This window comes from Streptomyces sp. NPDC005423, from assembly GCF_040606415.1.
Classification (GTDB): domain Bacteria; phylum Actinomycetota; class Actinomycetes; order Streptomycetales; family Streptomycetaceae; genus Streptomyces.
In genome coordinates, this window is sequence record NZ_JBEXET010000001.1 from 589,021 (window position 1) to 704,363 (window position 115,343).

Sequence of the window (115,343 nt, forward strand, 5' to 3'; positions counted from 1 at the left end):
TCGAACACAGAGGGGTGTCGCATGACGAGAGCCCGCCTTTGGGTCGCCTCTGCTCTGCTGGCCCTGGCCGCCGTAGGTACACCGGTAGCGGTCCACGCGTTCGGGCCCGGGCACACAGTCCATGGGCAAGACATCGGTTGGGGCGCCTCCGCAACATCCTCGACCACCGAGACATCGCCTGAGCCGACTGTGACGGAAACGTCATCGTCCTCGGACACGACCCTCGGTGACATCGGGTGGGGCTAGCCGCTCCGCCGCCGCAGACTCCGGCCGAGTGCTCGGGAGGCCTCAGCCGGAACAGGAGACGCCCCCTGCCGCGTGAATCGGCAGGGGGCGTCTTGCTGAAGACATTAGAGGCCACATGCCCCGTTTGGCATCAGTAGGCAGAGGCAGGTTCCTGCTGTCCGGCCCTGAAGCAGCAAGTTACGGGGTAGTAGTGGGGTATCAAGATCCACAAATGTAGATGGCCGGTAGATCGAAGTGATCTACCGGCCGTCTGACCAGGCACTAACCGCTGTGGGGCTAACAGGATTTGAACCTGTGGCCTCATCCTTATCAGGGATGCGCTCTAACCAACTGAGCTATAGCCCCGCCGCGCTCTGCGGAGTGTGTCCCGCGCGCTGACTCCTGAAGATTAGCGCACGACGTGGGCAGTCCCAAAATCGATAGTCGGGGGACCGCCGGGAGGGTTCGGGGCGGCGGTCCCGGGCGAAGTCACTCGTCTTCGGCGAGCGTGAGCTCGATGCCTCCGACGAATCCCGCGGAGAGGTTGTAGATGAACGCGCCGAGCGTCGCCAGGGCCGTCGCGAGGACGACGTCGATGATCGCGATGATCGCCGTGAACATCAGGACGTGCGAGAGGGACAGGAACGACTGGAGGTCGAAGCCGTTCGACTCGTTCGAGCCGGTCGCCTCGGAGATCGTGCCGCCGACCGTCGAGAAGACGCCCATCGCGTCCATGACCATCCACAGCACGGCCGCCGCGACGACGGTGCAGATGCCGAGCGCGATGGAGAGCAGGAAGCTGACCTTCATCACCGACCACGGGTCGGCCTTCGCCACCCGCAGCCGGGCCTTGCGGGTGCGGGGCGTGGTGCGCGCGCCGGTGCGTGGACGGCGTACGGCGCCGCTCTGGGACGCCTGCTGCGTCGGGTAGGCCTGCGGCGGGTGGTACGGCCCCTGCTCCTGCTGCGACCCCCGCTCGCCCGGCAGCGGGGAGCCCGGCAGCGGAGAGCCCTGTGACGGGGCGTCCGGCGCGGCGTGCGCGGGCGTGTGCGCCGGGGCGTCGGACCCGGCCATGCCCGCACCGGCCGTCTGCGGGCCTCGGGTGTCCGTCACAGTGCCCCCCTGGGATCCATGCGCGTCCGGCGCGTGGGCTTCCGCCGCAGGCGGCTTGACCATGGACGGCTTGATCGCCTGCAGATTGGTCGTGTGCGGATCTGTCATCGGCGCGGCTGAGCCACGGCCGCCGCCGTCCGTGTCCGTACCGGTCGATCCGGCGCCCGTGGCTCCGCTCACGCTGATTCTCTCCTCGTGCTACGCGTCCGAGGGCGCCTCGCCCTCGTCCGTGCCGGTGGTCGTGACGTCCTCGGCGGTCTCGTCCACGGCTTCTTCGCCGTCGACTTCCTCCGCCTCGCGTCCCGCCTCGGCGTTACGAGCGATACCGACCACGGCATCGCGCTTGCCCAGGTTGATCAGTTGGACGCCCATGGTGTCACGGCCCGTCTCCCTGACCTCGTTGACTCGCGTACGAATCACACCGCCGGACAGCGTGATGGCGAGGATCTCGTCGGTCTCCTCGACCACCAGCGCGCCGACGAGAGAACCGCGGTCCTCCACGATCTTGGCGGCCTTGATACCGAGGCCGCCGCGGCCCTGGACGCGGTACTCGTCGACGGCGGTCCGCTTGGCGTACCCGCCGTCTGTGGCAGTGAACACGAACGTACCGGGTCGAACAACATTCATCGAGAGAAGCTGGTCCTCCTCGCGGAAACTCATCCCCTTGACACCCGACGTGGCACGCCCCATGGGACGCAGCGCGTCGTCCGTGGCGGTGAACCGGATCGACTGAGCCTTCCTGCTGATCAGCAGCAGATCGTCCTCGGCCGAGACGAGTTCGGCGCCGATCAGTTCGTCGTCCGAACCGTCCTCCGTCTCACGGAGGTTGATCGCGATGACGCCGCCGGAGCGGGGCGAATCGTAATCCTTCAGAGGCGTCTTCTTGACCAGACCGCCCTTGGTGGCGAGGACCAGGTAGGGCGCCGCCTCGTAGTCGCGGATCGCGAGGATCTCCGCGATCGCCTCGTCGGGCTGGAAGGCCAGCAGGTTCGCCACGTGCTGGCCGCGCGCGTCCCGGCCGGCGTCCGGGAGCTCGTACGCCTTGGCGCGGTAGACGCGGCCCTTGTTGGTGAAGAACAGCAGCCAGTGGTGCGTGGTCGACACGAAGAAGTGGTCGACGATGTCGTCTTCCTTCAGCTTCGTACCGCGTACGCCCTTGCCGCCGCGCTTCTGCGAGCGGTAGTCGTCCGCCTTCGTGCGCTTGACGTAGCCGCCCCGCGAGATGGTGACGACGATGTCCTCCTCGGCGATCAGGTCCTCGATGGACATGTCACCGTCGAAGGGCACCAGCATCGTCTTGCGGTCGTCGCCGAACTTCTCCACGATCGCGGCGAGTTCCTCGCTGACGATGCCGCGCTGGCGGACCGGGGAGGCGAGGATCGCCTTGTACTCGGTGATCTTCGCCTGGAGTTCGTCGTGCTCCTGAATGATCTTCTGGCGCTCCAGGGCGGCCAGCCGGCGCAGCTGCATCTCCAGGATGGCGTTCGCCTGGATCTCGTCGATCTCCAGGAGGCCCATCAGGCCCGTGCGCGCGATGTCGACGGTGTCGCTGCGCCGGATCAGCGCGATGACCTCGTCGATGGCGTCCAGGGCCTTCAGCAGGCCACGCAGGATGTGCGCCCGCTCCTCGGCCTTGCGCAGCCGGTACTTCGTCCGCCGTACGATGACCTCGATCTGGTGCGCCACCCAGTGGCGGATGAACGCGTCCAGGGACAGCGTCCGCGGCACACCGTCGACCAGGGCCAGCATGTTGGCGCTGAAGTTCGACTGCAGATCCGTGTGCTTGTAGAGGTTGTTCAGTACGACCTTGGCGACCGCGTCCCGCTTCAGGACGATGACGAGGCGCTGGCCGGTACGGGACGACGTCTCGTCGCGGACGTCCGCGATGCCGCCGACCTTGCCGTCCTTCACCAGGTCGGCGATCTTCTGCGCGAGGTTGTCGGGGTTGGTCTGGTACGGGAGTTCGGTGACCACCAGGCACTGGCGGTTCTGGATCTCCTCGACCTCGACGACCGCACGCATGGTGATCGAGCCGCGACCGGTGCGGTACGCCTCCTCGATGCCCTTACGGCCGACGACGAGCGCGCCGGTCGGGAAGTCGGGGCCCTTGATGCGCTCGATCAGCGCGTCCAGCAGCTCCTCGTGGGAGGCCTCGGGGTTCTCCAGGCACCATTGGGCTCCCGCCGCGACCTCACGGAGGTTGTGCGGCGGGATGTTGGTGGCCATACCGACCGCGATGCCCGCCGACCCGTTGATCAGCAGGTTGGGGAAGCGGGCCGGCAGGACGGTCGGCTCCTGGGAGCGGCCGTCGTAGTTGTCCGTGAAGTCGACGGTGTCCTCGTCGATGTCACGGACCATCTCCATGGACAGCGGCGCGAGCTTGCACTCGGTGTACCGCATCGCGGCCGCCGGGTCGTTGCCCGGGGAGCCGAAGTTGCCGTTGGAGTCCACCAGAGGCATCCGCATCGACCACGGCTGCGCGAGACGGACCAGCGCGTCGTAGATCGAGGAGTCGCCGTGCGGGTGGTAGTTGCCCATGACGTCGCCGACGACACGGGCGCACTTGTAGAAGCCCTTCTCGGGCCGGTAGCCGCCGTCGTACATGGCGTACAGGACGCGGCGGTGGACGGGCTTGAGGCCGTCCCGCACGTCGGGCAGCGCGCGCGAGACGATGACGGACATCGCGTAGTCGAGGTACGAGCGCTGCATCTCCGTCTCGAGCCCGACGGGCTCGACACGCAGGACGAAGCCGCCCTCTTCGGGCGTGCTGGGAGTGTTCTCGTCGGCCATTGCTGGTGAAAATCCTTCCTGATGCGGTCAGCTGAGACCGACTCAGATGTCGAGGAAGCGGACGTCCTTGGCATTGCGCTGGATGAACTGGCGGCGCGCCTCGACGTCCTCGCCCATGAGGACCGAGAACAGGTCGTCGGCCTGGGCGGCGTCGTCCAGCGTGACCTGGCCGAGGACGCGGTGCTCCTGGTCCATCGTCGTGATGCGCAGCTCCTCCGCGTTCATCTCGCCGAGACCCTTGAAGCGCTGGATCGAGTCTTCCTTGATCCGCTTGCCGTTCTGCCGGCCCAGCTCGATCAGCGCGTCGCGCTCGCGGTCCGAGTACGCGTACTCGAAGTCGTCACGGCCCCACTTGATCTTGTACAGCGGGGGGCGTGACAGGAACACGTGCCCGGCCTCGACCAGCGGCCGCATGAAGCGGAACAGGAAGGTCAGCAGCAGGGTGCTGATGTGCTGGCCGTCGACGTCGGCGTCCGCCATCAGGATGATCTTGTGGTAGCGCAGCCTCGCGATGTCGAAGTCCTCGTGGACCCCGGTGCCGAAGGCGGAGATCAGCGCCTGGATCTCCTGGTTCTGCAGGATCTTGTCGATCCTGGCCTTCTCCACGTTGAGGATCTTGCCGCGGATCGGGAGGATCGCCTGGTACTGCGGATTGCGGCCGGACTTGGCCGAACCGCCGGCGGAGTCACCCTCGACGATGAAGATCTCGCACTTGACGGGGTCGTTCGACTGGCAGTCGGAGAGCTTGCCCGGCAGGGACGCCGTCTCCAGCAGGCCCTTGCGACGGGTGAGGTCCCGGGCCTTGCGGGCCGCCACGCGCGCGGTGGCCGCCTGGATGCCCTTGCGGATGATGTCCGAGGCCTCGTTCGGGTTGCGGTCCAGCCAGTCGTTGAGGTGCTCGTAGACGGCCTTCTGTACGAAGGTCTTCGCCTCGGTGTTGCCCAGCTTGGTCTTCGTCTGGCCCTCGAACTGGGGCTCGGCCAGCTTCACCGAGATGATCGCGGTCAGACCCTCGCGGATGTCGTCGCCCGTGAGGTTGTCGTCCTTCTCCCGGAGGTGCTTCTTGTCGCGCGCGTACTTGTTGATCAGCGACGTCAGCGCGGCCCGGAAGCCCTCTTCGTGCGTACCGCCCTCATGCGTGTGGATGATGTTGGCGAAGGAGTACACGCCCTCGGTGTAGCCGCTGTTCCACTGCATGGCGACCTCGAGGGACAGGCTCTTGTCCTTGTCCTCGGCCTCCAGGTCGATGACCGTCGGATGCACCGCCTCTCCCTTGCGGGAGTTCAGGTACGTCACATAGTCGACGATGCCGCCCTCGTAGTGGTACGTGACGGTCCGGACCTCGTCCTTCTCGTCCGCCCCCGCCTCGTCCGCGCCCGCGGTGGCCTTCGCCAGCTCGCGCTCGTCGGTGAGCTTGATCGTCAGACCCTTGTTGAGGAACGCCATCTCCTGGAAGCGCCGCGAGAGCGTCTCGAAGGAGTACTCGGTCGACTCGAAGATGTCCGGGTCGGCCCAGAAGGTGACCGAGGTGCCGGTCTCGTCCGTGGCCTCGTGCCGGGCGAGCGGGGCCGTCGGCACGCCCAGCTTGTAGTCCTGCGTCCAGCGGTGGCCTTCGGTCCTGACCTCGACGGCGACCTTCGTGGACAGCGCGTTCACGACGGAGACGCCCACGCCGTGCAGACCGCCGGAGACCGCGTAGCCGCCGCCGCCGAACTTGCCGCCCGCGTGCAGCACCGTCAGCACGACCTCGACGGCGGGCTTGCCCTCGGAGGGGACGATGCCCACCGGGATGCCACGGCCGTTGTCGATGACACGCACGCCGCCGTCCGGAAGGATCGTGACGTCGATCGTGTCCGCGTGACCGGCCAGCGCCTCGTCGACGGAGTTGTCGACGACCTCCTGCACCAGGTGGTGCAGGCCTCGCTCACCGGTGGAACCGATGTACATACCGGGTCGCTTGCGGACCGCGTCCAGACCCTCGAGGACGGTGATGGCGCTGGCGTCGTACGAGTTGGTGACCTCGTGACTCGCGCCGGCGTCGGTGGACGGGATGTTCTCGTTGGGGTTGCCGGAATCGGCCACGAAGCGCCCTTTCTGGCACAGCACCAGCCAGGCTCTGGGTGTCCCCTCGGAGAGGGTGGCCGGAGCGGCTGCGGCATGTTGCGTTGGTAAGCCTTGATCAGCGTTGCTCGGTGTGTCCCACAAGTGGGCGGGATCGACGCCCAGTCTACCGGTAGCTCCGACAGTGATGGGGGTTTGCCGGTACCTGAGTCCGCATGTGCCGCCCTCAACCGGTCTCACCCGACTCCCCATATACGGAACGGGGCTCTAAGAGGCTCAAGGAGGCACTCAGCGCTTCCGGCTGTCAACCCTTTGCTACTCCCGGGTCACGTGGGTGTCCGCGACCGTCTCCGGCCGCCCGCGGGCGCCTCCGGAGTGATGTCGGTCACCCGTAGGTGTCACCGGGTCCCGTGCTCCCCGGAGCACGCAACGGGCCGTAGCGGCGGGCGGGGCCCTGGGGTCCGTTCACCTTGAGCAGACGCACCGTGCCGTGCCCCAGGTCCTCGTTGAGCCGGGCCACCAACTGGGGGGCCAGCAGCCGCAGATTGGTCGCCCAGGCCGTGGAGTCGCAGCGCACGTTCAGCACCCGCTCCTCCTCGTCGTACTTCTCCGGCACACAGTGGTTGGCCAGGTCCTCGCCGACGATCTCCGGCCAGCGGCCCATCACACCGCCCACCGCTGCGGGGGCCTCCCAGCCGCGTTCGTTGATCAGCCGGTTGATCGCGGCGCCCAGCCCCACCGGGTCGCGTCCGTCGGCGCGCGCGCCGGAGCGCAGGCCACCGCGGCGCGCCTGCTTCTTCTGCTGGGCCGCGTCCCCACGCGCGCGTGCCTGCTCCTTCGCCGCGCGCAACGCCACGCGCGCGAGGTCGACACCGGACGGCTCGGCCGCCTTCCCGGGTACGGGCTCGTCGCCGCTCACGCGCGCTCCACCGTCCCGTCCGCCACCGTGTACCGCGTCCCCGCCAGTACGTGCGGCACGTCGTCGTCGACGGCGGCCGTCACCAGCACCTGCTCCCCGGGCGCCACCAGCTCCGCCAGCCGCTCCCGGCGCCGGGTGTCCAGCTCGGCGAAGACGTCGTCGAGCACGAGCACCGGCTCGTTCCCCTCCGCCCGCAGAAGGTCGTACGAGGCGAGCCGCAGCGCCAGCGCGTACGACCAGGACTCGCCGTGCGAGGCGTACCCCTTGGCCGGCAACTGCCCCAGCTTGAGCGTCAGATCGTCCCGATGCGGTCCTACGAGGGTGACGCCCCGCTCGATCTCCTGCTTGCGCGCCTCGACGAGCGCCGCCGTCAGCTGCGCGTAGAGGTCCTCGCGCGTGTGCGCCTCGCCGGGGGAGGACGGCTTGTACTCCAGCGCCACGGCGCCGCCCCCGGGGGCGAGCTGGTCGTACGCCTTGTCGGCGAGCGGCTGGAGCGCGGCGATCAGGTCGAGGCGCTGGGCGAGCAGTTCGGCCCCCACGCGCGCGAGGTGCTGGTCCCACACGTCGAGGGTGGAGAGGTCCATCGAGCGCCCGCCGTGCCGCCGGGCCAGCGCGGCCGACTTCAGGAGCGTGTTGCGCTGCTTGAGCACCCGGTCGTAGTCGGAACGGACCCCGGCCATGCGCGGAGAGCGGGCGGTGATCAGCTCGTCCAGGAACCGGCGCCGCTCCCCCGGGTCGCCCTTCACCAGGGCGAGGTCCTCGGGCGCGAAGAGCACCGTGCGCACGATGCCGAGCACGTCACGCGGTCTGACCTGCGAGGACCTGTTGATGCGGGCGCGGTTGGCACGGCCCGGGTTCAGCTCCAGTTCGACGAGTTGCTGCCGCTCGCCCTGCCGGACCTGCGCCCGGACGATCGCGCGGTCGGCGCCCATGCGGACGAGGGGGGCGTCGGAGGAGACCCGGTGGCTGCCGAGGGTGGCGAGGTAGCCGACCGCCTCGACGAGGTTGGTCTTGCCCTGTCCGTTGGGCCCCACGAACGCGGTGACGCCCGGGTCGAGCGGAACCTCGACCCGGGCGTACGAGCGGAAGTCGGCCAGCGACAGATGCGTGACGTGCATGGTCGTTCACCGACCTCCCCCAGGCTGTGGATCCACCGCCCTACGACGGGTGGATCGGTGGACTACTTGGACTCGACGGCGTGGCCGCCGAACTGGTTGCGCAGGGCGGCGACCATCTTCATCTGCGGGGAGTCGTCCTGGCGGGAGGCGAAGCGGGCGAAGAGGGAGGCGGTGATGGCGGGCAGGGGGACGGCGTTGTCGATGGCCGCCTCGACGGTCCAGCGGCCTTCGCCGGAGTCGTCGGCGTAGCCCTTGAGCTTGTCGAGGTGTTCGTCGCCGTCGAGGGCGCTGACGGCGAGGTCAAGCAGCCAGGAGCGGATGACGGTGCCTTCCTGCCAGGAGCGGAAGACCTCGCGGACGTCCGTGACGGAGTCGACCTTCTCCAGCAGTTCCCAGCCCTCGGCGTAAGCCTGCATCATGGCGTACTCGATGCCGTTGTGGACCATCTTGGAGAAGTGGCCGGCGCCGACCTTGCCGGCGTGGACGTAGCCGAAGTCGCCCTCGGGCTTGAGGGCGTCGAAGACGGGCTGGACCTTGGCGATGTGCTCGGGGTCGCCGCCGACCATGAGGGCGTAGCCGTTCTGCAGGCCCCAGACGCCGCCGGAGACGCCCGCGTCGACGAAGCCGATGCCCTTGGCGGCCAGTTCGCCGGCGTGCTTCTCGTCGTCGGTCCAGCGCGAGTTGCCGCCGTCCACGACGACGTCGCCGGCCTCCAGCAGCTCACCGAGCTCGTCCACGGTCGACTGGGTGGGAGCACCCGCCGGGACCATCACCCACACCACACGCGGGGCTTCGAGCATGCCCACGAGCTCTTTCAGGCTGTGGACGTCGGCGAGGTCCGGGTTGCGGTCGTATCCGATGACGGTGTGGCCGGCGCGGCGGATCCGCTCGCGCATGTTGCCGCCCATCTTGCCGAGGCCGACGAGACCGAGCTCCATCAGTTGTTCCTTAGTGTGCGACGGGGCATGAGGGCACTTGCGTACCTGGTCCGAGCCTAAACCCGGACCGTCACGCACACCTGTGGGCATACGCGCTCAGACGACCGCCCGACCTGCGGTGTTCTTCACGCGGCGGGTCAGCCGCTGAGGCGGACCGGCATGATCAGGTACTTGTAGGCCTCGTCCGGCTCGGCGTCCAGCGCCGGCCTGCCGCTGAGCAGCGCGGGCTTGGTGGACGTCGTGAAGGAGAGCTGGGCCACCGGGGAGTCGATCGCGCTGAGGCCGTCCAGCAGGAACGTCGGGTTGAAGGCGATCGACACGTCGTCGCCCTCCAGTTGGGCGTCGACCCGCTCCACAGCCTGTGCGTCGTCGCTGGAACCGGCCTCCAGGATCAGCACGCCCTGCTCGAAGCTCAGTCGCACCGGGGTGTTGCGCTCGGCGACCAGGGCCACACGCTTGACGGCCTCCACGAAGGGGGCGGTCTCGATCACGGCGATGCTGTTGAACTCCGTGGGGAACAGCGAGCGGTACTTCGGGAGGTCGCCCTCCAGGAGGCGGGTCGTCGTACGACGGCCGGCGCCCTCGAAGCCGATGAGCCCCTCGCCCGCACCGGAGCCGGACAGCGCCAGGATGACGCTGTCGCCGCTGGTGAGGGCCTTGGCGGTGTCCAGGAGCGTCTTGGCGGGCACCAGGGCGACGGCGGACGCGTCGGGGTTCTCCGGCTTCCACATGAACTCGCGGACCGCGAAGCGGTAGCGGTCGGTGGAGGCCAGCGTCACCGTGTCGCCCTCGATCTCGATGCGCACACCGGTGAGGACGGGCAGCGTGTCGTCACGGCCCGCGGCGATGGCCACCTGGGCCGCCGCGGAGGCGAAGACCTCACCGGGGACGGTGCCCGTCGCGGACGGCATCTGCGGCAGCGCCGGGTACTCCTCCACAGGCAGTGTGTGGAGGGTGAAGCGGGAGGAACCGCAGACCACCGTCGCCCGTACACCGTCTGTGGAGATCTCCACCGGGCGGTTGGGCAGGGCACGGCAGATGTCGGCGAGCAGGCGGCCGGAGACCAGCACCGTGCCCTCGTCGTCCACCTCCGCGTCGACCGACACGCGGGCTGAGACCTCGTAGTCGAAGCTGGAGAGGCTCAGCTGGCCGTCCTCGGCCTTCAGCAGGAGGCCGGCGAGGACAGGGGCCGGCGGCCGGGCCGGGAGGCTGCGTGCCGCCCAGGCCACTGCCTCCGCGAGTACGTCGCGTTCCACCCGGATCTTCACTGTTGCCGCCTCCTGCTGTTGCCGGCGCTGTTCGGCCTGCCTGGCTTCGTCGTCTGTCTCGGTGTCGTCGGTCCCTGTGGGGGAAGGACGACCGGGAACAGTCTGACGCACCGCACTGACAGCTGGTGCCTCTCGGGGTCAAGTCGTGACGAGGGGCTGCCGGGCGACGAAGCGCGAGTTGTGCACAGGACCCCCTTCTAAACGGATTCCCAGCTCTCTCAAGTTGGTAGTAGTAGTAGGGGCTGTGGATACCGTGGATAACCCCGTTTTCGCAGCTCGGAGCCGGTTTTTTGTCCACCGGTCCTGTGGGCGACGCCGGTGGACAACTCGGGTCTTCTGTGGAGAACGGAAAGTTCTGCACACTCCGTGCACAGCCGGGGGGCACTTCTCCCCAGGACCGTCCCCAGCTTTACCCGTCTTTCCCACAGGCCAATCCGGCACCTTCGTGTGACGCCTTTCACTCGACACGGTGAGGAGGCGCGTTGCGTTGCCGAACAGTGGACAGCGGTGTGGAGAAGCGGGAGATCACTGGGGACAACCCGCCGTGGCCTGTGGGTTGTCGGTGGACAACTCCGTGCACAGCCTGTGGACCCAGACTCTGTCCACAGGCTGTGGATATCTTCTGTCCACCGATCCACAGCCACTTGACCTCGTCTGATGGTCCCTCACCCGGCCGACCTGTGGACACGTTCTGGACAACTTCCCGGTCCCCAGGGTGTGGACGGAAGAAAGTCACCACATCTGTGGAGGACGGCCGTAACCTCGCCTGTATTCGAACAGCGGACGGCCCGCCCAGGGTGGTGGAGCGGTTCGCGACGTCCCCCGGAACGTCTCAGCCGGCCGCCGGAACCCCTCCCCGCACGCCTCGGGAGCTTCATCGCCGATCGCCTCCCGGCACGACTGAGGGCGCCCCGGGAAGGATCCGGGGCGCCCTCAGTGACGTAGGAGATGTCTCGCTGGAGACGGCTCCGCGCGGTGGTCAGCCGTTCTTGATGCGGTTCGTCAGCTCGGTCACCTGGTTGTAGATGGAGCGGCGCTCGGCCATCAGCGCGCGGATCTTGCGGTCGGCGTGCATGACGGTCGTGTGGTCGCGGCCGCCGAACTGGGCGCCGATCTTCGGCAGCGAGAGGTCCGTCAGCTCCCGGCAGAGGTACATGGCGATCTGGCGCGCCGTCACCAGCGCCCGCCCGCGCGAGGTGCCGCACAGATCCTCGACCGTGAGGCCGAAGTAGTCGGCGGTCGCGCCCATGATGGCGGTCGCGGTGATCTCGGGGGCCGAGTCCTCGCCTCCCGGGATGAGGTCCTTGAGGACGATCTCGGTGAGTCCGAGGTCCACCGGCTGCCGGTTGAGCGACGCGAACGCCGTCACCCGGATCAGCGCGCCCTCCAGCTCGCGGATGTTGCGCGAGATGCGGGACGCGATGAACTCCAGGACCTCGGGCGGGGCGTTCAGCTGCTCCTGCACCGCCTTCTTACGAAGGATGGCGATACGGGTCTCCAGCTCGGGCGGCTGGACATCGGTGATCAGACCCCACTCGAAGCGGTTGCGCAGCCGGTCCTCCAGGGTGACCAGCTGCTTGGGCGGCCGATCACTGGAGAGCACGATCTGCTTGTTCGCGTTGTGGAGCGTGTTGAAGGTGTGGAAGAACTCCTCCTGCGTCGACTCCTTGTCCGCGAGGAACTGGATGTCGTCGACGAGCAGGATGTCCATCTCCCGGTACCGCTTGCGGAAGCTGTCGCCCTTGCCGTCGCGGATCGAGTTGATGAACTCGTTGGTGAACTCCTCCGAGCTCACGTACCGCACGCGGGTGCCGGGATACAGGCTGCGCGCGTAGTGCCCGATCGCGTGCAGCAGGTGCGTCTTGCCCAGCCCCGACTCGCCGTAGATGAAGAGCGGGTTGTACGCCTTCGCGGGCGCCTCGGCTACGGCGACCGCGGCCGCGTGCGCGAAGCGGTTGGAGGCACCGATGACGAACGTGTCGAAGAGGTACTTGGGGTTCAGCCGCGCGGTCGGTTCACCGGGACCCGACGCGGGGGCCGGCTGGGCACCTTTGGGGCCGGGCGCGCCATGGGAGCCCATCGGTCCGCCGCGGTGGCCGGGGCCGGACTGCGGGTCGGGCCGGTCACGGCGGCCGTCGCGCGGGCCGTAGTCCGAGCGGGACTGTTCGTAGTCGGCCCTGGACTGCTCGTACTCGGCACGCTGCTGCTCGTAGGACGGCCGCTCCATCTGCTGCGGGCGGTACTCCTGGGCCGGCGGGCCGTACTGGTCCTGCGGCGCGTACGCGTCCTTCGAGGCGTACGGGTCCTTCGAGGCGTACGGGTCCTGCGCGGGGGAGCCGTACTGGTCCTGCGAGGAAGGGGACGCGTACGGGTCGCGCTCGGGGAAGCCGAGCCGTTGCTGCTGCCAGCCGTAGTCCTCCTGCGGGCGCGGCCAGGCGCCGGGTTCGGGGCGCTGGTACTCGTTGGGGTAGACGGGGCGGGCGATGGGCAGCTGGTCGCCCGGGCCGCCGGGGAGGGGATCGGCGCGGTGCCGGCCGTAGCCGCCCTCGTAGGGGGAGCGCCCCTGGCCGCCGCCGGAGGAGGGATCGGGCTCGTCATAGCGGTGTTGGGGCTGCGAGGGGGGTGCGGGCGGGGACGGGGGCTCGCCCGCGGAGTCGTCGACGGTGATCGCGATACGGATCGGCCGGCCGCACTCACGGCTCAGGGTCTCGCTGACGACGGGGGCGAGGCGGCCTTCCAGCACGCCTTTCGCGAACTCGTTCGGTACGGCGAGCAGGGCGGTGTCGGCGACCAGCGCGAGCGGCTGGCAGCGGCGGATCCAGTGCTCGTCCTTGCCCTCTACCCCCTGCCCGCGCCCCTCACCGAGGAGCTGCTCCAGTACTCGTGGCCACACTGCGGCAAGATCGGCAGGCACGTCAGCCACAGGGCACGCTCTCTCACGGGTCCCACGAACGTGTGGTTCGCGGACGGGGCGGGATCAAAATCGGGTGGTGCGGGGGACAAGGGAACGAATCGGAGTCAGCCACGGTAGTCAGGGCGACGGGTGCGGTTCAAGTTGTTGTCCCCAGGCTGTGGACAGTGTCTCCCCGAGAACGCTGGTTTGACCGGACGGCGCGGCCCCGCGTACCGTGACCAGGTCGAGTTGTCGATGGCTGCTGCCGCCTGCCTCCGATGGGCACAGATCGCGTTCGGGTGATCGGTCAGCGGTGCACTCGGGCGTAACGCGAGTTCTCGTGGGCGCACGGTGACAGCCAGGACGGCACCCGCAACCACCGATTTATCTCTGGAGCCCCCGAGTGAGTAAGCGCACCTTCCAGCCGAACAACCGTCGTCGCGCCAAGACCCACGGCTTCCGCCTGCGGATGCGCACCCGTGCCGGTCGCGCGATTCTCGCGAACCGTCGTGGCAAGGGTCGCAGCAGCCTGTCCGCCTGATCCCGATCAGGTCATGACGTCGTGCTGCCTACCGAGCATCGGCTGAGGCGGCGCGAAGAGTTCGCGACCGCGGTACGACGGGGTCGGCGGGCCGGCCGCCCGCTTCTCGTCGTCCACTTTCGTAGCGGTGCCATGAACCCGCACGCGTCAGGGGAGAGCGCTCCCCCGACGCGTGCGGGTTTCGTCGTCAGCAAGGCAGTGGGCGGCGCGGTCGTCCGCAACAAAGTGAAGCGCAGACTTCGCCATCTGATGCGTGAGCGAGTCGCCCTGTTCCCCCCCGGTAGCCTGGTAGTCGTACGAGCGCTGCCCGGAGCGGGTGACGCCGACCATGCACAGCTGGCCCAAGACCTGGACGCCGCGGTTCAGCGGCTGCTGGGAGGGGGCGCGCGATGAAGTACCCGCTACTGGCTCTGATCAAGCTGTACCAGTGGACCATCAGTCCTCTGCTGGGGCCGGTCTGCAAGTACTACCCGTCGTGCTCGCACTACGGCTACACGGCCATCGACCGGCACGGTGCGGTCAAGGGCACGGCGCTCACCGCCTGGCGCATCCTGCGGTGCAATCCGTGGTCGTCCGGTGGTGTGGACCATGTTCCTCCGCGGAAGCGCCCGCGGTGGCACGAAATGCTGCGCAGCGCCTTGCGCGTACGGAAGGGCGGGGCCTCCGCCGCCGAAACGGCCACCGAGGGGGACAACCCTTCGAGCCCGGCCGCAGAGACACCGTCCCATGCCCAAGGAGCATGATTAGTGGACACGATTGCCAGTCTTTTCAGCTTCATCACGACACCCGTTTCCTGGGTCATCGTCCAGTTCCACTCGGTGTACGGGAAGGTCTTCGGTCCCGACACGGGCTGGGCCTGGGGCCTGTCCATCGTGTCCCTGGTGATCCTGATCCGCATCTGCCTGATCCCGCTGTTCGTGAAGCAGATCAAGGCGACCCGGGCCATGCAGACGCTGCAGCCCGAGATGAAGAAGATCCAGGAGCGCTACAAGAACGACAAGCAGCGTCAGTCCGAAGAGATGATGAAGCTGTACAAGGAGTCGGGTACCAACCCGCTCTCCTCGTGCCTTCCCATCGTGGCGCAGTCGCCGTTCTTCTTCGCGCTGTACCACGTGCTCAACGGCATCGCGACCGGCTCGACGATCGGTGTCATCAACGACTCGTTGCTGGCCAGTGCCCGTAAGGCGCACATCTTCGGTGCCCCGCTGGCCGCGAAGTTCACGGACGGCAGCAGCAAGGTCGAGGCGCTCGGCGCCTCGCTGACCGACGTCCGGGTCGTCACCGCGATCATGATCGTGATGATGTCGGCGTCGCAGTTCTACACGCAGCGCCAGCTGATGACGAAGAACGTCGACACCACGGTGAAGACGCCTTTCATGCAGCAGCAGAAGATGCTGATGTACGTCTTCCCGGTCATGTTCGCCGTCTTCGGCATCAACTTCCCCGTCGGTGTCCTCGTCTACTGGCTGACCACCAACGTGTGGACCATGGGCCAGCAGATGTACGTCATCCGCAACAACCCGACGCCGGGTTCGACGGCCCAGGCCGCCTACCTGGAGCGCCTGACCAAGCACGTCACGCAGCACGAGAAGACCCGCAGCCGCGGCGAGAAGGCCATCGTCAAGGCGATCGTCTCCAAGGGCCGTGACCGCAACGAGTTCGAGCGCACGTTCATCAACAGCCTCACCAAGGCGGGTCTCGTCGCCCAGGCGGACGGCACCGTGGTGAAGGGCGAGAGCACCGTTGCCGTGGAGTCCGAGGACGGTACGACGGCCGCCGGCGCTCCCAGGCGTCAGCAGCCCAAGCGGCAGACCAAGGCCCAGCGGCAGTCCGCCACGGCGAAGGCGGCCGAGGAGGACGAGCCGAAGATCACGTCGCTGAGCAAGTCCGACGAGCCGGAGGACGCCAAGCCCGCGGTGGCGAAGAAGCCCGCCCAGCAGCCCGGCAGTGGTACCCGAAGCAAGGCCCAGTCCGGGCAGCGCAAGGGTCCGCAGCGTCCTAAGTCCCCGTCCAAGAAGTAAGAAGGAGTCCATCCCGTGACGGAAGGCACCACCTCCGCCGCTGCCGAGGGTGTAGACACCCTGACTCGCCTGGAGCAGGAGGGTGAGATCGCTGCGGACTACCTTGAGGGTCTGCTGGACATCGCCGATCTCGACGGCGACATCGACATGGACGTCGAGGCCGACCGCGCCGCTGTCTCTATCGTCAGCGACGCCGACGGCCGCGATCTGCAGAAGCTCGTCGGGCGCGACGGTGAGGTGCTGGAGGCGCTTCAGGAGCTCACGCGTCTGGCCGTGCACCGTGAGACCGGGGACCGTAGCCGGCTGATGCTGGACATCGGCGGCTACCGCGCTCAGAAGCGCGCCGAGCTGTCCGAACTGGGCGCCAAGGCCGCGACCGACGTCAAGAACACGGGCGAACCGGTGAAGTTGGCGCCGATGACCCCGTTCGAGCGCAAGGTCGTGCACGACGCGATCAAGGCCGCGGGGCTGCGCAGCGAGTCGGAGGGCGAGGAACCGCAGCGGTTCGTCGTCGTGCTTCCCGCCTGATCGGTCTCCGTGTTCCCTCGGCCCCGTCTGTTGAGCAGACGGGGCCGAACTTTGTCAGCCTGTTGTTTCTGGTAGTTCTGGTGGCCCTGGTGGTCAGCGCCTATGGGCGCTTCTGCGGTACGGAAGGACGGTCCCCGTGACGGAGGCAGCTGAGCTTCCCCCTGCGCCCGAGCAGGCTCGTGAGGTGTTCGGCGATCGCTTCGAGGATGCGGTCCGGTACGCCGAACTGCTCGCCGACGCGGGTGTGCAGCGTGGTCTGATCGGTCCACGTGAAGTGCCGCGCCTGTGGGAGCGGCACCTGCTGAACTGCGCGGTGCTCTCCGAGGTCGTGCCCGAAGGAGTCACCGTCTGCGACGTCGGCTCCGGCGCCGGCCTCCCGGGCATCCCCCTGGCCCTCGTTCGCGAGGACATCAAGATCACCCTCCTCGAACCGCTGCTCCGCCGTACGAACTTCCTCACCGAGGTCGTCGAACTGCTGGGCCTCGACCACGTGACCGTCATGCGCGGCCGTGCCGAGGAGGTCATGGGCAAGCTCCCGCCGGTCCACGTGGTGACGGCCCGCGCCGTGGCCCCTCTGGACCGGTTGGCAGCCTGGGGCATCCCCCTGCTGCGCCCCTACGGCGAGATGCTGGCCCTCAAGGGCGACACGGCCGAGGAGGAGCTGAAGAGTGCCGCCACTGCGTTGAGCAAGCTCGGTGCGGTGGAGACATCCATCCTCCAAGTGGGCGAGGGTCTGGTGGACCCGCTCTCCACCGTGGTGCGGGTCGAGGTCGGCGAAAGCCCCGGCGGCGTCCGCTTCGCGGCCAAGCGGGCCAAGGCCGCCCGCACTGGACGGACACGGCGACGCCGCTGACGACCGCCGGCGGCGAGCGGAGTCGCTGATCCGTCCTGACGCCGAGACGTACTCCACACAAGGTGCCAAACCTCCGCATGCCGGAGTGTCGCGACAGTTCGGCCTCGGCGGCTGTGCATCGTGTTTCACGTGAAACGTCGCTCACTGCTGCACGGCATCATCGGTCGCGGCCGCGCCGCGGCCGAACCCCGCGACCCCAAGCCTCTCGGCGCACTGAGAGAGGGTACGGAGTTGTCCACAGAGGTGGATTTCTCCACAGAACAACAGGCCTCACTGGTTCACGACCCCGAAGGCATGGGAGGCTCTGTTCATTGCGAGCCTGAAGTCGAGGAGAGTGAATCGTTGCGGTCCGACGCCAACATCGCGGGACCGATGACCGATCCGGTCCCCGGTCCCCGTACCGAGTCGTTGGGGGCGGATGTTTCACGTGAAACACCACCCCCCATGGACGACACTCCCATCGGTCGTGCTGCCCAACTGGCGGTGGAGGCTCTGGGCCGTGCCGGCGAGGGCCTGCCGCGGCCCGAGCAGACCCGAATCATGGTGGTCGCCAACCAGAAGGGCGGCGTGGGCAAGACGACGACAACCGTTAATATCGCCGCCTCGCTGGCTCTGCACGGAGCCCGTGTACTGGTGGTCGACCTCGATCCACAGGGCAATGCGTCCACGGCGCTGGGGATCGACCATCACGCGGAAGTTCCCTCTATCTACGACGTGTTGGTCGAGAGCCGGCCTCTCGCCGAGGTCGTCCAGCCTGTTCCCGATGTCGAGGGTCTCTTCTGCGCCCCCGCCACGATCGATCTCGCCGGTGCGGAGATCGAGTTGGTCTCCCTGGTGGCGCGGGAGAGCAGACTGCAACGGGCGATCCAGGCCTACGAGCAGCCGTTGGACTACATCCTCATCGACTGTCCGCCCTCGCTCGGACTGCTGACGGTCAATGCGATGGTCGCCGGTGCGGAGGTGCTCATCCCGATCCAGTGCGAGTACTACGCGCTGGAGGGGCTCGGACAACTGCTCCGCAACGTCGACCTGGTCCGGGGCCACCTCAACCCGGACCTGCACGTGTCGACCATCCTGCTCACCATGTACGACGGCCGGACGCGTCTCGCGTCCCAGGTCGCCGACGAGGTGCGCAGCCACTTCGGTGACGAGGTGCTCCGGACGAGCATTCCCCGCTCGGTCCGCATCTCCGAGGCACCGAGCTATGGGCAGACGGTACTGACCTACGATCCCGGATCGAGCGGTGCCCTGTCCTACTTCGAGGCAGCAAGGGAAATCGCGCTGAAGGGCGTCGGTGTCAGCTACGACACGACACACGCCCACATCGGCGCTCAGAGCGACCAGAGCATGGTGGAGGGCGTCCAGTGAGCGAGCGACGGAGGGGTTTGGGCCGTGGGCTCGGCGCACTGATCCCCGCAGCACCGACCGGAGAGAAGACGGTGGCTCCGGCCTCCGTGGGGAGCGTTGCTTCCGCGTCTCCCACAGCCATCCCGGTACTGACGACCGACCGGGGCGTGGCGGCGGCGAAGGTGGCCACGCTGCCGCAGATCGTCTACGAAGCAGATGAGCCGCAACCGAGCAGCGCCGTGGAGACGCCTCCGCCTCCCGTCGGTGCCTACTTCGCCGAGCTGCCCATCGACTCGATCTCGCCCAACCCGCGCCAGCCGCGTGAGGTCTTCGACGAGGACGCCCTCTCGGAACTCGTCACCTCCATCCAGGAGGTCGGTCTCCTCCAGCCCGTCGTCGTGCGACAGCTCGACACGGGACGCTACGAACTCATCATGGGTGAGCGGCGCTGGCGGGCCTGCCGGGAGGCGGGGCTGGAGGCGATCCCGGCGATCGTGCGGGCCACGGACGACGAGAAGCTTCTCCTGGACGCTCTCCTGGAGAACCTGCACAGGGCGCAGCTGAACCCACTGGAAGAGGCGGCCGCCTACGACCAGCTTCTGAAGGACTTCAACTGCACCCACGACCAGCTCGCGGACCGCATCGGACGTTCCCGCCCGCAGGTCTCCAACACGCTGCGTCTGCTGCGGCTCTCGCCTGCGGTACAGCGCCGTGTCGCCGCGGGAGTGCTCTCCGCCGGTCATGCGCGGGCGCTGCTCTCCGTCGACGACTCGGAGGAGCAGGACCGCCTCGCCCACCGGATCGTCGCCGAGGGTCTTTCCGTGCGGGCCGTCGAGGAGATCGTGACGCTGATGGGTTCGCGGCCGCAGACCGCTCAGCGTTCCAAGGGACCGAGGGCAGGCGCTCTGGTCTCCCCGGCGCTGACTGATCTCGCCACACGTCTCTCGGACCGCTTCGAGACCCGGGTCAAGGTCGACCTGGGCCAGAAGAAGGGCAAGATCACCGTCGAGTTCGCCTCGATGGAGGATCTTGAGCGCATCCTGGGTTCGCTCGCTCCGGGCGAGGGCCCGGTCCTGCAGAGGAGTCTGCTGGACGACGACTCGGACGAGGACGAGGGCTGACCGCCTGCTCTGACGTGCGGGATTTTCTCCACGGAGGAGTGCGGGGCGAGCCGTGTCCGGTGTGTACCGGATCACGGCTCGCTCTTTGCTTTCAGGCGGTATCGACGGAATCCGATCGTGGATACGATGCGAACAGGTATGGCGCATCCACCTGGCAGCACCTCTGAAGGAGAGGCGGGGGCCATGCGAACGGTGAGCCGCACCGGACTGGTGAGCGCAGGTCTGGGCCTGGGCGTGGTCGGCGGGTTCGTCGGCTCGCTGCTCAGGGAACGGAGCGCTCTGACTGCCGCTCGCGACGCGGCGGGCGTAGAAAGCGAGGAGCAGCCTTCATGGGGCGTCGGCTCGTACCGCTCACGCTGGACAACCTTCAGGACGTTCCCGAGCGTTGCCGGACGTGTGTCTTCTGGGAGCTGGACCCCGTCCGCGGCCAGGCCGCAGTAAAGGGGGGCACTGCCGCACTGGAGAAGGAAGCCTGGATCTCCGCCGTCCTCCTGGACTGGGGGTCCTGCGGCCGGGTCGTCTACGTCGACGACGTGCCGGCGGGCTTTGTGCTTTACGCGCCGCCCGCCTATGTCCCCCGTTCCACGGCCTTTCCCACGAGCCCTGTCTCGCCGGATGCCGTGCAGCTGATGACCTCGTTCATCATGCCGGGCTATCAAGGGCAAGGGCTGGGGCGGGTGTTGGTACAGACGGTCGCCAAGGATCTGCTGCGACGGGGCTTCAAGGCGATCGAGGCCTTCGGGGACGCCCGCTGGAAAGAGCCCGCTTGCGTGCTGCCGGCCGATCACCTTCTTGCTGTGGGCTTCAAGACGGTCCGTCCCCATCCCACGTACCCGAGACTGCGGCTGGAGCTGCGGACGACGCTCTCCTGGAAGGAAGACGTGGAGTTGGCGCTTGATCGGCTACTGGGAGCCGTCCAGAAGGAACCGGCGCTGCGACCGCTCTAGCGGTCAGGTTGGTGAGGGACACCCAAACGAATGGGCCGGCCCATGAGGGCCGGCCCATCGATGTTTCACGTGAAACATCACTCGGCGATGAAGTCCTCAAGGTCGCGGACGATCGCGGCCTTCGGCTTGGCGCCGACGATGGTCTTGGCGACCTCGCCACCCTGGTACACGTTCAGAGTTGGGATCGACATGACGCCGTACTTGGCCGCCGTACCGGGGTTCTCGTCGATGTTGAGCTTGACGACCTCGATCTTGTCGCCGTACTCGGCGGCGATGGCCTCCAGGGACGGGGCGATCTGGCGGCACGGACCGCACCAGGCGGCCCAGAAGTCCACCAGTACGGGCTTGTCGTTCTTGAGGACGTCCTCATCGAAGGAAGCGTCGGTCACATTCTTCAGCGTGCCGGCCACGGCGGGCTCCTTAACTCGATCGTGCGGTGGGGCGGATGGGGGTCAGACGGTGGTCTTCTCGGGCTCTGCCTCCTCCCCGTCCGCGAGGGCGGCGAGGAAGCGCTCCGCGTCCAGAGCGGCGGAGCAGCCCGTCCCGGCGGCGGTGATCGCCTGACGGTAGGTGTGGTCGACCACGTCACCGGCGCCGAAGACACCGGTGAGGTTGGTCCGCGTCGAGGGCGCCTGAACCTTCAGGTATCCCTCCTCGTCCAGGTCGAGCTGGCCCTTGAAGAGTTCCGTGCGGGGGTCGTGGCCGATCGCGATGAACAGACCCGTCACCGGGAGGTCGGAGAGCTCCCCGGTCTTGAGGTTGCGCAGCTTGAGGCCGGCGAGCTTGGGGTCGCCCTCGATCTCGGCGACCTCACTGTCCCAGACGAACTTGATCTTCGGGTCGGCGAAGGCGCGCTCCTGCATCGCCTTGGAGGCCCGAAGGGTCTCTCGACGGTGGACGATGGTCACGGACTTGGCGAAGCGGGAGAGGAAGGTCGCCTCTTCCATCGCCGTGTCGCCACCACCGATGACGGCGATGTCCTGGTCCTTGAAGAAGAATCCGTCACAGGTCGCGCACCAGGAGACTCCCCGGCCGGAGAGGGTGTCCTCGTTCGGCAGGCCCAACTTCCGGTGCTGCGAACCGGTGGTGACGATGACAGCCTTCGCCCTGTGTACCGTGCCCGCGGTGTCCGTGACGGTCTTGATCTCACCGGCCAGGTCGACGGAGACAATGTCGTCCGGGATGAGCTCGGCGCCGAAACGCTCGGCCTGAGCACGCATGTTGTCCATGAGGTCGGGGCCCATGATGCCGTCCTGGAACCCAGGGAAGTTCTCCACCTCAGTGGTGTTCATCAGCGCGCCGCCTGCGGTGACGGCGCCCTCGAACACCAGCGGCTTCAGCGACGCGCGCGCGGTGTAGAGCGCCGCCGTGTAGCCGGCGGGCCCGGAGCCGATGATGATCACGTTTCGGACGTCGCTCACGGCTGGATTCCTCGTCTCTGGACTGCGTCAGTACGACCGGTGGGAGCCCTTCTCAGAACCCTCACCCCACCCAACGGATCCTACGGGGCGCGCATTCCCGGTGTGTCCGGGCACACGAAGAGGCCTCACCGTACGTAAGTGCCGCACTGGGTGGAGAGGTAGAGGGTTCGCGCTCAGGGGTGCGCGTAGGACTGTTTCAGAAGGACCTTGCCGGGGGTGGACGTCTGCCCGCCCACGCAGCTCGAATCGACGACGTAGGCCGTGACTCGGGTGGAGTCGGAGACGTCGGGGAGGACCACCAGATAGGCGGCCGTCCCGTTGTAGGTGCCTTGCTTGGCGCCGAGGACGTCGTCGTTGCCGCGGTTGATGCCCTGCCGGATGCAGGCGGGGATCGAAGCGGACGGCTGGATCAGGGTCTGCGGCTTCTTTGACGTGGAACCGGAGCCGTCCGGCTCGGATTCGGCGTTCCACGGCTTCTCGCTGCCGGAGCTGCTTTCGGAGCTGCCGTCGGACGGCTTCTTCGAGGCGAGGAGACCCGCGACCTGGCTCTCCAACTGCCCCTTGCCGAAGGAGTCTGCCGAACTGGTCAACGTCCCGTGCGCCGTGGTGTCGGACGAGGTGTGGTCGGTGAGGGACTGGAGAAGCAGGGTGCCGGCGCCCAGCACGGCGGCGGTGAACACGGCCCCGAGGACGACCGTCCTCCGGCGTCCTGCGCGATGGTGATCCTTGCGTCCGGGACCGGTCGCCGCAGGAGAGCGTCCCGCCGGTCGGTCCGCGAGCGCCGATGTTTCACGTGAAACATGTGCCTCATCGGAATCTGCGTGCGCCCCGGAGTCGGAGGCGTGCACGAAGGCCGGCGGCTGCACGGACAAGGAGGGGGAGGAACTCGACAGGGCTTCAGCAGTGAGGACGGCGTCGATACGGTCCGCGACATCGGCGGGCATCCGGGTGGCGCCCGGAAGGGTACCGAGCAGATCCCGGATTTCCTCCAGCGAGGTGTGGACGTCTGCGCAGAGTTCGCACGCGCCCAGATGCCGTCGTAGGTCCGCTGCCCGGGACGGCGGGAGGAGCCCTTCGGTGAGGTCGGAGATCTCCGCGACGTCCGGGTGCCCGGCTGTATCTGTCGTGGTTGTCACGCTCGCCCACCTCCGCCCTGCACAGCAGCTGGATCGCTCGGTCCTGCCTGTCCGGAACCCTCGTCACGTGGTACCGCTGCCGGTGGGACGGATGCCCCCGGCGGCCGGTTCCGTCCGGGGTCGGGGGCGTCGCCCGCACCGGTCCTTTCCGGCCGGAGGTGGGTCAGCAGCGGCAGCAGTCTGGCTCTGCCCCGTGCACAGCGGCTCTTGACCGTCCCGGTCGGCACGCCGAGGACCAGGGCGGCCTCGGCGACGGGGTAGCCCTGCATGTCGACCAGGACGAGGGCGGCACGTTGGTCGGGCGGGAGGGTGCCGAGGGCCTCCAGCAACTGGCGGTGCAGATCGTTGCGTTCCGCGGGAGCGGCGGCCGACTCGTGGGGCTCCAGGAGCTGTTCGAGGCGCTCGGTGTCGTCGACCGGCGAGGTCTTCCGGGAAGCTGTCTTGCGGGCGCGGTCCAGGCAGGCGTTCACCGTGATCCGGTGCAGCCAGGTCGTGACGGCCGACTGGCCGCGGAACGTGTGGGCGGCCCGATAGGCGGAGACGAGGGCGTCCTGGACGGCGTCAGCGGCCTCCTCGCGGTCCCCCAGCGTGCGCAGGGCGACCGCCCAGAGTCGGTCCCGGTGCCGTCGTACGAGCTCACCGAAGGCGTCCGGGTCGCCTTCGACATGACGGGCGAGCAGGTCCTGATCGCTCGGGCCGTCATGTCCGGCGCCTTCCGCCATCGAGCCCCCTCCCCCTCCGGTGAGACGTCAGCCCATGAACTTCACGTCGGTGATGGCCTGCTTGTATCCGGCGCCGCTGTACTGGTCGCCGGCCGCGTGCGGCAGAGCGGTGAGCCAGACGAGAACGTACTGGCTCTTCACCGACTTGGTGGCCTTCAGCGTCGCGGTGGTTCCGGTCGTCGTCACCTCGCCGATCTCCGTCATCGAGTCCATCGACACCGGCGCCAGGGAGTCCGCCGCGTAGAGCTTCACCGTGGTGTGATCGCCGCCGTAGTAGAGCCCTATGGTCGCGGTGGACACGTCCCGGGCCGAGCCGAGGTCATAGACGATGCCCACACCCGGCTTGTACGGCGCGAGTACGGGGCCTCCCAGGAAGCTGGAGGTCCGCCAGTACGTCGAGGTGTTTCCGTCGTACGTCTTGCCCACGTCGCCGGGGTGCTGGGCGTCGCCCTTCGCCACATACTCCTTGGCGTCCTGGACGGTGAGCGACTTGAGCGGTTTGATCTTGCCGCCGTTCTTGTCGTTGCCGTCCGTCGTCTTGGTGTGCGTGGTGTCGTCGGACTTGTTGCCCTGGTCCATGAGGGCGTCTGCCAGCTGCCAGCTGCCCAGGCCGAGGGCGGCGATCAGCAGCGCGGACACGGCCCACTTCAGGGCCTTGCCGGTACGGCTCTGCAACGGAGGCGGCGGCGACGGCACCGGCTGGGTGACACCGGATCCCGTCGGCGGACGGCCGTACGTGCCCTGCTGATAGGTCGTGCGCTGGTACTCGGGCGGAGCGGTGAACGCCGGCTCCGGCGGACGGATGCGGGGCATCTCGCCGATCGCCTTCACCAGCTCCTCCGGCGTGGTGCACGCGGCCTCGTGACGCGATGCGGTGGCACCGTCGTTGGCGAGCGCGCGCATGGCCAGCTCGGACAGCCCGCGGTGGACACCGGCACGCACCTGGTCGGGCGCGATCAGACCGACGTCCTTGGGCAGCCCCGACAGACCGTAGGCATCGTCCTCGTACGGCCAGCGCTGGGTCAGCGCCGCGTACAGCAGGGCGCCGATGGCCTCGGTGTCGGTGCGCTGCGGAGTCTCCGAACTGACTCCGCGGAGGGCCGCGTTGACGGCGAGACCACGGATACGCCACTGACCGGACGACGTACGAAGGACGGCGTTCGGATTGAGCCGCAGATGGGCGAGGCCCTCGCGGTGCGCGGCGGCCATCGCGGCGGCGACCTGACTGACCATCTGGTAGGCCTCGTGCACCTCCAGCGGGCCGGCGGCCAGAAGCGCCGTCAGTTCCGTGGCGTCGGGCAGCCATTCGTGCACGACGTAGACGAGGTCGTTCTCCTCCACCGCGTCCAGTACCTGGACGAAGCGGGGATCACCCAGCAGCGCGGAGGAACGCGCCGCTGCCAGTACGGAACGGGCCCGCGTGTGGTCCGCGGGCAGGATGTGGACGCCGACGGCACGGCGGAGTTTCTCGTCCACCGCTCGCCAGCTGCTGAATCCGTCCAGACGGGTGACGCATTCCTCAAGGCGGTAGCGTCTGGCGAGTTTGTGCCCGCTGTGCAGTTCGGGAGGTGCGGTCCTGCCCGCTTCCTCGGTTCCGCCGCTCCCCTGTGCCTCGTTGCTGTCCGTGTCCCGCTCCGGGTTCTGGGCCACCCCGTCGGCCGTGGACTGGTCCGCCTTGGCGGTCAGCGGCTCGTCGCCACTGTTGTCTGCCACGTCGACGGCAGCCGTGCTCCGTTCCGCCACCGCCGTTCCTGCCTCCCCATCCGTTGCACGCTGTCCGACGCCGAAACCAATTGTGCCCACAGTCTGCCGCTGTGCACGACACACGGCGGCCAACGATGGTTGTGTGCGTACCCCCGACTCAGCGTCCCAGGCGCCCGCGCACCATACCGACGAGGGAGTTGAGCTCCTCGATGCGCATGCGGCGGGCCGCGACGTAGAAGACTCCGAGCAGTACCGCTCCGCCGGCCAGGAGAGCGGCGAACGAGCCGACGACGCCCTGGCCGAGCGTGTGGCCGATCCCGTAGCAAGCCGCGCCGGCGAGCAGCGCGGCCGGCACCGACGCGATGCTGAGACGCGCGTACGTCCGCATCACCCGGGGGCCGTCCAGGTCGCCGTTGAGCCGCTTGCGGAGGCGGTTCCAGGCGACGCCGACACCGATCGCGTAGGCGAGACCGTAGGAGGCGGCCATGCCCACCACGGCCCAGCGGGCCGGGAGGAGCAGGTAGCAGACCACCGAGGCGCCGGCGTTGACCGCGGCGACGATGACGGTGTTGTAGAAGGGCGTCCGGGTGTCCTCGTAGGCGTAGAAGGCACGCAGGACGACGTACTGCACGGAGTACGGGATCAGGCCGAGGGCGAAGGCCATCAGCATGAGGCCCATGTTGGTGGCCGGCCGGGTGCCGGAGGAGCCGAAGATCAGCGTGCACAGCGGGATGCCGAGGGCGAGCAGACCGAAGGCGATGGGCACGATCGCGACGGCAGTGGTGCGCAGCCCCTGGGAGATGTCGTCGCGGACCGCGCCGCCGTCGCCCTCCGCGGCCGAGCGCGAGATACGCGGCAGCAGCGCCGCCATCAGGGAGACGGTGATGATCGCCTGCGGCAGGCCCCAGATCAACTGGGCGTTGGCGTAGGCCGCGAAGCCGGTGCCGTCGACGGGTGAGTTCTTGCCGGCGGCGGTGGAGAGCTGGGTCACCACGATCGCGCCGGCCTGGTTGGCGAGGACGAACAGGACGGTCCACTTGGCGAGTGTCGCGGCCTTGCCGAGGCCGTGGCCCTTCCAGTCGAACCGCAGCCGCAGCCGGAATCCCGTCTCCCGCAGATACGGGATCATGGCGAGCGCCTGGACGACCAGGCCGAGCAGTACGCCCACGCCGAGGAGCCGCTGGCCCTCCGGCGGGATCGTCCCGACCTTCATGCCGGAGTGCGCCGCCGTGCCGTAGACCCAGATGAACGCGCCGAGCGACACGATGATGACGACGTTGTTCAGGACCGGGGTCCACATCATCGCGCCGAACTTGCCGCGCGCGTTGAGGATCTGACCCATCACCACGTGGATGCCCATGAAGAAGATGGAGGGCAGGAAGTAGCGGGCGAAGGTGACACTCACCCCGTTGGCCACCGGGTCGCCGGCGACGGGATCGGAGAGCAGGCGGATCAGGACCGGTGCCGCGAAGACGCCGAGCACGGTGAGAACGCCGAGCGCCACCATGACCAGGGTCAGCAGCCGGTTGGCGAACGCCTCACCGCCGTCGTCGTCCTCCTTCATGGCCCGTACGAGCTGGGGCACGAAGACGGAGTTGAGGCCGCCGCCGACGGTCAGGATGTAGATCATCGTCGGCAGCTGGTAGGCGATCTGGAAGGTGTCGCCGAGCAGGCCGACGCCGAGCGCGGAGACGATCAGCGCCGAGCGGACGAAGCCGGTGAGGCGGGAGACCATCGTCCCCGCCGCCATCACGGCACTGGACTGGAGCAGGCCCGAGGTACGGCCGCCCTTCTTCGCAGCGGGCGGCGCCACCGCCGCCGTGGGGGTCAGCTGCATCGTGGCGTCGGACATCGGCTCCCGGGGGGTCCCGCGGGAAGTTGGCCCCGAGGAGGGCGCCGGCGACGGGCCGGGAACCGCGGGCTCCATCGGCGGACGCGGGCCGCTCTGCTGCTGGTCGCGGAAGAGATGCGCGAAGGCGTCCGGCTCGTGGTACTCCTCGCCGGCCTGGGTCACCAGGTCGTCCACGCCCACGAACTGGGTCGTACGGGGGTCGTCGCCGTACGGCAGATACCGCGTCGGGCCCTCCGGCTCGGGCGCCGGGGTCTGCGCCCACACGCGCGGGTCGGGGGTGTACTGCGACGCGGACGGCTGGGCGTAGAGGGGCTGCTGCGGCGGGTACGTGCCGGGGGGCGGCGGGGGATGCGCGGCACGGTCGTACAGCGCCTCGGCGACCGGGTCCTGGGCGGAGAGGTCGTGGTCCCGGTAGGGGTCCTGGTCGTAGGCGTCCTGGAGGTACATGTCCGCGGGAGACTGCGGCGGCACCTGGTCGTGTCCGGGCGGCGGACCCTCGGCGTGGCCCGAGCTGCCCGCGCCCTGACCGCGGTCACCGTCGTACGGCGCGTTCATGGTTACCCCACCTCATCGTCCCCGGGCCCACCGGCCACGACATCGCTCAACGGTCCACTCTCTCACCCGTGCCGGACGGGTCGGCGCTTTCCGGTGCGGTGTCCGGTGTCGGGTCACTCGGGTGCTCCGGCTCGTCCGCCCGGGACGGAGCGCTTGTCCCGTCCTTGAGACGGTCCTCGGGGCCACCGGGGTTCTCCGGGCCTTCGGGTTCTTCCTGCGACCGGTCGGAGCCGTCGGACCCGTCCGGGCCGTCCTCCTCGGCCTGCCGGGCGGCAGCACGCTTGCGGTGCGTGTACATCCGGAAGCCGGCGAGGACGAGCAGCAGCACTCCGCCGCCGATCACCAGCATCACGGTGGGCGTGACCTCGGTGACCTTCACGTCGAACCGTACGGGCTGCCCGTACTCCTGGCCGTCCTGCGTGTACAGCTGGGCGACGACAGAGACCCGGCCGTTGGCATTGGCCGACGTGCTGAACTTCACGGACTGGCTGTGGCCGCCGGAGACCGCCACGGGCTGCTCAGCGTAGGCCTTGCCGCCGATCTTCAGCCGCGTGGGGCTTGTCGAGGTGAGCCGCAGCATCAGCCGGCCGACGCCCTGCACCAGGTTGTTCTGCACGGTCACGGGGATCGTGGCGCTGCGGCCGGAGAGCTTGGTCTCCGACTTGTCGATCAGCCGGACCTGGCCGGTGAGGTCGTCGAGGTAGGCCAGCACGCTCCGGCGGAAGCTCTCGGCCTCGCCCGCTCGGCCGCGCCAGGACGTCGCCATCTCCCGGTTCACGGCCCGCCCGAAGGGGGTCACCACCCGGGACTCGTCGGTGAGGATCACCCGGAAGTTGTCGAGCTTGTCCTGGGTGCTCGCGATGTCCTGGAAGGCCGTCCTCGACAGTTCCTGCTTGCGCAGCGAGGAGGGGTACGAGGAGGTCGAGGGGACCCTCGTGGTGGCACCCGGGTCCGGCTTGGCCCTGGCGGCGGCGGCGAGGTCCTGGGACTGGCTCCAGGTGCCGTCCTGGAGGGTGGTGAGCGCCTCCGCCATGGCATGGGCCTGAGCGCCGGTCGGCATCCGCTGCGGGGCGATCACGATGGTGCGCTGTCTGTCCGTCTGGAGGTCGAGCGAAAGGCTCTGGGCCAGGAATCTCTGCTCGGCCAGCGTGGCGGCTCCGGCCTTCGTCAGATCGCCCTCGAAAGCCGTGGACAGCCGGGCGTCGGCGACCACCGCGGTCGTGCCGCCGCCGATGGGGCGAGCCGCCGAGGGCGTGTAGGACAGACCGCCGGCCTCCTGGAGGCTGTCGCTGCGCGCGATCACCTTGTCGGCGCCGGCGGAGGTGGCGACCTTGATGATCGAGGGGTCGACCGCGCCGTCGACGGGCCAGGCGAAGTCGGTGCTCGGCTTCACGTGGAGGATCGTCTCGACCGTGCTGGCGGCGACGTCCGTGGCGTCCTTGATGTGGCTGAGGGAGCCGGTGACGCTGGTGCCGTTGTGGGCGAGCGAGGCGAGGTCGGGGTCGGCGAAGGGTAGGGCGACGACCTCCTTGTCCTCGACCGCCGACTGCAGCTCGGCCAGCCACGTCTTGGCCACGGCCTGGTGGGTGCCCGCCGTGACCGTGTCGCCGGCTCCGCGGATCTTGTAGCTGTGCGTCATCGCGTCGACGGAGGCGAGCAGGTCCGGGTCGATCACCCAGGTGACGTCGAGATCCTTGGCCAGCGACAGCATCTCGTCCAGACGGCCGCCCGGAGCGATCTCCTTGGCGAGGTCGTCGTTGAGGAAGACCGGCGTCTGCTGCTCGTTCGATCCGGTCTCCGCCGTCAGGTGGACGTCGGAGACGAGCGGCCACAGCATCGTCGTCCGCGTCTTCGTGTCAGCGTCGGAAGGCTGCCACGGCAGGTACGTCCGCTGGATACCCAGAACCTGGTCCCATGGCTGCGCGGAGGTCTTCCCGGAGAGGGCGACGCCGAACTGGTACACCCCGTCCTCGCCGAGGTCGAGCTTGTCGACCGGCACCGAGATGCTGAAGTCCTCGGCGACACCCGGGGTGAGCTTGGCGAACTCCTGCACGTACTTGCCGCCCACCACCGAGCCCTCGGCCCCCGGGACGTAGCCGGTGCGCGTGGAGACGCTGTCGATCGCCGAGCGGGTGTCGAGCACCGGCCCCACGAGCAGATCGAGGTGGGCGTCGGTGACTGCCTGCTTGCCGTTGTCGGTCACCGTGCCGGAGACGGTCAGGGTGTCCCCGTCCGTCGGGACGCTCGGGGTGAGGGTGTCGAGCGAGACCGCCACCGTGCGCGAGCCGGAGGCGGCCTTCGCGGACGTCTGGACGGAGGCCGGCGTCGTAGCCGCGGCGGGCAACTGCAGGAAGCCGGTCAGCAGTGGCACCCCGGCGAGCAGTGCGCCGGTGCGCCGCAGCCACCGGCGGGCAGGTGAGGGACGTGTCCCCTGGAAGTCTGCCGCCTCGGCCACGCGCTCGCCCGTCCCTCGTCGTCGTCAGTGGTCGTCGCAATGTGCGTCCACGCATGGTAACGATGCCCGCTGAGGGGAAGTGCCGCGGACTGCTCCGCAAGATCGGGAAACGCGATCCGCGCGCCCCGTATATGCGCGTATCAAGGGACGCGATGGTCTACGTCACAAGCACATGCCTTGTCCGGGTATCAGGGCAGGTGTCCGTGGACGTTTAATGGAGGCGCCGGGGGCTGCCCGGGCCACGTACCCTTTTCTGTTGTGCCGAACGCCAACGAAGACACCCCCGATTCCTCCCCTGGGCCGCTGCTCGTGGCCCCTGTCGCCGAGGACCTCGCCCACCGCTTCCAGGCGGCCGGGTTCGCGCTCGCCCTGGTCGGCGGCTCGGTCCGGGACGCGCTGCTGGGCCGGCTGGGGAACGACCTGGACTTCACGACCGACGCCCGTCCCGAGGACGTGCTGAAGATCGTCCGGCCGTGGGCGGACGCCGTGTGGGAGGTCGGGATCGCCTTCGGGACAGTGGGGGCGCAGAAGGACGGTTTCCAGGTCGAGGTGACCACCTATCGCGCGGAGGCGTACGACCGGACCTCACGCAAGCCCGAGGTGTCGTACGGCGACTCCATCGAGGAAGACCTCGTCCGCCGGGACTTCACCGTGAACGCGATGGCGGTGGCACTCCCCGCCAACGAGTTCATCGACCCGCACGGTGGCCTGGACGACCTGGCGGCACGGGTGCTGCGCACGCCGGGCACTCCCGAGGCGTCCTTCTCGGACGATCCCCTGCGGATGATGCGGGCCGCGCGTTTCGCGGCTCAGCTCGACTTCGAGGTGGCCCCCGAGGTCGTCACGGCGATGACAGAGATGGCCGGACGGATCGAGATCGTCTCCGCCGAGCGGGTCCGGGACGAGCTGAACAAGCTCATCCTCTCCGCCCACCCGCGCAAGGGACTGACGTTGCTCGTCGAGACCGGGCTCGCCGACCACGTGCTGCCCGAGCTTCCCGCGCTGCGCCTGGAGAGCGACGAGCACCACAGGCACAAGGACGTCTACGAGCACACCCTGATCGTCCTGGAGCAGGCCATCGCACTGGAGGAGAACGGCCCCGACCTCGCCCTCCGCCTGGCCGCGCTGCTGCACGACATCGGCAAGCCGCGCACCCGCCGTTTCGAGAAGGACGGCAGGGTCTCGTTCCACCACCACGAGGTGGTCGGCGCGAAGATGACCAAGAAGCGCATGACGGCCCTCAAGTACTCCAACGAGCTGGTGAAGGACGTCTCCCGCCTAGTCGAACTCCACCTGCGCTTTCACGGCTACGGCACCGGCGAGTGGACGGATTCGGCGGTCCGTCGCTATGTCCGTGACGCGGGACCGCTGCTCGACCGCCTGCACAAGCTGACCCGCTCGGACTGCACCACCCGGAACAAGCGCAGAGCTGCCGCCCTGTCCCGGGCGTACGACGGCTTGGAGGAACGCATCGGCCAGCTCCAGGAGCAGGAGGAGCTGGACTCGATCCGTCCCGACCTCGACGGCAACCAGATCATGGAGATCCTGGGCGTCGCTCCCGGTCCGGCTATCGGTCGCGCGTACAAGTTCCTGCTGGAGCTGCGGCTGGAGAACGGCCCGATGGAGCAGGACGCGGCCGCTGCCGCCCTCAAGGAGTGGTGGACCGCGGAAGGCTGAGGTCACGTCACGGGAGGACATGTTTCACGTGAAACATGTCCTCGTACGGCACAGGATCAGGGCGGTGTTTCACGTGAAACACCGCCCTCTCAGCGACTGGCGGCGCTACTTCGAGGATGAGTAGTCCTCAAGGCAGAGAGTGAAGGAGTTGCTGTCCTTGCTCTCCGTGTACTCGGAGTACTTGGTCCGGTCGCAGCTGGCGCTGGTGCCGCTCTTCTTCTGGACGACCTTGTACTGAGCCTTCGAGGAACCGCAGTCCACCACTTCAAGGTCCGGGTTGGTGGCGCTGCTGCTGCCGCGGTGCATGCAGTCGCCGACCTTCGCCGTGTCGGCGTCGTCCCGGTTGGCTATGTAGCCGCCGATGGCCACACCAAGGGCGATCACGACGACGACGATGGTCCGGATGACCTTGAAGCTGATCTTGCGCTTCGGTGCGACGGGCGGCGCGTACGGACCGGCGCCCTGGGGCGGGAAGCCGGGCTGACCGGGCTGGCCGGGCTGCGGTGCGTAGGCGGGGTGCTGCGGGTAGCCGCCCTGGGGCGGGTAGGGCGCCTGGCCCTGCGGCGGAGCGTAGGGCTGCTGGCCCTGGCCGAACGGATTCTGGCCCGGAGGCGGCGGAGTGGTCACTGGGGTCCCCCTGGAATTCGAACGTGTGACGCGCACAAGGCGCGAAATAAGACGCCCGTAAGTTATCCGCCCTCACTGACAACGCCGCCCCTGGACGAGTTGTTGTGTCTCTCATGTGACCCTCGCCGAAGCTCGAAGCGAGTCATACCGATAGCAACCGCCGCATAGGTGAAGGCGACCGTGCTGACCAGTACCACCGAGCGGCCGTCCGAAGGCAGCACCAGGGCGGACACCGCTGCCGCGCCGACGAAAGCCACGTTGAACGCCACGTCGTAGAGGGAGAAGATCCGGCCGCGGAAACCGTCCTCCACCGAGGACTGGACGACCGTGTCCGTGGCGATCTTCGCACCCTGTGTGGTCAGCCCCAGGACGAAGGCGGACGCCAGCAGCGGGACGGTCGTGAACGGCAGGCCGAGCGCCGGTTCCAGGAGTGCGGCGGCAGCGGCGCACACGGCGATCCAGCGGCCGGGACCGAGCCGGTCCGCGCTCCACGGGGTCACCACGGCCGCCGCGAAGAAACCGGCCCCGGAGACCCCCAACGCCAGTCCCAGCAGCCGCAGTCCGTCCCCCGGGGTCGAGGACAGGGCGTACCGGCAGAGCATCAGCAGCATGACCGTCAGGGCGCCGTAGCAGAACCGCATCAGGGTCATCGCGGCGAGCGCCCGGGCCGCCTCCCTGCGTGGGGGTGCGGCCAGGTGTCGTACGGCCGCCGTCAGGGCCCGGGCGGTGCCGGCGAGTGCCGTGGAGAGTCGGGGGTGTAGCAACGCCCTTTCGGGACCGAGCAGTTCGGGGGCGAGCGTCAGGGAGGTGAGGGCCGCGCACAGGTACAGGACGGACCCCAGAAGCACCACGGCGGCGTCTGAGTCGGAGACCAGCAGACGAACGACGAAGGCGAGGCCGCCGCCCGCGGTCGCGGCGAGCGTTCCGGCCGTCGGGGAAAGGGAGTTGGCGATCACCAGGTGCCCGTCGTCGACCACCCGGGGGAGCGCGGCGGACAGTCCCGCGAGGACGAAGCGGTTGACGGCCGTGACGCTCAGCGCGGAGACGTAGAAGAGCTGTCCCGGGACGTGACTCGCCATCAGAGCGGCCGTCAGGGCGGTCAGCAGGGCGCGCAGCAGATTGCCGTGAAGGAAGACCTGCCGGCGGCGCCAGCGGTCGAGGAGGACGCCGGCGAAGGGGCCGATCAGGGAGTACGGGAGGAGTAGTACCGCCATCGCGGAGGCGATCGCGGCGGCGGATGTCTGTTTCTCCGGGGAGAAGACGACGTACGCGGCGAGCGCGACCTGGTAGACGCCGTCGGCGCCCTGGGAGAGCAGACGTACGCCGAGCAGACGTCGGAAGTCGCGGACACGCAGAAGAGCGCGCAGGTCACGCACGACAGCCATGGGCACAGCCTCACATACGGGGAGGGTCCCCGAGCGGATGCCCGGGGACCCTCCACGCACGCATCAGGGGAGCGTCTAGCGCTCGACCTCACCCTTGATGAACTTCTCGACGTTGGCGTAGGCCTCGTCGTCGAAGTACTGGACCGGCGGGGACTTCATGAAGTAGCTCGACGCGGAGAGGATCGGGCCGCCGATGCCGCGATCCTTGGCGATCTTCGCGGCGCGCAGCGCGTCGATGATGACACCAGCGGAGTTCGGGGAGTCCCAGACCTCCAGCTTGTACTCCAGGTTCAGCGGGACATCGCCGAAGGCACGGCCCTCGAGGCGGACGTAGGCCCACTTGCGGTCGTCGAGCCAGGCCACGTAGTCCGAGGGACCGATATGGACGTTGTTCTCGCCCAGGTCGCGGTCGCGGATCTGCGAGGTGACGGCCTGCGTCTTCGAGATCTTCTTGGACTCCAGGCGGTCGCGCTCGAGCATGTTCTTGAAGTCCATGTTGCCGCCGACGTTGAGCTGCATCGTGCGCTCAAGGCGGACACCGCGGTCCTCGAACAGCTTCGCCATCACACGGTGCGTGATGGTGGCGCCGACCTGCGACTTGATGTCGTCGCCGATGATCGGGACGCCCGCCTCGGTGAACTTGTCCGCCCACTCCTTGGTGCCGGCGATGAAGACCGGAAGGGCGTTGACGAAGGCGACCTTGGCGTCGATGGCGCACTGGGCGTAGAACTTCGCCGCGTCCTCGGAACCGACGGGCAGGTAGCAGACGAGGACGTCGACCTGGCGGTCCTTGAGGATCTGGACGATGTCGACCGGGGTCTCCTCGGACTCCTCGATCGTCATGCGGTAGTACTTGCCCAGCCCGTCGAGGGTGTGCCCACGCTGGACCGTGATGCCCTTGTTCGGGACGTCGCAGATCTTGATGGTGTTGTTCTCGCTGGCACCGATGGCGTCGGAGAGGTCGAGGCCGACCTTCTTCGCGTCGACGTCGAAGGCGGCGACGAACTCGACGTCACCGACGTGGTACTCGCCGAACTGGACGTGCATCAGACCCGGGACCTTGGCCGCCGGGTCGGCGTCCTTGTAGTACTCGACGCCCTGTACCAGTGAGGCGGCGCAGTTGCCCACGCCGACGATGGCTACGCGAACCGAACCCATTCCGGTTGCTCCCTGTGTGTGCGAGGTGAGGCCCTGACTGGACCTCATGTGGTGGTTCCGTCGGACGGATCCGGCTCGGGGGTGCCCCCGAGCCGGGGCAGGCCGCCCGACTCCCCGGATGTGCTGTCCTGCTGAGCGGAGCCTTCGGGACCTTTCAGATCCCGTCCGACCCGCTCGCTCTCGATGAGCTCGTTCAGCCAGCGCACTTCGCGCTCCACGGACTCCATTCCGTGGCGCTGGAGCTCAAGGGTGTAGTCGTCGAGGCGCTCCCGGGTCCGAGCCAGGGAGGAGCGCATCTTCTCCAGACGCTCCTCCAGCCGGCTGCGGCGGCCCTCCAGTACGCGCATGCGTACGTCGCGTGACGTCTGCCCGAAGAAGGCGAAGCGAGCGGCGAAGTGTTCGTCCTCGTACGCGTCGGGACCCGTCTGCGAGAGCAGCTCCTCGAAGTGCTCCTTACCTTCCGCCGTCAACCGGTAGACGATTTTGGCGCGACGCCCCGCGAGTGTGGCGGTGAGGGCGTCCTCGGGAGTGTTCCCCGCTTCTTCGATCAACCAGCCGTTGGTGACCAGCGTCTTGAGGCAGGGGTAGAGCGTTCCGTAGCTGAAAGCACGGAACACACCCAGTGACGTGTTGAGTCGTTTGCGCAGCTCGTAGCCGTGCATCGGGGACTCGCGGAGCAGGCCGAGTACGGCGAACTCAAGGATGCCGGAACGCCGGCTCATGGTCGCCTCCTCTCTGCCCCGGTCGGGCCGTGACGGTCTTTATGCCGAGCTGATGTATCGACTCGATACATCCAGACGATAGAACGGCCTTCCGGTTGGGACAAGTGGGAAGAGAGTGAACGGCGTCACATCGCCGATTCGTTGGAACCAAGTTGCCTGGTTTGAGGTGAACTTCGGGGCTGGGCGGGTTTTGACGGTGCGTAGTCTGTGCGGCATGCACACCACCGGGAACCACGTGACGCGTGGGGGCGTCACCGTCCTCGGTGCGGTACGGATGAATGCGAAACCGACCACATCCGTACTTCGGGGGGACCGGAAACCAGCCGCCGTTTCCAGGCGCGCATCGGTGCGCCTGCCCGAGGAGTAATCGTTCGATGAGCGAGCACCGTCGCAAACCGCCGCCGCCGCAGGGAGGCGGACGTGCCGCGGCCCGACGCGGCCAGCCCGGCCCGTCCTCCGGCCGCCGCGCGGCACCGCGAGGCGCCACCGGGTCTCCTTCCGACTCCTACGAGTCGGGCCCCGCTGAGTCGGGGGGCGAAGAGCGCCCGTCCGGTGGCCGTGCCGAGGCACGCCGGGCCTCACAGAGAAGTGGAAATGGCGGCCGCCGCAGAGGGCCAGAACCCGTCGGCGGAGGCCGGCGCGGTGGTCCCGGCGGCCCGAACGGGTCCGGCCGGGGCCCTGGGAAGGGGGGTCCTCCCGGCAAGAAGAGGATCATCGACTACCCGCGCTTCGACAAGTACGGATGGCGCCGCTGGATGCCCTCCTGGAAGCTGGTCTCCGGTCTCTGCCTGCTCTTCTTCGGCAGCCTGGTGGCCGCCGTCGGCGTCGGGTACGCCATGGTCAGCATTCCCAGCGAGAACACCGCCGCGAAGTCCCAGAACAACGTCTACTACTGGTCCGACGGCACCCAGATGGTCGCCACCGGCACCGGGGCCAACCGTCAGAACGTCACCATCGACCAGATTCCCAAGGCCATGCAGTGGTCGGTGATCTCGGCCGAGAACAAGAGCTTCTATACGGACTCGGGCGTCGACCCCATGGGTATCGCCCGGGCGCTGGCCAACATGGCGCGGGGCGGTCAGACGCAGGGTGGTTCGACGATCACCCAGCAGTTCGTCAAGAACACCTACCTGAGCCAGGAACAGACGGTCACCCGCAAGTTCAAGGAGATGTTCATCTCCATCAAGGTGGGCACCAGGCTCACCAAGCAGCAGATCCTCCAGGGCTACCTGAACACCTCGTACTACGGCCGTGGCGCCTACGGCATCCAGGCCGCCGCGCAGACCTACTACGGCGTGGACGCGGTCAAGCTCAAGCCGAGCCAGTGCGCCTTCCTCGCGGCCCTGCTGAAGGGCCCGACGTACTACGACCCGATGGGCAGCGAGAGCATCGACCCCACGGCGACCGCCGCGGCCAACACCGCGCGCTCCAAGGCGCGTTGGAGCTGGATCCTGGAGCAGATGCACAACGACAAGCGCATCACGGACGCCGAGTACCAGACGGCCATCAAGAAGTACCCGACGCCGCAGGGACTGAAGGCGACCAAGGGCATGACCGGCCAGATCAGCTATCTGGTCGACACCGCCAAGAAGTACGTCCTGAACCACTCGGACATCTCGCAGACCCAGTTCGACCAAGGCGGCTTCCAGATCTACACGACCTTCCAGAAGAGCAAGGTCAACGATCTGAGCGCGGCCGTGAAGAAGGTCCAGAAGGAACGCCTCGACCCGAAGAAGCGCACCCTGGACAAGTACGTCCAGTTCGGCGCGGCGTCGGTGCTGCCGAACGACGGAGCGATCGTCGCGCTCTACGGCGGTGACGGCTACGAGAACGGCCACTTCACCAACAACGCCGACACCTCGGGTGTCCCCGTGGGTTCGACGTGGAAACCGTTCGTGCTCGCCGCGGCCATGGAGTACGGCACGTACAAGACGGACGGCGTCGGCATCTCGCCGCTCAGCAAGTACAACGGCAACGACCATCTCAAGGTCATGAACCAGGACGGGTCGTACGTCCTGAACAAGGACAACTCGACCTTCTTCCAGAACAACGAGAGCGACCACGCCTGGGGCTACATCACCCTGCGCAAGGCGATGGAGCAGTCCATCAACACGCCGTACGTGCAGTTGGGCGTTGACGTCGGCATGACGAAGGTGCGGGACGTCGCCAAGGCGGCGGGCATTCTGGACCAGAGCATGGCGAAGAACCTCAACCCGTCCTTCGCCATCGGTACGTCGACTCCCAGCGCGATCCGGATGGCCGACGCCTACGCGACGTTCGCCGCCTCCGGTACGCAGGTGGACCCGTACTCCGTGACCGAGGTCAAGAAGGACGGGCAGGAGATGAGCGGCTTCACGAAGCCGAAGACCAAGCAGGCGATGCCGGAGAACGTGGCGAACAACGTCACGGACACCCTGGAGAACGTCATTCAGAACGGTACGGCGACGAGCGCGAAGGCGCTGGGCCGTGCGGCGGCCGGCAAGACCGGTACCACCGACAGCAACAAGTCGGCCTGGTTCGTCGGTTACACCCGGCAGCTCTCGACGTCGATCGCGATGTTCAGGGAGAACCCGAAGGACCATGAGCTGCTCTCCATGAACGGCACGGCCGGCGTGGCATCCATCCACGGTGGTGACATCCCGACCTCGGTCTGGACCGCGTACATGGAGGCCGCGCTGAAGGGAAAGTCCGACCCGGGCTTCCCCGACGCGACCAAGATCGACAAGATCGAGAACGAGGCGGGCGCCCCGACGCCGACGCCGACGCCGGTCATCACGCCCCATGAGACGCCGAGCGAGACGCCCAGCGAGACCCCGAGCGAGACGCCCAGTCCGAGCCCCTCACCGACCGACTCCTGCCGGTTCGCCGGGCTGTGCAACGGCGACACGGGAGGAACGGACAACGGCGGCACCGACGGGGGCGTGACCTCCTCGCCGTCAGCTTCGGAGTCGGCAACGAGCGGGACCACCCGAGGCAGCGGCAACGGAGGCATCTTCGGGGGCCAGAACGGTTAGCGGCCATATCGCCCGAGAAGGGTGTTTCACGTGAAACATGGGCCGTCGCATCTCACGAGGTGCGGCGGCCCTCGGCGTATTCCTAGACGCGTACGGCAGGATGTGCCCCATGCCCAGTGCAGAACTGACGCCCACGAGCGTGCACGAGCCGGATCCGGTACGGCCGACCAGGGAAGACGAGGTCGCTGCCGCCGCCAGTGAACTGATCGGTGGTCCCATCGGCCGACGGGCCCTGCTGGGGACGTCCTGGTGGACCCCCGTGCGGGTCGTGGTACTCGTGGCGATCGGCATCTTCGCCCTCGGACTGGTCCAGAAGGCGCCCTGCTACGACGGCGGCTGGTTCTTCGGCGCCAGCTCGCAGTACACGCACGCGTGCTACTCGGACATCCCGCACCTCTATCAGGGGCGCGGCTTCGCCGACGGTCTCGTGCCGTACTTCGACAAGCTCCCCGGCGACATGCAGTACCTCGAATACCCGGTGCTGACCGGTGTGTTCATGGAGGTGGCCGCCTGGCTCACCCCGGGCAGCGGCAGCATCCAGGACCAGGAACAGTGGTACTGGATGGTCAACGCCGGGATGCTGATGGCGTGCGCGGCCATCATCGTCGTCTGCGTCAGCCGTACGCACGCCCGCCGCCCCTGGGACGGTCTGCTGGTCGCTCTGGCGCCCGCCTTCGCGCTGACAGCCACCATCAACTGGGACCTGCTGGCGGTCGCTCTGACGGCCGCGGCGATGCTGATGTGGTCCCGGAGTCGTCCCGTCGCCTTCGGAGTCCTCCTGGGGCTCGCCACGGCCGCCAAGCTCTATCCGGTGTTCCTGCTCGGCCCCTTGCTCGTGCTGTGCTGGCGTGCGGGGAAGTGGCGGGGGTTCGGGAAGGCGCTGGGCGGAGCGACGGTCGCCTGGCTCGTCGTGAACCTGCCGGTGATGCTGTTCGCCTTCGACGGCTGGTCGAAGTTCTACACGTTCAGCCAGGAACGGGGCGTCGACTTCGGCTCCTTCTGGCTGATCCTGGCCCAGAACTCGACCGACCCCCTCAGCACCGACACCGTCAACACCTTCGCCACCCTGCTGATGCTGGTGGGCTGCGCGGGTATCGCGGCCCTCACGCTGACAGCGCCGCGCCGGCCCCGCTTCGCCCAACTGGCCTTCCTGATCGTCGCGGCGTTCATCCTCACCAACAAGGTGTACTCGCCGCAGTACGTCCTGTGGCTGGTCCCGCTGGCCGTGCTGGCCCGGCCGAAGTGGCGGGACTTCCTGATCTGGCAGGCCTGCGAGGTGGCGTACTTCCTGGGCATCTGGATGTACCTCGCCTACACGACGAGCGGAGACGCCCATAAGGGGCTGCCGACCGACGGATACCACTGGGCGATCGGCCTGCATCTGCTGGGGACGTTCTACCTCTGCGCCATGGTCGTACGCGACATCCTGCTGCCGGACCGGGACCCGGTGCGCCGGGCCGGTGACGACGACCCCTCGGGCGGCGTCCTGGACGGCGCGGAGGACGTCTTCGTCGTAGGCTCCGCGGCTCGTCCCCCGCGCCACGCGGCCTCCTTCGACACCCCGCAGGTCGAGTGGGGCACCCGGGACCCGGCCGACGGTTCGCTCTGAGCGAACAGGGCGTCAGAGACACAGCCGGACCAAGCGAGAGGCCGGGCACGGAAGGTTCCGTGCCCGGCCTCTCGGCTGTCGCCACGACGCGCGACGCTTGGGCCCTGCGGGCTCAGCGGTCCACGATGCGGTCGAACTGCGTCGTGGTGTGCCGCAGATGGGCCACCAGTTCCTCGCCCACCTTCGGCTCGGCCGCCTCGGCCGGCACGAAGAGGATCGAGACCTGCATGTGCGGCGGCTCGGCGAACCAGCGCTGCTTGCCGTCCCAGACGAACGGCGCGAGGTTCCGGTTGACCGTGGCGAGGCCGGCCCGTGCGACGCCCTTGGCGCGCGGCATGACGCCGTGCAGCGCCTTGGGGGCCTCCAGGCCCACCCCGTGCGACGTGCCGCCCGCCACGACCACCAGATAGCCGTCCGAGGCCGCTTTCTGCTGCCGGTAGCCGAAGCGGTCGCCCTTGGCGACACGGGTGACGTCCAGGACCGCGCCGCGGTACTCCGTGGCCTCGTGGTCCCCCAGCCACAGCCGGGTGCCGATCCGGGCCCGGAAGTGGGTCTGCGGGAACTGCTGCTGCAGCCGGGCGAGTTCCTCGGCCTTGAGGTGGCTGACGAACATCGTGTGCAGCGGCAGCCGGGCCGCGCGCAGCCGGTCCATCCAGCCGATGACCTCCTCGACGGCGTCCGAGCCGTCGGTCCGGTCCAGCGGAAGGTGGATGGCGAAGCCCTCCAGGCGGACGTTCTCTATGGCGGAGTGCAGTTGCGGCAGCTCCTGCTCGCTCACGCCGTGGCGCTTCATCGAGGACATCACCTCGATGACCACGCGTGCGCCCACGAGGCCGTACACGCCGTCGATGGACGACACGGAGCGGATGACCCGGTCCGGCAGCGGCACGGGCTCCTCGCCGCGGCGGTACGGCGTGAGCACCAGCAGGTCGCCGCCGAACCAGTCCTTGATACGCGCGGCCTCGTAGGTGGTGCCGACGGCGAGGACGTCAGCGCCCAGCCGTGTGGCCTCCTCTGCCAGCCGCTCGTGCCCGAAGCCGTAGCCGTTGCCCTTGCAGACCGGAACGAGACCCGGGAACTGCCCGGACACGTGCTTGTGATGCGCCCGCCAGCGTGCGGTGTCGACGTAGAGCGTGAGCGCCATGGCCGGACCCGGAACCTTTCTCGTGACTTCGGTGGATCTGAGGGACGGGAGGTCAGCGGCGCGACATGTAGATGTCGAGCGCCTTGTGGAGCAGCTTGTTCAGCGGGAAGTCCCACTCGCCGAGGTACTCGGCGGCCTGACCGCCTGTACCCACCTTGAACTGGATCAGACCGAAGAGGTGGTCGGTCTCGTCCAGCGAGTCGGAGATGCCGCGCAGGTCGTAGACGGTGGCACCGAGCGCGTAGGCGTCGCGCAGCATGCGCCACTGCATCGCGTTCGAGGGCCGGACCTCACGGCCGATGTTGTCGGAGGCACCGTAGGAGTACCAGACGTGCCCGCCGACCACCAGCATCGTCGCCGCGGAGAGGTTCACCCCGTTGTGCCGGGCGAAGTAAAGCCGCATCCGGTTCGGGTCCTCGGTGTTGAGGGCCGTCCACATGCGCTGGAAGTACGACAGCGGGCGGGGCCGGAAGTGGTCGCGCACGGCCGTGATCTCGTACAGCCGCTGCCACTCCTCAAGGTCGTGGTAGCCGCCCTGGACGACCTCGACACCGGCCCTCTCGGCCTTCTTGATGTTGCGGCGCCACAGCTGGTTGAAGTTCTTGTGGACCTCTTCCAGGGAGCGGTTCGCCAGCGGCACCTGGTAGACGTAGCGGGGCTGTACGTCGCCGAAGCCGGCGCCGCCGTCCTCACCCTGCTGCCAGCCCATGCGGCGCAGCTTGTCGGCCACCTCGAAGGCGCGGGGCTCGATGAAGTCGGCCTCGATGTCGCGCAGCCGCTTCACGTCCGGGTTCTGGATGCCCGCCTTGATGGAGGTGGCCTCCCAGCGGCGGATGATGACCGGCGGGCCCATCTTCACGGAGAACGCGCCCTGGTGCTTGAGGTGGGCGAGCATCGGCTGGATCCAGTCGTCCAGATTCGGCGCGAACCAGTTGATGACCGGGCCCTCGGGCAGATAGGCCAGATACCGCTTGATCTTGGGCAGCTGCCGGTAGAGCACCAGGCCCGCGCCGACCAGCTCGCCGGTCCCGTCGTCGAACCATCCGAGGTTCTCCGAGCGCCACTCGGCCTTCACATCGGCCCAGGCCGGAACCTGCATGTGACTCGCCGACGGCAGACTCTGGATGAATGCCAGATGCTGCTCTCGACTGATGGTCCTCAGGGTCAGGCTCATTCGGGGCGCTCCTCGGGCTGGGCTGTCCCCATGGGTTCAGGGGCTCCGGCTCTCGCGCCGAAGCCTACTGCGCCCGGCGAGCGCCCCGACTGGGCGTACGGCACCTTCGCCCCGGCCTGTGGCCCGCCGAGGTGTCTACGGTGTCGGAAAGGCGAGGTTTAGGGGGTCAGCCGATGACCCCGCCGAAGAGTCCGCCGTGTGCCATACCGAGGAAGAATCCTACGGCGGCGGCGCCGAGACCCAGGATCAGGCCGAAGCGTTCACGGGTGGTCACGGAGACCCACTGCCCGTACGCGCCGGTGAGGATGCCCAGCAGGCCGGCCCAGGAACTGAGCAGGTGCAGGCCGTGGAACCAGGCCGAGGCGAAGGCCGTCACGCCGAGCACCAGGGTCACCGCGAGCAGCGTGTCCTGGAGGGGATGGGATTTGCCGTCGGTGGCGAAGAGGGATCCGGCGGTGGTGGGTCGCAATGCCTGTGCCATATGGCACCTCCTGCGGAAGGCGGCGCATCGTAGCGCCGAACACACCCGATGTGTACAGACTGACGGTCCCCACCGCCGGATTTCAACCGGAAGCCGGTGTGCGGGTACTCTGTACTCTCTGCACCGGTGTCTGCCCATGCCGCGACGGTCCGGAACCCTCCCGGGAAACCCGATTGTCAGTGGCGACTGTTCTACTGGCACACACTGTTGCTCAACGCATCACAACCCTCCTGCCACGGAACGACCGTGGCCGTTGAGTCCAAAGGAGGTGGGTTCCACATGCGTCACTACGAGGTGATGGTCATCCTCGACCCCGATCTGGAGGAGCGCGCTGTCTCCCCCCTGATCGAGAACTTCCTCTCCGTCGTCCGTGAGGGCAACGGAAAGGTCGAGAAGGTCGACACCTGGGGGCGTCGTCGTCTCTCGTACGAGATCAAGAAGAAGCCCGAGGGCATCTACTCGGTCATCGACCTGCAGGCCGAGCCTGCGGTCGTCAAGGAGCTCGACCGCCAGATGAACCTGAACGAGTCGGTCCTCCGGACCAAGGTCCTCCGTCCCGAGACCCACTGAGCCTCCCGCTCAGCTGATCTCGGGATCCGAGTAGCAGCACCAAGCAGCCAGCAGCAAACCCGCCGAGAGGTTCCCCCATGGCAGGCGAGACCGTCATCACGGTCGTCGGCAATCTTGTCGACGACCCCGAGCTGCGCTTCACCCCTTCCGGTGCGGCGGTCGCGAAGTTCCGTGTCGCGTCCACTCCCCGCACCTTCGACCGCCAGACGAACGAGTGGAAGGACGGCGAAAGCCTCTTCCTCACCTGCTCGGTCTGGCGGCAGGCGGCGGAGAACGTCGCCGAATCGCTCCAGCGAGGCATGCGCGTCATCGTGCAGGGCCGGCTGAAGCAGCGGTCCTACGAGGACCGTGAGGGCGTCAAGCGCACGGTCTACGAACTGGACGTCGAGGAAGTCGGCGCCAGCCTGCGCAGTGCCACGGCCAAGGTCACCAAGACCGCCGGTCGCGGCGGCCAGGGTCAGGGCGGTTACAACGGTGGCGGCGGCGGCCAGGGTGGCGGCAGCTGGGGCGGAAGCTCCGGCGGCGGCCAGCAGGCCGGCGGTGCTCCTGCCGACGACCCGTGGGCGACCGGTGCTCCCGCCGGTGGCCAGCAGGCCGGCGGTGGCAGCGGCGGCGGTGGCGGCGGCTGGGGTGGAAACTCCGGCGCCGGCGGCAGTGGCGGCGGCTACTCGGACGAGCCCCCCTTCTAGGCCTCTGGCCGAAGGGTTGGGCCGTACCCACACTTCTTGATCACACAGGAGATACACCATGGCGAAGCCGCCTGTGCGCAAGCCGAAGAAGAAGGTCTGCGCATTCTGCAAGGACAAGGTCACGTACGTGGACTACAAGGACACGAACATGCTGCGGAAGTTCATTTCCGACCGCGGCAAGATCCGTGCCCGCCGCGTGACCGGCAACTGCACGCAGCATCAGCGTGACGTCGCCACGGCTGTGAAGAACAGCCGTGAGATGGCGCTGCTGCCCTACACCTCCACCGCGCGTTAAGGGAAGGGTGACCGAAAAATGAAGATCATCCTGACCCACGAGGTCTCTGGCCTCGGTGCCGCGGGCGACGTCGTTGACGTCAAGGACGGTTACGCTCGCAACTACCTGATCCCGCGGAATTTCGCTATCCGCTGGACCAAGGGCGGCGAGAAGGACGTCGAGCAGATCCGCCGTGCTCGCAAGATCCACGAGATCCAGACCATCGAGCAGGCCAACTCTGTGAAGGCCCAGCTCGAAGGCGTCAAGGTTCGTCTGGCCGTCCGCTCCGGCGACGCCGGTCGTCTCTTCGGTTCCGTCACCCCGGCTGACGTCGCTTCGGCGATCAAGGCTTCCGGTGGCCCCGAGGTCGACAAGCGTCGTATCGAGCTGAAGACCCCGATCAAGACGCTGGGCGCTCACGAGACGTCCGTGCGTCTGCACCCCGAGGTGGCCGCCAAGGTCAACATCGAGGTTGTCGCGGCCTGACCGTCGCGCTCGGCACAGCTGAGAGAGGGGCCGCACCCGAACGGGTGCGGCCCCTCTGTCGTGCTGGGGGGAAGTGTCACGGAGGCTGTTTCACGTGAAACGTCACAGGGGTCGATGTTTCACGTGAAACGGTCAGCGGGTGGCGCCCGTGACGATCCATCGACCCGAGCGGGTGCGGAGCCAGAGAGTCAGCATCCGCACTGCCATCATCAAGGTCATCGCTCCCCACAGTGCGGTGAGGGCACCGCCAAAGACCGGTACGAGCAGAGCCACGGGAGCGAAGACCGCCAGCGTCACGAGCATGGCCCAGGCGAGATACGGCCCGTCCCCCGCCCCCATGAGTACGCCGTCCAAGACAAAGACGACACCGCCGATCGGCTGGGAGAGCGCCACCAGGATCAGAGCGGGCAGCGCCGCGTCCTTGACGACGGAGTCGCTGGTGAACAGCGGCAGGAAGAGCGGGCGGGCCGCGATCACCAGCAGACCGAGGATCACTCCGACGGCGATGCCCCACTGCACCATCCGGCGACAGGCGGCCCGGGCTCCCTGGGCGTCGCCCGCACCGAGATAGCGCCCGATGATGGCCTGGCCCGCGATGGCGATGGCGTCCAGGGCGAAGGCCAGCAGACTCCACAGGGACAGGACGATCTGGTGGGCGGCGATGTCGGCGTCACCGAGCCGGGCCGCGATCGCCGTGGCGAGAAGCAGGATCGCCCGCAGCGAGAGGGTCCGTACGAGCAGGGGAGCGCCGGCCTGCGCGGAGGCTCTGATGCCGGTGGCATCCGGAAGGAGCGATGCGCCGTGCCGGCGGGCCCCGCGGACGACCACGGTGAGATAGACGGCGGCCATGCCCCACTGGGCGATGACGGTTCCCCAGGCGGAGCCGGCGATCCCGAGTCCGGCGCCGTAGACGAGTCCCAGGTTCAGGACCGCGTTGACGAGGAAGCCCGCGACGGCGACGTAGAGAGGTGTCCTGGTGTTCTGGAGTCCGCGTAGGACACCTGTTGCGGCAAGTACGACGAGCATGGCCGGGATACCGAGGGCCGAGATGCGCAGATAGGTCGTCGCGTACGGAGCCGCTGTGTCCGAGGCGCCGAAGAGGCTGACGAGAGCGGGGGCCGACGGGAGGGCGGCCGCGATGACGAGGCCACCGATCAGCAAGGCCAGCCAGATGCCGTCCATTCCCTGACGGATGGCCGCCTGGAGGTCGCCCGCACCGACGCGACGGGCGACGGCCGCGGTGGTGGCGTAGGCGAGGAAGACGAAGACGCTCACGGCGGTCGTCAGCAGGGCGGAGGCGACGCCGAGTCCGGCCAGTTGTGCCGTGCCGAGGTGGCCGACGATCGCGCTGTCGGCCATGACGAAGAGGGGCTCGGCGACGAGTGCGCCGAAGGCTGGGACGGCCAGTGCGACGATCTCTCGGTCGTGCCGTCGCCGGGTGGCACTGGGGGTCGCGGGAGCCTGTGTCATGAGCACCAATCTAACCATCCACAGGTAATAGATGCAATGGCCTAGTGACCCTTACCAATCCTTGCGTCGCGTAGGCTCTCGCGCACCGTTCGAAGCGATCTTGAACAGAGTCGGAAAGTTTTTTCTCTGCACAGCCGGTGGATGGGATAATGCCAGCTCAGATGGGGTGCGTTGGAAACGACGAGGTCTTGTTCACAGTGCTGTCCACCGGGTCGTGCACAGGTTTTGCCGAGTTCTCCACAGCATTGGGTCCGTCGTCCACATGGCCTGTGGATAACCAGATTGGCTGACGGTGCCCGCGGGCCTACGGTAGTCCGGCGCCCACTCCGCTCGTCGGCCTGGAAACCGTCATAAAACCGACGCGCCTGAACCGGAGTTGGGCGTCTTATTTTGTCAGTGCCGTGCCGTAGAAATAAGGGCACGGCGAGGTCCGCTCGGCGGACGGGAGGAGGTGGCTCGGTGAGTATTTCCGAGCCCTTGGACGACCCGTGGGCCGAGAGCGGTCCGGGGGACCGTCTGCCCGCCTCCCGCCGCCGCGGTGACTCAGGACGGGGCAGGGACGAGCAGCACGACCGTGGCCGGGAGAGCGGTGAATGGGACGGTGGAGGGGTCTCCTTCGAGCGGGTTCCGCCGCAGGACCTGGACGCCGAACAGTCCGTTTTGGGTGGCATGCTCCTGTCCAAGGACGCCATCGCGGACGTCGTGGAGGTCCTCAAGGGCCATGACTTCTACAAACCCGCGCACGAGACGATCTACCAGGCGATCCTCGACATCTACTCCAAGGGCGAGCCGGCCGACCCCATCACCATCGCCGCCGAACTCACCAAACGCGGAGAGATCAACAAAGTCGGCGGTGCCTCGTATCTGCACACGCTCGTCCAGACCGTGCCCACCGCGGCGAACGCGGAGTACTACGCGGAGATCGTCCACGAACGCGCGGTCCTGCGCCGCCTCGTCGAGGCCGGCACCCGCATCACACAGATGGGATACACGGGCGACGACGACGTCGACGAGATCGTCAACCGCGCGCAGGCGGAGATCTACGCGGTCACCGAGCAGCGCACCAGCGAGGACTATCTCCCCCTCGGCGACATCATGGAAGGCGCGCTCGACGAGATCGAGGCGATCGGTTCACGCAGCGGTGAGATGACGGGCGTGCCCACCGGTTTCACGGACCTCGACTCGCTCACCAACGGCCTGCATCCGGGCCAGATGATCGTCATCGCGGCCCGTCCCGCCATGGGAAAGTCCACCCTGGCACTGGACTTCGCCCGGGCCGCGTCGATCAAGCACAACCTTCCGAGCGTCATCTTCTCCCTCGAAATGGGACGCAACGAGATCGCGATGCGGCTGCTGTCCGCCGAGGCCCGCGTCGCTCTGCACCACATGCGTTCCGGGACGATGACCGACGACGACTGGACCCGTCTGGCGCGTCGGATGCCGGAGGTGTCCTCCGCACCACTCTTCATCGACGACTCGCCGAACCTGTCGATGATGGAGATCCGCGCGAAGTGCCGCCGGCTGAAGCAGCGCAACGACATCAAGTTGGTGATCATCGACTATCTCCAGCTGATGCAGGCCGGCGGTTCCAAGCGCTCCGAGAGCCGTCAGCAGGAGGTCTCGGACATGTCCCGTAACCTCAAACTGCTGGCGAAGGAGCTGGAGGTCCCGGTGATCGCGCTCTCGCAGCTCAACCGTGGCCCCGAGCAGCGTACGGACAAGAAGCCGATGGTGTCCGACCTGCGTGAGTCCGGCTCCATCGAGCAGGATGCCGACATGGTGATCCTGCTGCACCGTGAGGACGCCTACGAGAAGGAGTCGCCGCGCGCGGGCGAGGCGGACATCATCGTCGGCAAGCACCGTAACGGCCCCACAGCGACGATCACCGTCGCCTTCCAGGGCCACTACTCGCGCTTCGTCGACATGGCGCAGACGTGATGCCCGGCACTGGCTGCGGAGTCCCGGACTCCGCGTCCCGCGCCCAGGCGTGACGACCGCCCCCGTCCCCGTGTTGCCCGGCTACCTCTGCTCCAACGACGAACGATCCAGAATCTCTGGCTGAGCGTCCCGCAAATGACTGCCGTGTCCGGTGAAATGCGCTCGACGTGTGCCGCTCGGCCGGATGGACTGGTGGCATGACGACTTCTGACGAACAGCTGCTTCCCGCCACACGCCGTGCGCTGTTGCACCGGATCGCCGTGGCGCAGGCTGAAGGGCGCGCGCCATCGCTGGTCGCGGTCGTGGTGCGGGAGGGCCGGGCGGTGTGGCACGGTGCGCGGAGCTCGGTGCGGGGGCACGAGCCGGATGAGAACGTGCAGTACCGGATCGGATCGATCACCAAGACGTTCACCGCGGTTCTCGTGCTGCGGCTCCGGGACGAGGGCGCCCTCGATCTCGGTGATCCCCTGGAACGGCATCTGCCCGGCACCGGCGTGGGAGAGGTCACGATCGCCCAACTGCTCGCGCACACGGCTGGGTTGGCGGCAGAGTCGCCCGCCCCGTGGTGGGAGCGGACCTCGGGTGCCCTGCGTCCGGAACTCGGCGATGTGCTCGGCAAGCAGCCCCTCCTGCATCCGGCCGGTCGTCGGCACCACTATTCCAACCCCGGCTACACCCTGCTGGGCGCACTCGTCGAAGAGCTGCGCGGTGCGCCCTGGGAGGAGGTGCTGCGGCGCGAGGTGCTGGAGCCTCTCGGCCTCGACCGCACCAGCGGCCACCCGCAAGCACCGCACGCGGGCGGCTGGGCTGTTCATCCTTGGGCCGACACGCTGCTTCCCGAGCCCGCCGAGGATCTCGGCCGGATGGCACCGGCCGGTCAACTCTGGTCCACGACGGCCGATCTGGCGCGGTTCGCGGTCTTCCTGGCTCAAGGAGACAAGCGGGTACTGAGCGCAGAGTCGGTACGGGAGATGCGGACGCCGGCGGCTCCGGCCGAGGTGACGGACGTGGCCGACGGCTCCGCCTACGGACTCGGTCTGCAGATCCAGCACCGGGACGGCCGGCTGCTCGTGGGGCACTCCGGATCACTGCCGGGTTTCCTGGCCAACGTCACGATCAGCCTCGCGGACGACGTTGGGGCGGTGGTGCTGGCCAACTGCACCTCGGGCCCACCGGTGGCCGCGGTGGCGGCCGATCTCGTCCGGATCGTCGCCGAGGCGGAGCCCCGCATCCCCGACCCCTGGCGTCCGATGCGCGAAGTCGACAGCGCCGTCCTGGAGTTGGCGGGGCAGTGGTACTGGGGGACGCACGCCTTCGCCCTCCGGCTGACAGCCGACGGGGGCGCCGCGCTGGAGCCATTGGCCGTCAGCGGCCGACGTTCCCGGTTCCGCGCCAACGGCGACGGCACCTGGACCGGCTTGGAGGGCTACTACGCCGGAGAGCTGCTGCAGCCCGTACGACGGCCGGACGGGACCGTGAGCCACCTCGACCTGGGGTCGTTCGTCTTCACCCGTCAGCCGTACGAGGAGAGCGCTTCTGCGCCCGGTGGGGTCGACCCGGCGGGCTGGCGCGGGATCAGCTGGTAACCGTCCACCGCCGAGTGCCCTGTTTCACGTGAAACATCATGTTCTGCGGCGCGGCGGGGCAGTGCCCGGAACGGGACGTGCCGACTTCGTCGGTAAGGAGTCGTTTCAGAGGGACAGCTTGAAGCCCACGTGTGAGGCGGTGAAGCCGAGCCGCTCGTAGAACCGATGGGCGTCGGTGCGAGTGGCGTCGGAGGTCAGCTGGACCAGTCGGCAGCCCTGGCGGCGGGATTCGGTGATCGCCCACTCGATGAACTGGGTGCCCAGTCCGCTGCCGCGTTCGTCGCGGTGAATGCGTACGGCTTCGATGATCGAACGGGTGGAGCCCTTGTGGGACAGTCCAGGGACGATCGTGAGCTGGAGGGTGCCCACCACCCTGTCCTCCCGGACGGCGACGACCAGTTGCTGGTTGGGGTCGGCGGTCAGGCGTTCCAGGGCAGCCAGGTACGGCGTCAGATCGTCCGGTGACTCGCGCTGCGCGCCCAGACGGTCGTCGGCGAGCATCGACACGATGGCGGGGACGTCATCGGTTACGGCGGCACGGATCTCAAGATCTCCCATGGCCGCACCCTATGCGGCGCCACCTGCGGCGGGCACCGCCAGGGCGGTCGAGTTCACCGACTCCACGACCCTCACGAGGGGTGCCAGTTCCGGGTTCAGGGCCGCCTCGTCCAGCGCCTCGCGCAGCGCCGTGTCATTGGTGGGGCGTGCTTCCCTGAGCAGGGACAGGCCCGCTTCGGTGACATTCGTGTAGATGCCGCGCCGGTCGGTCGGGCACAGGTAGCGGGTGAGCAGACCGCGGTCCTCCAGCCGGGTGACCAGTCGGGTGGTGGCGCTCTGGCTGAGGACGACCGCGTCGGCGACCTGCTTCATCTGCAGATGGCCACCGTCGCCGTCGTGCTGCCTGCTGAGGACGTCGAGCAGGGAGTACTCACGTGCGCTCAATCCGTGTCCGGCCTGCAGAGCGCGCTCTATGTGTGCCTCGATCCTTCCGTGCAGCAGAGCGAGGGCGCACCAGCCCTGGGCCAGTGCGGTGAGCGCGGGGTCTGTCGCGGTCATTGCTGTTCCTCCGTCCCGGAGCGGCTGGAACCAGGATAGAGCAGAAGTGCACTATCCCGCGCTTGCACTTAACCCGCGCCTGCAACTATTGTGAACGCACGCTAAATGCTCCTGCAACCGTTCTGGAAGGGTATCCCCATGCCTCTCGCGCTTCTGGCCCTCGCGATCGGGGCCTTCGGAATCGGCACGACCGAATTCGTGATCATGGGCCTGCTGCCCGATGTCGCGAGCGACTTCGGCGTCTCCATCCCCACCGCCGGTCTACTGGTCACGGGCTACGCGCTCGGTGTGATGTTCGGTGCGCCGCTGATGACCGTGCTGGGCACCAAGATCTCCCGCAAGCGGATGCTGATGCTGCTGATGGGCCTGTTCATCGTCGGCAACCTTGTCTCCGCCCTCGCCCCGACCTTCGAGGTGATGCTGATCGGCCGCGTGGTGGCCTCGCTCGCCCACGGAGCCTTCTTCGGCATCGGCTCCGTCGTCGCTGCCGAACTCGTCGCCCCGGAGAAGAAGGCCGGAGCCATCTCGATGATGTTCACCGGCCTGACCGTGGCCAACGTCGTCGGCGTCCCCCTGGGCACCCTTGTCGGTCAGGCCGCGAGCTGGCGCGTCACCTTTGGGCTCGTCGCGGCCCTCGGCGTGATCGGACTAGCCGGTATCGCCAAGCTCGTCCCCGACATGCCCAAGCCGGAGGGTGTACGCCTGCGCCACGAACTGGCCGTCCTGAAGAACACCCAGGTTCTGCTCGCCATGGCGATGACCGTCCTCGGCTTCGGCGGAGTCTTCGCGGCCGTCACCTATATCGCACCGATGATGACCCACATCGCCGGCTTCGCCGACGGCTCCGTCACCTGGCTGCTCGTCCTCTTCGGCCTCGGCATGGTCGGCGGCAACCTCGTCGGCGGAAGGTTCGCCGACCGCGCCCTGATGCCCATGCTGTACGTCTCACTGGGCGCCCTCGCCGTGGTGCTCGCGCTCTTCACGGTCACCGCGCACAACAAGGTCACCGCAGCCGTCACGATCGTCCTCATCGGAGCCCTGGGGTTCGCGACGGTGCCCCCGCTGCAGAAGCGGGTCCTCGACCAGGCGCACGGCGCTCCGACGCTGGCCTCGGCCGTGAACATCGGCGCCTTCAACCTCGGAAACGCCCTGTCCGCCTGGCTCGGCGGACTCGTCATCTCGGCCGGTCTCGGCTACACCGCGCCCAACTGGGTCGGCGCCGTCCTCGCCGCGAGTGCGCTCGTCCTCGCCGTTCTCTCGGCAGCGCTGGAGCGCCGCGGCGGCACGCGGCACGCCGTGGTGGCGAATGGTGCGGCGGCCGAGCGGCAGACCGCCGCCGTCCACCACTGACCCGCGGGACCGGAACCGGGAAGCGCGGCGGCCCGGACGCCGGCACCGCGCGCGGCACTAGGAGACCGGCCACCTGACACCCGCGGCAGCGCATCAACCAGACACCACGAACACTCGCACGCAACACCCAAGGAGAACACCGTGAGCACCACCACCGCCGTCGTCCCGCTGACCATCCAGGACGCGGAAACCCTCGTCGCCGCGGCCCGGTACACCGCCGAGGGTGCCGGAGTGGCGGTCAGCGTCACCGTGCTGGACGCCGGAGGGCATCTGCTCGCCTTCCGCCGGGACGACCGGGCCGTGCTGATCTCCGGCGAGACCAGCACCCGCAAGGCTTACACGGCGCTCCAACTGGGCGCTCCCACCAGGGACCTCGTCGACGCCGTCCAGCCCGGGGGTCCCTTCCACACGCTGCCCACCGCGCTCGACCGTCCGCTGCTGTTCATCGCGGACGGTCGGCCCGTACACCGCGACGGCCGTCTGATCGGTGCGATCGGGGTGGGCAGCGGTGCCCCGGAGCAGGACCACGGCTTCGCCACGGCCGCCGTCGAGACACTCGCCTGATCCCGCATCTTGGTGCAGACGCCGGCTCCCCCGCGGTTCCGTACGGCGGGGAAGGCGGCACTCGTCGTACCCCGAGGGGTCAGCCCGTAGCCACCATCAGCGGAGCGAACCGCTGCGTCCAGTCGCCGGGCAACTCCGTGATCCCGTACGCCATGACGGCCCGGACCGCGACGGACGCCAGACCCCGCTCCTCGGTCCACGCCACCAGGTCCTCATGACGGACGTCGATGTCGGTGCGCAGCGGACGGTCGGTGTGCGCGGCGACTGAGGCGATCAGCGCCTTCGCCGTCTCCTGGTCGCGGGCGATCAACGGGCCGACGACATGACAGTCCGCGGAGGGCCACACCGCCGCGTACCCGATGATCCGGCCGTGCTCCTCGGCAACCCTCAACTGGTCGGCGAATGCGGGCAGTCGAGTGATGAGGAGGGTCCGATCGGCACCGAACACCGTCTCGTCGAGCCGCAGGATCGCGGTGAGGTCCGCGGCGGTGGCCGCACGTGTGGTCGCCCGGAGCGGGGGCCCACCCGGGGTGAACTGTCCACGCAGCATGGCCGATTGTCCGACGATCTTGAAGCCGAGCTCCTCGTACAGCGGGCGGCCGTGCGGCGTCGCGTACAAGGTGAGGGGTGTGGGCCCCTTCAGGGAGAGCACGTGGCGCATCAGCCGGCGTCCGATGCCCTGACGCGCATGCCGTTCGGCGACCAGGACCATGCCGAGGGCGCCGAGATCCGGCCGTTCATGGGGGCCGTACTCCGTGACGACACAGGAGGCGATCAGACCTCCCTCGGGGTCGTCGATGCCGTATCCCTGACCGGCGCTGAGGAGGAAGCCCCACCTGTGTTCCTGGCGCTGCCACCCCCGGCCCTCGGACAGATCGGCGCAGGCGTGGAGATCGCGAAGCGTCAGTCGGCGGATGGGCTGGGTAGCGGGGGAAGTTGTCGGCACGCAGGTCAGGCTGTCCGACGTGCGCCTTGGCGTCCAGCTGTTTCGGGGGAGACGTACGGGCTTTTGGCCATGTCGTCGTCATCCGTCCAACGGGCGGACGGGATCCGGATGTTTCACGTGAAACACCGGCTAAGAGCGGACACCGATATGCCCGTAAAAGAAGAAGCGGTCGGGCATGCCCCTGCCCGGAGGTCCCATAACCTCGCCTCCCATGACGCGACTTCATCTCTTCGATCTCGACGGCACACTGTTGCACGGCACCACCGCACCCGTGGAAATCTCCCGGCAGCTCGGTCTGGAGGCCGAAGCGATGGCGCTCGACGTGGCGGTCTCTGCGGGGCGGATCGGGCCGCCGGAGTATGCGGCGAACGCGTACACGTTGTGGTCCGACCTCACCGAGGCGCATGTGACGGCGGCTTTCGAAGGCGCCCCATGGCTGGCGCGGATCCGCGAGGTCTGGGCGGCGATCAGGGGGGCGGGCGAATACTGCGCGGTGGTGTCGCTCTCGCCTTCGTTCTTCGTGGAACGGCTCACGGGGTGGGGAGCGCACGCGGCCTACGGATCGCGCTTCCCGGCCGTGCCGTTCACCGAACCCATGGACTTGGCCGGAGTGCTCACCGCCGCCGCCAAGGTACGGATCGCGGACCAGTTGTGCGCCGAGTTCGGGGTGACGAGGGCCGAGTGCGTCGCCTACGGCGACTCGCTCTCGGACAAGGACCTCTTCGGAGTGGTGCCGGTCTCCGTGGCGGTCAACGCGGATCTGCATCTGTCGAGCATCGCGACGCACGCGTACGCGGGGCTGGATCTGTGGGATGCCTACGAACTGGTGCGCCGAACGGCGTAGTTGAGGGCACAAGCCGGCCGATAGACCGGTGGTCGGAGGTGCTGTCCCGGTGCTCTTGGCGTCAGCCGAGATCGGGTGCGTGCAGCGCTTGTACGCCCTCGATGTTGGCGTCCAGATAGTGCCGCAGCGAGAGCGGCACGAGGTGGACGGAGGCGATGCCGACCCGAGTGAACGGGATGCGGACGATCTCGTACTCGCCGAGGGGCTCCTCGATCTCGGGCCCGTGCCGCAGGGCGGGATCCATGGAGCCGAGGTGGCAGACGAAGAAGTGCTGCACCTTCACACCGGTCGCGCCGCCGTCCTCACCGATGTGCTCCACGGTGTCGACGAAGCAGGGCACCACATCGGTGATCTTGGCGCCGAGCTCCTCGTACACCTCGCGGTGCAGGGCGTCGACGACCGTCGAGTCCTCGGGCTCGACACCGCCACCGGGTGTGACCCAGTAGGGATCGACCCCCGGCTTGGTGCGTTTGATCAGAATCAGAGCGTCGCCGTCCAGAAGAACGGCGCGTGCGGTGCGCTTGACCACGGGTCGAACGGTCATGGGAGGAATGTGGCCCCGCTGGTTCCACGTGAAACATCGCGAAGCGTCACCTGAGTTGATCAGCGCGTGACGTCCCACCGTCGTGGCGCGCCACGAGGCGGAAATCCCTGCTCAGCACCAGTCCACCGCGGCCTGTTGGAGCCACTCGTGGGCCCGGGCGATGGGCGGCATCGCGAGCGTTCCCGTCCGTACGACCAGGAAGTACGTCCGTAGCGGAGGTACCGGGGGATCGTGCAGGGGGACGACATCACCGCGTTCCAGTGCCTCCCTGCACAGATAGCGGGGCAGTACGGCGAGCCCGGCGCCCGCCACGGCGCAGGCGAGGACGGCGCGCAGGTCGGGGACGATGACCGTGCCCGAGGCGGCAGGGCGGGCGTCGAACACGGATGCCCAGTAGCGGGAGACGAAGGGGAGCGACTCGTGGACCTCGACCACGGGGAGGTTGTCCAGCGGGGTGGCGCTCTTGGGGCGCGGTGGCGCCGAGCTGATCCGCTCGGGCCAGCGTGGAGCGGCCACCAGGACGTGTTCCTCGTCGCAGAGCGCAGTCGCCGTCAGCAAAGAGCCGCGCGGACGGGCCGTCGTGATGGCCAGATCATGATGCCCGGCGGCCAGCCCTTCCAAGGTCTCCTCCGCGTTCCCGAAGGAGGCCCGCAGCGAGAAACCCTGGCCGTCGTCGCCGATCAGCCGGGTGAGGGCGGGCAGGGCTCGTTCGGCGGTGAACTCCGGGGGTCCGGCGAGATGGAGGGTGCGCAGGGCGGAATCGTCGTCGAGGCCGGTCTCGGCTATCTCCACCAGAGCGTCGAGATGAGGTGCGGCCTTGTGGGCGAGTTCGTCGCCCACGGTCGTGGGGGTGACCCCGCGGGCCTGACGCAGAAACAGCGGGCGCCCCAACTGCCTTTCCAGAGTACGTATCTGTGAGGTCACCGCTGGCTGCGAGAGACCGAGGAGGGCGGCGGCGCGGGTGAAGGAGCCGGCCCGGTGCACGGTCACGAAGGTGCGCAGCAAGGCCAGATCCACAGTGCGCCCTCCCCTCCCCTTCCCCGCCCCGCGTTCGGCTCGGGCAAGGTCCAACTATAAATAAGTCGATAGCTTCCTGTCGTTACTGTGATTGGACACTGACACAGAGTCAACTAGCCTGGTTTGCGCGGTTCTCGGCGCGCGGAACCGGGACGGTCCGAGCCACGAGGGGGGAGGCTCGGACCGTCCGCCGGGCCTCTCCGGACGCCGATCGGCACACCGCCGTGAAAGCGTGCACCGCACCGAGGGGTCCGGAGCGCACGCCGGTCAGCGCGCCGACTCCTCCAGCGCGCGCAGTACGTCCGCCACCAGGTCCGCGGGATCCTCGGCGCCGACGGAGAAGCGAACGAAGCCCTCCGGCACCGCGTCCCCTCCCCAGCGTCCACGTCGCTCGGCCGTGGAGCGCACCCCCCCGAAGCTGGTCGCGTCGTCCACGAGCCGCAGCGCGTCGAGGAAACGCTCTGCACGCGCGCGTGAGGGCAGCGTGAACGAAACCACACACCCGTAGCGCCGCATCTGCTGCGCGGCGATCTTGTGGGAGGGATCGTCGGGCAGTCCCGGGTAGCGCAGCCCGGCCACCTCGGGCCGGGCGCGCAGAGCCTCGGCGAGCGTGCCGGCGGAGGCGTTCTGCCGATCGACGCGCAACTGGAGCGTGGCGATCGAACGGTGGGCCAGCCAGGCCTCCATGGGCCCGGGGATCGCGCCGACGATCTTGCGCCAACGGCGCACGGCGGCCATCGCGGTCGCGTCGGTACCGCTGACGTACCCCAGGAGGATGTCTCCGTGCCCGGTGAGCTGCTTGGTGCCGCTGGCCACGGAGAAGTCGGCGCCCAGCTCCAGCGGGCGCTGCCCCAGGGGCGTGGCGAGGGTGTTGTCGACGGCCACCAGGGCACCACGGGCGTGTGCCGCGTCGGCGAGCCGTCGTACGTCGCAGACGTCGAGCCCGGGGTTGGACGGGGTCTCGATCCACAGCAGCTTCGCCCCGTCGAGGACGCCGAGCTGGGCGTCGCCGGCGGTCGGCGCGGTGCGTACCTCGATGCCGTACGCCTCCAGCTGCGCGCGCACCAGGGGCAGCACCTGGTAGCCGTCGTCGGGCAGCACGACCGCGTCTCCGGCGCGCAGCTGGGAGAAGAGCACCGACGAGATGGCGGCCATCCCCGAGGCGAACACCAGCGTCTGGGCGTCGTCGCGCTCGGGCGCCTCCAGCTCGCCGATGGCGCGCTCCAGGTGGGTCCAGGTCGGGTTCTCGTCACGGCCGTAGGTGTACGGGCCGGTCGCCTCGCCCGGCAGATGGAAGTGGGCGGCGAACACCGGTCCGGGCAGGGTGGGTTCGTGCTTGACAGGCTCCGGCAGTCCGGCCCGCACCGCGCGCGTGCCGTCACCGGCGGAGACGGGCAGGGCCGCCCCCGTCCCGCCGCGGGCGCCCTCGTCTCTCGCGGAATCGCTCATGTCGCCTGTTCCTCCACTCGCTCACGTACCGCGGCGAGCAGACCCTCGCTCGCCGCCTCCACCATCTCAAGACACTCCTCGAAACCGTCGCGGCCCCCGTAGTACGGGTCCGGTACGTCGAGATCGTCGCCGGCGGCCGGGTCGTAGGAGCGGAGCAGGTGGATCTTCTCCGCGTCCCGTGCCGTGGGCGCGAGGCGGCGCAGGGCCTTGAGGTGGCCGCTGTCGAGGGCGATGACGAGGTCCAGGCGGGAGAACCACGACGACCGGAACCGGCGGGCCGTGTGGTCGCTCCCGTAGCCGTGCTCCGCCAGGACGGAGACGGCGCGCGGGTCGGCGCCGTCGCCCTCGTGCCAGCCCTCCGTGCCCGCGCTGTCGACCGTGACCAGGTCGCCGAGCCCGGCCTCCTGCACGCGTGCGTGGAGGACGGATTCGGCCATCGGGGAACGGCAGATGTTGCCGGTGCAGACGAAGGTGACGCGATACGCCATGGGAGGTTCAGTCCTCGCCGTCGGGCATGACCACGTTCAGCGCCCAGGAGACGATCGAGATGATCAGGCCGCCCAGGACCGCCGTCCAGAAGCCTTCGACGTGGAAGCTCAGGTCGAGCTTGTCGGCCAGCCAGGAGGTCAGCAACAGCATCAGCGCGTTGACCACCAGGGTGATCAGTCCGAGCGTCAGGATGAAGAGCGGGAAGGTGAGCACCTTCACGATCGGTTTGACGAGGAAGTTCACCAGACCGAAGACCAGCGCGACGAGAAGCAGCGTGCCGGTTTTCTTGCCCGTGCTGTCACCGGTCAGGGTGATCTTGTCGAGCAGCCAGACGGCGACCGCCAGGGCCCCTGCGTTGGCGATCGTCTTGACTAGGAAATTCTTCATGTGTCTGATCGTGGCAGAAGAGATCTGCTCCGAGTATGGACGAGGGCTATGAAGGCATTCCGGTTGGATGAACTGGAGGCGGAACGTGCCGCCAACGACGGCGCGTACCTGCAGTTTCTGCGGGAAAGGAACATGTCGGTCGGCCTCTACGCGCTGGACGCGGGCGAGCAGGACCGGCAGCAGCCGCACGGCCAGGACGAGGTGTACTTCGTCGTCAGCGGCCGGGCGGCGATCACCGTCGGCCTGGAGACGACCCAGGTGGCGCGCGGCAGCGTGGTCTACGTGCCGGCCGGGGTGGCCCACAAGTTCCACCACATCAGCGAGGACCTGCGGGTTCTGGTGGTCTTCTCTCCGCCCGAAGCGTGAGGCCCCGTCTCAGGGTTCCCTAAGGGACCGGTCAGGGGAGGACAAGGGATGCGAGGCCCCCGTTCGGCTGCCGCCCGCCCTAGCATCGAGTCAGGACAGCGGAAGGCCCGGCCGCGGACGCGCCGGACATCGACAGGACCCGGCATCAGCGGCGGGCGGAAAGGTAAGGACGAGGGCTATGCGAGGCATCTTCGCGGGACTGCCGTGGTGGGTGAAGTGGGTCGCGGTACCGGTCATCGCTCTGTTCGTGTTCGGTGGCCTGATAGCCACCGTCGTGGGATTCGTCATCGGACTGCTCTTCAAGGCGCTGATCTTCGTGGCGCTGGTCGGCGGACTGGTCTATATCGTGCGGAAGTTCACGTCGAGCTCCTCGTCGCGCAGCGACTGGTGAGTGCCACGGGCAACCGGTGACCTGAGACGGACGTCACCGGTTCCCTCGGGTGGGGGAAGTTTTCCGGACAGCGCTCTGCGGGCGGTGGCGGGCGGTTACAGTCCGGAACGCGACGCGGGGACGACCCCCGCGGGCGGCGCACCCTCACCCCCGTGTTCCCCGCACGGGATGCCCCCTTCGCGCTCCGGAAGTGACCCTTGGCCACCGCTGACACCGCACCCGCGGTACCGCACACACCCCCCACCGCACCGGGACGGCCGCGCTCCGCGACAACCCCGCCCCAGCAGCGCTCGGCAAGACCCCCCGAACAGCAGTCCGCGACCCTCATCGGCTCCGTACGCCGGGCGATGCGCCTGCTGGAAACGGTCGCCGAGCACGAACACGGCGCACCGGCCAAACAACTGGCCCGGGAGACCGGCCTCGCCCTCCCCACCGCCTACCACCTGCTGCGCACCCTCGTCCACGAGGGCTATCTGCGCCGCGACAGAGGGCTGTTCTTCCTCGGGGAGGCCGCCGACCGGCTGAGCAGCAGCGGAGCCCAGCAGAAACGTCGCAGCACCCTCGCCGACACCCTCGCGCGCTGGCGCGACGCGATCGGCGTCCCCGTGTACTACGCGATGTACCGCGACGGGGAGATCGAGGTCATGCACGTCTCCGACACCTCCGCCAATCCGGCGGTCGAGGAGTGGGCCGACTTCCACGAGACGGCGCACGCGCACGCGATCGGGCAGTGTCTGCTGGCCCAGCTGGACGAGGAGGGCCGGCGCGACCATCTGGACCGGTACCCCGTGCGCTCCCTCACCCCGTACACCGTGCGCGACGGCCACTCCCTGTTGCGGCGCTTCGACCGGATGCGACGGATGGAGCCGGTGACGGAGCGTCAGGAATACGCGTTGGGAGCGGTCTGCGCCGCGATTCCGATCACCGTCGGTACCACGGCCGCCACGTTCGCCATCTCGCTGCCCGCACATCACGCCGACCAACTCCCCACGGCGGCAGCGAAGTTGCAGAGCGAGGCCGGCAGGCTGCTGGGGTCACTCGCGATTTCGATCAGTATCTGAAAACTCACTCCTTGTAATCTGTAGCCTACGTTCCGCAATATTTCACCAGGCTGCGGGGACTCCTTCCGGGCCGGTCGACGGCACATGACGGGATGGGCGATGCGTGAGTCCGTGCAGGCTGAGGTCATGATGAGCTTCCTCGTGTCCGAGGAGCTCTCCTTCCGTATCCCGGTGGAACTGGGCTACGAGACGCGCGATCCCTACGCAGTACGGCTGACCTTCCATCTGCCCGGGGACGCGCCGGTGACCTGGACCTTCGGACGCGAGTTGTTGATCGACGGAGTGGGCCGGGCGTGCGGAGAGGGCGACGTGCGTATCGCACCCGTCGATGCCGAGACGCTGGGCGAGGTGCTGATCCGGCTTCAGGTCGGCGGCGACCAGGCGGTGTTCCGCTCCGGCGCGGCCCCCCTGGTGGCCTTTCTGGACCGCACCGACAAGCTGGTGCCGCTGGGCCAGGAGGCGGCGCTGGACGACTACGACACCCACCTCGACGAGGTCCTCTACCGCATCCTGGCGGAGGAGCAGAGCGCGGGCTGAAGCCGTTATCGCGCACCACACCACGCCGCGCTGGTGTATCGCTTCTGCTCACCCGAGGCCGCGAGCCACACCGGCCGTCAGCCCGACATGTGGTGCCGCCACGGAGACGGGGGCACACACCGCCACCCGCCACCCCGCCCCTCGCGTCGCTACGTCGCCCACGGCCATCAGTGCTTGCGGCGCCGGCCCTTCCCGCCGCGTGCCGGTGCCGGTGCCGCGCCCGATCCCGCCACCGCTGCCGGGGCCGTCCCCGGGGCCGGCCGGTCCGCCGAGACGACCAGGGCGGCCAACAGTGTGGTGACCGGTACCGACGCGACCAGACCGATCGACCCCACCAGCGTGCGTACGACCTCCTCGGCGACCAGTTCGCTGTTGGCGACCGTCCCCACGCTGCTCTGCGCGATGGAGAACAGCAGCAGCAACGGCAGCGCCGCGCCCGCGTACGCGAGGACGAGCGTGTTGACGACGGAGGCGATGTGGTCGCGGCCGATCCGGATGCCCGCCCGGTACAGCCCGCGCCAGCCCATCGACGGATTGGCGTCGTGCAGTTCCCAGACCGCCGACGTCTGCGTCACCGTCACGTCGTCCAGCACACCGAGCGAACCGATGATGACGCCGGCGAGCAGCAGACCACTCATGTCGATCGACGGATAGAGGCCATGGATCAGGCCGGTGTTGTCGTCCGTGTTGCCCGTGAGTGCCGCCCAGCCGATGAACAGCGAGCCCAGAACGCCGATCAGGATCAGCGACATGAGTGTGCCGAGCACCGCCACCGACGTACGGGCCGACAGGCCGTGACACATGTAGAGGGCGATGAGCATGATCGCGCTCGCGCCCACCACCGCCACGATCAGCGGATTCGAGCCGTGCAGGATCGCGGGCAGGATGAAGAACGTCAGCACCATGAAGCTGACGGCCAGCGCGACCAGCGCCATGACGCCCCGCAGTCGGCCCACCACCACGACGGCCAGCGCGAAGATCCCGGCGAGCAGCGCCATCGGGAACTGACGGTTCACATCACTGACCGAGTACTGCAGGTTTTTGGGCGCGGTGGGCTCATAGGCGACCACGACCTTTTCGCCCTGGTGCAACTGCCGTGACTGGTCCGGCTGCACGATCTCCGTGAACGTACGGCCCTTGTCCTTGCCGGTGTCCACCCGGACGGTCGCCTTCTTGCAGGTGCCGCCCCCCTCCTCGCCCGACGAACCGTCGGCGGTGGAGGAGTCGTCGGTCGACGAACTCCCCGACGCGTTCACCGACTTGCAGCTCACCCTCACGACCTTGCTGACCGTCGCCTGGTGCGTCTGTCGGTCGAAGCCGACCCCGGTGCGCTGGTGCGGCGGGGCACCGCCCGGCCACAGCACTACAAGCCCGACGACGACCGCCGCGGCGAAGGGGATCAGGATCGCGGCGATGACCTTGCGCAGTTGGCGCGAGACGGGAGCGGCCGGCCCATGACTGTGGGAATGGCCGTGACCGCCACCGCTCCCGGAACCGCGTCTGCCGCCCGAGTCGTGCCCACCTCCGGCGACGGCTTCGCGATGCTCAGCCTGTCCATGGCCTTCGCCCTCTCCGGCGCCGTGTGCATGAGGTGGCCCGGGTGACGGGTACGGGGGCTGCTGGGTCGCGGTCACCGCCCGATCATCGCAAGAACGGCGGAGGCGCACTGTTCACCGCGCCACACATGACGCTAGCGTGGAGCCACCTTTGCACACGCGGGAGCTCGGAGCACCGGGCTGAGAGGGCGCTGACCTCCGTGTCTGCGATGTTTCACGTGAAACGTCAGCTGTATCGAGTGATGTTTCACAGGAAACACCGGCGGACCGAAATCGCTGCGTCGACCGCTGAACCTGTTACCGGGTAATGCCGGCGTAGGGAGTAGGTCTCATGACCCACAAGGACGCACGCACGCCTGCCGTCACGCAGCACGCGACGGACGGCTCGCCGACCGGCTCGTCTGCCAGGGAGGCCGGGAGGCCCATCGGCTGGCACAAGGCGTACCTCGGGGGTGCGCGCCCCGATCTGCGGGTGCCGGTCCGTCAGGTCCATCTCACCAACGGGAAATCCGTCACGCTGTACGACACCTCCGGCCCGTACACCGATCCGCTCGTCGACACCGACGTCCGCCGAGGGCTGGTACCGCTGCGGGAGAACTGGATCATCGCTCGCGGCGACACCGAGGAGTACGCGGGACGGCCGGTCCGGCCCGAGGACGACGGCATCAAGCACACCTCGCCACGCGGCGGTCTGCGCAACCTCGACGCGGTGTTCCCCGGACGGCCGAGGCAGCCGCGCCGGGGTCGTGACGGGACGGCGGTCACCCAACTCGCCTACGCACGGCGGGGCGAGATCACGGCCGAGATGGACTTCGTGGCCCTACGGGAGAACGTTCCGGCCAAGGTGGTCCGGGCGGAGATCGCGGCCGGACGGGCGGTGCTGCCGGCCAACGTGAACCATCCGGAGAGCGAGCCGATGATCATCGGCAAGCGGTTCCTGGTGAAGGTCAACGCCAACATCGGCAATTCGGCGGTCACTTCATCCATCGAGGAGGAGGTGGAGAAGATGACGTGGGCCACCCGCTGGGGCGCCGACACGGTCATGGACCTGTCTACGGGCCGCAACATCCACACCACCCGCGAGTGGGTGCTGCGCAACTCCCCCGTCCCCATCGGCACGGTGCCGCTCTACCAGGCCCTGGAAAAGGTCGACGGCAGGGCCGAGGAACTGACCTGGGAGATCTACAAGGACACGGTCGTCGAGCAGGCCGAACAGGGCGTCGACTACATGACCGTCCACGCGGGCGTGCGGCTGCCGTACGTGCCGCTGACGGCGAACCGCAAGACGGGCATCGTCTCGCGGGGCGGATCGATCATGGCGGCCTGGTGCCTGGCCCACCACAAGGAGTCGTTCCTCTACGAGAACTTCGAGGAACTCTGCGAGATCCTCGCCGCCTACGACGTCACGTACTCGCTCGGCGACGGTCTGCGGCCCGGCTCGATCGCGGACGCCAACGACGCTGCCCAGTTCGCGGAGTTGAGGACGCTCGGGGAACTCAACACGGTCGCGAAGCGTTTCAACGTACAGACCATGATCGAGGGCCCGGGCCACGTCCCGATGCACAAGATCAAGGAGAACATCGACCTCCAGCAGGAGATCTGTGATGAAGCTCCGTTCTATACGCTCGGCCCGCTGACCACGGACGTTGCGCCGGCGTACGACCACATCACCTCCGGCATAGGTGCCGCCATGATCGCCTGGTGGGGCACGGCCATGCTCTGCTATGTGACGCCCAAGGAGCACCTGGGCCTGCCTGATCGCGACGACGTCAAGACCGGCGTCATCACCTACAAGATCGCCGCCCATGCGGCCGACCTCGCCAAAGGGCATCCCGGTGCGCAGGACTGGGACGACGCGCTGTCCGACGCCCGCTTCGAGTTCCGCTGGGAGGACCAGTTCAACCTGGCCCTCGATCCGGACACGGCACGGGCGTTCCACGACGAGACGCTGCCGGCCGAGCCCGCCAAGACGGCCCACTTCTGCTCGATGTGCGGGCCGAAGTTCTGCTCCATGAGGATCAGCCAGAGCATCACGGAGCAGTTCGGCGGCACGGCGGAGGCGGGGGCGTCACCCGAGGAGATCGCCGCGGGCATGCTCCAGAAGTCGAAGGAGTTCGCGGCCGGCGGGAGCAAGGTGTATCTGCCGGTGGTCGACTGACCGTCGGGCCTAGCGCCGCTCAGCGAGCCGGTACGGAGGCCGGGTCTTCGGCTTGCGCTCCCCGAAGGCGGGGGCGCAAGCCGAGGGGTTACTCCGGCTGGTGTTCCGGCCCCCCGAAGTCCGGGCTGGAGAAGTCCGGGCTGGAGAAACTCGGGCGATGGCCCGGGGCGGAGCCCTCGTCGGGGCTGCTGAAGCCGGGGCGGCCGTAACCCAGGTGCGGGATACGGCTGGGGGCCGGCGAAGGTGTGCGGCGCAGCGCCGCCGTACCCGGGGCGGAGAGCGCCTCCTGTAGAAACGGCAGCATCCCGCGCTCCAACAGGGCTTCGTGCCAGGCATCCCTGGCCAGTGCCACCTCACCGTCCGGCTCGCCGTAGGGCCCGCTCTCCAGCGAGGGCCTGTTGCGCAGGGCGGTGAGGAGGAGTCCGACGGCGGCGACGAGGATCGCGGCGGCGGCCATCGCGCCGAACACCCAGCCGGCGGTGAGCATGGTCTTGGCGAACGCCGGCTCGGGGTCGAGCATCTTGAGGGTGTAGCCGACGAGGAGGAAGATCGCCGCGGCCGTACCGGCGAGGACGGGGGTGAGGACGGCGGCGACCGCGACGGCGCCCGCACCCTCGCCCGCCTCCCCCAGGGTGGTGGCGAGCCCCATCGCGCCGATGACCGGTTCCCCGGAGCCGGTCTCGTCGACGGAGGAAGGGGCGGACGGCGCCGGTCGGCGCAGTTCCTCGCGGACCTTCACGTAGTGCTGGTACTCGGTCGCTGCCGCCGCCGTGATGAGTTCGGTGGCGTTCAGCGCCATGGTGCGCAGCTGTTCGGGGTTGAGCCGCTGTCCGTCGGCGGCCAGTTCAGGGCGGTGTGGGGCGGAGCGCAGCGCCTCGTCGAGGATCCGCTCGTACTCCTGGCGGTCCTCGCTGTGCAGGTGCTGCGGAACGCTGTTCATGTGCATCCCCCGATGCTCCGTAGGGCTTGGGGCTCGCATGCCAACGAGCCGTCGGGCAGAAACGGAGGGGAGCCTGCTACGGATAAGCCGATGGTAGAGCGACGACGGCACACGTTGACAGGGGGTTTCCAGAAATTGGCCCTGGCCGGCGCTGGAGGCCATCGGTCCTCCGAAGGGGACGCGTGCCCGTCAAACGGTCAGTTATCCAGGGGAAGTTGCTGGACCAGCAGCTTTCCGGCCATGGTCACTCCGCCGTCCATCGCGATGGCGAGTCCGTCGGCGTAGACGTGCGGCCCCTCGACCACGGGATCCGCGGTGTCCTCGCCGTCCTCGGAGCCGACTTCGCCCAGCAGGTAGGGAATCGGGCTGTGGCCGTGAACGATACGAGCGCCGCCGTACGTATCGAGCAGGGACCGGACATGGTCCGCGCCGCCCTCGTCGCGGAAGGAGAAACGCTTGGTGAACTTGCGGAAGAGATCCCAGACCTCGTCCGCGTCGTTGCGGGTGATGGTCTCGCGGACGGTGTCGTTGACCGCCTCGATCGAGTCGCCGTAGTCGAGGTAGGCGGTGGTGTCGGAGTGGACGAGCAGATGACCGTCGACCTCCTCGATGGCGTCGAGGCGGGCCATCCACTGCAGGTGGTGGTCCTGGAGGCGATCCATGTCGGTCTTCTGGCCGCCGTTGAGCAGCCAGGCCGCCTGGAAGGTGGCGGTGCCGGCGCCGGAGACGACGGGGGTGTCGCCGAACCGCTTGGCACCGAGGAGCAGCAGCTCGTGATTGCCCATCAGGGCCTTGCAGTAGCCGCCCGCGGCCGCGGCCTCCGCGGAGAGCCGCATCACGAGATCGATGACGCCGATGCCGTCAGGACCGCGGTCGGTGAAGTCGCCGAGAAACCAGAGCCGGGCGGTGCCGGCGCACCACTGTCCGTCGGAGTCGATCAGCTCCTTCTCCTGAAGGGCCGCGACGAGTTCGTCGATATAGCCGTGCACGTCTCCGACGACGAAAAGCGGACCCACGCCCTCCGACTGGTGCGGGGCGGCCTGGGGAGCAGGTTCGACGGGCATCTGGAGCGTGTCGCCGCGGTGAATGACCGGCAGGTCGCGCTGGGTGGGCGTGTACCCCTCCGGGTACGCCTCCTCGCCGGGCACGACGGCGTTACCCGGGTGCGTGCTCTGGTCGTACGGACCGGTCTCGTGGACGTACGCGGGCACCCGGAAGTCGCGCAACGTCGCCGTCCGCTCCACCGTGGGTCCCTGACCGGCCCCCTGAGTCATCGACCCCTCCACCATCCCGCCGCGTCTGCACCGCATCGGACTGCCTGGTCGCAGCGGCCCGCGGTGTCGTGCGCCCATCATAGGAATGCGGATCGCGCCATGTGATGACCCAGGGGTGGTGAATCGGCGCAGGACTCCAGCTCACCGCGGCTTTCGCCCCGATTGGGACCAGCTTCGTCCCTGCGGCGGCGACTTGACGCCGGTCGGTTCCCACCTCGCACGCGGCTTGTTTCCGCCGGTGCCGCCCCTTTCCGCCCCCGTCGCCGTGCCCCGGTGTGAGACTCGGCACCGTCTCCGCCCGTTGCGCGCCGCCCGCGCCCGGGCGCGGGCAGAGCAGGACGCTCACAAAGTCTTCAGGGTTGATCAGCACGGCAGTTGAGGCCTTTTCACGGGCCGATCGAGTGCGCCTCGGGGCGATCGCCCCTCTCAAGTGGCCGGCGTCGCACCGACCGATCGGCCGACCACGGATCACCGGTCGGCCGACCACGGATCACCGGTCGGCCGACCACGGAGCCGCCGGTCACAGCGCTAACCCTGCTCCGGGGAGCGCGGGGGGCTGACCGTGGTGCGCGGCGGACGGCGCTGCGACGACGTGCGCACGATCAGCTCCGTCGGTATCACCTGCTCGACGGGCAGATCCGCATCGAGTCCCTCGATGGCGTCGATGAGGAGCTGTACCACCGCCGTACCGATCCGGCGGGGCTTCAGGGAGAGCGTGGTGATCGGCGGCTCGGTGTTGGCGTACACCATGGATTCGCTACAGCACACGAGCAACAGGTCGTCGGGGACGCGCAGTCCGTAACGCCGGGCGGCCGCCAGCAGATCGGTGCCGTTCGGGTCGAAGAGGCCGTAGACGGCGTCGGGGCGGTCCGGGCGGGCGAGCAGCCGGTCGGCGGCGACGGCACCCGCGCACGGATCGTGCGCCGGATAGGACTCGTACACCGGATCCTGGCCCACGCGCTCGCACCAGTGCAGGTATGCGGTGGTCGAGAGATGGGTGTACGTGTCCGTGCTGGTACCGGTGAGCAGGCCGATCCGGCGGGCGCCGGCGTCGGCCAGGTGGTCGAGGATGCCCAGGACGGCGGCCTCGTGGTCGTTGTCGACCCAGGCGGTCACCGGGAGGGTGCCGGCCGGGCGGCCGTCGGAGACGACCGGTAAACCCTGCCGGACGAGCTCGCTGACCACCGGGTCCTGGTCGGACGGGTCGATGACCACGGTGCCGTCCAGGGCGACGTTGGACCACACGTCGTGCCGCGAGGTCGCGGGCAGGATGACGAGGGCGTAGCCGCGGGCGAGCGCGGCCGAGGTGGCGGCTCTGGCCATCTCGGCGAAGTACGCGAACTCGGTGAAGGTGAAAGGTTCATCCCCGTACGTCGTCACGGTCAGGCCGATCAGACCCGACTTGCCGGTACGGAGGGTTCGGGCCGCCGCCGAGGGGCGATAACCCAGTCTGTCGGCCACCTCGCGGACGTGGCGCCGGGTGGCGTCCGGGAGCCGGCCCTTGCCGTTGAGGGCGTCGGAGACGGTCGTGATGGAGACGCCGGCTGCGGCGGCGACATCTCTGATTCCCGCCCGGCCCGGCCGACTTCCCCGACGTGAGGTTTCCGCGCGGCTCACCTGGTGCTTCCCTGCTGCTGTCATGGCGAGCCGATAGTAGGGCTCATGCGGTGGGGTAGTGCGGACGCATATGCACGCGTTGACAGGCACGTTTCTGCATGGTCATCCATGGCCAACTGCCTTGGAAAAGTAGTCAGTTAAACGATCCAATGGCATTACGTGACGCGTCGGCGCGCATGGGCCTGCCAAGGCCCCGATGTCTCGAAGAGGTCTCAACTCACCTGTATGAGTGATGCGCGCCACGGCGTGAGCTACCCGCGCGTAGATATATGTACGACGCGCCCCCGGTTCGTACACCTTCATCCGCTGATGTGGCTGATGCGCGGGCGTCGCACGCGGTCGCCGCTGGGGGACGTCCCGGGGCTCCGGACCGGTACTCGACGGAGCTGAATCCTCATATGGTGAGAAGTATTGGAAGCCGTTGATGCGCCCTGAGGAGGACTGCGGTGAGCGAGACGAGCCCGAGGCTGCGTGCCGAGTTGGAGGGCATCCCCTCCTACAAGCCGGGCCGGCCGGCCGCGGCGGACGGTCCGGTGGCGTACAAGCTGTCCTCCAACGAGAACCCGTATCCGCCGCTGCCCGGAGTCATGGAGAGCGTGACCGCCGCGGCGGCCTCCTTCAACCGGTACCCCGACATGGCGTGCACCGGGCTGATGAACGAGCTCGCGGAGCGCTTCGCCGTGCCGGTGTCCCATCTGGCCACCGGCACCGGCTCGGTCGGTGTCGCGCAGCAGCTGATCCAGGCCACCAGCGGCCCCGGCGACGAGGTGATGTACGCCTGGCGCTCGTTCGAGGCGTACCCGATCATCACGCGGATCAGCGGCGCCACGCCGGTGCAGGTGCCGCTGACGGCCGGTGACGTGCACGATCTGGACGCCATGGCGGACGCGGTGACCGACCGGACCCGGCTGATCTTCGTCTGCAACCCCAACAACCCCACGGGCACGGTCGTGCGCCGGGCCGAGCTGGAGCGCTTCCTCGACCGGGTGCCCGGGGATGTGCTGGTGGTGCTGGACGAGGCGTACCGGGAGTTCATCCGGGACATGGAGGTGCCGGACGGCGTCCAGCTCTACCGTGACCGGCCGAACGTCTGTGTGCTGCGCACCTTCTCCAAGGCGTACGGCCTCGCGGGACTGCGGATCGGATTCGCGATCGCACACGAGCCGGTGGCGGCGGCGCTGCGCAAGACGGCGGTGCCCTTCGGGGTGAGTCAGCTGGCGCAGGAGGCGGCGATCGCCTCGCTGCGGGCGGAGGACGCGCTGCTGGGCCGGGTCGGCTCGCTGGTCGGCGAGCGTGCCCGGGTGGTCGACGGGCTGCGCGCCCAGGGCTGGACGGTCCCGGAGACGCAGGCCAACTTCGTGTGGCTGCGGCTGGGGGAGCGCACGTCCGCCTTCGCGGCGGTGTGCGAGCAGGCGGGTGTGGTGGTGCGGCCGTTCGCGGGCGAGGGCGTGCGGGTCACGGTCGGCGAGACCGAGGCGAACGACATCTTCCTGAAGGTGACGGAAGGGTTCCGCAAGGAGCTCTGACCGCTGGTGCGGTGGGGTGGGGTGGGGTGGGGTGGGGCCCCTTGACGAGTAGGGGGCCCCACCTGTTCGGGTTCGAACGGCCATGCGTCATACTTGCTTGTGAATGTGAACGCGTTCACAAGCGTGTCCCGGTTGCTCCGCTGTTGTCCCTGACAAAAGGGGCAACAACCGCTGTGACCACGGTGACGTAAGGAGACTGACGACGTGGAATTGGCTCTGGCGCCGGAGACCCTGGCGCGCTGGCAGTTCGGCATCACCACCGTCTACCACTTCCTGTTCGTCCCCCTGACGATCTCGCTCGCGGCCCTCACCGCCGGGCTGCAGACCGCCTGGGTGCGGACGGAGAACGAGAAGTACCTCAGAGCGACCAAGTTCTGGGGCAAGCTCTTCCTGATCAACATCGCCATGGGCGTCGTCACCGGCATCGTCCAGGAGTTCCAGTTCGGCATGAACTGGTCCGCCTACTCGCGCTTCGTCGGTGACATCTTCGGCGCCCCCCTCGCCTTCGAGGCGCTGATCGCCTTCTTCTTCGAGTCCACCTTCATCGGGCTGTGGATCTTCGGCTGGGACAAGCTGCCCAAGCGGATCCATCTGGCCTGTATATGGATGGTCTCGATCGGCACGATCCTGTCGGCGTACTTCATCCTCGCGGCCAACTCGTGGATGCAGCATCCCGTCGGCTACCGGATCAACAAGGCGAAGGGCCGGGCCGAACTCACCGACTTCTGGCAGGTCCTCACCCAGAACACCGCGATCGCCCAGGCGTTCCACACGCTCACCGCCTCCTTCCTGACCGGCGGTGCGTTCATGGTCGGCATCGCGGCGTTCCACCTGTTCCGCAAGAAGCACATCTCCGTGATGAAGACCTCGCTGCGGCTGGGCCTGGTCACCGTCACCATCGCCGGACTGCTCACGGCGATCAGCGGCGACACCCTCGGCAAGGTCATGTTCAAGCAGCAGCCGATGAAGATGGCCGCCGCCGAGGCCCTCTGGGACGGACAGGACTCCGCCCCGTTCTCGATCTTCGCCTACGGCGATGTCAGCAAGGGCCACAACAGCGTCGAGCTGTCCGTCCCCGGGATACTGTCCTTCCTCGCCGACGACGACTTCAGCTCGTACGTGCCCGGCATCAACGACACCAACAAGGCCGAGCAGGCGAAGTACGGCCCCGGTGACTACCGGCCCATCATCCCGGTCACCTTCTGGGCCTTCCGCTGGATGATCGGCTTCGGCATGGCGTCCTTCGCCATCGGCGCCGCCGGCCTCTGGCTGACCCGCAAGAAGTTCCTGCTCCCCCAGCATCTGCGGGTGGGCGAGGACGAGGTACCGAACCTGGTCCTCTTCAAGAACAAGGCACTCGGCCCGAAAATCACCAGGCTGTACTGGCTCGTCGCGATCTGGACCCTGGGCTTCCCTCTGATCGCCAACTCCTGGGGATGGATCTTCACCGAGATGGGCCGCCAGCCCTGGGTCGTCTACGGCGTCTTCCAGACCCGGCAGGCGGTCTCCCCCGGGGTCTCCCAGGGCGAGGTCCTCACCTCGCTGCTCGTCTTCACGGCGCTCTACGCCGTCCTCGCCGTCATCGAGGTCAGGCTCCTCGTGAAGTACGTCAAGGCCGGACCGCCCGAACTCACCGAGGCCGACCTCAACCCGCCCACGAAGATCGGCGGCGACTCCCGGGACGCCGACAAGCCGATGGCCTTCTCCTACTAGGCCGAGGGAGCTGCAACAGTCATGGAACTGCACGACGTCTGGTTCGTCCTCATCGCCGTCCTGTGGACCGGCTACTTCTTCCTCGAGGGCTTCGACTTCGGGGTGGGCATCCTCACCAAACTGCTCGCCCGGGACCGGGCCGAGAAGCGGGTGCTGATCAACACCATCGGACCCGTCTGGGACGGCAACGAGGTCTGGCTGCTCACGGCCGGCGGTGCGACCTTCGCCGCCTTCCCCGAGTGGTACGCCACCCTCTTCTCCGGCTTCTACCTGCCCCTGCTGATCATTCTGGTCTGTCTGATCGTCCGGGGTGTCGCCTTCGAGTACCGGGCGAAACGGCCCGAGGAGAACTGGCAGCGCAACTGGGAGACGGCGATCTTCTGGACCTCTCTCCTCCCCGCCTTCCTGTGGGGCGTGGCGTTCGCCAACATCGTCCGGGGCGTGAAGATCGACAAGAACTTCGAGTACGTCGGCGGCTTCTGGGATCTGCTCAACCCGTACGCGCTGCTCGGCGGGCTGGTGACGCTGACCCTGTTCACCTTCCACGGCACGGTGTTCACGGCCCTCAAGACGGTCGGCGACATCCGGGCACGCGCCCGGAAGCTGGCGTCACGGGTCGGCGTTCTCACCGCCGTGCTGGCGCTGGCGTTCCTGGCCTGGACACAGGCCGACAACGGTGACGGCAAGAGCCTCGTCGCACTGGTCGTCGCCGTCGTCGCGCTTCTCGCGGCGCTGGTGGCCAACAAGGGCGGACGTGAGGGATGGTCGTTCGCCCTGTCCGGGGTCACCATCGTGGCGGCCGTCGCGATGCTCTTCCTGACGCTCTTCCCGAACGTCATGCCGTCGTCGCTCAACCCGGACTGGAACCTCACGGTCACCAACGCCTCGTCGAGTCCTTACACCCTGAAGATCATGACCTGGTGTGCGGGGATCGCCACCCCGCTCGTCCTGCTCTATCAGAGCTGGACCTATTGGGTGTTCCGCAAGCGCATCGGCACGCACCACATCGCCGAGTCCATTCACTGAGTCCCGAGGGAGGGCGTCTCACGTGGCTGACCCCATGTTTCACGTGAAACATCCTCCGCGGACTGAAAGGGCATGTTTCACGTGAAACCAGTCGATCCACGCCTGCTTCACTACGCGCGCGCCACCCGCGTCTTCCTGGTGGCCGTCGTTGGGCTGGGTGCCGTAGGTGCGTGTCTGGTCATCGCGCAGGCGATGCTCATCGCCGAGGTGGTGGTGGGTGCCTTCCAGCACCGCCTGCCGGTCGGGCAACTCGGCACCCCCCTGCTGCTGTTGGCTCTCGTCGCCGTCGGCCGTGCGCTGGTCGCCTGGCTCACCGAACTCGCGGCCCACCGGGCGAGCGCCGCGGTGAAGTCGGAACTGCGCGGCCGGTTGGTGGAACGGTCCGTGGAGCTCGGGCCCGGGTGGCTGAGCGGGCAGCGGACGGGCTCGCTCGTCGCCCTCGCCACCCGAGGGGTCGACGCCCTCGACGACTACTTCTCGCGCTATCTACCGCAGTTGGGGCTGGCGGTCGTCGTGCCAGTGGCGGTGCTGGCGCGGATCGTCACCGAGGACTGGGTCTCCGCGGCGATCATCGTCGGCACGCTGCCGCTCATTCCGCTCTTCATGGTGATGATCGGCTGGGCGACGCAGTCCCGGATGGACCGTCAGTGGCGTCTGCTGTCCCGGCTCTCCGGGCACTTCCTGGACGTGGTCGCGGGGCTGCCGACCCTGAAGGTGTTCGGGCGGGCCAAGGCGCAGGCGGAGTCGATCCGGCGCATCACCGGTGAGTACCGGCAGGCGACCATGCGGACGCTGCGCATCGCCTTCGTCTCCTCCTTCGCGCTCGAACTGCTCGCGACACTCTCCGTGGCGCTGGTCGCGGTGACGATCGGAATGCGGCTCGTCCACGGAGACATGGACCTGTACGTCGGCCTGGTCGTGCTCGTTCTCGCCCCCGAGGCGTATCTGCCGTTGCGTCAGGTGGGGGCGCAGTACCACGCCGCTGCCGAAGGGCTCGCCGCGGCCGAGGAGATCTTCGCGGTACTGGAGACACCGGTGCCGCCCGCAGGGGCCCGGGACGTGCCGACCGGCGCGCTGGCCTTCGAGGGGGTGAGGGTCCGCTACCCCGGACGGTCCGCGGACGCCGTGTCGGACGTCTCCTTCACCGTCGAGCCCGGGGAGACCGTCGCGCTCGTCGGCCCGAGCGGCACGGGCAAGTCGACGCTGCTGAGCGCCCTGTTGGGCTTCGTCCAGCCCACACGAGGACGCGTGCGCGTCGGCGAAGTAGACCTCACCGACGCAGACTTGGAGCACTGGCGGTCACACATCGCCTGGGTGCCCCAGCGACCGCAGCTCTACGCCGGGACGATCGCCGCCAACGTCCGACTGGCCCGGCCCGACGCCGACGACACCGCCGTGCGGCGGGCGCTGGCCGATGCCGGGGCGCAGGGGTTCGTGGACACGCTCCCCGACGGGATCCAGAGCGTGCTCGGTGAGGACGGCGCCGGACTGTCCGCCGGCCAGCGCCAGCGGCTCGCGCTGGCCAGGGCGTTCCTCGCCGACCGGCCCGTTCTGCTGCTCGACGAACCGACCGCCGCGCTCGACGGCGCGACCGAGGCCGAGGTCGTTGAGGCGGTACGACGGCTGGCGGTGGGTCGCACGGTGCTCCTCGTGGTGCACCGGCCAGCTCTGCTGGCGGTGGCCGACCGGGTGGTGCGGGTGACGGAGAGCGCGGCCCCGCAGCAGGCGGACGCCGGGACGCGGGCCCCCGGGGACCGGCCGGTCGAGACAGACTCCGCGGCCGGCATCCCGGTCGGGGGTGAGCCCGGGACCGACCTCACGATGCAGGACGGAAGGATCTTGACCCGGGTGCGCGCCATGTCCGGTGCGCGGCGCGGGCGGCTGGCCCTGGCGCTGCTGCTCGGCGCCCTCGCCCTCGGAAGTGCCGTGGGACTCATGGCCACCTCGGGGTGGCTCATCTCACGGGCCTCGCAGCAGCCGCCCGTGCTGTATCTGATGGTGGCCGTGACGGCGACCCGGGCATTCGGCATCGGGCGGGCCGTCTTCCGGTACGCCGAGCGGCTCGTGTCACACGACGCGGTGCTGCGGATGCTCGCCGACACCCGGGTCGCCGTCTACCGGCGGCTGGAGCGGTTGGCGCCCGCCGGGCTGCGGGCGACCCGCCGGGGCGATCTGCTCTCCCGGCTCGTCGCCGACGTGGACGCGCTCCAGGACTACTGGTTGCGCTGGCTGCTGCCGGCCGGCGTCGCGGTGGGCGTCTCCGCCGCGACCGTCGGCTTCACGGCCTGGCTGCTGCCCGAAGCCGGGGCCATACTCGCGGCCGGCCTGCTCGCGGCCGGGGTCGGTGTCCCCCTCGTCACCGGCGCCGTGGCCCGTCGTGCCGAACGCCGGCTGGCCCCCGCCCGCGGAGCCCTCGCCACCCAGGTGACCGAACTGCTCACCGGGACGGCCGAGTTGACGGTCGCCGGCGCGTTGCCCGCCCGTACCGCCGAGACGCTGCGGGCCGACGGCGCACTCACCCGGATCGTTTCGCGGGCCGCCACCGCCACGGCGCTCGGCGACGGACTCACCGCGCTCGTCTCCGGCCTGACCGTCGCGGCCGCCGCCCTCGCGGGCGCCCAGGCGGTCGCCGACGGACGGCTCGACGGCGTGACGATGGCCGTCGTCGTCCTCACCCCGCTCGCGGCCTTCGAGGCCGTGCTCGGACTGCCGCTCGCCGCGCAGTACCGGCAGCGGGTGCGCAGAAGCGCGGAGCGTGTGTACGAGGTGCTTGACGCCCCAGATCCCGTACGGGAACCGGCGCGGCCCCGGCAGGCCCCCGCGACGCCGTTCCCGCTCGTCGTGCGCGCACTCGCCGCCCGCCACGGCGGACAGGACAGGGACGCGCTCACCGGTCTCGACCTGACCCTGGAGAAGGGCCGACGGGTCGCCGTGGTCGGGCCATCGGGGTCGGGCAAGACGACGCTGGCCCAAGTGCTGCTGCGCTTCCTCGACGCGGACGCGGGCTCCTACACGCTCGCCGGGGTCGACGCCTCCGCCCTGGACGGCGACGACGTACGGCGGCTCGTCGGGCTGTGTGCTCAGGACGCGCACCTCTTCGACAGTTCCGTCCGCGAGAACCTGCTCCTCGCCAGGAAGGACGCGTCCGAGGACGACCTGCGGGACGCGCTCGGCCGGGTCAGGCTGCTCGACTGGGTCGACGGGCTGCCCGGCGGACTCGACACCCTCGTCGGCGAGCACGGGGCACGGCTCTCCGGCGGCCAGCGGCAGCGGCTGGCGCTCGCCCGCGCGCTGCTCGCCGACTTCCCGGTGCTCGTGCTCGACGAACCCGCCGAGCACCTGGACCTGGCGACGGCCGACGCGCTCACCGCCGACCTGCTGGCCGCCACCGAGGGCCGTACGACCCTGCTCATCACGCATCGGCTGGCGGGACTCGACGCCGTGGACGAGGTCGTCGTGCTCGACGAGGGCCGGGTCGTCCAGCGCGGACCGTACGCCGGGCTGGTGGCGGCGGAGGGGCCGCTGCGGGAGATGGCGCAGCGGGAGGCGGAGGCGGATCTGCTGGTCGCGGTCGGCTGACGGCACCTCCTGCCCTCGGCGGTCACTTGGAAAGGAGAATTGAGAACCCGCTCGAACCCCCTTCATAGACGGGTGTGTCCGCCGCACCGCGCTCCGGTCCTCCCTCGTCATCCAGGACGGTGCCGGTTACCCGCGTGCCGCCAGGATCCGCTCGATCACGACCGCGACGCCGTCCTCGTTGTTGCCGGCGGTCCGACCGGAGGCCGCGGCGAACACGTCAGGGTGCGCGTTGCCCATCGCGTACGATCGGCCCGCCCAGGTCAGCATCTCGACGTCGTTCGGCATGTCCCCGAACGCGACGACCTCCTCGGGCGCGATCCCCCGCTCGGCACACGAGAGGGCGAGGGTGCTCGCCTTGGAGACCCCCGGCCCGCTGATCTCCAGCAGCGCGCTGGGGCTGGAGCGGGTGACGTTGGCCCGGTCGCCCAGGGCGAGCCTGGCCTGGGCGAGAAAGGCGTCCGGGTCCAGCCGGGGGTGGAAGGCGAGGATCTTCAGGACCGGCTCACCGGCCCCCGGGGCGTCCTTGGCCAGCAACTGCTCGGCCGGCGCGAGGGCGTCCGGCTTCTCCATGTGGAGCTTCGGATACGCCGGTTCCTGGTAGAAGCCGTACGTCTGCTCCACCGCGTACACGGTTCCGGGCGCCGCCTCGCGCACCAGCCGAACGGCGTCGAGCGCGTTCTCGCGGGCCAGTTCGCGCACCTTCACGAAGCGGTGGGTTCCGGGGCCGCCGTGCAGGTCGACCACGGCGGCACCGTTGCCGCAGATCGCCAGGCCGTGGCCGTGGACGTGTTCGGCGACCACGTCCATCCAGCGGGCCGGTCGGCCGGTGACGAAGAAGACCTCGATGCCCGCCTGCTCGGCGGCGGCCAGGGCGGCTACCGTCCGGGGGGACACCGACTTGTCGTCCCGCAGCAGGGTGCCGTCGAGGTCGGTGGCGATCAGCCGGGGCGGGAGGGCGGCGGCCGGGGTCTCGGGCTGTCTAGTCGCTGTGGTCACCGGGTCATTCTCCCGCACCTGTCCGCACAGCCGTATGGGGAGTGCGGACAGGTGTGTGACCACCCCCCCTCACCGGTGCCGCTGTGCCCCGTCGGCTCAGCGCAACTGGACGGGCGCCTCCATGGCGATCTGTTCGAAGATCTTCTGGTCCGCCGCGAAGTCGGAGTCCGGGATGGGCCAGTGGACCACGATGTCGGTGAAGCCCAGTTCCTGGTGCCTGCCCGCGAAATCGACGAAGGCGGCGAGGGATTCCAGCGGGCGATCACGGTCCGGGGTGAACCCGGTCAGCAGGATCTTGTCGACCTCGGTCACGTCCCGGCCGATCGCCACGCAGGCGTCGGTCAGTTTCTCGACCTGCCCGCGCAGAGCCTGGACCGACTGCTCGGGGGTGCCGTTCGCGTAGAGCTTCGGGTCGCCGGTGGTCACCCATGCCTGTCCGTACCGCGCGGCGAGCCTCAGCCCGCGCGGACCCGTGGCGGCCACCGCGAAGGGCAGCCGTGGCCGCTGAATACAGCCGGGGATGTCACGCGCCTCGTGCGCCGAGTAGAAGGTGCCGCGGTACGAGACCGAGTCCTCGGTGAGCAGTCGGTCGAGGAGCGGGACGAACTCACCGAAGCGGTCGGCACGTTCACGTGGGGTCCATGGCTCCTGGCCGAGCGCGGTGGCGTCGAAACCGGTGCCGCCCGAGCCGATGCCCAGGGTGATGCGTCCGTCGGAGATGTCATCGAGGGAGATCAGGTCTTTGGCGAGGGTCACCGGATGCCGGAAGTTCGGCGAGCTGACGAGAGTGCCGAGACGAATCCGATCGGTGACGGCCGCCGCGGCGGTCAGCGTCGGCACGGCACCGAACCACGGGCCGTCGCGGAAGGTGCGCCAGGACAGGTGGTCGTAGGTGAAGGCGGTGTGGAAGCCGAGTTGTTCCGCCCGTTGCCAGGCGTCGCGGCTCCCCTCGTTCCAGCGACGGTAGGGGAGGATCACGGTGCTCAGGCGCAGGCTCATGAGACCCAGGCTAGGCGGCGTCCGTGTTTCACGTGAAACACTCACCGGCCGTGTCCGCACGGCCACGAAGCGAGGGTCAGTGACCGGCGGGAAACCTTAGGTACCGGGGTGGTACGACGGCAATGAGCCACACGCCGTTCGCGCTGACCTGGAACACATGGCCGTCGCGGTGCATAGCCCCCGCGTCCACGGAGAGCACGACGGGACGGCCCCGGCGGGCACCGACGCGCGTCGCGGTCTCGCGGTCGGGCGACAGGTGTACGGCGTGGCGGTTCATGGGCCGCAGTCCTTCGGCCCGGATCGCGTCCAGGCTGCGGGCGGCCGTGCCGTGGTAGAGGTACGCCGGCGGAACCGCCGGGGGCAGTCCGAGGTCGACGTCGATGCTGTGACCCTGGCTGGCGCGGATCCGGGTGCCCTCGATCGCGAAGCGCTGCTTGTCGTTGGCGGCGACCACCTCGTCCAGTTCGTCCCGGGTGAACCGGAACCCGTGGGCGGCGCAGGCGGCGATCAGCGTGTCGATCTCGACCCAGCCGGCCGCGTCGGGAGTGAGCCCGATCCGCTCGGGCTGGTGGCGCAGATGTTTCGAGAGGTACTTCGACACCTTGACGGTGCGTCTTTCATCCATCCGACCAGGATGGCGGGAGAGACAGGGATCACGCATTTTCTTTTAGCGGTCGGGTTTCATCCACAACCAACTACAGTTATCCACAGCTGAGTTGGCTTTTCTGTGGACAACTACCCTTCGCTGCACAGCTTTTCCCCAAGGCCATTGCCGTCGGCGTGACTTGCCACAAGCGTGTTCAACCTTCTTGCACGCGCCTCTCGTTCGGCCGCCAGAGCGATGAACTCGGCTGCACGCTCCGGGCCAACCAACTCCTCGACCAACCGCATTGTCGCCTCGGATACTCGCACGGAACGTGACGCGGTAGCCGTCGTGGCGGATTCGACGACATCGAGATGGTTACTCAGCCGCCGTGTCGCCAACAGCCTCATGGCACGCGCCAGTTCGGCGTCCACGGTCTGCTGGGCGAGCGGGCGCAGGCGCCGTACGAGAGAGGCCGCCTCGGTCGTTTCGGCGTCCGTCGGAGGGTGCCGTCCGTCGAGGTAGCGGGCGAAGACGTGCTCGGTGGTGAACTCCAGGAAACGGGCGGCGATGTGCTCGACCTGCCCCCTCAACTCCCGTAGATGGCCAGAGATCGCGGAGAGCGGCACCCCGGCCTCGTACAACTCGGCTGCTACGGAGAGTTCTTGGGGGCTCGGCACGACAAAGGTGTCGTCGTCGCCCGGCACCGGCTCCAGCACACCGAGTTCGACGGCGTCGGCGACGGCCTCGTCGTGCGGGCCGCCGCCGAAGAGCTCGTCCAGCTCGGCGCGCGAGATCCGGGCGGCCTCCTCGTCGGTCCACGGCCCGTCGACCTCCGCGACCAGCCCGAGCACCCCGCCCAGTCCCCGGCCCGCGTCCCAGGCCTCCAGAAGCTCCTTGATGGAGGCCAAGGTGTAGCCACGGTCGAGGAGTTCGGCGATCCGGCGCAACCGGGCGAGATGGACGTCCCCGTACAGATTGGCCCGGCCGCGCCGCTCGGGGCGGGGGAGCAGACCGCGGTCCTGGTAGGCACGGATGGTGCGGACGGTGGCTCCGCTGCGATGGGCCAGGTCCTCAATGCGGTAGGCGGGTCCGCGGGCGCCGGGGGTTCCCCACGCCTCGCCGGGACCGCCCGTCCGGCGAGTGGTGTCCCGGCCCCCGGCGGCATCGGCCGCCTCCGTCCGGGCGCTCACGCGACCGCCCTCGGCGCCCCGGGTGACCGGCCCGGACACCGGCGCGGCGTCGCGGGCGCCCCCGCCGTCGTTCCGGCGGAGCGGCGGCGGGCACGCCGGGGGAGATCCGGGCCGCCGCAGCACCGGCGCGGCAGTCCGGGGGCAAGGGCTTCGGCGTCGGCCGGGTCCAAGCCCCCGGCTCGCGGCACCCGGTCACCGAGCACCGCCGTGAACAGCCCGGTCTCCGGACCGGCGGAGAGCCGGAAGCGCGACCGTTCCCGCTGCGGACCGCCGCGCCGCCGGTGCGTGGCGGAGAGCCGGAAGCGCGACCGTCCTCCCTCCAAACCGCCGCCCCGCCGGTTCACGGCGGACAGCCAAAGCGCGACCGCTCCCGCTCCGGACCGCCGCGCCGGCTCGCGTGATGACCCGGCACGTGCGCGTACGGCACGCCGAACCGGACTATCAGGCACCCGAACTCCGCGACCGGACAAGGCTGTTCGAGGCCACGAAGCAGCACCGGGACGCCCTCCGCGAAGGCTCGCCCGGACCGCCAGCGCTCCCCCGCCGACAGCCGCCGACGCGGCACGTCGATGACCTGGATGCCGGTCGGCTCGCCCAGTCTCCGGGGCCAGGGCCGGGGAGGGGACGTAGGCGACCAGGCGTCGGGTCCGCGGCGCATGACGCACCCGTGTCGGACCTCTCCGCCCGGCCGGGCGGTCGGCTCGCCCAGTCTTTGAGGCTGGGGCCGGGGCCAGGGCCGGGGCCGGGGCGGGGATGTAGGCGACCAGGCGTCGGGTCCGCGGCGTACGACGCACCCGTGTCGGACCTCTCCGCCCGGCCGGCCCGCCTGGTTCTGCGCCGGGCTCACAGCGGCGGGTCCAGTCGTGCGATACCCCGCAGCGCGCCCGGCGCGAAGCGAGCCAGGAAGCGGGCGCCGCGGGCCTCCGGGGTGACGGGGACGACGGCCTCGTCGCGTACGACCGCCCGCAGGATCGCGGCCGCGACCTTCTCCGGCGGATAGTTCCGCATCCCGTACAGACGCGCCGACTTCTTCTGGCGCCGCTTCTCCTCCTCGGCGTCGACCCCGGCGAAGTGCGCGGTGGAGGTGATGCCGGTGTTGACGATGCCCGGGCAGATCGCCGAGACGCCGATCCCCTGCCCGGCCAGCTCCGCGCGCAGACACTCGCTCAGCATCAGCACCGCCGCCTTGGAGGTGCTGTAGGCGGGCAGCGTCCTGGACGGCAGGAACGCCGCCGCCGACGCGGTGTTGACGATGTGGCCGCCCTGACCGCGCTCGGCCATCTGTTTCCCGAAGAGCCGGCAGCCGTGGATGACCCCCCACAGATTGACGTCCAGGACCTTCTTCCAGTCCTCCGGGGTGGTGTCGAAGAAGGAGCCGGCCAGGCCGATGCCCGCGTTGTTGACCAGGACGTCCACCACGCCGTACTCGGCGGCGACCTTCCCGGCGAGCTTCTCCATGGCCTGTTCGTCGGAGACGTCGGCCGTCTCCGCCCAGGCGTCGGCGGCGCCGGCCCGCCGGGCCAGCTCGGCGGTGCGGGCGGCGCTCTCCGCGTCCCGGTCGACGGCCACCACGCGCGCGCCGGCCTCGGCGAACGCCAGCGTCGTGGCCCGCCCGATGCCGCTGCCCGCGCCCGTCACCAGGACGAGCCGGCCGCCGAACCGCTCGGCGTACCTGCCTCTCGCCACGGGCACCGGCCGCCCGCTCTCGTGGGCGTCGACGAACTCCGTGATCCAGGAGGCCAGTTGGTCGGGGCGGGTGCGCGGGACCCAGTGCTTGGCCGGGAGCGTGCGGCGCACCAGCCCCGGTGCCCACTGCTCCAGTCCGTCGTAGAGCCGCTCCGACAGGAACGCGTCGCCCAGGGGCGTGACGAGCTGCACGGGCGCGTGCGCGCGGGCGTCGGGGCGGGGGTGGCGCAGCCTCGTCCGGACGTTGTCCCGGTAGAGCCAGGCGCCGTGCGCCGCGTCCGTGGGCAGCGAGGAGGTCGGGTAGTCGCCTGCGGGGACCTTCTCGACGCGCTCCAGGATTCTCGGCCAGCGTTTGCCGAGGGGCCCGCGCCAGGCCAGTTCGGGGAGCACGGGCGTGTGCAGCAGGTACACGTACCAGGACTTGGCGCCCTGGCCGAGGAGCTGGCCGACCCGGCGCGGGGTGGGGCGGGTCAGCCGCTGGTGGATCCAGTGCCCGAAGTGGTCGAGGGACGGTCCGGACATCGAGGTGAAGGAGGCGATCCGGCCTTCGGTGCGGGCGACGGTGACGAACTCCCAGGACTGCACCGAGCCCCAGTCGTGCCCCACCAGATGCACGGGCCGGTCCGGGCTGACCGCGTCGACGACCGCCAGGAAGTCGTCCGTCAGCTTCTCCAGGGTGAAGCCGCCGCGCAACGGCCGCGGTGCCGTGGACCGGCCGTGGCCCCGGACGTCGTAGAGGACGACGTGGAAGCGGCCGGCGAGGTGGGCGGCCACCTCGGACCAGACCTCCTTGCTGTCCGGGTAGCCGTGGACGAGGACGACCGTGGGGGACGCGGGGTCGCCCAGTTCGGCCACGCACAGCTCGACCCCGCCGGTCCGCACCCGGCGCTCCCGCGCGCCCGCCAAAGCCTGCGTCACTCGTCCTCCGCCCAGCGCCGCGTCCGCGGCAGATCGTCGTGGAGCCGTAGAGCCGTGGAGCCGTGGAGCCGGAAGGCGTCCTCTCTCCCGTTTCCTGGGCCGCAGGGGCGCGTCCCGGGTCTCCGCAACCTGACTGGCGAATGTGACAGTTGTCGCAGGCGGCGTCAATGGGCGGTTCGCGGCCTGTGGATAACTCTGCGTAGCTCTCAGGCACTGCATCCCCTACGGGCCCGTACGACTCCAGTCGGACTCAAGGACAGCTCTGCGGGTTGACGACGTCCGCGGTCCAGGTCACTACCGTCTAAGCCGTGACTGTGATCGCGACCGAAAGCCTGAGCAAGCGGTTCCCCCGGGTGACCGCGCTTGACCGGCTCTCCGTGGACGTCGGACCCGGTGTGACGGGGCTCGTCGGTGCCAACGGGGCCGGCAAGTCCACTCTGATCAAGATCCTGCTGGGTCTGTCCCCGGCGACGGAGGGCCGAGCCGAAGTGCTCGGCCTCGATGTCGCCACCAAGGGCGCCGACATCCGAGAACGGGTCGGCTACATGCCGGAGCACGACTGCCTGCCGCCCGACGTCTCGGCCACCGAGTTCGTCGTCCACATGGCGCGCATGTCCGGCCTCCCGCCGACCGCGGCCCGCGAGCGCACCGCGGACACGCTGCGCCACGTCGGTCTGTACGAGGAGCGCTACCGCCCGATCGGGGGTTACTCCACGGGCATGAAGCAGCGCGTCAAGCTCGCCCAAGCCCTCGTCCACGACCCGCAGCTGGTCTTCCTCGACGAGCCGACCAACGGCCTCGACCCGGTCGGCCGGGACGAGATGCTCGGCCTGATCCGCCGGATCCACACCGACTTCGGCATCTCGGTCCTGGTCACCTCGCACCTGCTCGGCGAACTGGAGCGCACCTGTGACCATGTGGTGGTCGTCGACGGCGGCAAGCTGCTGCGCTCCAGCTCCACCACCGACTTCACCCAGATCACGACCACCCTCGCGATCGAGGTGACCGACACCGACGACCACCCGGACGGCACCCGCGCGGTGCGCGACGCGCTGCACGCGCGCGGGGTGGACACCCACGACGGCAGCGGCCTGCCCGGCGCGGGCCACGTCCTGCTGCTCACCGCGAGCGGCGAGGAGACCTACGACCTGGTGCGGGACGTCATCGCCGACCTCGGCCTCGGTCTGGTGCGCATGGAACAGCGCAGACACCACATCTCGGAGGTCTTCACCGACAGCGACGCAGAGCGGAAGGAGGCGGTCGGCCATGGCAGTTGACCAGCCCCTGGCCCCCCGGCCGGGCGACCAGACACGCATCCACAACATCGGCTACCGCAACTACGACGGCCCGCGCCTCGGCCGCGCCTACGCCCGCCGCTCGCTCTACTCGCAGTCCCTGCGCGGTGCCTACGGCCTCGGCCGCTCGGTCAAGTCGAAGGTGCTGCCGATGCTGCTCTTCGTGGTCATGTGCGTGCCCGCGGCCATCATGGTCGCCGTCGCGGTCGCCACGAAGGCCAAGGACCTGCCCGTCGACTACACCCGCTACGCGATCATCATGCAGGCCGTCATCAGCCTCTACGTAGCCTCCCAGGCACCCCAGTCCGTCTCCCGGGACCTGCGCTTCAAGACCGTACCGCTCTACTTCTCGCGGCCCATCGAGACCGCCGACTACGTGCGCGCCAAGTACGCAGCCCTGGCCTCCGCGCTCTTCGTCCTGACGGCCGCCCCGCTGATCGTCCTCTACGTGGGCGCCCTGCTCGCCAAACTCGACTTCGCCGACCAGACCGAGGGCGTCGCCCAGGGACTCGTCTCCGTGACCCTCCTCTCCCTGCTCTTCGCCGGCATCGGCCTGGTCATCGCCTCGGTCACCCCGCGCCGCGGTTTCGGCATCGCCGCCGTCATCGCCGTACTGACCATCTCCTACGGCGCCGTCACCACCCTCCAGGCCATCGCCGAGAACCAGGACGCCACGAACGCGATCCCCTGGATCGGCCTCTTCTCGCCCGTCACCCTCATCGACGGGGTGCAGTCGGCCTTCCTGGGCGCGACGTCGGCGTTCCCCGGCGGCACCGGCCCCAGCCACGGGCAGGGCGTCGTCTACGTCCTCGCCGTCCTGGGTCTGATCGCCGCGACCTACGGCCTCCTGCTGCGCCGCTACCGGAAGGTGGGCCTGTGACCACGCTCTCCATCGACCACGTCTCCCGCTGGTTCGGCAACGTGGTCGCCGTCAACGACATCACCATGACCATCGGCCCGGGCGTCACCGGACTGCTCGGCCCCAACGGCGCCGGGAAGTCCACCCTCATCAACATGATGGGCGGCTTCCTGGCCCCCTCCACCGGCACCGTCACCCTCGACGGTCAGCAGGTGTGGCGCAACGAGCAGATCTACCGGCACATCGGCATCGTCCCCGAGCGCGAGGCGATGTACGACTTCCTCACCGGACGCGAATTCGTCGTCGCCAACGCCGAGTTGCACGGTCTGGGCGACAGGGCGGCGCAGAAGGCGCTCGCCACGGTCGAGATGGAGTACGCCCAGGACCGGAAGATCTCCACGTACTCCAAGGGCATGCGCCAGCGCGTGAAGATGGCCAGCGCCCTGGTGCACGACCCCTCCCTCCTGCTGCTGGACGAGCCGTTCAACGGCATGGACCCCCGCCAGCGCATGCAGCTCATGGACCTGCTGCGCCGCATGGGCGACGAGGGACGCACGGTGCTGTTCTCGTCCCACATCCTCGAAGAGGTCGAGCAGCTCGCCTGGCACATCGAGGTCGTCGTCGCGGGCCGGCACGCGGCCAGCGGTGACTTCCGCAAGATCCGCCGCCTGATGACGGACCGCCCGCACCGCTACCTGGTCCGCTCCAGCGACGACCGCGCCCTCGCGGCGGCGCTCATCGCCGACCCGTCCACGTCCGGCATCGAGGTCGACCTCGCCGAGGGCGCGCTGCGCGTCCAGGCCGTCGACTTCGGCCGGTTCACGGCGCTGCTGCCCCGGGTGGCCCGCGACCACGGCATCCGGCTGCTCACGGTCTCGCCGTCCGACGAGTCGCTCGAATCCGTCTTCTCGTATCTCGTCGCGGCGTAGGAGGCCAAGATGTACGACCCCACAGTCGCCCGACTCACCTACCGGGCCCTGCTCGGCCGGCGCCGGGCGCTCATCCTCGGCGCGCTGCCCTTCCTGCTGATCATGATCGCGGTGGTGGTGCGCGGCCTGGCCGGCGCCGACGACCAGACCGCGGTGGACGTCCTGGGAGGGCTCGGCCTCGCCACGATGGTGCCGATCATCGGCGTCATCGCCGGCACCGGAGCGATCGGACCGGAGATCGACGACGGCTCGGTGGTGTACCTGCTCTCCAAGCCGCTGAAGCGGCCCACGATCATCCTCACCAAGCTGATCGTGGCGATCGCGGTGACCATGGTGTTCTCCGCGGTCCCCACGCTCATCGCCGGGCTGATCCTGAACGGCAACGGCCAGCAGATCGCCGTCGCCTACACGGTGGCCGCCCTGGTCGCCTCCATCGCCTACGCGGCGCTCTTCCTGCTGCTGGGCACGGTCTCCCGGCACGCGGTGGTCTTCGGGCTCGTCTACGCCCTCGTCTGGGAGGCCCTGTTCGGGTCCCTGGTGCCCGGGGCGCGCACGCTGAGCGTCCAGCAGTGGTCGCTGGCCGTCGCCCACAAGGTGGCCAGCGGCGACCTGGTCACCTCCGACGTCGGCCTCACCACGGCGACGGTGCTGCTGGTCCTGGTCACCGTACTGGCCACCTGGTACGCGGGGCAGAAGCTGCGCACGCTGAAGCTCGCGGGCGAGGAATGACGGGTACCGATCTTGACGGGGGCTTCATCCCCGTCCAGGCACTCTGGGCGGGGGGACGGACGGCGGGGAGGACGGGGATGGCGGGCGAGACGCCGCACGACGGCCGAGGCCGGGCCGGGGACGGGACGCGGAGCGACACCTGGGACGCTGTCGTCCTCGACGAGAACTTCATACGGGACGCCGGTACGGCCGAGCCGTCCGCGCGGGCGAGGATGCTCGCCGCGCGCTGGCGTGCCGAGGAGCCCGAGCCGCAGCCCTGGCGCTCCGACGAGCCGCCCGCCGGATGGTTCTTCAGCAAGGCTAGGCGCCGCAGATGGCGGCGCCGTTAGCGCCGGACCCAGGCCCTAATTGAGTGGCGCCCAACTCGCCGTGCAGGCACAGTTGTTGTGTCGACGCCGGACGAGCCGGCGCCACTTACCGGGAGCGGAGCTGGGCGGAGTCCTTGCCGGACAGTACGTCCAACTCCCTTCAGGGCAGCCCGTGGTGGCCTCCGGAGTACTCAACTCTCCGTGGAGACCGCCCCAACGGGGGGCTGCCCGGGGCGGCCGCTTCGAGCACGCGACTCACTCTCGCGTGGGCCGCCCACCCGGAGGATTGGCCGAGTGGGAAGGCACCGGCTCGCGCTCCCCTCGTGGGGCGCGAGCCCGGTCGGGCCCGGAAGGCCCGCGCACGTTCGATCCGTGCATCCTCCGCCGGGAGCCGTGGGCTCAGCCCGGCAACAACCGTTCCAGTACCACCGCGATGCCGTCCTCGTCGTTCGAGGACGTCACCTCGTCCGCGACGGCCTTCAGCTCCTCGTGGGCGTTGGCCATCGCCACCCCGTGGGCCGCCCACGCCAACATCGCGAGGTCGTTGGGCATGTCACCGAAGGCGATCGTGGCGGCGGCCTTCACGCCCAGGCGGCGGGCCGCCAGCGAGAGACCGGTCGCCTTCGACAGCCCGAGGGGCAGCAGCTCGACGATGCCCTCGCCCGCCATCGCCACCGAGACGAAGCCGCCCGCGGCCAGCCGGGCCGCCTCGGCGAGTTCGTCGTCCGTGAGCGTCGGATGCTGGATGTAGATCTTGTTCAGCGGCGCGGCCCACAGCTCGGAGACGTCCTTGAGCGGGGCCGAGGGCAGGGTGCCCGTGACCGCGTAGCCGTCGCCGACCAGGACCTCGCCGTCCAGCCCGTCCCGGCTCGCCGCCAGGAAGAGTGGGCCGACCTCCGCCTCGATCTTGGCCAGCGCGACCCCCGCCAACTGGCGGTCGAGGGTCACGGACGTCAGCAGCCGGTGCTCCGCGGCGTCGTAGACCTGGGCGCCCTGGCCGCAGACGGCGAGGCCGCGGTAGCCGAGGTCGTCGAGGACGTGCCGGGTCCAGGGGACCGCGCGGCCGGTGACGACGAGGTGCGCCGCCCCCGCCGCGGTGGCCGCGGCGAGAGCGTCACGGGTGCGTGCCGAGACCGACCCGTCGGAGCGCAGCAGCGTCCCGTCGAGGTCGGTGGCGACGAGCCGGTAGGGGAAGCTCTCGTCGGTCGGTGCGGTGCTCACCCGGCCACCGGCTCCAGGACCTCCCGGCCGCCCAGGTACGGGCGCAGCACCTCGGGCACCCGCACGGAGCCGTCGGCCAGCTGGTGGTTCTCCAGGATCGCCACGATCGTGCGCGGTACGGCGCAGAGCGTGCCGTTCAGCGTCGCCAGCGGCTGCACCTTCTTGCCGTCACGCATCCGTACCGACAGCCGGCGGGCCTGGAAGCTGTCGCAGTTGGAGGCCGACGTCAGCTCGCGGTACTTGCCCTGGGTGGGGATCCACGCCTCGCAGTCGAACTTGCGGGACGCCGACGCGCCCAGGTCGCCCGAGGCCACGTCGATGACCTGGAAGGGCAGTCCGAGCGCGGTCAGCCACTGCTTCTCCCAGCCCAGGAGCCGCTGGTGCTCGTTCTCGGCGTCCTCGGGGAGGACGTAGGAGAACATCTCGACCTTGTCGAACTGGTGCACGCGGAAGATGCCGCGGGTGTCCTTGCCGTAGGTGCCGGCCTCGCGGCGGAAGCACGGCGAGAAGCCCGCGTAGCGCAGCGGCAGCTTGTCGGCGTCGAGGATCTCGTCCATGTGGTAGGCCGCGAGCGGGACCTCGGAGGTGCCGACCAGGTAGTAGTCGTCCTTCTCCAGGTGGTACACGTTCTCCGCGGCCTGGCCGAGGAAGCCGGTGCCCTCCATGGCGCGCGGGCGGACCAGCGCGGGCGTCAGCATCGGGACGAAGCCGGCCTCGGTCGCCTGGGCGATCGCCGCGTTGACGAGGGCCAGTTCCAGCAGGGCGCCGACGCCGGTGAGGTAGTAGAAGCGCGAGCCGGAGACCTTCGCGCCGCGCTCGACGTCGATGGCGCCCAGCGCCTCGCCGATCTCCAGGTGGTCCTTGGGCTCGAAGCCCTCGGCCGCGAAGTCGCGGATCGTGCCGTGCGTCTCCAGGACGACGAAGTCCTCCTCGCCGCCTACGGGGACGTCGGGGTGGACGAGGTTGCCGAGCCGGAGCGCGAGGCGCTTGGTCTCCTCGTCCGCCTCGTGCTGCTCGGCGTCGGCCGTCTTGACGTCGGCGGCGAGCCGGCCCGCCTGCGCGAGCAGCTCGGCCTTCTCGTCCCCGGAGGCCCTGGGGATGAGCTTGCCGAGCGCCTTCTGCTCGGCGCGCAGTTCGTCGAAGCGGAGGCCGGAGGACCTGCGCCGCTCGTCGGCGGAGAGGAGGGAGTCGACGAGCGCGACGTCCTCTCCACGGGCGCGCTGGGAGGCGCGCGCACGGTCGGGGTCCTCACGGAGCAGGCGAAGGTCAATCACGCGGACCAGGCTACCGGTGTGCGGTTCCGCCTCACGACTCAGTATTCCGAAGTACGGCCGGGGTGCGGCTTACGTGCCGTGATGAGGTACATGCGAGGTATGTCAATAAAAGGAGCGGCGCTCCCTGGATCGAAGCAGGCGCGCGGCGGCTCGTTGACCTGATTTCCTTGTGCGGAACGGGATTTGGGGGTGGCGTTGTCCACAGGAATCCGCCTCCCGGGAAAGTTATCCACAGGCTGTGCGAAAGATCTGTGGATGCCGGAGGTGATCATTCCAAAAGGGCCGTCCGGATCCGGAAATGCCCGCCCGAAACCTCCCCCGTACTCACTTTCGGGTGGATATGTATCGCTCCAGAGGGTGGAGCCCAGGAAACAGGTGGACGAAGGGTGACCCGCGGACCGATGGACGGGGGCGGGCTCTGTGCGGCGATATGTCGACTGCTCGGCTTGCCGTTGTCGACTTGTCCCCAGGTCGAGATCGCGCCCTGTGGATAACTTCTGTGGATAACGTGAATCAGCAGGTGCGGCCAGCCGCGTCGCCACCTACGGCCCCTCAGAAACGCCCGTCCTGGCAGTGCGCGACCCAGTCGGCCGCCGCCATGAACTCCTCGTCCGAGGTGCCCGGGAACGCCGGCCGCACCCCGTCGACGCCCACGTCCGCGCGCGGATACGAGCCGAGGAAGCGGACCTGAAGACTGACCCGCTTCAGCCCCATCAGCGCCTCGGCGACCCGGCGGTCGGAGATGTGTCCCTCGGCATCGACGCAGAAGCAGTAGTTGCCGATACCGGCGCCGGTCGGCCGGGACTGGAGCAGCATGAGGTTGATGCCACGGGTGGCGAACTCGTCCAGTAGATCGCGCAGACCGCCCGGGTGGTCGTCGCGCTGCCAGATCACGACGGAGGTCTTGTCCGCTCCGCTCGGGGCCGCCGGGCGCGCGGGCCGGCCCACCAGGACGAAGCGGGTCTGCGCGTTCTCCGCGTCGTGGATCCCGGTCTCCAGGGCTTCGAGACCGTAGCGGGCCGCGGCGAACTCACCGGCGAAGGCGGCGTCGTAGCGGCCCTCCTGGACCAGGCGGGCGGCGTCCGCGTTCGAGCCGGCCGACTCCCACAGGGCCTCCGGGAGGTTGGCCCGGAGCCAGTTGCGGACCTGGGGCTGCGCGGCCGGGTGGGCGGAGACGGTCTTGATGTCGGAGATCGCCGTGCCGGGCCTGGCCAGCAGCGCGAAGGTGATGGAGAGCAGGACCTCGCGGTAGATCATCAGCGGTGCGCCGGCGACCAGTTCGTCGAGGGTGGTGGTGATGCCGCCCTCGACGGAGTTCTCGATCGGCACGAACGCGGCCTCGGCCTCACCGGTGCGCACCGCGTCGAGCGCGGACTGCACGGACACGTACGGGACCAGTTCCCGGGTGGCCGCCTCGGGAAGCGTGCGCAGGGCGACCTCCGTGAAGGTGCCCTCGGGGCCGAGATAGGCGTAACTGGCTGGCATGACCTCACCCTAATGGCCCTGGCCCGGCACGGCGCTGGGCCAGGGCCCCGCGCTCCGCCGCCGACGGAGCGACGGCGCGCGCGGGCTCACGCCTCCAGCAGTCGCTGCCCCACGTACTCGCCCCGCGCCGCCCCGCCCGGCACCGCGAACAGACCGCTCGCCTCGTGGCGGACGTACGTCGACAGTGCGTCGCCGCGGTCGAGCTTGCGCTGGACGGTGACGAAGCCGCGCAGGGGGTCCGCCTGCCAGCAGACGAAGAGGAGCCCGGCGTCGGGCGTGCCGTCGGCGGCGATGCCGTCGTGGTAGGAGAAGGGGCGCCGCAGCATCGCCGCGCCGCCGTTCTGGTCGGGGCGGGCGATCCGGGCGTGCGCGTTGACGGGGACGACGAGGGCACCGCTCCTGTCGGTCTTCTCCAGGTCCATCGCGGTCGTCTCGGTGCCTCCGGTCAGGGGCGCCCCGTCGGACTTGCGGCGCCCGATGACGTTCTCCTGGGCGGTGACCGAGAGCTTCTCCCAGTCGTCGAGGAGCATGCGGATACGGCGTACGACGGCGTAGGAGCCGTTCGCCATCCAGGCGGGGTCGGTGGAGCCGGACGCCGGGACGAAGATCCGTCGGTCGAAGTCGGACTCGGCCGGCCTGGGGTTGCGGGTGCCGTCGAGCTGGCCCATCAGGTTGCGGGTGGTGAGCGGGCGGGAGGTGGCGCCCGGTGACCGGTTGAAGCCGTTCATCTGCCAGCGGACGCGGGCCGCGCTGCCCGCGTCTTTCTGGACGGCGCGCAGGGCGTGGAAGGCGACCAGGGCGTCGTCGGCGCCGATCTGCACCCACAGGTCGCCGTTGCTGCGGTTCTTGTCGAGGTGGTCGGAGGAGAAGTCGGGGAGCGGGTCGAGGGAGACCGGGCGCTGCTTCTCCAGTCCGGTACGGGCGAAGAAGCTGTGGCCGAAGCCGAAGGTGACGGTCAGGGACGAGGGGCCCGCGTCCCGGGCGACGTCCGTGTCGTCGTGCGCCGTCGTCTCGCCGGCCATCAGCCGCTGGGCCGTCGCCGACCAGCGGCGCAGCAGCGCGGCGGCCTCCGTGCGCCCGGCGCCCGGCGCCAGGTCGAAGGCGACGAGGTGGCCGCGGGCTGGAAGCCGCTCGGTGATGCCGGGCTGATGTTTCCCGTGAAACATTGCCATGTCCGCGCCCAGCGAGCTGAGCGGTGTGGCCTCCGCCGGAGCGGCGGCGTACCCGGCGGCGGCGCCGGCCGCGCCGAGCACGAGCCCGGTGGCACCGGCGGTGCCGAGCAGGCGCCGACGGGACATGCCCTCCCCGGGGGAGGCGTTCGTGGAAACGGCCTCCCCGGGAAGCGGCTCAGTGGTGCGGGCCTCGGGAATGGACTGGTCGGGCATGACGTGGTTCAGCCGATCTGCGCGTTCTTGTCGACGGTCGTCTGGTCGATGTCGGAGGTCCGGACGGTCACCGAGATCTGCCACTCGCCCGCCATGGGGATCTGGATCCCGGTCGCGGCCCAGTGCCCGGTGGTGATCCGGTCGGGGGTGACGGGCAGCGGACCGATCTTCTTGGCGGCGAGGGTGAAGGCGACCTTCACCTCGGGCACGTCGAAGGCGCGTCCGTTGGGGCGCTGGACGTAGACGTGCATCTCGTTGCCGCCGACCCGAGCGGGGTCGAAGTCGAGCCGTACGACGCCCTTGCCGTCCGTACCGCCGGTGTCGAAGGGCATGTCCAGGGTCAGGGCGCCGGAGGAGGTGGTGGCGGCGGAGGACGACGAGGACTTGGCGGCCCTGGCGTCCTCCTGCGTGCGGCCCGGTTCCGTGGCGGTCAGGACGGTGGTGACGGCGAGGACAGCGACGGCGACGGCGGCCTCGGCGAGCACCGAGCGGCGCAGTCCGGAGCGGTGCGGGTCGGCGTCGCGCAGCCGCTTCTGCCGGGCGGTGTCCACGGCGGCCCGCTGGCGGGCGAGCTGGGTGGCGCGCGGGCCGTCCCCGGCGGTGGCCGCCGCGGTGACGTGGGCCTTCTCCGGTTCCGGCGCCTTCACGTCCTCGGTGGCGGAGGCCGCGTCGGCGGCGTCGACGGACCGGGGTGCCGCCGCGAGCCGGCCGGTCCAGCGCCGTGAGACGGAGGCGATGCCGACGAGCACCGCCACCAGCCCGATCTTGACCAGGAGCAGCTGCCCGTACCCGGTGTCGGTGAACGCCTTCCAGGAGCCCAGCTGGCGCCACGACTGGTAGACGCCGGTCGCCACCAGCGCCAGCACGCTGCCGAAGGCGACCCGGGAGAACCGTCGTACGGCGGTGGCGTCGACGGTGGTGTCCCCGGGTGCGCGGTAGAGCGCGACGAGCAGGGCGGCGAGGCCGCCGAGCCAGGCGGCGACGGCCAGCAGGTGGACCACGTCGACGGGCATCGCGATACCCGGCTGGAGGCCGGTCGAGGCGTGCTCGGCCATCGCCCAGCTGGCGGCGAGCCCGGCGGCGACGACACCGCCGCCGATCGACAGCCCGAAGGTGAGGTCGCGCTTCTCCTCGTCCTCCCGCTTGTCGTAGGCGCCGAAGAGGACGGCGATGAAGAGCGCGGCGGCGGCGAGCAGCAGCAGCCGGGAGACGAGGGCGGCGCCGGTCTTGGTCTGCAGTACCTGCCCGAGCAGGTCGAGGTCGAAGATGTCGCCGACCTTGCCGCTGCTCGTGAACGAGCCGCGCAGGAGCAGCAGCCAGAGGGTGGCGGCGGTGAGAACGACCCACCCGGAGACGACGAGCCGCTGCACGGCCCGCACTCCGGAGCCGCGCTGCCAGCAGGCCAGCACGAAGGCACCGCCGCCGACCATGAGGATGAAGCCGGCGTACGACAGGTAGCGGCCGAAGCCGTAGAGCCGGCCCACGACCCCGCCGCCGGCGTCCTGGCCGGTCAGCGAGACGGTGGTTCTGGAGGGGGAGCCGACGGAGAAGGTGAAGGCGCCGGCGACGGGGTGGCTGTCCGCGGAGACCACCTGCCAGGCGACGGTGTACGTGCCGTCGGGCAGTCCGCTGCGGATCTGTGTGGCGTACGTCGTGCCGCTGATGTCGGACGGTTTGCCGACGTCGACGCGTTTGCCCTTGGGGTCGAGCACGCGCAGCGAGTCGTCGTTGGTGGAGACCTTCTCGGAGAAGGTGAGCGACACCTGGGTGGGAGCCTTGGCGACCACCACCCCCTGCTGGGGGTCGCTGCCGGTCAGCGCCGCGTGCGCGGAGGCCGGTCCGGCGCCGGCGAACAGCATCCCGGTGACGGCCAGGAGCAGCAGCACCAGGTTGCGGACGCGGGGGGTGATGGTCGTCGTCAAGGTGGGTTCCCTCCCTCAGTGCCCGGTCGCCGGGTTGTACGTGGCCGACTTCACCGGCATCTCAACCGTGATGGCGCCGGACTTGGCGAAGTGCAGCTTCACGGTCACCGTCTCGCCCTGTTTCGGCCGGCGCTTCAGCTTGTCGAACATCAGGTGGTTGCCGCCGCTCTTGAACACGAGCCGACCGTGCGCGGGGACATCGAGCGAGGTCACCTCCTCCATCGACTGGCCGACCGTCTCGTGCACGGAGACGGGGCCCATGTCGCTGGTGACGGAGGTCAGTTCGTCCTTCGCGCCGCCCTTGTTGGCGATGTCGAGGAAGCCCGCCGCCATCTCCGAGACCGGCTGGGGCATGTAGGCGGAGCTGACGGAGAGCCGGGCCTTCGAGCCGCCGGAACCGCCGCAGCCGGCCAGGACCAGCGCCCCCGCCAGTAGCGCGACGGGGGCGAGGGGGTGCCTCACGGGTTCTCCCCCTTGGCGATCTTGGGGAGGTCCTTGGTGTAGTCCTGGACGGTGGCGTCGTCGCCGTAGAGCAGGTACCCGCCGTCGGTCTTCGGGGAGAACGCGATGACCTGGGTGCCGTGGGCGGAGACGAGCTTGCCGCTCTTGTCCTTCTTCGTCGGCTCGATGGAGATGCCGAGGGAGCGGGCGCCGGCCTGGATGGTGGCGAAGTCGCCGGTGAGACCGACGATCTGGGGGTCGATGCCCTTGAGCCACTTGCCGAGTTCGGTGGGGGTGTCGCGGGCCGGGTCGGTGGTGACGAACACGATCCGCAGCCGGTCCTGCTCGGCCCGGGACAGCTGCTTCTTGGCCACGGCGATGTTGTTCATGGTCAGCGGGCAGATGTCGGGGCAGTGGGTGTAGCCGAAGTAGACGAGGGTCGGGTGGCCCTTGGTCTCCGCGCGGAGGTCGTACTTCTTGCCCTGGGTGTCGGTGAGGACGAGGTCGGGCTTGGTGAAGGGGGGGTCGAGGACGGTCGCCGCCTTCTGCGGGGTGTCCGCGGAGATCACGGCGACGGGGCTCTGGCCGTCGTTGCCGCTGCCGCAGGCGGAGAGCGTCAGAGCGGCGGCGGTGAGCAGCACGGCCGCCGCGAACGTCTTCTTGCGCATAGAGAAATGTCCCAGGTGTGAGAGCTCCGGCGCGCACCGGGGCCGTACGCAAGAGTCGCACGGACCCTTGTGCGCGCCGTGGACGGTCGGGGTTTCAGCCGGTCGTACGCCGGCGGCCGGCGAGAACGCCGTACGCCACGCCCGCCGCGCCGACGACGATGCCCACGATGCCCAGCACGCGGGCGGTGGTGTCGCTGTCGTCGCCGGAGGCCGTGGTGGCGGAGGCGGTGGTCTCGGTGGTCTTCGAGGTGTCGGCGGCGTCGGTGGCGTCCGTGGTGTCGGCCGTCCCGTGGGTGTGGCCGTCCGCGGCGGCGGCCGAGAGGGCGAGTACGGGGGCCGGGTTCTCGGGCTCCTCGGCGCCGTCCTTCTGGACCTCGATCCAGCGGACGACCTCCTTGTCGGAGTACGTCTGGACCGCCTTGAAGACGAGTTCGTCGGCGTGGTCGGGCAGCGCGCCGATGGAGAGCGGGAACTTCTGGAAGTAGCCGGGTTCGATGCCCTTGCCGTCGGCGGTCCAGGTGACCTTGGTGACGGCCTCGGAGATCGTCTCGCCGTGCGCCTTCACCGGCTCGGCCAGCTTGGCCCTGGTGACCTTGACGGTCCAGCCGTCGAGGGGCTGGGGCATCACCGAGGCGAGCGGGTGGCCGGCCGGGAGGCTGACCTCCAGCTTGGTGGTCGAGGCCTTGTCGCGCTCGTTGGGCACCTTGAAGTCGACGACGACGTATCCGCCCTTGGCGGCTGTGCCTTCCGGCTGCACTGTGACGTGCGCGAAGGCGGGGGAGGAGAGGACGAGCACGGCCGAGCCGGCGACGGCACCGGTGGCGGCGAGACGGGAAACCTTCATGGAAGGGAGTGCTCCACTTCGAGTTCGGTGGTTCCGCTGATGAGGAGGGGGCGCGTGGTGTCCCGGCTGCGGAACACGGGCACGCGCGCGTGCCGCACGACGGCGGCCGGCCCCTCCCGGGCGGGATCAGCGCTCCGGTGAAGTGGTGGTGGTCGCGTCGTGTCAGGCGGCGAGAAGGAGTACGGCGTCGGTGGGCGGCCCGCGTCTGATCACCGTGTGCTGGAGGGCGACGGTGTGCGGCACCGGCGGCGCGAACAGGGCGGTGCGGTGCGGGCGCGGGCCCGTCACCGGTACGCCCGGGAGCCCGGCCCGCAGGGCGCGCACCAGGGCGAGGGCTCCGCGCAGGGCTCGTACGAGCGCCCCCTCGGCGACTCCGTGCGCCGAGAGGTCCGCCAGCCGCAGCAGCGCCAGGTCCCCGTTGCGCAGCAGCCAGCCCGCGGCGAGCGCCGCGAGGAGGTGGCCGAGCAGCATGGGCAGGGACGGCAGCATCTCCATCGAGGAGCCGGAGCCGGAGGCCGCGGAGAGGGCGCCCGCCGGGTGGTGCATGGCGCCCATGTCCATGTCCGGGGCGAGCCGGGCGGCGGTCAGGATCCGGTGTGCCTGCGCCGGGCTGATCGCGGCGGCCGTGGTGCCGCACAGCAGGTGCGCGGCGCGGGCGACGAGGGCCGCGTCGGAGGCGGACATCGCGCCGGGGGCGGTGGCCGTCATGCCGGCCTGGCCCAGTCCGAACAGGGCGTGCAGCACGGTCTGGCCGACCGCGAGCAGTGCCACGACCGCGGGCAGCGGGCGCACCCGTCCGGCGAGCGGAGCCGTGACCAGGACCGTTCCGAGGAAGCCGGCGCCGAGGGTCCACAGCGGCACGGTCCCGGTCGAGGCGAGCACGTGTCCTGCCGCGGCCAGCACGACACAGACCGCGGAGAAGACCGCGGCCCGCAGGACGCGGAGTCCGCTTCCGGGGCGCGCCGTGCGCGGCTGGGGGGCAGTCATGGCGGGCCCATCATCGCACTGGCCCCCCGACCGCCCGAGGGCAGCCCGCCCGGTGCGGCGCGACCGGCGCGCCCCCCGGCACACGGGCACCCCTGCATACATCGATCGGCGCCCCTGTGCATCCCCCGTATGGGCGGCCTCACGTCGACCGCGCGCTTATCCGGGGGCCGTGGCGGCAATACGTAACGGTATGTCGAGCCGCGGCCGGGAGGCTGGAGCATGAGCATCTGGTGGTCACTGCATCTGCGGCGAGAAGCCGCGAGCGTGCCGCTCGCCCGGCGCCTGCTCCTCGGCACGATGGAGACGGCGGGAGTCGACCCGGACGTCTCCTACGACCTCTCCGTCGCCCTCACCGAGGCCTGCGCGAACGCCGTCGAGCACGGCGGCGACACCGCGCGCGGCACCTCCACGGAGGCGTACCGGGTCACCGCCTATCTCGACGGTGAGAAGTGCCGTATCGAGGTGGCCGACTCGGGCCCCGGCTTCACCCGCGGGCAGCGCGTCCGGCGCGCCCCGGAGGAGGCCGAGCACGGCCGCGGCCTCTGTCTCATCGAGGAACTCGCCGACCACGTCCACATCGGTTCCGCCCCGGGCCGGGGCGGCGCGGTGGTCAGCTTCGACAAGATCCTGAAGTGGCGCGAGGACGCTCCGCTCATGGCGGCGGTCTGAGCCGCGCGGTACGGCGGTCCCCGGAGTCCCGGGCGGCGCCTCAAGGGCAACTACCGCCCCTACGAGGGGAGTTGTCCGCCCTGCCCGCCCACCGCGCCGCGCGCGCGTCCTGCGCCGGGCTGTGAACCGTCCCCCGGCCGACCCCCTCGGACCGTTCCGGCCGCACCGGGCCCGGCACGTGAAGGGCCGGGCACCTCGGTGGTGCCCGGCCCTTCGTCGCGCTGCTCCGCACGGCCTCCCGAGGTGCCCGGCCGGCACCCCGGAGACCCCCTCTCAGCCCCTTCTCAACCCTTCAGCGAGGCCATCCAGGACTCCACCTCGTCGGAGCGGCGCGGGAGGCCGGCCGAGAGGTTGCGGTTGCCGTCGTCCGTGACCAGGATGTCGTCCTCGATGCGGACGCCGATGCCCCGGTACTCCTCCGGGACGGTCAGGTCGTCCGCCTGGAAGTACAGGCCCGGCTCCACCGTGAGGACCATGCCCGCCTCCAGGGTGCCGTCGACGTAGGACTCGACACGCGCGGCGGCGCAGTCGTGCACGTCCAGGCCGAGCATGTGACCCGTGCCGTGCAGCGTCCAGCGCCGCTGGAGGCCGAGCTCCAGGACGCGCTCGACCGGGCCCTCGACCAGACCCCACTCCACGACCTTCTCGGCGAGCACGCGCTGCGCCGCGTCGTGGAAGTCGCGGTACTTGCCGCCGGGGCGCACCGCGGCGATACCGGCCTCCTGCGCCTCGTACACGGCGTCGTAGATCTTCCGCTGGATCTCCGTGTACGTGCCGTTGACGGGCAGCGTGCGGGTGACGTCGGCGGTGTAGAGGGTGTGCGTCTCGACGCCCGCGTCCAGCAGGAGCAGGTCGCCCGAGCGGACCGGGCCGTCGTTGCGCACCCAGTGCAGGGTGCAGGCGTGCGGTCCGGCGGCGCAGATCGAGCCGTAGCCGATGTCGTTGCCCTCGACGCGGGCGCGGAGGAAGAACGTTCCCTCGATGTAGCGTTCCGAGGTCGCCTCGGCCTTGTCGAGGACCTTGACCACGTCCTCGAAGCCGCGGACGGTCGAGTCGACGGCCTTCTGCAGCTCACCGACCTCGAACTCGTCCTTGACGAGCCGGGCCTCGGAGAGGAAGACCCGCAGTTCCTCGTCGCGCTCGGCGGTGACCTTGTCGGCCAGCGCCTCCTCGACGCCGGCGTCGTACCCGCGCACCACCCGGACCGGGCCGGTCGCCGCGCGCAGCCGGTCGGGGAGCCGGCGCACGTCCGACGCGGGAATGCCGTAGAGCGTGCCGGCCTCGGTGAGGGAGTGGCGGCGGCCCACCCAGAGTTCGCCCTGGCCGGAGAGCCAGAACTCGCCGTTCTCGCGGTCGGAGCGCGGCAGGAGGTAGATCGTCTCCCGGTGGCCGTCGGCCGTGGGCTCCAGGACGAGGACGCCGTCCTCCGTCCCGTCGCCGGTCAGATACGCGTACTCCACCGATGCCCGGAAGGGGTACTCGGTGTCGTTGGACCGGGTCTTGAGGTGGCCCGCGGGGATCACCAGGCGCTCGCCCGGGAAACGCGCGGACAGGGCGGCACGGCGGCGGGCGGTGTGCCCGGCCTGGGCGACGGGCTGCAGGTCGTGCAGCTCGGTGTCGGCCCATCCGGACTTCATGTTCTCGGCCAACTCGTCGGACACGCCCGGGTACAGGCCGTTCTTGCGCTGCTTGGTGGGCTCCTCGTCGGGTTCGGTCTCCGGGCCCGCTGCGGTGGCAGCAGTATCCGACACAGCCGGGTTGAGCTCGTCGGCCACGGTCATCCTCCTCGATACGGCACTGGACCCCGTCATCGTACGGTCGTACGGCAGGGGGCCCAGGGCCGGAGGGCCTGTTACACCGGGCCGGCCGGCGGCCACGCGGCACGAGCGGCGCCGCTGTCCGGCGCGGACCGCGCGGACAGCGGGAGCGGACCGCGCGGCTACCGGAAGCTGGCCGCGAGAAGTACCACGTCCTCGTCGCTGTCCGCGGTGTCGAGGCCGTCCGGCAGCATGGACCGCAGGACGTGGTCGGCGATCGCGTCCGGGTCGCCGCGCAGCCCCTTGGGGACGCTCGCCGCCGCCGAGTGCAGCCGGGCGAAGGCGCGGTCCACGGGGTCGCCGGTGCGGTGCAGCAGCCCGTCGGTGTAGAGCAGCACCGTTTCGCCTGCCTCCGCCTCGAACTCCATGCTCGGCGCCTCCCAGCAGGCGAGCATCCCCAGCGGCGCGGAGACCGACGTCTCCACGAACTCGGTGCGCTCCCCGCCCAGCAGAAGCGGCGGACAGTGCCCGGCACCGGCCAGGGTGATCTTGCGCAGCGCCGGCTCGCAGTAGGCGAACAGGGCGGTGGCGGAGCGGGCCGGTTCGGTGAGCCGCAGCAGCAGTTCGAGGTCGGACAGGACGGCGACCGGGTCCTCGCCCTCCATCACGGCGTACGCCCGCAGCGACGCGCGCAGCCGGCCCATCGCGGCGACCGCGCTCGGCCCGGCGCCGCTGACCGCGCCGACGGCGAGGCCGAGCGCGGCGTCCGGCAGCGGCAGCGCGTCGTACCAGTCGCCGCCGCCGCGCGGACCGGTGCGGTGCCGGACGGCGAGCCGTACGCCGGCCACGCGCGGGAGCCGGGACGGCAGCAACTCCTCGGTCATGGTCGCCATGCACGCGCGCGTGCGCTCCAGTTCCAGCAGCCGGGCCAGGTGCTCGGTCGCGTACCGCACGTACAGGCCGGCGAGGTGGCGGGGGCGTTCGCCGGGGGCGGCGGGCTCGTCGTAGAGCCACATGGCGGCGCCGAGGCGGCCGGCGGCGTCGGTGGACAGGGGGAGCGCGTAGCTGGCGGCGTAGCCGAGGCGGGCGGCCACCTCGCGGTGGCGGGGGTCCAGGGCGTCCTCGGCGAACAGGTCGGGGCGGATGACCTCACCCCCGGCCTCCGGAACGTCGTCGAGGAGCCGGCCGTAGGGCATCGCGCCGCGCGGGACGGTCTCGATATGACCGAGATCGGCCCGGGCGAGGCCCAGGCCGATGGTGGTGTCGGGGCCGAGTCCGTCGCCCGGTTCCAGGACCACGAGTCCGCGCCGGGCGCCCACCAGAGCGGCTCCGGCGCGCAGCAGTTCACGCAGCGCGTCGTCGAGTGCTTCCGTGCGGGCCAGCCGTTCCATGAGCTCGTGCAGGGTCGTGAGATCGGAGACCCAGGCGGCGAGCCGGTCCTGGAGCAGGGCACTCGGCGCGTTCGCGGCGGTGTCCTGCCGCTCCCCGGCGGTCCGGGTGTTCGGTCCGGGGGCGGAGGGGGCCGGAGAGGCACCCGGGGCGGCCGGCGCGGGCGCGACAGTGTGGGCTGGAGAGGGAACCGTTGAATCGATTCCAGCCACTTTCGGAGGGTGAGGGGCGTTCATGTCGTCCGGCTTTCCGACCGGTGCGTATTGCTCGATAGCATCGCAAACCCCCATGTCATTCTGCGCCGCTGGCAGTGTCTCCACATGTACACGCACTCGTGAGGGGATGTCCAGCATTGTCCTGCCGGGATTCCTGGTGTCCAAGCGTCTGACGGTGTTCTTTCTCCGACCCCTTGCGGATTGGCGAAGTTGGCCTAAAACTGCTCTAGGGGAAGCCCGATTGCGGTCGACTGGGCTTGCTCGACGGAGCGTCACACCGGTTGTGATGGGTACGTACTCGGAGAAGGCCAGGGGCGGTTGGGGGACTGCCCGGAACCTGGCGACGGACCCGGGCGTCTTAACCACCGACGACCGAGCCCCATCCTCCCGCGGCGGAGGCGGAGAGACCCACGCGCGACGTAAAACGCCAGACTTCGCCACCCCGCGCCACGCCCGTACTTCTGCCCGACGCGGTACGGACGCGGACGCAGCCAACGATCTGCCCATAGGGGTTCCCCTTGCCACGCGCAGGGGTGTGATGCGCCAAAAGGTACGCACAGTGCAGTGATCGACACATGGTGTGATGCAGCCCACGGTGTTGCCAGGCGTGCAACGGAAAGGAACGAGCGCTCATGCGCGAGATCCTCGGAAGGCGACGCAGGCTCCTGTCCAGGCGAAACGACGGAAGGCCTGAGATGCTCGGCGCGGCCCTGACCATCGCGGCCGATTGGCAGTGGCCCGTACTCCCCGGTGTGTCACCGGATCCGCAGGGCCGGGCCCGCTGCGGCTGTCCCGACCCGGAGTGCACGGTCCCCGGTGCCCATCCCTTCGATCCCGGCCTCCTCGCGGCCACCACCGACGCGCGCATGGTGCGCTGGTGGTGGGCCAACCGCCCGACGGCCCCCATCGTCCTCGCCACCGGCGGCAAGGCGCCCTGCGCGGTGAGCCTGCCCGCGCCCGCGGCCGCCCGCGCCCTCGCGGCGCTCGACCGGAGCGGCATGCGCCTCGGCCCGGTCGTCGCGGCGCCCACCCGCTGGGCGCTGCTCGTCGAGCCGTACTCCATGGAGCAACTGGGCGAGCTGTTGTACGCCCAGGACCATGTCCCCGGCTCGCTCCGCTTCCACGGCGAGGGCGGCTATCTGGCGCTGCCGCCGTCCGAGACCGGTCACGGGCAGATCCGCTGGGAGCGCGCACCGCTGCCCGGCTCGGCCGCGCCCTGGGTGCCGGGCGTGGAGGCCGTGGTCGACGCGGTGGTCGAGGCCCTCACTCGTACGGGTGTGAGCGCGCCCGAGTTGTAAGGGTCTTGGGCGCGCGGGGAACCCGGCGCCCTCGATCGGTCGTTATCTTCCGCTTCATGCTGCGTCATTCCGGTGGGCGATCCACGGACCCCCGAAGAGTCCGTCTGCTCGCCCTGGCGGGGGTCGTGGTGTGCGCGGTCGCGCTGCCTCTCGCCGTCGCCTCCGCCGGCCCCGCGGGGCCGGCGGGCGCCGAGGGGTCCGCCGCCGTCCGTTCCGCCGCCCACGACGACCGCCCGGCGCCGTCCGCCGCACCCCGCCGCTCGCCGCTCCTGCTCGGCCTGGGTCTCGCCACCGCGGCCCGCTGCGGGCCCCCGCTCTCCACCCCCGACGGCATCGAGGCGCAGACCTGTGTGATGACGCAGGGTACGGAGACCTGGGCGCGCACCTACTACCGGAACGCGACCGGCGGCGACCTGGACGCGGTGCTGAGCCTCATGGGGCCGGGCAGCCGTACGGTGCAGATGCGCTGCGCCGTGAGCACGGAGGACGAGCCGGGGCTGTGCGAGACACCGCGGCGCCGCACCGAGGGGGAGTTGGCCGGGTACACGGCGGTCGCGGAGTTCGCGGGAGCCGGCGGGGGCGGGCCGCTGTTGCTCCGTTCAGGGAGCAACTCGGCGGCGGCTGGGGCCAGTTGACGATCCGCTTCAGGACGTACAACGGCGGTGCAGATGAGAAGACCCGGTTGCTGGCGACGGGGGATGCACCAGCAACCGGGCTACTCGAACGGTAACAAGAGATCGGCGGTTCGCAAATTCGATCTCGGCTATTCAGACACCGACTCCCTTGCCACGATGGGGAGTTGTGACAGGAGTCATCGGAGCGGACGGAGCTGTCCGACTCCTCGGCAGGCCGGTCACACGGGGTGGCCGGCGCTGTGCGTCAGCTGAGCGTGACCTGTCGGTTGGTCAGCCCGCCGCGCGCGCGGCGCTCGGCGGTGGTGAGGGGCTCGTCCGTGGCCAGGGCCGCGGTGAGCCGCTCCGCGAACTCGGTGGCCGGCTTCTCGATGTCGTCCGCGGTGACCCCGCTCGGCAGGTCCCAGACCGGCACGGTGAGCCCGTGCGCGCGGAAGGAGCCCACCAGGCGGGTGCCCTCGCCCAGACCGGAGCGGCCGTCCGCGTGCAGCCGCGCGAGAGCGTCCAGAAGCTGCTCCTCCGGGTACGGCATCACCCAGCGCAGATGGTTCTTGTCCGGCGTCTCGCACCAGTAGGCGCCGTCCACGCCCTGGAGCCGTACGGTCGGGACGGCGGCGGCGTTGGCGCGCTCCAGGGAGGCGGTCACGTCCGGGGTCGCGTTCTCCGCCTCCGGGACCCAGAACTCGAACCCGGTGTGCACAACTGGCTCGAAGACGCCTTCCGGGTCCAGCAGATCCTGCAGCCGGGGACCGTCGGCCGGGGCGCGGCGGGCCTGGACCGGCGTGCCCGGCTCGGCGACGAGCGCGCGCCGGAGGGTGTCGGCGAGGTCGCGGCTGATGTCACCGGAGGCCGTGTCGTTCTGCAGGCCGAGCAGGACCGAGCCGTCGTCGCGGCGCAGGGCCGGCCAGGCCATCGGCAGCACGGTGGCGAGCGTGACCGACGGGACGCCCTCGGGCAGGCCGCCCTTCAGGGGCAGCGCGGCCGTGGCGGCGGGCACCAGCTCGCGCAGCGCGACCCAGTCGCCCTCGCCGGCCAGTCCCTCGAAGGGGCGCTGCACCAGCTCGGTCACCGCGTGCGCGGCGGCGCGGCCGTGACAGGCCTTGTAACGGCGGCCGCTGCCGCAGGGGCAGGGCTCGCGCGCACCGACGACCGGGACCTCTTGGTCGCTGGGCTGTGGCCGCCGGGCCGTGGTCTGGGGTCGCTTCTTGGCCATCGTGGGTGTCTCCCGGTTACGGCTCGTCTGGTACGGGCGGGAGCCTAGCCGCTCATGCCGTGGTCGACGGGAGCCTGTGGACAACCCGCCCGCTCACGGCACCGGCCGCGCTCCGGCGGGCACTCGCTCAGTCCAGGTCGTCGAAGGCGCCCGCGAAGTCCAGCCCCGTGATCGCGGGAACCGGCGGCGCGGTGACGCGCGTAGCGAAGTCGCCGCACGGCTGCCCGGCATCCGGATCATGGACGTCGTCGTGGACGACGACCCACACGGTGACCTCGCCCCGGGTGTCGTCCCGGACACCCCAGTCGTCGGCCAGCGCGGAGATGATGTTCAGCCCGCGACCGCCGTGCGCGGTGACCGAGGGGGTGGCCGGAGCCGGGCGGGTCGGGCCGCCGCCGTCCGTCACCTCGACGGTGAGCCGTCCGCCGGTCTCCACGCGCCAGGCGCACCGCACGTCGCCGTCCCCGGCCAGGGCGTCGCCCAGGGGCCGGCCGTGCTTGCACGCATTGCTGAGAAGTTCGGAAAGGATCAGTACGGCATCGTCGATGACCGCTTCCGACACTCCGCCCGTGCGCAGTTGATCGCGCATGCGGTGTCGCGCCTTGCCCACGCCCGCAGGGCCATGGGTTACGGCCATGCTCGACGACGCGGGCACTTCCTGTGCCACCACCAACGCCACCCCCGAGACCTCCTTCGCCCCACACCACGGTGTGGATGCCCCATTGGCCTGAACCGGAAACCGGGCAGGCAACGTTCCGTGACGCATTCACCCCGATCGAATACGCAACGAACGCGCCGGAGCACTCCCCGTAATCGGGTGGCTTGTTTTCGATGGTGTGGCCGAGTTCGGAGGATGGTGCAGGTGGGGCCACCGGGTCAAGGGTGTTTGGGGGTTTTTATGAGGTCGTTCCCATTCCGCGGCCGAGCTGGCTCAGAACAGAGCCCGGGCGATTGGTGATGATGGCGTCAATGCCCAGGTCAACGCAGAGATCGACGTCCTCGGGCTCGTTCACCGTCCACACGTGCACCTGGTGACCGGCGTTTTTCAGCCGCTCGATATACGCAGGGTGATTGCGCACGATGCGGATCGAGGGGCCCGCGATCCGGACACCGGCCGGAAGACGTCCGTCCCTCAGCCGGGGCGAGAGGAACTGCAGCAGGTAGACCGTCGGCAGCGTCGGCGAGGCGGCCCGCACCCGGTGCAGCGAACGCGCCGAGAAACTCATCACCCGCACCGGCGACTCGGCGGCCGAGGCCGGCGCGTCCAGTCCGAAGCGCTTCAGGAGGAGCAGCAGCCGCTCCTCGACCTGCCCCGCCCAGCGCGTCGGATGCTTCGTCTCGATGGCCAGCTCGACCGGTCGCCCCGCGTCCGCGACGAGTTCCAGCAGCCGCTCCAGCGTCAGCACGGACGTGTCACCGCGGTCCTCGGGCAGGTGCTCCCAGTCCGGCTCCTCGTCCCGCGTCTTCCAGGACTCGCGGGACTTCCAGGAACCGAAGTCCAGGGCCGTCAGATCGGCGAGCTCCAGCGCCGAGACCGCGCCGCGTCCGTTGGACGTACGGTTGACGCGCCGGTCGTGGACGCAGACGAGATGGCCGTCCGCGGTCAGCCGTACATCGCATTCGAGGGCGTCCGCACCGTCCTCGATCGCCTTCTTGTAGGCGGCGAGCGTGTGCTCGGGGGCCTCTTCGGAGGCTCCGCGGTGGGCGACGACTCGAATCCGGTGCTGCCGTGCGTGGGTCACCGCGTCATGGTGCCACCGCGGAGGGGTATACGCGGAACCAAGAAGGCCTACCTATACGCCTTTTTGGCAGGAAACAACCCATATAAGGGATCGCCCTGGACCCACAGGTACCGCTTATGGTGCTCTGACGTCCGGTGGGAAAAGCTGACGGCATACAAAAGCACATGCACAGCTGTTTCGCGCCGGACAGTCGACAAGCGTGAACGGGCGTGACCGCATGCTACCGAGAACAACAGCCGTGGACCGAGGAGAAGAGCTGTGAGCACCGAGAACGAGGGCACTGCGGTACCCCCCGCCCCGTCCGCACCTCCCGTGCCGGTGGAATCTCCCGCAGCTTCCCCGCAGCCGGCGCCCCAGGCAGGCGCGCCGACCACCCAGCTCCCGCCGGTGCCCGCCGGCGCCCCGGAGCACGACCAGCCCTACGGCGCCCCGGCCCCCGCGTACGCCGCGCCGGGCGCCCCTCAGAGCCACAGCGCCGGGCCGGGCCCCGACGCCTCCTGGCCGCCCCCGCCGCCGGCCACCCCGTCGTACGCCGACAGCGGCGCGCACGCGGGCGCGGGCGGTTACGCCGAGAGCGGGGCGCACGCCGCTCCGGGCGGTTACGCGGACGGCGGCGCGGGCGCGGGTTCCGACCCGTACGCCGGCGGAGGCGAGGGCGCGGGCGGCGGCTGGGGCTCGTCGTACCAGCAGCAGCCGGCGCACAAGTCCGGCGGCGGACGCGGCGGCCTGCTCGCCGCGGTGCTGATCGCGGCGCTCGTCGCGGGCGGCCTGGGCGGCGGCCTCGGCTACACCCTGGCCAAGAACAACGACGACAACGGCAGTTCCACCACCGTCTCCGCCTCCGACAGCGGCGGCGGCAGCTCGGTCAAGCGCGACCCGGGCACGGTGGCGGGGGTGGCCGCCAAGTCGCTGCCCAGCACGGTCACCATCGAGGCGGAGAGCACCAGCGGCACCGGCGGCACCGGCACCGGCTTCGTCTTCGACACCCAGGGCCACATCGTCACCAACAACCACGTCGTCGCGGACGCGGTCGACGGCGGCAAGCTCACCGCGACGTTCCCGAACGGCAAGAAGTACAACGCCGAGATCGTCGGCCACGCCCAGGGCTACGACGTCGCGGTCATCAAGCTCAAGAACGCCCCCAGCGATCTCAAGCCGCTCTCCCTCGGCAACTCCGACCAGGTGGCCGTCGGCGACGAGACCATCGCCATCGGCGCCCCCTTCGGCCTCTCCAACACGGTGACCACGGGCATCATCAGCGCCAAGAACCGCCCGGTCGCCTCCAGCGACGGCAGCTCCACCAGCAAGGCGTCGTACATGAGCGCCCTGCAGACCGACGCCTCCATCAACCCCGGCAACTCCGGCGGCCCGCTCCTCAACGCCCAGGGCTCGGTGATCGGCATCAACTCCGCGATCCAGTCGACCGGCAGCAGCGGCGGCCTCGGCGGCACCACCCAGTCCGGCTCGATCGGTCTGGGCTTCGCCATCCCGATCAACCAGGCCAAGTACGTGGCCCAGCAGCTGATCGCCACCGGCAAGCCCGTCTACGCCAAGATCGGCGCGTCGGTCTCCCTGGAGGACAGCACCGCCGGCGCGACCATCACCGCCCAGGGCGCCAGCGGCGCCTCCTCGGTCGAGACCGGCGGCCCCGCGGCCAAGGCCGGCCTCAAGCCCGGCGACGTCATCACCAAGCTCGACGACTCGGTGATCGACAGCGGCCCGACCCTGATCGGCGAGATCTGGACCCACAAGCCCGGCGACAAGGTCAAGATCACCTACAAGCGGGACGGCTCGCAGCACACGGTCGACCTGACCCTGGGCTCCCGGGTCGGCGACAACTGACGCCCCGAGGCCCCGCCCCGACCGGTTAGTCTTGTCCCCGCGCAGTCGATCACGGACCGCGCGGGGAGGCGTGCCCGAGCGGCCTAAGGGAACGGTCTTGAAAACCGTCGTCGCAGCGATGTGACCGTGGGTTCAAATCCCACCGCCTCCGCCGAGGTCAGAAGCCTTGCAGGTCAGAAGGGGCGCCACTCCTGGGAGTGGCGCCCCTTCGGTGTTCACGCTCTCTCACCCTGGTTCGCGATCGCCCGTATCCCGGTTCTGACCAGTAGGTATGGGCCATCTGTGGGCCGGGATCAGGGCCGCGCATGGGCCGGCCCCCTGGCCGACCGCACTCACCCCCGCCCCCGCCCCCCAGTCATCCGGGCCGCCGACGCGATGGTCGTGCGGGCCTCGTGTGTGGTGAGGCCTGTGCTGCGGGCGGCTTCGATCAAGGGGGCGACCAGGGCGGGGCCGATGCCGTTCTCGTAGGCGCGGCAGGCTGCCCAGTAGAGGCGGGTGTTGCGCTGGCCCTCGTGGGCGGCGAGGACGAACTGGACCAGGCCCTGGCCGTGTCGGCCGACGGCGGCGGGGGTGGGGTGGTGGCTCCTGGGCGGGGGCAGCAGGAGGCGCAGGAGCGAGGGCGGGCAGGGGGCGGGGGCGAGGTGGGCGGTGCCTGGCGCGGTGGCGTAGACGCCGTGGGCGGTGCGGGAGCCGGGGCCGACGAGGTAGCCGCCGGCGCCTCGGATGTCGATGCCGGGGGCGAGGCGGCCGGCGGAGTTGGGGACGACGACGTCCGGTGGGCCGCTCAGCCAGAGGTGGCGTCCGCCGCTGGGGGTCAGGACGACGACGGTGGCGGGGATCGTGAAGAGGTGCCGGAGGGCGAGTTCGCGCAGCGCGGCGGAGGCGTCCGTGCCGGTCTTCGTGTCGAGGTCGACGCCGATCAGGTGGTGCGGGGGCAGTCCGCACGCGATGCCGTAGCCGGTGGCCCAGGGTGCGGCGGCGAACAGGGCGCGGACGCGTGCCGGGTCGGTCGAGGCGTCGTACACCCCGTGGCCGGGGCGGCCACACGCGCCGTGGCAGGGCGGGCTCGCGGGGCCGGGGCCGTCGTGGTGCGGGGAGCGCAGGGCCGGCAGTTTCGTCCGGGAGAGGGGGATGACGGCCAGTCCGCGTTCGGCGGCGGACAGGGCGTGTGCGAGGGCCAGGGCCAGCGTCGTGGCCTGCCGGTCGGTGGGGGCCATGGGTTCAGTTTCGTACGTGCGTTCGAGAAAGGGAAGAGGGGTGGCGCGGCCCGGCGAGGGTGAGGGCGGGTGAGCGGGGGCGTGGCGGAACGATTCGCCCTTAGTCGTGTCCGGGGCCGGGTGTCCGAGCCGCCCTCGCCTGTCCCGAACCGGCGCTTTTCGGTGAGTGAAGGGGTTTATCGACATGTCATCACGCTTGAGGGGTAATTGCGGCCTGCGGGGTGGTTCGAGCGGGAGGGCGTGGGCAACTCTGGTTGCGCGACGTCGTGCACAGCACCGGGGCGGCCGGCCAACCGCCCAGGCAGAAGCCGTACTTGTGATGCGTCCGGCGAGGAAGCCGGGGCGTACCCCGTTCTGGAGGAACAACATGGCAAGCATCCGTACCGCCCGCGTCATCGCCGCCGTCTCCGCCCTCCCTCTGGCAGCCGCCCTCTTCGCCGGCGTCGCGGTGGCGGACAACGGGGCGCTCACGGGCAACGGATCGAACGCGGGTGCGGCGTCCGTCAGTGGCAGTGGGGTCGGACATGACAACGACGGCAACTCCGCCACCACCCAGCAGCAGGCGGTCGGCTCCCACGCCTCGAACCAGAACAACACCGCCCAGGTCGATGGGTCCGCCTTCACCGCCGTCAACCAGGGAAACCGCAACGTCGCCGTCAGCTTCAGCCACCTCTGGTGAGTCCTGGCTGACCTCCGCGTAGGGGTGCGCGGGGCAGTGCTTCAAGGGTCGTGACACGTCTGCGCGGCGGTGCTCCGGTACCGCCGCGCAGACGTTTCCGCGGGCGCCGTCCCGCTGGTGCGCTCAGCGCGACGACCTTGACAGGGCACGGTATCTGACGGACAGTCAGAAAACTTCGTCCGTACGACGTCACGGAGGCCGCCGTCGTGCATCTCGCCCCCACCGAGCGGCAGCAGCGACTGCGCGCCGAACTGCGCGCATACTTCGCGGAGTTGATGCCGGACGGACCGCCCACCGCCCCGGCGGAACAGCGGGCCCTGCTCCGCCGGATCGGCGCCGACGGTCGCCTCGGCCTCGGCTGGCCGGTGGAGTACGGGGGTCAAGGGCGGGGCGCGGACGAGCAGTTCGTCTTCTTCGACGAGGCGTACCGGGCCGGCGCACCGGTCTCGATGGTCACGCTCAACACGGTGGGACCGACCCTCATGAAGTACGGCAGCGCGCGCCAGAAGGCCGAGTTCCTGCCCCGCATCCTGCGCGGCGAGCTGGTCTTCGCGATCGGCTACAGCGAGCCGTCGGCCGGCACGGACCTCGCGTCCCTGCGGACCCGGGCCGTACGGCAGCGGCGGACGCGCCCCGAGGACGGAGAGAACGGAGAGGTCCGCGAAGACGGTCGGGACAGCGAGGCCGGTCCGGCCGCTCAGGACAGTCGGGCCGGTCGGGCCGGTCGGGACGGTCAGGGTGGCGACTGGCTGATCGACGGGCAGAAGATCTTCACCTCCAACGCCCAGAACGCCGACTGGATCTGGCTCGCCTGTCGCACCGACCCCGACGCCCCCAGGCACCGGGGCATCTCGATCATCCTCGTCCCCACCGACGCGCCCGGCTTCTCCTGGACGCCGATCGAGACGGTGGGCGGACAGACGACGACCGCCACGTACTACGACGGGGTGCGTGTCCCGGGCGGTCATCTCGTCGGCGCGGAGAACGAGGGCTGGTCGCTCATCACCAGCCAGCTCAACCACGAACGGGTCGCCCTCGCCGCGATCGGTATGCAGGCGGAGGACTTCTACGCGGCGGTGCTGGCAACCGTCCGCGCACCCGACCCGGTGACCGGCGAGCGCCGTATCGACCAGCCCTGGGTCCGTGCGCAACTGGCCGAGGCGCGGGCCCGGTTGGCTGCCACCCGGCTGCTCAGCTGGCGGCTGGTGGGAGCGGTCGGGGCGGGCGGCCCGGCCCCCGGCGACGCGAGCGCCGTGAAGGTCGCGGGCACCGAGTCGGCGGTGGCGGTGTACCGCATCTGCCAGCACGTGCTCGGCACCGACGGTCTTGCCGGGTCGGTGCGTTCGGGGTCGCCGGGGGCGTTCGGGGACGGCGAGCTGGAGCGGCTGAACAGGGCTGCGCAGATCAACACCTTCGGGGGCGGGGTGAGCGAGGTGCAGCGGGAGATCGTCGCGACGATGCGACTCGGGATGACCAAAGTGACGAGGGCGACGAAGGCAACAGGGGCAACAGGGGCAACAGGGGCGACGGGGGCGCGGCAGTGAGCGACGGGGGCGACGGGGAGGCGGCCCTGAGCGGTGAAGGCCGCGGGGGCGCGACCGTGAGCGGTGACGGCGGCGATGAGGCGCCCGGGGGCGGCGAGTTGGGGATACGGCTCAAGGCGTACGAGGGGCTGCGTGCCGCCGATTCCACGGGCGTGGCCTGGGATCCCGTCAACGAGCCGATGATCCGGCACTGGTGCGAGGTGCTGGGCGACACCGGTGCCGCCTACCGGGGACCGGACGCCGTCGCCCCGCCCACGATGCTCCAGGCGTGGACGATGGCCGGCCTCTCCCCCCGCCCCGAACGCCGTGGCCCCTACGACGAGTTGCTCGGCCTGCTCGACGCGGCAGGCTGCACGTCGGTGGTCGCCACCGACTGCGAGCAGGAGTATCTGCGGCCGTTGCGGCCGGGGGACGCGATCACCTACGACTCGGTGATCGAGTCGGTCTCGGAGCGCAAGACGACGAAGCTCGGCACGGGGTACTTCGTCACCACCCGCATGGACATACGCGTCGGCGCCGACCTCGCGGGCACGCACCGCTTCCGCATCCTCAAGTACGCCCCCGCGCGGCGGCAGGAACCGGGCCCCCTCCCCCGCCCCCGGCGTCCGCGTCCCGTCGTCAACCGGGACAACGCGGGCTTCTGGGAGGGCGTGCGGCGGCACCGCCTCCTCATCCAGCGGTGCACCGCCTGCGGCACGCTCCGCCACCCCTGGCTGCCGGGCTGCAACACCTGCGGCGGCCTGGACTGGGACACCGTGGAGGCGAGCGGTGAGGGAACCGTCTTCTCGTACGTCGTCATGCACCACCCGCCCTTCCCCGCCTTCGACCCCCCGTACGCGGTCGGCCTGATCGAACTGGCCGAGGGGGTGCGGATCGTGAGCAACGTGGTCGGAGTGCCGTACGACAAGGTCCGTATCGGGCTGCCGGTGCGGCTGGAGTTCCGGCGATACGCGGACGAGGACGAGGGCGCGGACGAGGGCGCGGACAGGGAGGCCGACGAGGGCGGGACGCTGGTGCTCCCGGTCTTCGCGGCGGTCGGCGGTGCGGGCTGAGATGGACTTCACGCCTACGGAGGAGCAGACGGCGGCCCGCGAACTCGCCGCCCGGGTCTTCGGCGACCTCGCGGCCCCGGAGCGGCCGGCCGCCGCCGGGACGGGCACCGACCCCGAGCTGTGGAAGGCGCTGTGCGCGGCCGGACTGGTCGGCGCCGTAACGGAGTTGGGGCTCCTCGGCCTGGTGCTGCTGCTGGAGGAGCAGGGCCGGACGACGGCCCAGGTGCCGTTCGCGTCGACGTGCGTGTACGGACTGCTGGCGGTCGCGTCGCACGGTTCGGCGGAGCAGCGCGAGCGGCTGCTGCCGGGGATCGGCGACGGCTCGGTGGTGGTGGGCGGGGCGCTGCCCGCCCAGGGGGGCGTACGGGCGTCCGGGCGGGGCGAGTTGACCGGGACCGTGCCCGTCGTCCCCTGGCTCCGGGAGGCCACGCACGTCCTCGTCGCGGACGGACGGCGCCGGCTGTGGCTGACGCCGGTCCCACAACCCGGCGCACGGGTCGAGCCGGTGGAGCTCACGGCACCCTGGTCGGCGGGGCGGCTGACACTCGACGGGGCACGCGCCGAGCGGCTCGGCGGCGCACCGCTCGGCGGCGAGGGAGCGAACGGCGAGGGAGCGGACGGCGACCACGCCCCCGCCCACTCCGATGCCTACTCCGACGTCCTCGCCACCGCCCGTACCGCCTTCGCCGGTCTTCAGGCCGGGGTCTGCGCCGGGTCGCTCGCGCGGGCCGTGGCGCACACCACCTCGCGGGAGCAGTTCGGGCGTCCGCTGGCCACCCGGCAGGCGGTCCAGCTCCGGGCCGCGGACGCGTACATGGACACCGAGGCGATCCGGGTGACCGCGTACGAGGCGGCCTGGCGCCGGGACGCCGGGCTGCCCTACGGCACCCACGCGCTGACCGCCGCCTGGTGGGCGTCCGACGCCGGGCAGCGGGTCGTCCACGCCGGCCAGCATCTGCACGGCGGCGCGGGAGCCGACCTGCGGCACCCGGTCCACCGCCACTTCCTGTGGGGCCGCCAACTGGACGCGTATCTGGGCTGCGGCGCGGAACTGCTGCAAGAACTGGGCGAGTTGATCGCCGAAGGGGAGGCGGGGGCATGACGGCGGAGGTGCGGGCGGGCGACGCGCTGCCGCCGTTGGAGATCGAGGTCACCCGCACGCTGATCGTCGCCGGGGCCATCGCCTCGCGCGACTACCAGGACGTGCACCACGACGCCGAGGCGGCTCGGCGGAAGGGCTCCCCCGACATCTTCATGAACATCCTGACGACCAACGGCCTGGTCGGCCGGTACATCACGGACCACTTCGGCCCGGCGGCCACGCTCCGCAAGGTGTCCATCCGGCTCGGCGCGCCCAACTACCCCGGCGACACGATGGTGTTGACGGGCCGAGTCGAGCGAGTGGACGGCGGAACAGCGACGGTGAGCGTGGTCGGCGCCAACGCGATCGGCCGCCACGTCACCGGCACGGTGACGCTCGTCCTGCCCACGACGCACTCGACGCACTCGACGCACTCGACGTCCACGACACACACGAGGGACGGTTCATGAGCGTACGGAGCCGGGACGCGCTCGGCGGGCGGGCGGCGGTCGTCGGGATCGGGGCGACGGAGTTCTCCAAGGACTCCGGCCGCAGCGAGCTGCGGCTCGCCGTGGAGGCGGTGCGGGCCGCGCTGGACGACGCCGGGCTGACACCGGCGGACGTGGACGGGATGGTCACGTTCACGATGGACACCAGCCCGGAGATCACCGTGGCCCAGGCGTGCGGGATGGGCGAACTGTCCTTCTTCTCGCGGGTCCACTACGGCGGCGGGGCGGCCTGCGCGACCGTCCAGCAGGCGGCGCTCGCGGTGGCGGCGGGCGTGGCCGAGGTGGTGGTCTGCTACCGCGCGTTCAACGAGCGCTCGGGGCGCCGCTTCGGCTCCGGGGTGGCCCACCGGGAGCCGTCGGCGGAGGGCGCGGCGCTCGGCTGGGCGCTGCCGTTCGGGCTGCTCACCCCTGCCTCCTGGGTGGCGATGGCGGCCCAGCGGTATCTGCACACCTACGGCCTGACCGCGGAGGCGTTCGGGCACGTGGCCGTGGTGGACCGCGCGCACGCGGCGACGAACCCGGCCGCGTACTTCCACGGCCGGCCGATCACCCTCGCCGAGCACGCGGCCTCCCGGTGGATCGTCGAACCGCTGCGCCTGCTGGACTGCTGCCAGGAGACCGACGGCGCCCAGGCGCTCGTCGTGACCTCCGTGGAGCGGGCCCGCGACCTGGCGTGCCCGCTCGCCGTGATCGCGGCGGCGGCCCAGGGTTCGGGGCGCGGCCAGGAGCAGATGACCAGCTTCTACCGCGACGGACTGACCGGCCTGCCCGAGATGGCCGTGGTCGCGCGCCAGCTGTGGCGGACGGCGGGCCTCGGCCCGGACGAGATCGACGTGGCGATCCTCTACGACCACTTCACC

At 69.7% G+C, this 115,343-nt stretch carries 100 protein-coding genes, 3 tRNA genes and 1 riboswitch (1 of these 104 running past the window's edge); of the genes, 47 read left to right on the forward strand and 56 right to left on the reverse strand.

Annotated elements, in window-relative coordinates; translation table 11 throughout:
- Window positions 1–517 precede the first annotated feature (517 nt).
- The 9 genes from ABZT12_RS02785 to dnaA all read right to left on the reverse strand — a co-directional run bounded on the left by ABZT12_RS02785 (window position 518) and on the right by dnaA (window position 13,355).
- A tRNA-Ile gene (locus ABZT12_RS02785) sits at window positions 518–591 on the reverse strand.
- 123 nt (window positions 592–714) lie between these two features.
- Window positions 715–1,518 (reverse strand): DUF3566 domain-containing protein, encoded by an 804-nt coding sequence (locus ABZT12_RS02790; RefSeq protein WP_356376123.1) that lies wholly within the window; start codon window positions 1,516–1,518, stop codon window positions 715–717.
- An 18-nt stretch (window positions 1,519–1,536) separates the two neighbouring features.
- The gene (gene gyrA / locus ABZT12_RS02795) at window positions 1,537–4,128 is read right to left on the reverse strand and encodes a DNA gyrase subunit A (RefSeq protein ID WP_356376125.1); all 2,592 of its coding nucleotides are present in this window, start codon (window positions 4,126–4,128) and stop codon (window positions 1,537–1,539) included.
- Window positions 4,129–4,170: 42 nt separating this feature from the next.
- Complete coding sequence (gyrB, locus tag ABZT12_RS02800) at window positions 4,171–6,234, reverse strand: DNA topoisomerase (ATP-hydrolyzing) subunit B (protein ID WP_356376128.1); 2,064 nt, start codon at window positions 6,232–6,234, stop codon at window positions 4,171–4,173.
- 340 nt (window positions 6,235–6,574) lie between these two features.
- The gene (locus ABZT12_RS02805; RefSeq protein ID WP_356376131.1) at window positions 6,575–7,108 is read right to left on the reverse strand and encodes a DciA family protein; all 534 of its coding nucleotides are present in this window, start codon (window positions 7,106–7,108) and stop codon (window positions 6,575–6,577) included.
- The gene (gene recF, locus ABZT12_RS02810) at window positions 7,105–8,226 is read right to left on the reverse strand and encodes a DNA replication/repair protein RecF (RefSeq protein ID WP_356376134.1); all 1,122 of its coding nucleotides are present in this window, start codon (window positions 8,224–8,226) and stop codon (window positions 7,105–7,107) included. The genes ABZT12_RS02805 and recF overlap by 4 nt, the downstream gene beginning before the upstream one ends.
- A gap of 62 nt (window positions 8,227–8,288) precedes the next feature.
- Entirely contained in the window at window positions 8,289–9,164 is an 876-nt protein-coding gene (gnd, locus tag ABZT12_RS02815; RefSeq protein ID WP_356376137.1) for a phosphogluconate dehydrogenase (NAD(+)-dependent, decarboxylating), read from the reverse strand.
- Between the two features lie 137 nt (window positions 9,165–9,301).
- Window positions 9,302–10,432 (reverse strand): DNA polymerase III subunit beta, encoded by a 1,131-nt coding sequence (dnaN, locus tag ABZT12_RS02820; protein WP_356376140.1) that lies wholly within the window; start codon window positions 10,430–10,432, stop codon window positions 9,302–9,304.
- Window positions 10,433–11,411: 979 nt separating this feature from the next.
- Window positions 11,412–13,355, reverse strand: coding sequence for a chromosomal replication initiator protein DnaA (dnaA, locus tag ABZT12_RS02825; protein WP_356376143.1), 1,944 nt, complete (start codon window positions 13,353–13,355; stop codon window positions 11,412–11,414).
- Window positions 13,356–13,728: 373 nt separating this feature from the next.
- Between dnaA and rpmH the strand changes: the two genes are divergently transcribed.
- The 9 genes from rpmH (at window position 13,729) to ABZT12_RS02870 (ending at window position 20,683) form a co-directional block, all read left to right on the forward strand.
- Entirely contained in the window at window positions 13,729–13,866 is a 138-nt protein-coding gene (rpmH, locus tag ABZT12_RS02830; RefSeq protein ID WP_003967884.1) for a 50S ribosomal protein L34, read from the forward strand.
- A gap of 21 nt (window positions 13,867–13,887) precedes the next feature.
- On the forward strand, window positions 13,888–14,259 hold the full coding sequence (rnpA, locus tag ABZT12_RS02835) for a ribonuclease P protein component (protein ID WP_356376148.1): 372 nt from the start codon (window positions 13,888–13,890) through the stop codon (window positions 14,257–14,259).
- Window positions 14,256–14,609: a membrane protein insertion efficiency factor YidD gene (yidD, locus tag ABZT12_RS02840; protein ID WP_356376151.1), complete on the forward strand. Its 354-nt coding sequence runs from the start codon at window positions 14,256–14,258 to the stop codon at window positions 14,607–14,609. The genes rnpA and yidD overlap by 4 nt, the downstream gene beginning before the upstream one ends.
- A 3-nt stretch (window positions 14,610–14,612) precedes the next feature.
- Window positions 14,613–15,887 carry a membrane protein insertase YidC gene (yidC, locus tag ABZT12_RS02845; protein WP_356376154.1) on the forward strand — a complete coding sequence of 425 codons (1,275 nt, stop codon included), beginning with the start codon at window positions 14,613–14,615 and terminating at the stop codon, window positions 15,885–15,887.
- Between the two features lie 15 nt (window positions 15,888–15,902).
- Window positions 15,903–16,415 carry a R3H domain-containing nucleic acid-binding protein gene (locus ABZT12_RS02850; RefSeq protein ID WP_356376157.1) on the forward strand — a complete coding sequence of 171 codons (513 nt, stop codon included), beginning with the start codon at window positions 15,903–15,905 and terminating at the stop codon, window positions 16,413–16,415.
- Window positions 16,416–16,551: 136 nt separating this feature from the next.
- A complete protein-coding gene (gene rsmG, locus ABZT12_RS02855; RefSeq protein ID WP_356376160.1) occupies window positions 16,552–17,268 on the forward strand; it encodes a 16S rRNA (guanine(527)-N(7))-methyltransferase RsmG in 717 nt (238 codons plus the stop codon).
- Between the two features lie 294 nt (window positions 17,269–17,562).
- Complete coding sequence (locus tag ABZT12_RS02860) at window positions 17,563–18,636, forward strand: ParA family protein (RefSeq protein ID WP_356376703.1); 1,074 nt, start codon at window positions 17,563–17,565, stop codon at window positions 18,634–18,636.
- A complete protein-coding gene (locus ABZT12_RS02865) occupies window positions 18,633–19,736 on the forward strand; it encodes a ParB/RepB/Spo0J family partition protein (RefSeq protein ID WP_356376163.1) in 1,104 nt (367 codons plus the stop codon). The genes ABZT12_RS02860 and ABZT12_RS02865 overlap by 4 nt, the downstream gene beginning before the upstream one ends.
- A 329-nt stretch (window positions 19,737–20,065) precedes the next feature.
- A complete protein-coding gene (locus ABZT12_RS02870; RefSeq protein ID WP_356376166.1) occupies window positions 20,066–20,683 on the forward strand; it encodes a GNAT family N-acetyltransferase in 618 nt (205 codons plus the stop codon).
- Window positions 20,684–20,760: 77 nt separating this feature from the next.
- Here the strand turns inward: ABZT12_RS02870 and trxA are convergent, their stop codons facing one another.
- From trxA to ABZT12_RS02905, 7 genes are all read right to left on the reverse strand, one after another.
- The gene (gene trxA, locus ABZT12_RS02875; RefSeq protein WP_356376169.1) at window positions 20,761–21,093 is read right to left on the reverse strand and encodes a thioredoxin; all 333 of its coding nucleotides are present in this window, start codon (window positions 21,091–21,093) and stop codon (window positions 20,761–20,763) included.
- Between the two features lie 42 nt (window positions 21,094–21,135).
- The gene (trxB, locus tag ABZT12_RS02880) at window positions 21,136–22,104 is read right to left on the reverse strand and encodes a thioredoxin-disulfide reductase (protein ID WP_356376173.1); all 969 of its coding nucleotides are present in this window, start codon (window positions 22,102–22,104) and stop codon (window positions 21,136–21,138) included.
- 173 nt (window positions 22,105–22,277) lie between these two features.
- Window positions 22,278–22,784, reverse strand: coding sequence for a hypothetical protein (locus ABZT12_RS02885; protein WP_356376175.1), 507 nt, complete (start codon window positions 22,782–22,784; stop codon window positions 22,278–22,280).
- A gap of 452 nt (window positions 22,785–23,236) precedes the next feature.
- Window positions 23,237–23,962, reverse strand: a complete 726-nt coding sequence (sigM, locus tag ABZT12_RS02890; RefSeq protein WP_356376177.1) for an RNA polymerase sigma factor SigM — start codon at window positions 23,960–23,962, stop codon at window positions 23,237–23,239.
- Between the two features lie 27 nt (window positions 23,963–23,989).
- Window positions 23,990–25,705: a protein kinase family protein gene (locus tag ABZT12_RS02895; protein ID WP_356376179.1), complete on the reverse strand. Its 1,716-nt coding sequence runs from the start codon at window positions 25,703–25,705 to the stop codon at window positions 23,990–23,992.
- Between the two features lie 118 nt (window positions 25,706–25,823).
- Window positions 25,824–28,073, reverse strand: coding sequence for a murein biosynthesis integral membrane protein MurJ (gene murJ / locus ABZT12_RS02900; RefSeq protein WP_356376181.1), 2,250 nt, complete (start codon window positions 28,071–28,073; stop codon window positions 25,824–25,826).
- 46 nt (window positions 28,074–28,119) lie between these two features.
- Window positions 28,120–30,528: a DUF6049 family protein gene (locus ABZT12_RS02905; RefSeq protein ID WP_356376183.1), complete on the reverse strand. Its 2,409-nt coding sequence runs from the start codon at window positions 30,526–30,528 to the stop codon at window positions 28,120–28,122.
- Between the two features lie 258 nt (window positions 30,529–30,786).
- On the opposite strand from ABZT12_RS02905, the gene ABZT12_RS02910 reads away from it, so the two are divergent.
- Window positions 30,787–32,205, forward strand: a complete 1,419-nt coding sequence (locus ABZT12_RS02910; protein ID WP_356376185.1) for a CCA tRNA nucleotidyltransferase — start codon at window positions 30,787–30,789, stop codon at window positions 32,203–32,205.
- A gap of 105 nt (window positions 32,206–32,310) precedes the next feature.
- On the opposite strand, the gene ABZT12_RS02915 is transcribed toward ABZT12_RS02910, so the two are convergent.
- The 4 genes from ABZT12_RS02915 to ABZT12_RS02930 form a co-directional block, all read right to left on the reverse strand.
- Complete coding sequence (locus tag ABZT12_RS02915) at window positions 32,311–32,832, reverse strand: hypothetical protein (protein ID WP_356376187.1); 522 nt, start codon at window positions 32,830–32,832, stop codon at window positions 32,311–32,313.
- Window positions 32,833–32,894: 62 nt separating this feature from the next.
- Window positions 32,895–34,217 carry an MFS transporter gene (locus ABZT12_RS02920; RefSeq protein WP_356376191.1) on the reverse strand — a complete coding sequence of 441 codons (1,323 nt, stop codon included), beginning with the start codon at window positions 34,215–34,217 and terminating at the stop codon, window positions 32,895–32,897.
- Between the two features lie 75 nt (window positions 34,218–34,292).
- Window positions 34,293–35,375 (reverse strand): inositol-3-phosphate synthase, encoded by a 1,083-nt coding sequence (locus ABZT12_RS02925; RefSeq protein ID WP_356376194.1) that lies wholly within the window; start codon window positions 35,373–35,375, stop codon window positions 34,293–34,295.
- A gap of 44 nt (window positions 35,376–35,419) precedes the next feature.
- On the reverse strand, window positions 35,420–36,097 hold the full coding sequence (locus ABZT12_RS02930; protein WP_356376197.1) for a PadR family transcriptional regulator: 678 nt from the start codon (window positions 36,095–36,097) through the stop codon (window positions 35,420–35,422).
- 755 nt (window positions 36,098–36,852) lie between these two features.
- Here ABZT12_RS02930 and ABZT12_RS02935 point away from each other — a divergent pair.
- Entirely contained in the window at window positions 36,853–39,111 is a 2,259-nt protein-coding gene (locus ABZT12_RS02935) for a transglycosylase domain-containing protein (protein WP_356376199.1), read from the forward strand.
- Between the two features lie 100 nt (window positions 39,112–39,211).
- A complete protein-coding gene (locus tag ABZT12_RS02940; RefSeq protein ID WP_356376203.1) occupies window positions 39,212–40,720 on the forward strand; it encodes a glycosyltransferase 87 family protein in 1,509 nt (502 codons plus the stop codon).
- A 112-nt stretch (window positions 40,721–40,832) separates the two neighbouring features.
- Here the strand turns inward: ABZT12_RS02940 and ABZT12_RS02945 are convergent, their stop codons facing one another.
- The 3 genes from ABZT12_RS02945 to ABZT12_RS02955 form a co-directional block, all read right to left on the reverse strand.
- Entirely contained in the window at window positions 40,833–41,864 is a 1,032-nt protein-coding gene (locus tag ABZT12_RS02945; RefSeq protein WP_356376206.1) for an alanine racemase, read from the reverse strand.
- Window positions 41,865–41,916: 52 nt separating this feature from the next.
- Complete coding sequence (femX, locus tag ABZT12_RS02950) at window positions 41,917–43,038, reverse strand: peptidoglycan bridge formation glycyltransferase FemX (RefSeq protein ID WP_356376209.1); 1,122 nt, start codon at window positions 43,036–43,038, stop codon at window positions 41,917–41,919.
- 166 nt (window positions 43,039–43,204) lie between these two features.
- Window positions 43,205–43,519, reverse strand: coding sequence for a hypothetical protein (locus ABZT12_RS02955; protein ID WP_356376212.1), 315 nt, complete (start codon window positions 43,517–43,519; stop codon window positions 43,205–43,207).
- A gap of 279 nt (window positions 43,520–43,798) precedes the next feature.
- On the opposite strand from ABZT12_RS02955, the gene rpsF reads away from it, so the two are divergent.
- The 4 genes from rpsF to rplI all read left to right on the forward strand — a co-directional run bounded on the left by rpsF (window position 43,799) and on the right by rplI (window position 45,538).
- On the forward strand, window positions 43,799–44,089 hold the full coding sequence (gene rpsF, locus ABZT12_RS02960; RefSeq protein WP_006604399.1) for a 30S ribosomal protein S6: 291 nt from the start codon (window positions 43,799–43,801) through the stop codon (window positions 44,087–44,089).
- A gap of 77 nt (window positions 44,090–44,166) precedes the next feature.
- Window positions 44,167–44,778, forward strand: a complete 612-nt coding sequence (locus ABZT12_RS02965) for a single-stranded DNA-binding protein (RefSeq protein ID WP_356376215.1) — start codon at window positions 44,167–44,169, stop codon at window positions 44,776–44,778.
- 58 nt (window positions 44,779–44,836) lie between these two features.
- Window positions 44,837–45,073, forward strand: a complete 237-nt coding sequence (gene rpsR, locus ABZT12_RS02970; protein WP_003949403.1) for a 30S ribosomal protein S18 — start codon at window positions 44,837–44,839, stop codon at window positions 45,071–45,073.
- An 18-nt stretch (window positions 45,074–45,091) separates the two neighbouring features.
- Window positions 45,092–45,538 carry a 50S ribosomal protein L9 gene (rplI, locus tag ABZT12_RS02975; RefSeq protein ID WP_356376217.1) on the forward strand — a complete coding sequence of 149 codons (447 nt, stop codon included), beginning with the start codon at window positions 45,092–45,094 and terminating at the stop codon, window positions 45,536–45,538.
- Between the two features lie 132 nt (window positions 45,539–45,670).
- On the opposite strand, the gene ABZT12_RS02980 is transcribed toward rplI, so the two are convergent.
- Window positions 45,671–47,008 (reverse strand): MATE family efflux transporter, encoded by a 1,338-nt coding sequence (locus tag ABZT12_RS02980; protein ID WP_356376220.1) that lies wholly within the window; start codon window positions 47,006–47,008, stop codon window positions 45,671–45,673.
- A gap of 459 nt (window positions 47,009–47,467) precedes the next feature.
- Here ABZT12_RS02980 and dnaB point away from each other — a divergent pair, with 459 nt between their 5' ends.
- On the forward strand, window positions 47,468–48,946 hold the full coding sequence (gene dnaB, locus ABZT12_RS02985; protein ID WP_356376223.1) for a replicative DNA helicase: 1,479 nt from the start codon (window positions 47,468–47,470) through the stop codon (window positions 48,944–48,946).
- A gap of 197 nt (window positions 48,947–49,143) precedes the next feature.
- A complete protein-coding gene (locus tag ABZT12_RS02990; protein WP_356376226.1) occupies window positions 49,144–50,532 on the forward strand; it encodes a serine hydrolase domain-containing protein in 1,389 nt (462 codons plus the stop codon).
- Window positions 50,533–50,637: 105 nt separating this feature from the next.
- On the opposite strand, the gene ABZT12_RS02995 is transcribed toward ABZT12_RS02990, so the two are convergent.
- Window positions 50,638–51,090 carry a GNAT family N-acetyltransferase gene (locus ABZT12_RS02995; protein ID WP_356376229.1) on the reverse strand — a complete coding sequence of 151 codons (453 nt, stop codon included), beginning with the start codon at window positions 51,088–51,090 and terminating at the stop codon, window positions 50,638–50,640.
- A 9-nt stretch (window positions 51,091–51,099) separates the two neighbouring features.
- Window positions 51,100–51,588: a MarR family transcriptional regulator gene (locus tag ABZT12_RS03000; protein ID WP_356376232.1), complete on the reverse strand. Its 489-nt coding sequence runs from the start codon at window positions 51,586–51,588 to the stop codon at window positions 51,100–51,102.
- Window positions 51,589–51,726: 138 nt separating this feature from the next.
- Here ABZT12_RS03000 and ABZT12_RS03005 point away from each other — a divergent pair, with 138 nt between their 5' ends.
- Window positions 51,727–52,938, forward strand: coding sequence for an MFS transporter (locus ABZT12_RS03005; protein WP_356376235.1), 1,212 nt, complete (start codon window positions 51,727–51,729; stop codon window positions 52,936–52,938).
- Between the two features lie 141 nt (window positions 52,939–53,079).
- Complete coding sequence (locus tag ABZT12_RS03010; protein ID WP_356376238.1) at window positions 53,080–53,502, forward strand: heme-binding protein; 423 nt, start codon at window positions 53,080–53,082, stop codon at window positions 53,500–53,502.
- Between the two features lie 79 nt (window positions 53,503–53,581).
- On the opposite strand, the gene ABZT12_RS03015 is transcribed toward ABZT12_RS03010, so the two are convergent.
- A complete protein-coding gene (locus ABZT12_RS03015) occupies window positions 53,582–54,448 on the reverse strand; it encodes a GNAT family N-acetyltransferase (RefSeq protein WP_356376241.1) in 867 nt (288 codons plus the stop codon).
- A 211-nt stretch (window positions 54,449–54,659) separates the two neighbouring features.
- Between ABZT12_RS03015 and ABZT12_RS03020 the strand changes: the two genes are divergently transcribed.
- Window positions 54,660–55,292 carry a haloacid dehalogenase-like hydrolase gene (locus tag ABZT12_RS03020; RefSeq protein WP_356376244.1) on the forward strand — a complete coding sequence of 211 codons (633 nt, stop codon included), beginning with the start codon at window positions 54,660–54,662 and terminating at the stop codon, window positions 55,290–55,292.
- Between the two features lie 61 nt (window positions 55,293–55,353).
- Here the strand turns inward: ABZT12_RS03020 and ABZT12_RS03025 are convergent, their stop codons facing one another.
- The 5 genes from ABZT12_RS03025 to ABZT12_RS03045 form a co-directional block, all read right to left on the reverse strand.
- A complete protein-coding gene (locus ABZT12_RS03025; protein ID WP_356376247.1) occupies window positions 55,354–55,836 on the reverse strand; it encodes an NUDIX hydrolase in 483 nt (160 codons plus the stop codon).
- Window positions 55,837–55,947: 111 nt separating this feature from the next.
- Window positions 55,948–56,853 (reverse strand): LysR family transcriptional regulator, encoded by a 906-nt coding sequence (locus tag ABZT12_RS03030; RefSeq protein WP_356376249.1) that lies wholly within the window; start codon window positions 56,851–56,853, stop codon window positions 55,948–55,950.
- A 267-nt stretch (window positions 56,854–57,120) separates the two neighbouring features.
- Window positions 57,121–58,302: a cystathionine gamma-lyase gene (locus ABZT12_RS03035; protein ID WP_356376252.1), complete on the reverse strand. Its 1,182-nt coding sequence runs from the start codon at window positions 58,300–58,302 to the stop codon at window positions 57,121–57,123.
- On the reverse strand, window positions 58,299–58,790 hold the full coding sequence (locus ABZT12_RS03040; RefSeq protein WP_356376255.1) for a low molecular weight protein-tyrosine-phosphatase: 492 nt from the start codon (window positions 58,788–58,790) through the stop codon (window positions 58,299–58,301). The genes ABZT12_RS03035 and ABZT12_RS03040 overlap by 4 nt, the downstream gene beginning before the upstream one ends.
- A gap of 7 nt (window positions 58,791–58,797) precedes the next feature.
- Window positions 58,798–59,178: a phage holin family protein gene (locus ABZT12_RS03045; RefSeq protein WP_356376259.1), complete on the reverse strand. Its 381-nt coding sequence runs from the start codon at window positions 59,176–59,178 to the stop codon at window positions 58,798–58,800.
- A 48-nt stretch (window positions 59,179–59,226) separates the two neighbouring features.
- Between ABZT12_RS03045 and ABZT12_RS03050 the strand changes: the two genes are divergently transcribed.
- The 4 genes from ABZT12_RS03050 (at window position 59,227) to ABZT12_RS03065 (ending at window position 61,533) form a co-directional block, all read left to right on the forward strand.
- Window positions 59,227–59,544, forward strand: coding sequence for a cupin domain-containing protein (locus tag ABZT12_RS03050; RefSeq protein ID WP_356376262.1), 318 nt, complete (start codon window positions 59,227–59,229; stop codon window positions 59,542–59,544).
- A 178-nt stretch (window positions 59,545–59,722) separates the two neighbouring features.
- Window positions 59,723–59,935, forward strand: coding sequence for a DUF5326 family protein (locus tag ABZT12_RS03055; RefSeq protein WP_356376264.1), 213 nt, complete (start codon window positions 59,723–59,725; stop codon window positions 59,933–59,935).
- A 197-nt stretch (window positions 59,936–60,132) separates the two neighbouring features.
- The gene (locus ABZT12_RS03060) at window positions 60,133–60,996 is read left to right on the forward strand and encodes a helix-turn-helix domain-containing protein (protein WP_356376267.1); all 864 of its coding nucleotides are present in this window, start codon (window positions 60,133–60,135) and stop codon (window positions 60,994–60,996) included.
- 99 nt (window positions 60,997–61,095) lie between these two features.
- Window positions 61,096–61,533 (forward strand): SsgA family sporulation/cell division regulator, encoded by a 438-nt coding sequence (locus tag ABZT12_RS03065; RefSeq protein ID WP_356376270.1) that lies wholly within the window; start codon window positions 61,096–61,098, stop codon window positions 61,531–61,533.
- A 167-nt stretch (window positions 61,534–61,700) separates the two neighbouring features.
- Here the strand turns inward: ABZT12_RS03065 and ABZT12_RS03070 are convergent, their stop codons facing one another.
- The gene (locus ABZT12_RS03070; protein WP_356376272.1) at window positions 61,701–63,167 is read right to left on the reverse strand and encodes a YibE/F family protein; all 1,467 of its coding nucleotides are present in this window, start codon (window positions 63,165–63,167) and stop codon (window positions 61,701–61,703) included.
- Window positions 63,168–63,238: 71 nt separating this feature from the next.
- Window positions 63,239–63,428, forward strand: a riboswitch (TPP riboswitch).
- On the opposite strand from ABZT12_RS03070, the gene thiC reads away from it, so the two are divergent.
- Entirely contained in the window at window positions 63,421–65,247 is a 1,827-nt protein-coding gene (gene thiC / locus ABZT12_RS03075) for a phosphomethylpyrimidine synthase ThiC (protein ID WP_356376275.1), read from the forward strand. (Overlaps the previous riboswitch by 8 nt.)
- A gap of 88 nt (window positions 65,248–65,335) precedes the next feature.
- Here thiC and ABZT12_RS03080 read toward each other — a convergent pair whose 3' ends face one another.
- From ABZT12_RS03080 to ABZT12_RS03090, 3 genes are all read right to left on the reverse strand, one after another.
- Window positions 65,336–66,193 carry a hypothetical protein gene (locus tag ABZT12_RS03080; protein ID WP_356376278.1) on the reverse strand — a complete coding sequence of 286 codons (858 nt, stop codon included), beginning with the start codon at window positions 66,191–66,193 and terminating at the stop codon, window positions 65,336–65,338.
- Window positions 66,194–66,384: 191 nt separating this feature from the next.
- Window positions 66,385–67,476 (reverse strand): metallophosphoesterase, encoded by a 1,092-nt coding sequence (locus ABZT12_RS03085; RefSeq protein ID WP_356376706.1) that lies wholly within the window; start codon window positions 67,474–67,476, stop codon window positions 66,385–66,387.
- Between the two features lie 513 nt (window positions 67,477–67,989).
- Entirely contained in the window at window positions 67,990–69,102 is a 1,113-nt protein-coding gene (locus ABZT12_RS03090; protein ID WP_356376281.1) for a LacI family DNA-binding transcriptional regulator, read from the reverse strand.
- A gap of 422 nt (window positions 69,103–69,524) precedes the next feature.
- Here ABZT12_RS03090 and hisC point away from each other — a divergent pair, with 422 nt between their 5' ends.
- The 4 genes from hisC to cydD all read left to right on the forward strand — a co-directional run bounded on the left by hisC (window position 69,525) and on the right by cydD (window position 76,922).
- Window positions 69,525–70,604, forward strand: coding sequence for a histidinol-phosphate transaminase (gene hisC / locus ABZT12_RS03095; protein ID WP_356376284.1), 1,080 nt, complete (start codon window positions 69,525–69,527; stop codon window positions 70,602–70,604).
- A 204-nt stretch (window positions 70,605–70,808) separates the two neighbouring features.
- On the forward strand, window positions 70,809–72,317 hold the full coding sequence (locus tag ABZT12_RS03100; RefSeq protein WP_356376287.1) for a cytochrome ubiquinol oxidase subunit I: 1,509 nt from the start codon (window positions 70,809–70,811) through the stop codon (window positions 72,315–72,317).
- A 21-nt stretch (window positions 72,318–72,338) separates the two neighbouring features.
- Window positions 72,339–73,343 (forward strand): cytochrome d ubiquinol oxidase subunit II, encoded by a 1,005-nt coding sequence (cydB, locus tag ABZT12_RS03105; protein ID WP_356376290.1) that lies wholly within the window; start codon window positions 72,339–72,341, stop codon window positions 73,341–73,343.
- A gap of 72 nt (window positions 73,344–73,415) precedes the next feature.
- Window positions 73,416–76,922, forward strand: coding sequence for a thiol reductant ABC exporter subunit CydD (gene cydD, locus ABZT12_RS03110; protein WP_356376293.1), 3,507 nt, complete (start codon window positions 73,416–73,418; stop codon window positions 76,920–76,922).
- Window positions 76,923–77,048: 126 nt separating this feature from the next.
- Here cydD and ABZT12_RS03115 read toward each other — a convergent pair whose 3' ends face one another.
- From ABZT12_RS03115 to ABZT12_RS03135, 5 genes are all read right to left on the reverse strand, one after another.
- A complete protein-coding gene (locus ABZT12_RS03115) occupies window positions 77,049–77,918 on the reverse strand; it encodes a Cof-type HAD-IIB family hydrolase (RefSeq protein ID WP_356376296.1) in 870 nt (289 codons plus the stop codon).
- A 96-nt stretch (window positions 77,919–78,014) separates the two neighbouring features.
- Complete coding sequence (locus ABZT12_RS03120; protein WP_356376299.1) at window positions 78,015–78,917, reverse strand: LLM class flavin-dependent oxidoreductase; 903 nt, start codon at window positions 78,915–78,917, stop codon at window positions 78,015–78,017.
- A 76-nt stretch (window positions 78,918–78,993) separates the two neighbouring features.
- A complete protein-coding gene (locus tag ABZT12_RS03125; RefSeq protein ID WP_356376302.1) occupies window positions 78,994–79,542 on the reverse strand; it encodes an RNA 2'-phosphotransferase in 549 nt (182 codons plus the stop codon).
- 110 nt (window positions 79,543–79,652) lie between these two features.
- A complete protein-coding gene (locus ABZT12_RS03130) occupies window positions 79,653–80,579 on the reverse strand; it encodes a MerR family transcriptional regulator (RefSeq protein WP_356376709.1) in 927 nt (308 codons plus the stop codon).
- Window positions 80,580–81,536: 957 nt separating this feature from the next.
- Window positions 81,537–83,297: an SDR family oxidoreductase gene (locus ABZT12_RS03135; protein ID WP_356376305.1), complete on the reverse strand. Its 1,761-nt coding sequence runs from the start codon at window positions 83,295–83,297 to the stop codon at window positions 81,537–81,539.
- Between the two features lie 314 nt (window positions 83,298–83,611).
- On the opposite strand from ABZT12_RS03135, the gene ABZT12_RS03140 reads away from it, so the two are divergent.
- From ABZT12_RS03140 to ABZT12_RS03165, 6 genes are all read left to right on the forward strand, one after another.
- A complete protein-coding gene (locus ABZT12_RS03140) occupies window positions 83,612–84,574 on the forward strand; it encodes an ABC transporter ATP-binding protein (protein WP_356376712.1) in 963 nt (320 codons plus the stop codon).
- Window positions 84,564–85,472 (forward strand): ABC transporter permease, encoded by a 909-nt coding sequence (locus ABZT12_RS03145; protein ID WP_356376308.1) that lies wholly within the window; start codon window positions 84,564–84,566, stop codon window positions 85,470–85,472. Before ABZT12_RS03140 ends, ABZT12_RS03145 begins: the two co-directional genes overlap by 11 nt.
- Window positions 85,469–86,380 carry an ABC transporter ATP-binding protein gene (locus tag ABZT12_RS03150; protein ID WP_356376311.1) on the forward strand — a complete coding sequence of 304 codons (912 nt, stop codon included), beginning with the start codon at window positions 85,469–85,471 and terminating at the stop codon, window positions 86,378–86,380. Before ABZT12_RS03145 ends, ABZT12_RS03150 begins: the two co-directional genes overlap by 4 nt.
- A 9-nt stretch (window positions 86,381–86,389) precedes the next feature.
- Entirely contained in the window at window positions 86,390–87,109 is a 720-nt protein-coding gene (locus ABZT12_RS03155; RefSeq protein WP_356376314.1) for an ABC transporter permease, read from the forward strand.
- A 77-nt stretch (window positions 87,110–87,186) separates the two neighbouring features.
- Complete coding sequence (locus tag ABZT12_RS03160) at window positions 87,187–87,438, forward strand: hypothetical protein (RefSeq protein WP_356376317.1); 252 nt, start codon at window positions 87,187–87,189, stop codon at window positions 87,436–87,438.
- 259 nt (window positions 87,439–87,697) lie between these two features.
- Window positions 87,698–87,801, forward strand: a tRNA-OTHER gene (locus ABZT12_RS03165).
- Window positions 87,802–87,816: 15 nt separating this feature from the next.
- On the opposite strand, the gene ABZT12_RS03170 is transcribed toward ABZT12_RS03165, so the two are convergent.
- The 9 genes from ABZT12_RS03170 to ABZT12_RS03210 all read right to left on the reverse strand — a co-directional run bounded on the left by ABZT12_RS03170 (window position 87,817) and on the right by ABZT12_RS03210 (window position 97,644).
- Complete coding sequence (locus ABZT12_RS03170; RefSeq protein WP_356376320.1) at window positions 87,817–88,638, reverse strand: HAD-IIB family hydrolase; 822 nt, start codon at window positions 88,636–88,638, stop codon at window positions 87,817–87,819.
- On the reverse strand, window positions 88,635–89,912 hold the full coding sequence (gene serS / locus ABZT12_RS03175; RefSeq protein ID WP_356376324.1) for a serine--tRNA ligase: 1,278 nt from the start codon (window positions 89,910–89,912) through the stop codon (window positions 88,635–88,637). The genes ABZT12_RS03170 and serS overlap by 4 nt, the downstream gene beginning before the upstream one ends.
- A 552-nt stretch (window positions 89,913–90,464) precedes the next feature.
- Complete coding sequence (gene pheA, locus ABZT12_RS03180) at window positions 90,465–91,397, reverse strand: prephenate dehydratase (protein WP_356376327.1); 933 nt, start codon at window positions 91,395–91,397, stop codon at window positions 90,465–90,467.
- A gap of 86 nt (window positions 91,398–91,483) precedes the next feature.
- Window positions 91,484–92,782 (reverse strand): iron uptake transporter deferrochelatase/peroxidase subunit, encoded by a 1,299-nt coding sequence (gene efeB, locus ABZT12_RS03185; protein WP_356376330.1) that lies wholly within the window; start codon window positions 92,780–92,782, stop codon window positions 91,484–91,486.
- Window positions 92,783–92,790: 8 nt separating this feature from the next.
- Entirely contained in the window at window positions 92,791–94,704 is a 1,914-nt protein-coding gene (locus ABZT12_RS03190) for a copper resistance protein CopC (RefSeq protein ID WP_356376333.1), read from the reverse strand.
- A gap of 15 nt (window positions 94,705–94,719) precedes the next feature.
- Complete coding sequence (locus tag ABZT12_RS03195) at window positions 94,720–95,166, reverse strand: copper chaperone PCu(A)C (RefSeq protein ID WP_356376337.1); 447 nt, start codon at window positions 95,164–95,166, stop codon at window positions 94,720–94,722.
- The gene (locus ABZT12_RS03200) at window positions 95,163–95,813 is read right to left on the reverse strand and encodes an SCO family protein (RefSeq protein WP_356376340.1); all 651 of its coding nucleotides are present in this window, start codon (window positions 95,811–95,813) and stop codon (window positions 95,163–95,165) included. Before ABZT12_RS03200 ends, ABZT12_RS03195 begins: the two co-directional genes overlap by 4 nt.
- A gap of 94 nt (window positions 95,814–95,907) precedes the next feature.
- Window positions 95,908–96,657 (reverse strand): YcnI family protein, encoded by a 750-nt coding sequence (locus tag ABZT12_RS03205; protein ID WP_356376343.1) that lies wholly within the window; start codon window positions 96,655–96,657, stop codon window positions 95,908–95,910.
- 162 nt (window positions 96,658–96,819) lie between these two features.
- Window positions 96,820–97,644, reverse strand: a complete 825-nt coding sequence (locus ABZT12_RS03210) for a hypothetical protein (RefSeq protein ID WP_356376346.1) — start codon at window positions 97,642–97,644, stop codon at window positions 96,820–96,822.
- 219 nt (window positions 97,645–97,863) lie between these two features.
- Here ABZT12_RS03210 and ABZT12_RS03215 point away from each other — a divergent pair, with 219 nt between their 5' ends.
- Entirely contained in the window at window positions 97,864–98,313 is a 450-nt protein-coding gene (locus ABZT12_RS03215; RefSeq protein WP_356376349.1) for an ATP-binding protein, read from the forward strand.
- Between the two features lie 284 nt (window positions 98,314–98,597).
- Here the strand turns inward: ABZT12_RS03215 and ABZT12_RS03220 are convergent, their stop codons facing one another.
- Both ABZT12_RS03220 and ABZT12_RS03225 read right to left on the reverse strand, forming a co-directional pair.
- Window positions 98,598–100,094, reverse strand: coding sequence for an aminopeptidase P family protein (locus ABZT12_RS03220; protein WP_356376352.1), 1,497 nt, complete (start codon window positions 100,092–100,094; stop codon window positions 98,598–98,600).
- Window positions 100,095–100,252: 158 nt separating this feature from the next.
- Window positions 100,253–101,812 (reverse strand): PP2C family protein-serine/threonine phosphatase, encoded by a 1,560-nt coding sequence (locus tag ABZT12_RS03225; RefSeq protein WP_356376715.1) that lies wholly within the window; start codon window positions 101,810–101,812, stop codon window positions 100,253–100,255.
- Window positions 101,813–102,306: 494 nt separating this feature from the next.
- Between ABZT12_RS03225 and ABZT12_RS03230 the strand changes: the two genes are divergently transcribed.
- Both ABZT12_RS03230 and ABZT12_RS03235 read left to right on the forward strand, forming a co-directional pair.
- Window positions 102,307–102,972 (forward strand): bifunctional DNA primase/polymerase, encoded by a 666-nt coding sequence (locus ABZT12_RS03230; protein ID WP_356376355.1) that lies wholly within the window; start codon window positions 102,307–102,309, stop codon window positions 102,970–102,972.
- A 56-nt stretch (window positions 102,973–103,028) separates the two neighbouring features.
- Window positions 103,029–103,607: a hypothetical protein gene (locus tag ABZT12_RS03235; protein WP_356376358.1), complete on the forward strand. Its 579-nt coding sequence runs from the start codon at window positions 103,029–103,031 to the stop codon at window positions 103,605–103,607.
- Window positions 103,608–103,851: 244 nt separating this feature from the next.
- Here ABZT12_RS03235 and ABZT12_RS03240 read toward each other — a convergent pair whose 3' ends face one another.
- From ABZT12_RS03240 to ABZT12_RS03250, 3 genes are all read right to left on the reverse strand, one after another.
- Window positions 103,852–104,817 (reverse strand): DUF5926 family protein, encoded by a 966-nt coding sequence (locus tag ABZT12_RS03240; protein WP_356376361.1) that lies wholly within the window; start codon window positions 104,815–104,817, stop codon window positions 103,852–103,854.
- Window positions 104,818–104,944: 127 nt separating this feature from the next.
- Window positions 104,945–105,583, reverse strand: a complete 639-nt coding sequence (locus ABZT12_RS03245; RefSeq protein ID WP_356376364.1) for an ATP-binding protein — start codon at window positions 105,581–105,583, stop codon at window positions 104,945–104,947.
- Between the two features lie 130 nt (window positions 105,584–105,713).
- Complete coding sequence (locus ABZT12_RS03250; protein ID WP_356376367.1) at window positions 105,714–106,559, reverse strand: glycerophosphodiester phosphodiesterase; 846 nt, start codon at window positions 106,557–106,559, stop codon at window positions 105,714–105,716.
- Between the two features lie 258 nt (window positions 106,560–106,817).
- On the opposite strand from ABZT12_RS03250, the gene ABZT12_RS03255 reads away from it, so the two are divergent.
- Together ABZT12_RS03255 and ABZT12_RS03260 are read left to right on the forward strand one after the other, a co-directional pair.
- Complete coding sequence (locus tag ABZT12_RS03255; RefSeq protein ID WP_356376370.1) at window positions 106,818–108,401, forward strand: trypsin-like peptidase domain-containing protein; 1,584 nt, start codon at window positions 106,818–106,820, stop codon at window positions 108,399–108,401.
- Between the two features lie 64 nt (window positions 108,402–108,465).
- Window positions 108,466–108,552: transfer RNA gene (locus ABZT12_RS03260), tRNA-Ser, on the forward strand.
- Window positions 108,553–108,733: 181 nt separating this feature from the next.
- Here the strand turns inward: ABZT12_RS03260 and ABZT12_RS03265 are convergent.
- Window positions 108,734–109,618 (reverse strand): bifunctional DNA primase/polymerase, encoded by an 885-nt coding sequence (locus tag ABZT12_RS03265; RefSeq protein ID WP_356376373.1) that lies wholly within the window; start codon window positions 109,616–109,618, stop codon window positions 108,734–108,736.
- Window positions 109,619–109,985: 367 nt separating this feature from the next.
- Here ABZT12_RS03265 and ABZT12_RS03270 point away from each other — a divergent pair, with 367 nt between their 5' ends.
- The 6 genes from ABZT12_RS03270 to ABZT12_RS03295 all read left to right on the forward strand — a co-directional run.
- Window positions 109,986–110,297: a hypothetical protein gene (locus tag ABZT12_RS03270; protein WP_356376376.1), complete on the forward strand. Its 312-nt coding sequence runs from the start codon at window positions 109,986–109,988 to the stop codon at window positions 110,295–110,297.
- A gap of 206 nt (window positions 110,298–110,503) precedes the next feature.
- Window positions 110,504–111,841, forward strand: a complete 1,338-nt coding sequence (locus tag ABZT12_RS03275) for an acyl-CoA dehydrogenase family protein (protein ID WP_356376379.1) — start codon at window positions 110,504–110,506, stop codon at window positions 111,839–111,841.
- Window positions 111,842–111,897: 56 nt separating this feature from the next.
- Window positions 111,898–112,893 carry a bifunctional MaoC family dehydratase N-terminal/OB-fold nucleic acid binding domain-containing protein gene (locus ABZT12_RS03280; protein ID WP_356376718.1) on the forward strand — a complete coding sequence of 332 codons (996 nt, stop codon included), beginning with the start codon at window positions 111,898–111,900 and terminating at the stop codon, window positions 112,891–112,893.
- Between the two features lies 1 nt (window position 112,894).
- Window positions 112,895–113,995 (forward strand): acyl-CoA dehydrogenase family protein, encoded by a 1,101-nt coding sequence (locus ABZT12_RS03285; protein WP_356376382.1) that lies wholly within the window; start codon window positions 112,895–112,897, stop codon window positions 113,993–113,995.
- A gap of 8 nt (window positions 113,996–114,003) precedes the next feature.
- Window positions 114,004–114,444: a MaoC family dehydratase gene (locus tag ABZT12_RS03290; RefSeq protein ID WP_356376721.1), complete on the forward strand. Its 441-nt coding sequence runs from the start codon at window positions 114,004–114,006 to the stop codon at window positions 114,442–114,444.
- Window positions 114,441–115,343 carry the 5' portion of a lipid-transfer protein gene (locus ABZT12_RS03295; RefSeq protein ID WP_356376385.1) on the forward strand. 264 nt of this gene lie beyond the right edge of the window, so 903 of the gene's 1,167 nt are visible here — the first part of the coding sequence; its start codon is at window positions 114,441–114,443; its stop codon lies beyond the right edge, outside the window. Before ABZT12_RS03290 ends, ABZT12_RS03295 begins: the two co-directional genes overlap by 4 nt.

Excerpts from the sequence above, each read along its gene's own strand:
- gyrA (WP_356376125.1), bottom strand. The coding sequence starts at position 4,128 with ATGGCCGACGAGAACACTCCCAGCACGCCCGAAGAGGGCGGCTTCGTC.
- recF (WP_356376134.1), bottom strand. The coding sequence starts at position 8,226 with ATGCACGTCACGCATCTGTCGCTGGCCGACTTCCGCTCGTACGCCCGG.
- gnd (WP_356376137.1), bottom strand. The coding sequence starts at position 9,164 with ATGGAGCTCGGTCTCGTCGGCCTCGGCAAGATGGGCGGCAACATGCGC.
- yidD (WP_356376151.1), top strand. The coding sequence starts at position 14,256 with ATGAAGTACCCGCTACTGGCTCTGATCAAGCTGTACCAGTGGACCATC.
- ABZT12_RS02860 (WP_356376703.1), top strand. The coding sequence starts at position 17,563 with ATGGGAGGCTCTGTTCATTGCGAGCCTGAAGTCGAGGAGAGTGAATCG.
- ABZT12_RS02870 (WP_356376166.1), top strand. The coding sequence starts at position 20,066 with ATGGGGCGTCGGCTCGTACCGCTCACGCTGGACAACCTTCAGGACGTT.
- sigM (WP_356376177.1), bottom strand. The coding sequence starts at position 23,962 with ATGGCGGAAGGCGCCGGACATGACGGCCCGAGCGATCAGGACCTGCTC.
- murJ (WP_356376181.1), bottom strand. The coding sequence starts at position 28,073 with ATGAACGCGCCGTACGACGGTGACCGCGGTCAGGGCGCGGGCAGCTCG.
- ABZT12_RS02920 (WP_356376191.1), bottom strand. The coding sequence starts at position 34,217 with ATGGCTGTCGTGCGTGACCTGCGCGCTCTTCTGCGTGTCCGCGACTTC.
- ABZT12_RS02925 (WP_356376194.1), bottom strand. The coding sequence starts at position 35,375 with ATGGGTTCGGTTCGCGTAGCCATCGTCGGCGTGGGCAACTGCGCCGCC.
- ABZT12_RS02930 (WP_356376197.1), bottom strand. The coding sequence starts at position 36,097 with ATGAGCCGGCGTTCCGGCATCCTTGAGTTCGCCGTACTCGGCCTGCTC.
- ABZT12_RS02935 (WP_356376199.1), top strand. The coding sequence starts at position 36,853 with ATGCCCTCCTGGAAGCTGGTCTCCGGTCTCTGCCTGCTCTTCTTCGGC.
- ABZT12_RS02940 (WP_356376203.1), top strand. The coding sequence starts at position 39,212 with ATGTGCCCCATGCCCAGTGCAGAACTGACGCCCACGAGCGTGCACGAG.
- ABZT12_RS02945 (WP_356376206.1), bottom strand. The coding sequence starts at position 41,864 with ATGGCGCTCACGCTCTACGTCGACACCGCACGCTGGCGGGCGCATCAC.
- femX (WP_356376209.1), bottom strand. The coding sequence starts at position 43,038 with ATGAGCCTGACCCTGAGGACCATCAGTCGAGAGCAGCATCTGGCATTC.
- ABZT12_RS02955 (WP_356376212.1), bottom strand. The coding sequence starts at position 43,519 with ATGGCACAGGCATTGCGACCCACCACCGCCGGATCCCTCTTCGCCACC.
- rpsF (WP_006604399.1), top strand. The coding sequence starts at position 43,799 with ATGCGTCACTACGAGGTGATGGTCATCCTCGACCCCGATCTGGAGGAG.
- ABZT12_RS02965 (WP_356376215.1), top strand. The coding sequence starts at position 44,167 with ATGGCAGGCGAGACCGTCATCACGGTCGTCGGCAATCTTGTCGACGAC.
- rpsR (WP_003949403.1), top strand. The coding sequence starts at position 44,837 with ATGGCGAAGCCGCCTGTGCGCAAGCCGAAGAAGAAGGTCTGCGCATTC.
- rplI (WP_356376217.1), top strand. The coding sequence starts at position 45,092 with ATGAAGATCATCCTGACCCACGAGGTCTCTGGCCTCGGTGCCGCGGGC.
- ABZT12_RS02980 (WP_356376220.1), bottom strand. The coding sequence starts at position 47,008 with ATGACACAGGCTCCCGCGACCCCCAGTGCCACCCGGCGACGGCACGAC.
- ABZT12_RS02990 (WP_356376226.1), top strand. The coding sequence starts at position 49,144 with ATGACGACTTCTGACGAACAGCTGCTTCCCGCCACACGCCGTGCGCTG.
- ABZT12_RS02995 (WP_356376229.1), bottom strand. The coding sequence starts at position 51,090 with ATGGGAGATCTTGAGATCCGTGCCGCCGTAACCGATGACGTCCCCGCC.
- ABZT12_RS03000 (WP_356376232.1), bottom strand. The coding sequence starts at position 51,588 with ATGACCGCGACAGACCCCGCGCTCACCGCACTGGCCCAGGGCTGGTGC.
- ABZT12_RS03005 (WP_356376235.1), top strand. The coding sequence starts at position 51,727 with ATGCCTCTCGCGCTTCTGGCCCTCGCGATCGGGGCCTTCGGAATCGGC.
- ABZT12_RS03020 (WP_356376244.1), top strand. The coding sequence starts at position 54,660 with ATGACGCGACTTCATCTCTTCGATCTCGACGGCACACTGTTGCACGGC.
- ABZT12_RS03025 (WP_356376247.1), bottom strand. The coding sequence starts at position 55,836 with ATGACCGTTCGACCCGTGGTCAAGCGCACCGCACGCGCCGTTCTTCTG.
- ABZT12_RS03035 (WP_356376252.1), bottom strand. The coding sequence starts at position 58,302 with ATGAGCGATTCCGCGAGAGACGAGGGCGCCCGCGGCGGGACGGGGGCG.
- ABZT12_RS03040 (WP_356376255.1), bottom strand. The coding sequence starts at position 58,790 with ATGGCGTATCGCGTCACCTTCGTCTGCACCGGCAACATCTGCCGTTCC.
- ABZT12_RS03045 (WP_356376259.1), bottom strand. The coding sequence starts at position 59,178 with ATGAAGAATTTCCTAGTCAAGACGATCGCCAACGCAGGGGCCCTGGCG.
- ABZT12_RS03050 (WP_356376262.1), top strand. The coding sequence starts at position 59,227 with ATGAAGGCATTCCGGTTGGATGAACTGGAGGCGGAACGTGCCGCCAAC.
- ABZT12_RS03055 (WP_356376264.1), top strand. The coding sequence starts at position 59,723 with ATGCGAGGCATCTTCGCGGGACTGCCGTGGTGGGTGAAGTGGGTCGCG.
- ABZT12_RS03065 (WP_356376270.1), top strand. The coding sequence starts at position 61,096 with ATGCGTGAGTCCGTGCAGGCTGAGGTCATGATGAGCTTCCTCGTGTCC.
- thiC (WP_356376275.1), top strand. The coding sequence starts at position 63,421 with ATGACCCACAAGGACGCACGCACGCCTGCCGTCACGCAGCACGCGACG.
- ABZT12_RS03080 (WP_356376278.1), bottom strand. The coding sequence starts at position 66,193 with ATGCACATGAACAGCGTTCCGCAGCACCTGCACAGCGAGGACCGCCAG.
- ABZT12_RS03085 (WP_356376706.1), bottom strand. The coding sequence starts at position 67,476 with ATGGTGGAGGGGTCGATGACTCAGGGGGCCGGTCAGGGACCCACGGTG.
- ABZT12_RS03090 (WP_356376281.1), bottom strand. The coding sequence starts at position 69,102 with ATGACAGCAGCAGGGAAGCACCAGGTGAGCCGCGCGGAAACCTCACGT.
- cydB (WP_356376290.1), top strand. The coding sequence starts at position 72,339 with ATGGAACTGCACGACGTCTGGTTCGTCCTCATCGCCGTCCTGTGGACC.
- cydD (WP_356376293.1), top strand. The coding sequence starts at position 73,416 with ATGTTTCACGTGAAACCAGTCGATCCACGCCTGCTTCACTACGCGCGC.
- ABZT12_RS03120 (WP_356376299.1), bottom strand. The coding sequence starts at position 78,917 with ATGAGCCTGCGCCTGAGCACCGTGATCCTCCCCTACCGTCGCTGGAAC.
- ABZT12_RS03125 (WP_356376302.1), bottom strand. The coding sequence starts at position 79,542 with ATGGATGAAAGACGCACCGTCAAGGTGTCGAAGTACCTCTCGAAACAT.
- ABZT12_RS03145 (WP_356376308.1), top strand. The coding sequence starts at position 84,564 with ATGGCAGTTGACCAGCCCCTGGCCCCCCGGCCGGGCGACCAGACACGC.
- ABZT12_RS03155 (WP_356376314.1), top strand. The coding sequence starts at position 86,390 with ATGTACGACCCCACAGTCGCCCGACTCACCTACCGGGCCCTGCTCGGC.
- ABZT12_RS03160 (WP_356376317.1), top strand. The coding sequence starts at position 87,187 with ATGGCGGGCGAGACGCCGCACGACGGCCGAGGCCGGGCCGGGGACGGG.
- pheA (WP_356376327.1), bottom strand. The coding sequence starts at position 91,397 with ATGCCAGCCAGTTACGCCTATCTCGGCCCCGAGGGCACCTTCACGGAG.
- efeB (WP_356376330.1), bottom strand. The coding sequence starts at position 92,782 with ATGCCCGACCAGTCCATTCCCGAGGCCCGCACCACTGAGCCGCTTCCC.
- ABZT12_RS03200 (WP_356376340.1), bottom strand. The coding sequence starts at position 95,813 with ATGCGCAAGAAGACGTTCGCGGCGGCCGTGCTGCTCACCGCCGCCGCT.
- ABZT12_RS03205 (WP_356376343.1), bottom strand. The coding sequence starts at position 96,657 with ATGAAGGTTTCCCGTCTCGCCGCCACCGGTGCCGTCGCCGGCTCGGCC.
- ABZT12_RS03210 (WP_356376346.1), bottom strand. The coding sequence starts at position 97,644 with ATGACTGCCCCCCAGCCGCGCACGGCGCGCCCCGGAAGCGGACTCCGC.
- ABZT12_RS03215 (WP_356376349.1), top strand. The coding sequence starts at position 97,864 with ATGAGCATCTGGTGGTCACTGCATCTGCGGCGAGAAGCCGCGAGCGTG.
- ABZT12_RS03220 (WP_356376352.1), bottom strand. The coding sequence starts at position 100,094 with ATGACCGTGGCCGACGAGCTCAACCCGGCTGTGTCGGATACTGCTGCC.
- ABZT12_RS03225 (WP_356376715.1), bottom strand. The coding sequence starts at position 101,812 with ATGCTGGACATCCCCTCACGAGTGCGTGTACATGTGGAGACACTGCCA.
- ABZT12_RS03230 (WP_356376355.1), top strand. The coding sequence starts at position 102,307 with ATGCGCGAGATCCTCGGAAGGCGACGCAGGCTCCTGTCCAGGCGAAAC.
- ABZT12_RS03235 (WP_356376358.1), top strand. The coding sequence starts at position 103,029 with ATGCTGCGTCATTCCGGTGGGCGATCCACGGACCCCCGAAGAGTCCGT.
- ABZT12_RS03240 (WP_356376361.1), bottom strand. The coding sequence starts at position 104,817 with ATGGCCAAGAAGCGACCCCAGACCACGGCCCGGCGGCCACAGCCCAGC.
- ABZT12_RS03245 (WP_356376364.1), bottom strand. The coding sequence starts at position 105,583 with ATGCGTCACGGAACGTTGCCTGCCCGGTTTCCGGTTCAGGCCAATGGG.
- ABZT12_RS03265 (WP_356376373.1), bottom strand. The coding sequence starts at position 109,618 with ATGGCCCCCACCGACCGGCAGGCCACGACGCTGGCCCTGGCCCTCGCA.
- ABZT12_RS03270 (WP_356376376.1), top strand. The coding sequence starts at position 109,986 with ATGGCAAGCATCCGTACCGCCCGCGTCATCGCCGCCGTCTCCGCCCTC.
- ABZT12_RS03285 (WP_356376382.1), top strand. The coding sequence starts at position 112,895 with ATGGACTTCACGCCTACGGAGGAGCAGACGGCGGCCCGCGAACTCGCC.